The 115,343-nt window shown below is 36.4% G+C and carries 115 protein-coding genes, 3 tRNA genes and 2 pseudogenes; 98 read left to right on the top strand and 22 right to left on the bottom strand.

Annotated elements, in window-relative coordinates:
- Positions 1-36 precede the first annotated feature (36 nt).
- The 14 genes from C8C84_RS00585 to C8C84_RS00520 all read left to right on the top strand — a co-directional run bounded on the left by C8C84_RS00585 (position 37) and on the right by C8C84_RS00520 (position 21,731).
- Positions 37-107 (top strand) — tRNA-Trp (locus tag C8C84_RS00585).
- A gap of 18 nt (positions 108-125) precedes the next feature.
- Entirely contained in the window at positions 126-323 is a 198-nt protein-coding gene (gene secE / locus C8C84_RS00580; protein WP_121311675.1) for a preprotein translocase subunit SecE, read from the top strand.
- Positions 324-333: 10 nt separating this feature from the next.
- Positions 334-885: a transcription termination/antitermination protein NusG gene (gene nusG, locus C8C84_RS00575; RefSeq protein WP_121311674.1), complete on the top strand. Its 552-nt coding sequence runs from the start codon at positions 334-336 to the stop codon at positions 883-885.
- A 65-nt stretch (positions 886-950) separates the two neighbouring features.
- Entirely contained in the window at positions 951-1,391 is a 441-nt protein-coding gene (gene rplK / locus C8C84_RS00570; RefSeq protein ID WP_121311673.1) for a 50S ribosomal protein L11, read from the top strand.
- An 8-nt stretch (positions 1,392-1,399) separates the two neighbouring features.
- Positions 1,400-2,089 (top strand): 50S ribosomal protein L1, encoded by a 690-nt coding sequence (rplA, locus tag C8C84_RS00565; protein WP_121311672.1) that lies wholly within the window; start codon positions 1,400-1,402, stop codon positions 2,087-2,089.
- A gap of 23 nt (positions 2,090-2,112) precedes the next feature.
- Complete coding sequence (rplJ, locus tag C8C84_RS00560; RefSeq protein ID WP_121311671.1) at positions 2,113-2,613, top strand: 50S ribosomal protein L10; 501 nt, start codon at positions 2,113-2,115, stop codon at positions 2,611-2,613.
- Between the two features lie 53 nt (positions 2,614-2,666).
- On the top strand, positions 2,667-3,041 hold the full coding sequence (rplL, locus tag C8C84_RS00555) for a 50S ribosomal protein L7/L12 (RefSeq protein WP_121311670.1): 375 nt from the start codon (positions 2,667-2,669) through the stop codon (positions 3,039-3,041).
- Between the two features lie 266 nt (positions 3,042-3,307).
- Complete coding sequence (rpoB, locus tag C8C84_RS00550) at positions 3,308-7,120, top strand: DNA-directed RNA polymerase subunit beta (RefSeq protein WP_121311669.1); 3,813 nt, start codon at positions 3,308-3,310, stop codon at positions 7,118-7,120.
- 80 nt (positions 7,121-7,200) lie between these two features.
- Positions 7,201-11,505: a DNA-directed RNA polymerase subunit beta' gene (rpoC, locus tag C8C84_RS00545; protein ID WP_121311668.1), complete on the top strand. Its 4,305-nt coding sequence runs from the start codon at positions 7,201-7,203 to the stop codon at positions 11,503-11,505.
- Positions 11,506-11,621: 116 nt separating this feature from the next.
- On the top strand, positions 11,622-11,933 hold the full coding sequence (locus C8C84_RS00540) for a DUF3467 domain-containing protein (protein WP_121311667.1): 312 nt from the start codon (positions 11,622-11,624) through the stop codon (positions 11,931-11,933).
- 503 nt (positions 11,934-12,436) lie between these two features.
- The gene (locus C8C84_RS00535; RefSeq protein WP_121311666.1) at positions 12,437-15,958 is read left to right on the top strand and encodes an S-layer family protein; all 3,522 of its coding nucleotides are present in this window, start codon (positions 12,437-12,439) and stop codon (positions 15,956-15,958) included.
- Positions 15,959-16,004: 46 nt separating this feature from the next.
- Complete coding sequence (locus C8C84_RS00530) at positions 16,005-16,232, top strand: signal peptidase (RefSeq protein ID WP_121311665.1); 228 nt, start codon at positions 16,005-16,007, stop codon at positions 16,230-16,232.
- Positions 16,233-16,891: 659 nt separating this feature from the next.
- On the top strand, positions 16,892-21,466 hold the full coding sequence (locus tag C8C84_RS00525; protein ID WP_121311664.1) for a YDG domain-containing protein: 4,575 nt from the start codon (positions 16,892-16,894) through the stop codon (positions 21,464-21,466).
- A gap of 40 nt (positions 21,467-21,506) precedes the next feature.
- Positions 21,507-21,731, top strand: a complete 225-nt coding sequence (locus tag C8C84_RS00520) for a signal peptidase (RefSeq protein WP_121311663.1) — start codon at positions 21,507-21,509, stop codon at positions 21,729-21,731.
- Between the two features lie 93 nt (positions 21,732-21,824).
- Here C8C84_RS00520 and C8C84_RS00515 read toward each other — a convergent pair whose 3' ends face one another.
- Entirely contained in the window at positions 21,825-23,414 is a 1,590-nt protein-coding gene (locus C8C84_RS00515) for a peptide chain release factor 3 (RefSeq protein WP_121311662.1), read from the bottom strand.
- A gap of 254 nt (positions 23,415-23,668) precedes the next feature.
- On the opposite strand from C8C84_RS00515, the gene C8C84_RS00510 reads away from it, so the two are divergent.
- The 7 genes from C8C84_RS00510 (at position 23,669) to C8C84_RS00480 (ending at position 32,897) form a co-directional block, all read left to right on the top strand.
- Positions 23,669-25,642, top strand: a complete 1,974-nt coding sequence (locus C8C84_RS00510; protein ID WP_121314926.1) for a peptidylprolyl isomerase — start codon at positions 23,669-23,671, stop codon at positions 25,640-25,642.
- On the top strand, positions 25,643-26,491 hold the full coding sequence (locus C8C84_RS00505; protein ID WP_121311661.1) for a peptidylprolyl isomerase: 849 nt from the start codon (positions 25,643-25,645) through the stop codon (positions 26,489-26,491). It abuts the gene before it with no gap.
- Positions 26,454-27,881 carry a peptidylprolyl isomerase gene (locus C8C84_RS00500; protein WP_121311660.1) on the top strand — a complete coding sequence of 476 codons (1,428 nt, stop codon included), beginning with the start codon at positions 26,454-26,456 and terminating at the stop codon, positions 27,879-27,881. Before C8C84_RS00505 ends, C8C84_RS00500 begins: the two co-directional genes overlap by 38 nt.
- A gap of 68 nt (positions 27,882-27,949) precedes the next feature.
- Complete coding sequence (locus C8C84_RS00495; RefSeq protein ID WP_121311659.1) at positions 27,950-28,903, top strand: MoxR family ATPase; 954 nt, start codon at positions 27,950-27,952, stop codon at positions 28,901-28,903.
- 42 nt (positions 28,904-28,945) lie between these two features.
- Positions 28,946-29,299: a hypothetical protein gene (locus C8C84_RS00490; protein ID WP_147406792.1), complete on the top strand. Its 354-nt coding sequence runs from the start codon at positions 28,946-28,948 to the stop codon at positions 29,297-29,299.
- A 51-nt stretch (positions 29,300-29,350) separates the two neighbouring features.
- On the top strand, positions 29,351-30,466 hold the full coding sequence (locus C8C84_RS00485) for an acyltransferase (RefSeq protein ID WP_121311657.1): 1,116 nt from the start codon (positions 29,351-29,353) through the stop codon (positions 30,464-30,466).
- Between the two features lie 166 nt (positions 30,467-30,632).
- Entirely contained in the window at positions 30,633-32,897 is a 2,265-nt protein-coding gene (locus C8C84_RS00480) for an aconitate hydratase (protein WP_121311656.1), read from the top strand.
- Between the two features lie 53 nt (positions 32,898-32,950).
- Here C8C84_RS00480 and C8C84_RS00475 read toward each other — a convergent pair whose 3' ends face one another.
- The 3 genes from C8C84_RS00475 to C8C84_RS00465 form a co-directional block, all read right to left on the bottom strand.
- Complete coding sequence (locus C8C84_RS00475; RefSeq protein WP_121311655.1) at positions 32,951-33,328, bottom strand: hypothetical protein; 378 nt, start codon at positions 33,326-33,328, stop codon at positions 32,951-32,953.
- 163 nt (positions 33,329-33,491) lie between these two features.
- Positions 33,492-34,940: a glyceraldehyde-3-phosphate dehydrogenase gene (locus C8C84_RS00470; protein WP_121311654.1), complete on the bottom strand. Its 1,449-nt coding sequence runs from the start codon at positions 34,938-34,940 to the stop codon at positions 33,492-33,494.
- Positions 34,941-35,114: 174 nt separating this feature from the next.
- On the bottom strand, positions 35,115-36,509 hold the full coding sequence (locus C8C84_RS00465) for a S1C family serine protease (RefSeq protein ID WP_121311653.1): 1,395 nt from the start codon (positions 36,507-36,509) through the stop codon (positions 35,115-35,117).
- 133 nt (positions 36,510-36,642) lie between these two features.
- Here C8C84_RS00465 and dapF point away from each other — a divergent pair, with 133 nt between their 5' ends.
- The 5 genes from dapF to C8C84_RS00440 all read left to right on the top strand — a co-directional run bounded on the left by dapF (position 36,643) and on the right by C8C84_RS00440 (position 40,642).
- On the top strand, positions 36,643-37,425 hold the full coding sequence (dapF, locus tag C8C84_RS00460; protein ID WP_121311652.1) for a diaminopimelate epimerase: 783 nt from the start codon (positions 36,643-36,645) through the stop codon (positions 37,423-37,425).
- Entirely contained in the window at positions 37,419-37,946 is a 528-nt protein-coding gene (locus tag C8C84_RS00455) for a GNAT family N-acetyltransferase (protein ID WP_121311651.1), read from the top strand. The genes dapF and C8C84_RS00455 overlap by 7 nt, the downstream gene beginning before the upstream one ends.
- Positions 37,947-37,965: 19 nt before the next feature.
- Entirely contained in the window at positions 37,966-38,994 is a 1,029-nt protein-coding gene (mltG, locus tag C8C84_RS00450; protein ID WP_121311650.1) for an endolytic transglycosylase MltG, read from the top strand.
- Positions 38,995-38,997: 3 nt separating this feature from the next.
- Entirely contained in the window at positions 38,998-39,909 is a 912-nt protein-coding gene (locus tag C8C84_RS00445) for a DUF2279 domain-containing protein (protein WP_233549693.1), read from the top strand.
- A 97-nt stretch (positions 39,910-40,006) separates the two neighbouring features.
- Positions 40,007-40,642, top strand: coding sequence for a peptidoglycan-binding protein LysM (locus C8C84_RS00440; RefSeq protein ID WP_121311649.1), 636 nt, complete (start codon positions 40,007-40,009; stop codon positions 40,640-40,642).
- A gap of 19 nt (positions 40,643-40,661) precedes the next feature.
- On the opposite strand, the gene C8C84_RS00435 is transcribed toward C8C84_RS00440, so the two are convergent.
- Genes C8C84_RS00435 through dnaA form a run of 3 tightly spaced genes read right to left on the bottom strand, consistent with a single transcriptional unit; the run spans position 40,662 to position 43,314 of the window.
- On the bottom strand, positions 40,662-41,384 hold the full coding sequence (locus C8C84_RS00435) for an SAM-dependent methyltransferase (RefSeq protein WP_121311648.1): 723 nt from the start codon (positions 41,382-41,384) through the stop codon (positions 40,662-40,664).
- A complete protein-coding gene (locus tag C8C84_RS00430; protein ID WP_121311647.1) occupies positions 41,381-41,848 on the bottom strand; it encodes a low molecular weight protein-tyrosine-phosphatase in 468 nt (155 codons plus the stop codon). Before C8C84_RS00430 ends, C8C84_RS00435 begins: the two co-directional genes overlap by 4 nt.
- A 38-nt stretch (positions 41,849-41,886) precedes the next feature.
- A complete protein-coding gene (gene dnaA, locus C8C84_RS00425; RefSeq protein WP_121311646.1) occupies positions 41,887-43,314 on the bottom strand; it encodes a chromosomal replication initiator protein DnaA in 1,428 nt (475 codons plus the stop codon).
- 187 nt (positions 43,315-43,501) lie between these two features.
- On the opposite strand from dnaA, the gene C8C84_RS00420 reads away from it, so the two are divergent.
- The gene (locus C8C84_RS00420; RefSeq protein ID WP_121311645.1) at positions 43,502-43,900 is read left to right on the top strand and encodes a thioesterase family protein; all 399 of its coding nucleotides are present in this window, start codon (positions 43,502-43,504) and stop codon (positions 43,898-43,900) included.
- Here C8C84_RS00420 and C8C84_RS00415 read toward each other — a convergent pair.
- Genes C8C84_RS00415 through ribD form a run of 3 tightly spaced genes read right to left on the bottom strand, consistent with a single transcriptional unit; the run spans position 43,897 to position 46,183 of the window.
- Positions 43,897-44,505 carry a YigZ family protein gene (locus C8C84_RS00415; RefSeq protein WP_121311644.1) on the bottom strand — a complete coding sequence of 203 codons (609 nt, stop codon included), beginning with the start codon at positions 44,503-44,505 and terminating at the stop codon, positions 43,897-43,899. The genes C8C84_RS00420 and C8C84_RS00415 overlap by 4 nt on opposite strands.
- Positions 44,506-44,538: 33 nt before the next feature.
- Entirely contained in the window at positions 44,539-45,147 is a 609-nt protein-coding gene (locus C8C84_RS00410; RefSeq protein ID WP_121311643.1) for an HAD family phosphatase, read from the bottom strand.
- Positions 45,140-46,183, bottom strand: coding sequence for a bifunctional diaminohydroxyphosphoribosylaminopyrimidine deaminase/5-amino-6-(5-phosphoribosylamino)uracil reductase RibD (ribD, locus tag C8C84_RS00405; protein WP_121311642.1), 1,044 nt, complete (start codon positions 46,181-46,183; stop codon positions 45,140-45,142). The genes C8C84_RS00410 and ribD overlap by 8 nt, the downstream gene beginning before the upstream one ends.
- 231 nt (positions 46,184-46,414) lie before the next feature.
- Here ribD and C8C84_RS00400 point away from each other — a divergent pair, with 231 nt between their 5' ends.
- Both C8C84_RS00400 and prmC read left to right on the top strand, forming a co-directional pair.
- The gene (locus C8C84_RS00400; RefSeq protein ID WP_121311641.1) at positions 46,415-46,906 is read left to right on the top strand and encodes a GNAT family N-acetyltransferase; all 492 of its coding nucleotides are present in this window, start codon (positions 46,415-46,417) and stop codon (positions 46,904-46,906) included.
- A 6-nt stretch (positions 46,907-46,912) separates the two neighbouring features.
- On the top strand, positions 46,913-47,788 hold the full coding sequence (prmC, locus tag C8C84_RS00395; RefSeq protein WP_121314924.1) for a peptide chain release factor N(5)-glutamine methyltransferase: 876 nt from the start codon (positions 46,913-46,915) through the stop codon (positions 47,786-47,788).
- 27 nt (positions 47,789-47,815) lie between these two features.
- On the opposite strand, the gene C8C84_RS00390 is transcribed toward prmC, so the two are convergent.
- Entirely contained in the window at positions 47,816-49,063 is a 1,248-nt protein-coding gene (locus C8C84_RS00390) for an ABC transporter permease (protein WP_121311640.1), read from the bottom strand.
- Between the two features lie 143 nt (positions 49,064-49,206).
- On the opposite strand from C8C84_RS00390, the gene hisS reads away from it, so the two are divergent.
- A complete protein-coding gene (hisS, locus tag C8C84_RS00385) occupies positions 49,207-50,565 on the top strand; it encodes a histidine--tRNA ligase (RefSeq protein WP_121311639.1) in 1,359 nt (452 codons plus the stop codon).
- Between the two features lie 95 nt (positions 50,566-50,660).
- On the opposite strand, the gene C8C84_RS00380 is transcribed toward hisS, so the two are convergent.
- From C8C84_RS00380 to C8C84_RS00365, 4 genes are all read right to left on the bottom strand, one after another.
- Entirely contained in the window at positions 50,661-57,491 is a 6,831-nt protein-coding gene (locus C8C84_RS00380) for a choice-of-anchor D domain-containing protein (protein ID WP_121311638.1), read from the bottom strand.
- 610 nt (positions 57,492-58,101) lie between these two features.
- Positions 58,102-58,365, bottom strand: coding sequence for a helix-turn-helix transcriptional regulator (locus C8C84_RS00375; RefSeq protein ID WP_158592534.1), 264 nt, complete (start codon positions 58,363-58,365; stop codon positions 58,102-58,104).
- A 16-nt stretch (positions 58,366-58,381) separates the two neighbouring features.
- Complete coding sequence (locus tag C8C84_RS00370; RefSeq protein WP_121311636.1) at positions 58,382-58,927, bottom strand: DUF4468 domain-containing protein; 546 nt, start codon at positions 58,925-58,927, stop codon at positions 58,382-58,384.
- Between the two features lie 11 nt (positions 58,928-58,938).
- Positions 58,939-59,613 (bottom strand): LexA family transcriptional regulator, encoded by a 675-nt coding sequence (locus tag C8C84_RS00365; protein ID WP_121311635.1) that lies wholly within the window; start codon positions 59,611-59,613, stop codon positions 58,939-58,941.
- Positions 59,614-59,742: 129 nt separating this feature from the next.
- Between C8C84_RS00365 and C8C84_RS00360 the strand changes: the two genes are divergently transcribed.
- The 55 genes from C8C84_RS00360 (at position 59,743) to C8C84_RS00100 (ending at position 103,277) form a co-directional block, all read left to right on the top strand.
- Complete coding sequence (locus C8C84_RS00360) at positions 59,743-59,958, top strand: hypothetical protein (RefSeq protein WP_121311634.1); 216 nt, start codon at positions 59,743-59,745, stop codon at positions 59,956-59,958.
- Positions 59,958-60,191 carry a hypothetical protein gene (locus C8C84_RS00355; protein WP_121311633.1) on the top strand — a complete coding sequence of 78 codons (234 nt, stop codon included), beginning with the start codon at positions 59,958-59,960 and terminating at the stop codon, positions 60,189-60,191. The genes C8C84_RS00360 and C8C84_RS00355 overlap by 1 nt, the downstream gene beginning before the upstream one ends.
- Positions 60,192-60,193: 2 nt before the next feature.
- Positions 60,194-60,451, top strand: a complete 258-nt coding sequence (locus C8C84_RS00350; RefSeq protein WP_121311632.1) for a hypothetical protein — start codon at positions 60,194-60,196, stop codon at positions 60,449-60,451.
- Position 60,452: 1 nt separating this feature from the next.
- Positions 60,453-60,710 (top strand): hypothetical protein, encoded by a 258-nt coding sequence (locus C8C84_RS00345; protein WP_121311631.1) that lies wholly within the window; start codon positions 60,453-60,455, stop codon positions 60,708-60,710.
- A 66-nt stretch (positions 60,711-60,776) separates the two neighbouring features.
- Complete coding sequence (locus C8C84_RS00340) at positions 60,777-62,849, top strand: AAA family ATPase (RefSeq protein WP_121311630.1); 2,073 nt, start codon at positions 60,777-60,779, stop codon at positions 62,847-62,849.
- On the top strand, positions 62,849-63,025 hold the full coding sequence (locus C8C84_RS17030) for a hypothetical protein (RefSeq protein WP_158592533.1): 177 nt from the start codon (positions 62,849-62,851) through the stop codon (positions 63,023-63,025). Before C8C84_RS00340 ends, C8C84_RS17030 begins: the two co-directional genes overlap by 1 nt.
- On the top strand, positions 63,022-63,243 hold the full coding sequence (locus C8C84_RS00335) for a hypothetical protein (RefSeq protein ID WP_121311629.1): 222 nt from the start codon (positions 63,022-63,024) through the stop codon (positions 63,241-63,243). Before C8C84_RS17030 ends, C8C84_RS00335 begins: the two co-directional genes overlap by 4 nt.
- Before the next feature lie 10 nt (positions 63,244-63,253).
- Entirely contained in the window at positions 63,254-64,156 is a 903-nt protein-coding gene (locus C8C84_RS00330; protein WP_147406791.1) for a recombinase RecT, read from the top strand.
- A gap of 1 nt (position 64,157) precedes the next feature.
- On the top strand, positions 64,158-64,895 hold the full coding sequence (locus tag C8C84_RS00325) for an MBL fold metallo-hydrolase (protein WP_121311627.1): 738 nt from the start codon (positions 64,158-64,160) through the stop codon (positions 64,893-64,895).
- Between the two features lie 11 nt (positions 64,896-64,906).
- Entirely contained in the window at positions 64,907-66,118 is a 1,212-nt protein-coding gene (locus C8C84_RS00320) for a hypothetical protein (RefSeq protein WP_121311626.1), read from the top strand.
- Positions 66,119-66,559, top strand: coding sequence for a hypothetical protein (locus tag C8C84_RS00315; protein WP_121311625.1), 441 nt, complete (start codon positions 66,119-66,121; stop codon positions 66,557-66,559).
- Positions 66,556-66,876: a helix-turn-helix domain-containing protein gene (locus tag C8C84_RS00310; protein ID WP_121311624.1), complete on the top strand. Its 321-nt coding sequence runs from the start codon at positions 66,556-66,558 to the stop codon at positions 66,874-66,876. Before C8C84_RS00315 ends, C8C84_RS00310 begins: the two co-directional genes overlap by 4 nt.
- Before the next feature lie 7 nt (positions 66,877-66,883).
- A complete protein-coding gene (locus tag C8C84_RS00305; RefSeq protein WP_121311623.1) occupies positions 66,884-67,426 on the top strand; it encodes a hypothetical protein in 543 nt (180 codons plus the stop codon).
- Positions 67,427-67,428: 2 nt separating this feature from the next.
- The gene (locus C8C84_RS00300; RefSeq protein WP_121311622.1) at positions 67,429-68,577 is read left to right on the top strand and encodes a DEAD/DEAH box helicase; all 1,149 of its coding nucleotides are present in this window, start codon (positions 67,429-67,431) and stop codon (positions 68,575-68,577) included.
- An 83-nt stretch (positions 68,578-68,660) separates the two neighbouring features.
- A complete protein-coding gene (locus C8C84_RS00295) occupies positions 68,661-69,401 on the top strand; it encodes a hypothetical protein (RefSeq protein WP_233549691.1) in 741 nt (246 codons plus the stop codon).
- Positions 69,367-70,026 carry a hypothetical protein gene (locus C8C84_RS00290; protein WP_147406790.1) on the top strand — a complete coding sequence of 220 codons (660 nt, stop codon included), beginning with the start codon at positions 69,367-69,369 and terminating at the stop codon, positions 70,024-70,026. Before C8C84_RS00295 ends, C8C84_RS00290 begins: the two co-directional genes overlap by 35 nt.
- Positions 70,023-70,247: a hypothetical protein gene (locus C8C84_RS00285; RefSeq protein WP_121311619.1), complete on the top strand. Its 225-nt coding sequence runs from the start codon at positions 70,023-70,025 to the stop codon at positions 70,245-70,247. The genes C8C84_RS00290 and C8C84_RS00285 overlap by 4 nt, the downstream gene beginning before the upstream one ends.
- A gap of 4 nt (positions 70,248-70,251) precedes the next feature.
- Positions 70,252-70,581 carry a hypothetical protein gene (locus tag C8C84_RS00280; RefSeq protein ID WP_121311618.1) on the top strand — a complete coding sequence of 110 codons (330 nt, stop codon included), beginning with the start codon at positions 70,252-70,254 and terminating at the stop codon, positions 70,579-70,581.
- Between the two features lie 63 nt (positions 70,582-70,644).
- Positions 70,645-73,170, top strand: a complete 2,526-nt coding sequence (locus tag C8C84_RS00275) for a DEAD/DEAH box helicase (RefSeq protein ID WP_121311617.1) — start codon at positions 70,645-70,647, stop codon at positions 73,168-73,170.
- Positions 73,171-73,196: 26 nt separating this feature from the next.
- Positions 73,197-73,748: a Cas9 inhibitor AcrIIA9 family protein gene (locus C8C84_RS00270; RefSeq protein ID WP_121311616.1), complete on the top strand. Its 552-nt coding sequence runs from the start codon at positions 73,197-73,199 to the stop codon at positions 73,746-73,748.
- 6 nt (positions 73,749-73,754) lie between these two features.
- A complete protein-coding gene (locus C8C84_RS00265) occupies positions 73,755-75,134 on the top strand; it encodes a PcfJ domain-containing protein (protein ID WP_121311615.1) in 1,380 nt (459 codons plus the stop codon).
- A gap of 18 nt (positions 75,135-75,152) precedes the next feature.
- Positions 75,153-76,274 carry a DNA polymerase III subunit beta gene (gene dnaN, locus C8C84_RS00260; protein ID WP_121311614.1) on the top strand — a complete coding sequence of 374 codons (1,122 nt, stop codon included), beginning with the start codon at positions 75,153-75,155 and terminating at the stop codon, positions 76,272-76,274.
- Positions 76,275-76,278: 4 nt separating this feature from the next.
- Positions 76,279-76,566: a co-chaperone YbbN gene (locus C8C84_RS00255; protein ID WP_121311613.1), complete on the top strand. Its 288-nt coding sequence runs from the start codon at positions 76,279-76,281 to the stop codon at positions 76,564-76,566.
- A gap of 14 nt (positions 76,567-76,580) precedes the next feature.
- The gene (locus tag C8C84_RS00250; RefSeq protein WP_121311612.1) at positions 76,581-76,820 is read left to right on the top strand and encodes a hypothetical protein; all 240 of its coding nucleotides are present in this window, start codon (positions 76,581-76,583) and stop codon (positions 76,818-76,820) included.
- Positions 76,817-77,188: a hypothetical protein gene (locus C8C84_RS00245; RefSeq protein WP_121311611.1), complete on the top strand. Its 372-nt coding sequence runs from the start codon at positions 76,817-76,819 to the stop codon at positions 77,186-77,188. Before C8C84_RS00250 ends, C8C84_RS00245 begins: the two co-directional genes overlap by 4 nt.
- A 24-nt stretch (positions 77,189-77,212) precedes the next feature.
- Positions 77,213-77,482, top strand: coding sequence for a hypothetical protein (locus C8C84_RS00240; protein WP_147406789.1), 270 nt, complete (start codon positions 77,213-77,215; stop codon positions 77,480-77,482).
- A gap of 19 nt (positions 77,483-77,501) precedes the next feature.
- Entirely contained in the window at positions 77,502-78,065 is a 564-nt protein-coding gene (locus C8C84_RS00235; RefSeq protein WP_121311609.1) for an ASCH domain-containing protein, read from the top strand.
- Positions 78,055-78,639, top strand: a complete 585-nt coding sequence (locus C8C84_RS00230) for a hypothetical protein (RefSeq protein ID WP_121311608.1) — start codon at positions 78,055-78,057, stop codon at positions 78,637-78,639. Before C8C84_RS00235 ends, C8C84_RS00230 begins: the two co-directional genes overlap by 11 nt.
- Entirely contained in the window at positions 78,636-78,866 is a 231-nt protein-coding gene (locus C8C84_RS00225) for a hypothetical protein (protein ID WP_121311607.1), read from the top strand. Before C8C84_RS00230 ends, C8C84_RS00225 begins: the two co-directional genes overlap by 4 nt.
- A gap of 1 nt (position 78,867) precedes the next feature.
- On the top strand, positions 78,868-79,725 hold the full coding sequence (locus C8C84_RS00220) for a hypothetical protein (RefSeq protein ID WP_121311606.1): 858 nt from the start codon (positions 78,868-78,870) through the stop codon (positions 79,723-79,725).
- Positions 79,726-79,736: 11 nt separating this feature from the next.
- Positions 79,737-80,117 (top strand): hypothetical protein, encoded by a 381-nt coding sequence (locus C8C84_RS00215; protein ID WP_121311605.1) that lies wholly within the window; start codon positions 79,737-79,739, stop codon positions 80,115-80,117.
- A 65-nt stretch (positions 80,118-80,182) separates the two neighbouring features.
- Entirely contained in the window at positions 80,183-80,392 is a 210-nt protein-coding gene (locus tag C8C84_RS00210) for a hypothetical protein (protein WP_121311604.1), read from the top strand.
- Between the two features lie 209 nt (positions 80,393-80,601).
- A complete protein-coding gene (locus C8C84_RS00205) occupies positions 80,602-82,074 on the top strand; it encodes a class I SAM-dependent methyltransferase (RefSeq protein WP_121311603.1) in 1,473 nt (490 codons plus the stop codon).
- Between the two features lie 47 nt (positions 82,075-82,121).
- The gene (locus C8C84_RS00200; protein ID WP_147406788.1) at positions 82,122-82,358 is read left to right on the top strand and encodes a hypothetical protein; all 237 of its coding nucleotides are present in this window, start codon (positions 82,122-82,124) and stop codon (positions 82,356-82,358) included.
- Positions 82,359-82,367: 9 nt separating this feature from the next.
- Positions 82,368-82,844 (top strand): hypothetical protein, encoded by a 477-nt coding sequence (locus C8C84_RS00195; RefSeq protein ID WP_121311601.1) that lies wholly within the window; start codon positions 82,368-82,370, stop codon positions 82,842-82,844.
- Positions 82,845-82,925: 81 nt separating this feature from the next.
- Entirely contained in the window at positions 82,926-83,054 is a 129-nt protein-coding gene (locus C8C84_RS17215; protein ID WP_255415751.1) for a hypothetical protein, read from the top strand.
- A 430-nt stretch (positions 83,055-83,484) separates the two neighbouring features.
- Positions 83,485-83,557: transfer RNA gene (locus C8C84_RS00190), tRNA-Met, on the top strand.
- Positions 83,558-83,731: 174 nt separating this feature from the next.
- Positions 83,732-83,962, top strand: coding sequence for a hypothetical protein (locus C8C84_RS00185; RefSeq protein ID WP_121311600.1), 231 nt, complete (start codon positions 83,732-83,734; stop codon positions 83,960-83,962).
- Positions 83,962-84,363, top strand: coding sequence for a hypothetical protein (locus tag C8C84_RS00180; protein ID WP_121311599.1), 402 nt, complete (start codon positions 83,962-83,964; stop codon positions 84,361-84,363). Before C8C84_RS00185 ends, C8C84_RS00180 begins: the two co-directional genes overlap by 1 nt.
- Positions 84,363-84,569, top strand: coding sequence for a hypothetical protein (locus tag C8C84_RS00175; protein WP_121311598.1), 207 nt, complete (start codon positions 84,363-84,365; stop codon positions 84,567-84,569). Before C8C84_RS00180 ends, C8C84_RS00175 begins: the two co-directional genes overlap by 1 nt.
- Positions 84,566-84,808 carry a hypothetical protein gene (locus C8C84_RS00170; protein ID WP_121311597.1) on the top strand — a complete coding sequence of 81 codons (243 nt, stop codon included), beginning with the start codon at positions 84,566-84,568 and terminating at the stop codon, positions 84,806-84,808. The genes C8C84_RS00175 and C8C84_RS00170 overlap by 4 nt, the downstream gene beginning before the upstream one ends.
- Positions 84,808-86,262 carry a phage terminase large subunit gene (locus tag C8C84_RS00165; RefSeq protein WP_233549690.1) on the top strand — a complete coding sequence of 485 codons (1,455 nt, stop codon included), beginning with the start codon at positions 84,808-84,810 and terminating at the stop codon, positions 86,260-86,262. Before C8C84_RS00170 ends, C8C84_RS00165 begins: the two co-directional genes overlap by 1 nt.
- 5 nt (positions 86,263-86,267) lie before the next feature.
- Positions 86,268-87,677: a phage portal protein gene (locus tag C8C84_RS00160; protein WP_121311596.1), complete on the top strand. Its 1,410-nt coding sequence runs from the start codon at positions 86,268-86,270 to the stop codon at positions 87,675-87,677.
- A 178-nt stretch (positions 87,678-87,855) separates the two neighbouring features.
- Positions 87,856-88,524, top strand: a complete 669-nt coding sequence (locus C8C84_RS00155; protein WP_121311595.1) for a hypothetical protein — start codon at positions 87,856-87,858, stop codon at positions 88,522-88,524.
- 20 nt (positions 88,525-88,544) lie between these two features.
- Positions 88,545-88,931 (top strand): hypothetical protein, encoded by a 387-nt coding sequence (locus tag C8C84_RS00150; protein WP_121311594.1) that lies wholly within the window; start codon positions 88,545-88,547, stop codon positions 88,929-88,931.
- 2 nt (positions 88,932-88,933) lie between these two features.
- The gene (locus tag C8C84_RS00145; protein WP_121311593.1) at positions 88,934-90,475 is read left to right on the top strand and encodes a major capsid protein; all 1,542 of its coding nucleotides are present in this window, start codon (positions 88,934-88,936) and stop codon (positions 90,473-90,475) included.
- A 9-nt stretch (positions 90,476-90,484) separates the two neighbouring features.
- Positions 90,485-91,069, top strand: coding sequence for a hypothetical protein (locus C8C84_RS00140; protein ID WP_121311592.1), 585 nt, complete (start codon positions 90,485-90,487; stop codon positions 91,067-91,069).
- Positions 91,070-91,072: 3 nt separating this feature from the next.
- Positions 91,073-91,609, top strand: coding sequence for a hypothetical protein (locus C8C84_RS00135; RefSeq protein ID WP_121311591.1), 537 nt, complete (start codon positions 91,073-91,075; stop codon positions 91,607-91,609).
- Between the two features lie 11 nt (positions 91,610-91,620).
- Positions 91,621-92,496, top strand: coding sequence for a hypothetical protein (locus C8C84_RS00130; RefSeq protein ID WP_121311590.1), 876 nt, complete (start codon positions 91,621-91,623; stop codon positions 92,494-92,496).
- An 11-nt stretch (positions 92,497-92,507) separates the two neighbouring features.
- Positions 92,508-92,696 carry a hypothetical protein gene (locus tag C8C84_RS00125; RefSeq protein ID WP_121311589.1) on the top strand — a complete coding sequence of 63 codons (189 nt, stop codon included), beginning with the start codon at positions 92,508-92,510 and terminating at the stop codon, positions 92,694-92,696.
- Positions 92,697-92,769: 73 nt separating this feature from the next.
- On the top strand, positions 92,770-93,219 hold the full coding sequence (locus C8C84_RS00120) for a hypothetical protein (RefSeq protein ID WP_121311588.1): 450 nt from the start codon (positions 92,770-92,772) through the stop codon (positions 93,217-93,219).
- The gene (locus C8C84_RS00115) at positions 93,216-93,806 is read left to right on the top strand and encodes a hypothetical protein (protein WP_121311587.1); all 591 of its coding nucleotides are present in this window, start codon (positions 93,216-93,218) and stop codon (positions 93,804-93,806) included. The genes C8C84_RS00120 and C8C84_RS00115 overlap by 4 nt, the downstream gene beginning before the upstream one ends.
- Positions 93,806-98,440 (top strand): phage tail tape measure protein, encoded by a 4,635-nt coding sequence (locus C8C84_RS00110; protein ID WP_121311586.1) that lies wholly within the window; start codon positions 93,806-93,808, stop codon positions 98,438-98,440. The genes C8C84_RS00115 and C8C84_RS00110 overlap by 1 nt, the downstream gene beginning before the upstream one ends.
- On the top strand, positions 98,440-100,671 hold the full coding sequence (locus C8C84_RS00105) for a hypothetical protein (protein ID WP_121311585.1): 2,232 nt from the start codon (positions 98,440-98,442) through the stop codon (positions 100,669-100,671). Before C8C84_RS00110 ends, C8C84_RS00105 begins: the two co-directional genes overlap by 1 nt.
- Before the next feature lie 5 nt (positions 100,672-100,676).
- The gene (locus tag C8C84_RS00100) at positions 100,677-103,277 is read left to right on the top strand and encodes a hypothetical protein (RefSeq protein ID WP_121311584.1); all 2,601 of its coding nucleotides are present in this window, start codon (positions 100,677-100,679) and stop codon (positions 103,275-103,277) included.
- An 80-nt stretch (positions 103,278-103,357) separates the two neighbouring features.
- Here the strand turns inward: C8C84_RS00100 and C8C84_RS00095 are convergent, their stop codons facing one another.
- Complete coding sequence (locus C8C84_RS00095) at positions 103,358-103,744, bottom strand: hypothetical protein (protein ID WP_147406787.1); 387 nt, start codon at positions 103,742-103,744, stop codon at positions 103,358-103,360.
- A gap of 162 nt (positions 103,745-103,906) precedes the next feature.
- Positions 103,907-104,095 (bottom strand): hypothetical protein, encoded by a 189-nt coding sequence (locus tag C8C84_RS00090; RefSeq protein ID WP_147406786.1) that lies wholly within the window; start codon positions 104,093-104,095, stop codon positions 103,907-103,909.
- Between the two features lie 124 nt (positions 104,096-104,219).
- Between C8C84_RS00090 and C8C84_RS00085 the strand changes: the two genes are divergently transcribed.
- The 10 genes from C8C84_RS00085 (at position 104,220) to C8C84_RS00040 (ending at position 110,297) form a co-directional block, all read left to right on the top strand.
- Entirely contained in the window at positions 104,220-106,247 is a 2,028-nt protein-coding gene (locus C8C84_RS00085) for a hypothetical protein (protein ID WP_121311581.1), read from the top strand.
- On the top strand, positions 106,244-106,687 hold the full coding sequence (locus tag C8C84_RS00080) for a hypothetical protein (RefSeq protein ID WP_121311580.1): 444 nt from the start codon (positions 106,244-106,246) through the stop codon (positions 106,685-106,687). The genes C8C84_RS00085 and C8C84_RS00080 overlap by 4 nt, the downstream gene beginning before the upstream one ends.
- Positions 106,687-107,214 (top strand): CAP domain-containing protein, encoded by a 528-nt coding sequence (locus C8C84_RS00075; protein ID WP_121311579.1) that lies wholly within the window; start codon positions 106,687-106,689, stop codon positions 107,212-107,214. The genes C8C84_RS00080 and C8C84_RS00075 overlap by 1 nt, the downstream gene beginning before the upstream one ends.
- A complete protein-coding gene (locus tag C8C84_RS00070; RefSeq protein ID WP_121311578.1) occupies positions 107,211-107,789 on the top strand; it encodes a hypothetical protein in 579 nt (192 codons plus the stop codon). The genes C8C84_RS00075 and C8C84_RS00070 overlap by 4 nt, the downstream gene beginning before the upstream one ends.
- Before the next feature lie 12 nt (positions 107,790-107,801).
- Positions 107,802-108,221, top strand: coding sequence for a glycosyl hydrolase 108 family protein (locus tag C8C84_RS00065; RefSeq protein WP_121311577.1), 420 nt, complete (start codon positions 107,802-107,804; stop codon positions 108,219-108,221).
- Positions 108,221-108,547, top strand: coding sequence for a putative peptidoglycan-binding domain-containing protein (locus tag C8C84_RS00060; protein WP_121311576.1), 327 nt, complete (start codon positions 108,221-108,223; stop codon positions 108,545-108,547). The genes C8C84_RS00065 and C8C84_RS00060 overlap by 1 nt, the downstream gene beginning before the upstream one ends.
- Positions 108,548-108,589: 42 nt before the next feature.
- Positions 108,590-109,003: a YopX family protein gene (locus C8C84_RS00055; protein WP_121311575.1), complete on the top strand. Its 414-nt coding sequence runs from the start codon at positions 108,590-108,592 to the stop codon at positions 109,001-109,003.
- Between the two features lies 1 nt (position 109,004).
- On the top strand, positions 109,005-109,601 hold the full coding sequence (locus tag C8C84_RS00050) for a hypothetical protein (protein ID WP_121311574.1): 597 nt from the start codon (positions 109,005-109,007) through the stop codon (positions 109,599-109,601).
- A 159-nt stretch (positions 109,602-109,760) separates the two neighbouring features.
- Complete coding sequence (locus tag C8C84_RS00045) at positions 109,761-109,946, top strand: type II toxin-antitoxin system HicA family toxin (protein WP_121311573.1); 186 nt, start codon at positions 109,761-109,763, stop codon at positions 109,944-109,946.
- 138 nt (positions 109,947-110,084) lie between these two features.
- Positions 110,085-110,297 (top strand): hypothetical protein, encoded by a 213-nt coding sequence (locus C8C84_RS00040; protein ID WP_121311572.1) that lies wholly within the window; start codon positions 110,085-110,087, stop codon positions 110,295-110,297.
- 804 nt (positions 110,298-111,101) lie between these two features.
- Here C8C84_RS00040 and C8C84_RS00035 read toward each other — a convergent pair.
- Positions 111,102-111,404, bottom strand: a complete 303-nt coding sequence (locus C8C84_RS00035; RefSeq protein ID WP_233549684.1) for a hypothetical protein — start codon at positions 111,402-111,404, stop codon at positions 111,102-111,104.
- A gap of 508 nt (positions 111,405-111,912) precedes the next feature.
- A tRNA-Met gene (locus tag C8C84_RS00030) sits at positions 111,913-111,985 on the bottom strand.
- 143 nt (positions 111,986-112,128) lie between these two features.
- On the opposite strand from C8C84_RS00030, the pseudogene C8C84_RS00025 reads away from it, so the two are divergent.
- The 3 genes and pseudogenes from C8C84_RS00025 to C8C84_RS17285 all read left to right on the top strand — a co-directional run bounded on the left by C8C84_RS00025 (position 112,129) and on the right by C8C84_RS17285 (position 113,327).
- A pseudogene (locus C8C84_RS00025) lies at positions 112,129-112,519 on the top strand (START-like domain-containing protein).
- Positions 112,520-112,569: 50 nt separating this feature from the next.
- A complete protein-coding gene (locus tag C8C84_RS00020; protein WP_370453631.1) occupies positions 112,570-113,091 on the top strand; it encodes an aminotransferase class IV in 522 nt (173 codons plus the stop codon).
- Between the two features lie 71 nt (positions 113,092-113,162).
- Positions 113,163-113,327 (top strand): hypothetical protein, encoded by a 165-nt coding sequence (locus C8C84_RS17285; protein ID WP_370453652.1) that lies wholly within the window; start codon positions 113,163-113,165, stop codon positions 113,325-113,327.
- Here the strand turns inward: C8C84_RS17285 and C8C84_RS00015 are convergent.
- The 3 genes and pseudogenes from C8C84_RS00015 to fmt form a co-directional block, all read right to left on the bottom strand.
- Positions 113,324-113,884: pseudogene (locus C8C84_RS00015) on the bottom strand (YqgE/AlgH family protein). The gene C8C84_RS17285 and the pseudogene C8C84_RS00015 overlap by 4 nt on opposite strands.
- Before the next feature lie 122 nt (positions 113,885-114,006).
- The gene (locus C8C84_RS00010) at positions 114,007-114,279 is read right to left on the bottom strand and encodes an HU family DNA-binding protein (RefSeq protein ID WP_121314922.1); all 273 of its coding nucleotides are present in this window, start codon (positions 114,277-114,279) and stop codon (positions 114,007-114,009) included.
- Between the two features lie 175 nt (positions 114,280-114,454).
- On the bottom strand, positions 114,455-115,343 hold an 889-nt coding region (gene fmt, locus C8C84_RS00005; RefSeq protein ID WP_233549682.1), incomplete at its 5' end, for a methionyl-tRNA formyltransferase.

The raw sequence follows: 115,343 nt of genomic DNA, 5'->3' as shown, positions 1-115,343 counted from the left end.
GAGAGCCTTTCGGTTACTCTGCTGGTTTTTAATGAAACGGGCGTAGTTCAAGGGTAGAATAGCGGTCTCCAAAACCGTTGATGGGGGTTCGAATCCCTCCGCCCGTGCAAAAAAAATAATTTACAATGACAAAAATTGTTAACTATATATCAGAAGCATTTGAAGAATTGAGAACAAATGTTACTTGGCCGGAATGGGCTGAAGTTCAAAAGTACACTATTGTAGTGGCTGTATTCTCAATTGTTTTAGCGCTGGCAACTTGGGGTGTTGATGAAGCTTGTGCAAAAGTAATTGCCGGTTTCTTTAATTGGTTAAAACCTTAATTTTTCTGAAATGGCTGATATTAATGTAAAGAAATGGTATGTCGTTAGGGCTGTTAGTGGTCAAGAAAATAAAGTGAAAGCTTATATCGAAACCGAAATTAACAGATTAGGCATGGCAGATTATATCTCGCAAGTACTTGTTCCAACTGAAAAAGTAGTGCAAGTTAGAGATGGGAAAAAGATAGCTAAGGATAAAGTATACTTTCCTGGTTATGTCATGATTGAAGCTAACTTGGTTGGTGAAATTCCACACATCATTAAATCAATTACTGGTGTTATTGGTTTCTTAGGAGAAGTTAAAGGTGGAGATCCGGTGCCGTTAAGATTGTCAGAAGTAAACAGAATGCTTGGTAAAGTGGATGAGTTGGCTGTCAATACAGATACCCAAAATATTCCTTTCAATATAGGAGAAACAATCAAGGTTGTTGATGGTCCTTTCAATGGTTTCAACGGAACTATTGACAAAATCAATGAAGAAAAGCGTAAGCTGGAAGTAATGGTGAAAATTTTCGGAAGAAAAACACCATTGGAACTGAGCTTTATGCAAGTTGAAAAAGTATAATTTGTTACACTATTATAAACCGCAATAATCCGCTTCCACAGATTATTGTAAATTTTTAAAAAACAATGGCTAAAGAGATTAGTAAAGTAGTTAAACTACAAGTTAAGGGAGGTGCTGCGAACCCGTCGCCACCGGTTGGACCTGCTCTGGGAGCTGCTGGTGTTAATATCATGGAATTCTGTAAGCAGTTCAATGCTAGAACCCAAGATCAACCCGGCAAAGTGTTACCGGTACAAATTACCGTGTATAAAGACAAATCGTTTGATTTTGTTGTAAAAACTCCACCTGCTGCAATTCAATTATTGGATGCTGCTAAATTAAAATCTGGTTCAGGCGAGCCTAATAGAAAAAAAGTTGCTAGCGTAACTTGGGATCAAATTAAAGCTATCGCCGAAGACAAGATGGTCGATTTAAATGCATTCACACCTGAAAAAGCTATGAGCATGATTGCTGGAACAGCTAGATCTATGGGTATAACTGTAACTGGAGATTCTCCTCTAAAATAAGGTAAGAAATGGCAAAATTGACAAAAAAACAAAAAGAGGCTGCTTCAAAAATTGAAAAAAACAAACTGTATTCTTTAAAAGACGCTTCGTCTTTATTGAAAGTTGTTGCTTCAGCAAAATTTGACGAGTCTGTAGATATTGCTGTTCGTTTAGGAGTTGATCCAAGAAAAGCAAATCAAATGGTAAGAGGTGTTGTAACCCTTCCTCATGGAACCGGTAAAGATACTAAAGTATTAGCTTTAGTTACACCGGATAAAGAAGCAGAAGCGAAAGCGGCTGGTGCTGACTATGTAGGATTAGACGATTACCTTCAAAAAATTAAAGATGGTTGGACAGATGTTGATGTAATCATCACTATGCCGGCTATCATGGGTAAATTAGGTCCTTTAGGACGTGTTTTAGGTCCAAGAGGTTTAATGCCAAACCCTAAAACAGGAACAGTAACCATGGAAATTGGTAAAGCTGTTGCTGAAGTAAAAGCGGGTAAAATCGACTTTAAAGTTGATAAAACTGGAATCGTTCACGCAGGTATCGGAAGAATTTCTTTCGAAGCGGATAAGATTGTAGATAACGCTCACGAGATTATTCAAACATTACTTAAATTAAAACCAACTGCAGCTAAAGGAACATATATTAAGAGTATTCACATCTCTTCTACTATGAGCCCTGCTATCGCTTTAGATCCTAAAGCAGTATAATTGGTAGTTAAACAAATTTTATTATGACAAGAGAAGAAAAATCAATCGCGATAGAAGATTTAACTGCAAAGTTGGCCGAAAGTAATATTGTATATATTGCTGACACCTCTGGGTTAGACGCAGAAACTACTTCAAACCTAAGAAGAGCTTGTTTTAAAGCAGGTATCAAATTAGAAGTAGTTAAGAACACTTTGCTTGGAAAAGCAATGGAAGCTTCAAGTAATGATTATGGTGATTTGTCATCTGTGTTAAAAGGAAACTCTTCTATTTTTATCGCAGACATCGCAAATTCTCCAGCAAAAATCATTAAAGATTTCAGAAAAAAATCAGATAAGCCTGCATTTAAAGGTGCTTACATCAACGGTGAAATTTACATCGGAGATAACCTTTTGGATAGCTTAGCTTCATTGAAATCTAAAGAAGAAGTTATTGGAGAAATCATTGGATTACTTCAATCTCCTGCAAAACGCGTTATTGCTGCATTATTAAACAATGCAGAACAAAAAGGCGAAACAGCAGAATAATTAGAGCAGACTAAAAAAATAATAATTAAAGAACATTTTAAACGATAGAAAAAATGGCAGATTTGAAACAATTCGCAGAACAATTAGTTAACCTTACGGTAAAAGAAGTTAACGATTTAGCTACAATATTAAAAGATGAGTATGGTATCGAGCCTGCTGCTGCAGCTGTAGTAGTTGCTGCTGGTGGTGCTGGTGCTGGTGATGCTGCTGAAGAGCAAACTGAATTCACAGTAGTATTGAAAGAAGCTGGAGCTTCTAAATTAGCTGTTGTAAAAGCAGTTAAAGAATTAACAGGTCTTGGCTTAAAAGAAGCTAAAGATTTAGTTGACGGCGCTCCATCAAACATCAAAGAAGGAGTTACTAAAGCAGAAGCTGAAGGTTTGAAAAAATCTTTAGAAGAAGCTGGAGCTGTTGTTGAGTTAAAATAATCCAACACCGGTTTTAGAACTAGGTTTAGGCCTTGGACAATGCGTCCAAGGGCCTAAACCATTTTTCGTATAATAAAATTATAGAAAGTTTTATTATCATATTAAGTTTAAAATACGAAAAAGTTTTTGATCAATACGAAGAAAAAAATCGACTAATTTCCTGGTTTATTTTTAAAGATGTATTGGTTACAAAAAAGGAAAGTATAAATTAAACAGTGTTTTTACACACAAAAATTACTTTTTTTAAATCAAAATTTTGTCCATTGATGATAACAAATCAGACTGAAAGATTGAATTTTGCCTCTACTAAAAACATACCTCAATATCCGGATTTCCTAGATGTTCAGGTTAAATCTTTTAAAGATTTCTTCCAATTGGAAACCAAATCTGACGAGAGAGGCAACGAAGGGTTATACAATACCTTCATGGAAAACTTTCCAATTACTGATACAAGAAACCAATTTGTATTGGAGTTCCTAGATTATTTTGTTGACCCACCGCGTTACACTATTCAAGAGTGTATCGAAAGAGGTTTAACATATAGTGTGCCTCTAAAAGCCAGACTAAAACTATACTGTACTGATCCGGAGCACGAAGATTTTGAAACGATTGTTCAAGATGTTTATCTTGGAACAATTCCATACATGACACCAAGCGGAACTTTCGTTATCAATGGTGCCGAGCGTGTGGTAGTTTCTCAATTACACCGTTCGCCTGGTGTTTTCTTTGGTCAGTCTTTCCATGCTAATGGTACTAAGTTGTATTCTGCTAGAGTAATTCCTTTCAAAGGTTCATGGATTGAATTTGCTACCGATATCAACAGCGTTATGTATGCTTATATCGATAGAAAGAAAAAATTACCGGTGACTACTCTTTTCCGTGCTATCGGATTCGAAAGAGATAAGGACATTCTTGAAATATTTGACCTTGCAGAAGAAATCAAAGTTTCAAAAACCGGTCTTAAGAAATACGTTGGAAGAAGATTAGCTGCGAGAGTATTAAATACTTGGCACGAAGATTTCGTTGACGAGGATACTGGTGAAGTAGTATCTATCGAACGTAACGAAATTATCTTGGATAGAGATACCATTATCGACAAAGATAATGTGGAAGAAATCATCGATTCTAACGTAAAATCTATTTTGTTACATAAAGAAGATGCTAATCAAGGTGATTACGCTATCATCCATAATACTTTACAAAAAGACCCAACAAACTCAGAAAAAGAAGCTGTTGAGCACATTTACCGTCAGTTGCGTAATGCAGAACCGCCTGATGAAGAAACGGCTCGTGGCATCATAGATAAATTATTCTTCTCTGACCAACGTTATAACTTAGGTGAAGTTGGTCGTTACAGAATGAACAAAAAATTGAACCTTGATATCCCAATGGAAAAGCAAGTCTTGACCAAAGAAGATATCATCACTATCGTAAAATATTTGATCGAATTAATCAACTCTAAAGCGGAGATTGATGATATTGATCACTTATCAAATCGTCGTGTGAGAACCGTTGGTGAGCAATTGTCTCAACAATTTGGTGTAGGTTTAGCCCGTATGGCCAGAACCATCCGTGAGAGAATGAACGTTAGAGATAACGAGGTGTTTACACCAATCGATTTGATCAATGCTAAAACATTATCATCGGTAATCAACTCTTTCTTTGGTACAAACCAGTTGTCTCAATTCATGGATCAAACAAATCCACTAGCTGAGATTACACACAAAAGAAGATTATCTGCCCTTGGGCCAGGTGGACTTTCAAGAGAAAGAGCCGGTTTCGAGGTACGTGACGTTCACTATACGCACTACGGAAGACTTTGTCCGATTGAAACGCCTGAAGGACCAAACATTGGATTGATTTCATCTTTGGGTGTTTATGCTAAAGTAAACGGAATGGGATTCATCGAAACACCATACCGTAAAGTAACTAACGGAACAGTTGATTTAACTTCTGAACCAATTTACTTAAGCGCAGAAGAAGAAGAAGGGAAAATGATTGCTCAGGCAAACATCGAAATGGACGCCAAAGGAAAAATTACTGCCGATAAAGTTATTGCCCGTGAAGAAGGCGATTTCCCGGTTGTTGATCCTAACGAAATTCATTATACTGACGTTGCGCCGAACCAAATCGCCTCGATTTCAGCTTCATTGATTCCTTTCTTGGAGCATGATGATGCGAACCGTGCGTTGATGGGCTCCAACATGATGCGTCAGGCTGTACCATTGTTACGTCCTGAAGCACCAATCGTAGGAACAGGTTTAGAGCGTCAAGTAGCGTCTGACTCAAGAGTATTAATCAATGCGGAAGGAAACGGAACTGTAGAGTACGTTGACGCCAACATGATTACTATCAAATACGATAGAACAGAAGAGGAAAGAATGGTAAGTTTTGACCCAGATGAGAAATCGTATAACTTGATCAAATTCAGAAAAACAAATCAAAGTACGTCTATCAACTTGAAGCCAATCGTAAGAAAAGGCGACAGAGTGAAATTAGGACAAGTACTTTGTGAAGGATATGCAACACAAAACGGAGAGTTGGCTTTGGGTAGAAACCTTAAAGTTGCGTTTATGCCTTGGAAAGGGTATAACTTCGAGGATGCGATTGTAATTTCTGAAAAAGTAGTTCGTGACGATATCTTCACGTCTATCCACGTTGATGATTATTCATTGGAAGTTAGAGATACGAAATTAGGTAACGAAGAGTTAACTAATGATATCCCGAACGTTTCTGAAGAAGCTACCAAAGACTTGGATGAAAACGGAATGATCAGAATCGGAGCCGAAGTTAAACCTGGCGACATTCTAATCGGAAAAATTACACCAAAAGGAGAATCAGATCCTACACCGGAAGAGAAATTGCTTCGTGCCATCTTCGGGGATAAAGCAGGAGATGTAAAAGATGCTTCGTTAAAAGCGTCTCCATCGTTACACGGTGTGGTTTTAGACAAAAAATTATTCGCGAGAGCGGTAAAAGATAAAAAGAAACGTACCAAAGATAAAGACGATTTGACGTCTTTGGAAATGGAATTCGAAACCAAATTTGTTGAGTTAAAAGACAAATTGGTTGAAAAATTATTCACCATAGTAAACGGAAAAACATCGCAAGGTGTCATGAACGATTTAGGAGAAGAAGTTTTACCAAAAGGTAAAAAATACACTCAAAAAATGTTACATGCCGTAGAAGATTTCGCTCACTTGACTAAAGGACAATGGGTTGCAGATGAAGAAACTAACCACTTGGTTAACGACTTAATCCACAACTACAAAATCAAATTAAACGATTTGCAAGGTGCTTTAAGAAGAGAGAAATTTACCATCACTGTTGGAGATGAATTACCAGCCGGTATCTTGAAATTGGCGAAAGTTTATATCGCTAAGAAACGTAAATTGAAAGTGGGTGATAAAATGGCGGGACGTCACGGTAACAAAGGTATTGTTGCTCGTATCGTTCGTCACGAAGATATGCCATTCTTAGAAGATGGAACTCCGGTTGATATCGTATTGAATCCACTAGGTGTACCTTCTCGTATGAACATCGGTCAGATTTATGAAACTGTTTTGGGTTGGGCCGGACAAAAATTAGGAAGAACTTATGCGACACCTATTTTTGATGGAGCAACATTAGACCAAATCAATGCCTTGACAGACGAAGCAGGTATTCCACAATTCGGTCATACTTATTTGTATGATGGAGGAACTGGAGAACGTTTCCACCAAGCAGCAACTGTTGGAGTAATCTATATGTTGAAATTGGGACACATGGTTGACGATAAAATGCACGCTCGTTCTATCGGTCCATACTCTTTGATTACACAACAACCATTGGGTGGTAAAGCCCAATTTGGAGGTCAGCGTTTCGGAGAAATGGAGGTTTGGGCACTTGAAGCTTATGGAGCATCAAGTACGCTAAGAGAAATTTTGACTGTTAAATCGGATGACGTAATCGGTAGAGCTAAAACTTACGAAGCAATCGTTAAGGGAGAAACTATGCCGGAACCGGGATTACCAGAATCATTCAATGTATTAATGCATGAATTGAAAGGTCTTGGATTAGACATCAGATTAGAAGAATAAAAATAGTTGGCAGTGGCAGTGTTCGGATACACTATCTGAACACTGAACACTGAATACTGAACACTTTAAATGTTACGACTATGATGAATAGAAATAAAGATACTAAAAATACTATCAAAAGATTTGACAGAATTTCGATAGGACTAGCTTCACCGGAATCTATCTTGGCTGAGTCAAGAGGAGAGGTTTTGAAGCCGGAAACTATCAACTATAGAACCCACAAACCAGAACGTGATGGTCTTTTCTGTGAGCGAATTTTCGGTCCGGTAAAAGATTTTGAATGTGCCTGTGGTAAATACAAAAGAATCCGTTATAAAGGAATCGTTTGTGACCGTTGTGGTGTTGAAGTAACCGAGAAAAAAGTACGTAGAGACAGAGTTGGTCACATCAATTTGGTGGTGCCGATTGCTCACATCTGGTACTTCCGTTCGTTACCAAACAAAATTGGGTACATTCTTGGATTGCCATCTAAGAAATTAGACATGATTATTTACTACGAAAGATACGTAGTAATCCAAGCCGGTATTGCTCAAAATGCAGATGGTGAATCATTACACCGTTTAGACTTTTTGACAGAAGAAGAATATCTGAATATTTTAGATACCCTTCCGATGGAAAATCAATATTTAGATGACAATGATCCAAATAAATTCATCGCCAAAATGGGTGCTGAATGTATCATGGATTTATTGGCACGAACTGATTTAAATGAGTTGTCTTACAGCTTACGTCACGCGGCTAATAACGAAACGTCTAAACAAAGAAAAACAGAAGCGTTAAAAAGATTACAAGTTGTTGAATCTTTCCGTGAGTCAAACCTAAACAGAGAAAACCGTCCTGAGTGGATGATTTTGAAAGTAATTCCGGTGATACCGCCAGAATTGCGTCCGTTGGTGCCGCTTGATGGAGGTCGTTTCGCAACTTCCGATTTGAACGATTTGTACAGAAGAGTGATCATCCGTAACAACCGTTTGAAAAGATTAATGGAAATCAAAGCTCCTGAAGTAATCTTAAGAAACGAAAAACGTATGTTGCAGGAATCAGTAGATTCCTTATTTGACAACACGCGTAAAGCTTCTGCAGTTAAAACAGAATCAAACAGACCATTAAAATCTTTATCAGATTCGTTAAAAGGTAAACAAGGTCGTTTCCGTCAAAACTTATTAGGGAAACGTGTGGATTATTCTGCTCGTTCGGTAATTGTTGTTGGACCTGAAATGAAATTGTTCGAATGTGGTCTGCCAAAAGATATGGCTGCTGAACTATACAAACCATTCGTTATTCGTAAGTTAATCGAAAGAGGAATTGTTAAAACAGTTAAGTCTGCTAAGAAAATCATCGACAAAAAAGAGCCAGTAGTTTGGGATATCCTGGAGAATGTAATCAAAGGTCACCCGGTATTATTAAACCGTGCTCCTACGTTACACAGATTAGGTATCCAAGCTTTCCAACCAAAATTAATTGAAGGAAAAGCAATCCAGTTACACCCGTTAGTATGTACGGCGTTCAATGCGGATTTTGATGGTGACCAGATGGCGGTTCACTTACCGTTAGGACCGGAAGCTATTTTGGAAGCACAATTATTAATGTTGGCTTCTCATAATATCTTGAATCCTGCGAATGGTGCTCCGATTACGGTTCCTTCTCAAGACATGGTACTTGGTCTTTATTATATGACCAAAGAAAGATTATCAGTTCCTGAACATAAAATCTTAGGTGAAGGCTTGACTTTTTATTCTGCTGAAGAATGTAATATTGCTATCAACGAAGGAAGAGTGGAATTGAATGCTCGTGTTAAAATCAGAGCTAAAGATTTCAATGAAGAAGGAGAATTGGTATACAAAATTATCCAGACTACTGCCGGTAGAGTACTTTTTAATGAAGTAGTTCCACCAGCGGCAGGATATATCAACGAAGTATTGACTAAAAAATCTTTACGTGATATTATTGGAAAAATCCTTGCAGTAACTGATGTTCCTACAACGGCAGCGTTCCTTGATAACATGAAAGATATGGGGTACAAATTCGCTTTCAAAGGTGGATTGTCATTCTCATTAGGTGATATTAGAATTCCGGAGCAAAAAAATAAATTGATTGCTGACGCAAGAGAGCAAGTAGATGTAATTTCTACAAACTATAACATGGGTCTTATTACCAATAACGAACGTTACAACCAAGTTATTGATATCTGGACTTCTGCGAATGCACAATTGACAGAATTGGCGATGAAAAATATCCGTGAAGACCAACAAGGTTTCAACTCGGTATATATGATGCTTGATTCCGGAGCTCGTGGATCTAAAGAACAAATTCGTCAGTTAACCGGTATGCGTGGTTTGATGGCTAAGCCTAAAAAATCAACCGCTGGTGGTGGTGAAATTATTGAAAACCCGATTCTTTCTAACTTTAAGGAAGGTCTTTCAATTTTGGAGTATTTTATTTCTACGCACGGTGCGCGTAAAGGTCTGGCAGATACCGCTTTGAAAACGGCAGATGCTGGTTACTTGACTCGTCGTTTACATGACGTTTCTCAAGACGTAATCGTCAACTCTGTAGATTGTGGTACTTTAAGAGGAATTGATGTTTCTGCTTTAAAGAAAAATGAAGAAATCGTTGAAACTTTAGGAGAGAGAATCTTAGGACGTGTGGCGTTACAAGATGTAATCAATCCGTTGAACAATGAAATTTTAATTCATTCAGGTGAGCAAATTACTGAAGCAGTGGTTAAAGCAATTGAAGAATCTCCACTTGAAAGAGTAGATGTTCGTTCGCCTTTAACTTGTGAAGCTAAAAAAGGTATTTGTGCTAAATGTTACGGACGTAACCTAGCTACCGGAAAAATGACTCAAAAAGGAGAAGCAGTCGGTGTTATCGCTGCACAATCTATTGGAGAGCCTGGAACACAGTTGACACTTCGTACATTCCACGTTGGTGGAGTTGCCGGTGGTGTTTCTGAAGAATCTAGCATCATCGCAAGATTTGGAGGAAGATTAGAAATCGAAGATTTGAAAACAGTTGTTGGAGAAGACGGAGATGGGAACAAAGTAGATATCGTGGTTTCTCGTTCAACTGAATTGAAATTAGTAGATGTTAAAACAGGTATTTTATTAAGTACACACAATATTCCTTACGGTTCTGTTATCAATGTGAAAGATGGAGACACCGTTGAAAAAGGTGCTGCTATCTGTAAATGGGATCCATATAATGGAGTTATCGTTTCTGAATTTACCGGAAAAATTGCTTACGAAGATTTAGAGCAAGGACAATCGTTCCAAGTAGAAATCGATGAGCAAACCGGTTTCCAAGAAAAAGTAATTTCGGAAGGAAGAAATAAAAAATTAATCCCAACCTTATTGGTTTACGGTAAAGACGGAGAATTAATCCGTTCTTACAACTTACCGGTTGGTGCTCACCTTATGGTAGAAGATGGAGAGAAAATTAAAGCAGGTAAAATCTTGGTGAAAATTCCTCGTCGTTCTTCTAAAGCAGGTGATATCACCGGAGGTTTACCAAGAATTACCGAGTTGTTAGAAGCTCGTAATCCTTCAAACCCAGCGGTTGTTTCGGAAATCGATGGTGTAGTTTCTTTTGGAAAAATCAAAAGAGGTAACCGTGAGATAGTAATCGAATCTAAATTTGGTGAAATCAAGAAATACTTAGTGAAATTATCAAGTCAAATCTTAGTTCAAGAGAATGATTTCGTAAAAGCGGGTGTGCCTTTATCTGATGGAGCCATTACTCCGGATGATATCTTGAGAATCCAAGGTCCATCAGCTGTTCAACAGTATTTGGTTAACGAAATTCAAGAGGTTTATCGTTTGCAAGGGGTAAAAATCAATGACAAACACTTTGAAGTGGTTATTCGTCAAATGATGCGTAAAGTAAGAGTTGAAGATCCGGGAGATACTTTATTCCTTGAAGAGCAATTAATACACACGGCTGACTTTATCGAAGAAAACGATAAATTGTACGGAATGAAAGTGGTAGAAGATGCAGGTGACTCTGAGGTGTTAAAACCGGGTCAAATCGTTTCTCCACGTGAGTTAAGAGATGAAAATTCATTGTTGAAGCGTAATGATAAAAACCAAGTTGTGGCTCGTGATGTTATTACGGCTACGGCAACTCCGGTACTTCAAGGTATCACAAGAGCATCGTTACAAACGAAATCATTTATCTCGGCAGCATCGTTCCAAGAGACTACAAAAGTATTAAACGAAGCGGCAGTAGCCGGTAAAGTAGATACTTTAGAAGGTCTTAAAGAAAATGTTATCGTTGGCCACAGAATTCCTGCGGGAACTGGTATGAGAGATTACGATCACACTATTGTAGGTTCGAAAGAAGATTACAATGAAATCATGGCCAATAAAGAAGAATACATTTATTAATAGCAATATTAATAGTTATATTTAATAAAAGCCACTACTTTAAATCTTAAATTAGTGGCTTTTTAATTACCATGCGTAGCAAAACGGAATATCTAATATCAAAAATTTAATATCAAATGAGTGATAATAATCAACAACAAGGACAAATCAATATTGAGTTGGATGAAAAGACGGCCGAAGGAATTTATTCCAACTTGGCTATCATCAACCATTCAGCTTCTGAATTTGTAGTTGACTTTGTAACGATCATGCCTGGAGTGCCTAAGGCAAAAGTTAAATCGAGAATTGTGTTAACACCGCAACATGCTAAAAGATTTCTGAAAGCATTAGGGGAAAATATCCACCGATTTGAATTGGCCAATGGCGAAATAAAGGATACAGAGCAACCTCCGATTCCTTTGAATTTTGGTCCAGCCGGTCAAGCATAAATTAAATATGTTTTTTTATAGAAAACCTCTCAAGAAATGGAGAGGTTTTTTTTATGGGATAAATTCAGATTTTATTCTCTTTTGATTTTTACAGAAATTCATTTTTATACTTCTTTCGGACTAAATTCATGTGTTTTGTCGTTGTTCTTCTTGTTAAATCGATAAAATACATTTGTGCAATTTAGATTAATAATTTATTTGTAAAAATAATCTAAAGACTACAAAAAAGTATTTTATAGTGTAGTTTGTCGATGAAATGGAGTGACTTTAGATATTTTTTTTGTTTTTTTGTAGAACTAATCGTTTAACGTTTGTGGCGAATGGCTGTTTTAAAAATCATATTAGTAAGACGAAATTATGGTTTAAATTTAGTTTTGATTGCTAAATATGTAGATTACAACGATAATTTTTACCATTGAACAATTTTAATTGTTTGATGATTATGTATCAAATACTTTCGCTCAATATTTATTTACTCAAATCTAAAAATAAAATTTCTGCACATGAAAACAATTTTACAAAATTCTAAGATAAAAACAACAGTGTTTTTTCTGATGATGTTATTCTTTGCAAATGAATCTTTTGCGCAAGTGTCTATATTGAACAATTGGACAAATGTTTATAATGGCACAAGTAATTCAGGAACTCCTTCTTATGTTGTTCCAACAGGAACAGATTCTAATAGGTTATTAGTTGTCGCGATAGCTACTACTAGAACTACTGCTGGTAGCAGAAGTATCACACTCACATATGGTGGAAGATCTTTTACATTGGCAAATGGAGATTTAGCTACATCAAACCGACAACATACCGCGATTTATTATCTTAAAGAATCAGATCTAGATTTGGCTTCTAATACTACACTATCCTACAGTATTAGTAATGGTACAACAGCCTTAAATTCTGTGTGGGTCGGTGTTTTTGATTATGTAGACCAAACGACTTCCATTACAAATACCAGAGTTTATAATAGTACTACTGCTATTTCTGATTTCCAATTTAGCACTAATTTAACTATTAATGCAGGTGATCAAGCAATTCTTTTAGTGAATTCCTGTAGAGTAGGTAGCACTAGTGATAGAAATTTTGATAATTTTAATAGCTTTACGTCAGTAAATCAACAGACAGGTACTTTTAATACTTCAGGAACTTCAAATGATCTTGGAATTAATGGAGCCATAGCCAATTATACTACTTTGCCAACAAGTAATACTTCTTCTAATTGTTTAGTGGAATTAAGTGGTACTTCACTTCCTTCAATGACTGGTGTCAGTATTAAAGGATGTGCACTTCCAACAGTAAATGCAGGAAGTGCTCTAACAGCTATTTGTAAAGGTGGTACATCTGCACCATTGGGTGGAAGTAGAGGTGGTTCAGCAACTGGCGCTATTTGGTCTGATGGTGGTGTTGGAGGAACTTTTTCTCCGAATGCCACAACATTAAATGCTGCATGGACACCACCAAGTAATTATGAAGGAACTGCTACCTTAACTTTGACAACAACCGGTGGTTCGTGTGGAACGGTTTCAGCATCAAAAACACAAGTTGTTAATCCTACGCCTACATCAGTTATAGCAACAGAAAGCGCATCTACAATTTGCTCAGGAGATACTGTTGATTTAACGGCTAGTGCTAATTCCAATTCGGAGCTTACATCGGTTGTGCGACTAAATGAGGATTTTAACGGAACACCTGTTGGTTGGACTACAACTAATACAAGTTCTGGCGGTAATCCAGCTTTGGCTGCATGGACTTTGAGAAATGATTACACTATTAGTAGTGTTAATTTTAAAGGTATTGACAATACTCAGTTTTATATGAGTAATAGTGATGCACAAGGCAGTGGTAGTACTACGGATACAGCATTAACATCTCCATCTTTTAGTACAGTAGGTTTAAGTTCTGCGACCTTAAATTTTTATCATTATTATAGAGATTACAATGCAAATGATAATGCAGATGTTCAGGTTTCTGTTAATGGAACTACATGGACTACATTATCACCTTCATATACAGCTACTGTAGGTAGTTCTACTGGTTTTGTGTTAGGAACGTTTGATCTGTCTTCTTATTTGAATCAAGCTACGGTTTTTATTCGTTTCAAGTATCATGCAGAATGGGGTTATTATTGGGCAATCGATAATGTTTCTGTAACAGGAATGTCTTCAACTCCACCACCGGCAACTTTCGCATGGACATCAACGCCTTCAGGATTTACTTCTTCATTGCAAAACCCGACAGGTGTTGCGCCAACAGTTAATACATTTTACACTGTTACTGCTACCAATAGTTATGGTTGTAGCGCATCATCATCAACAGCAACAATTGCAGTTAGAAACACTTGGTTAGGAACTACAAGTACAGCATGGAATGTTGGCTCAAACTGGAGTTGTGGTGTGCCAACTGCTTCATCAAATGTAGTAATCAGCACAGCGGCTAACTACCCGGAAATATCTTCGGATGTTACAATTAATAGTTTGACATTAGATTCCGGGACTACTTTAAAAGTAACTTCATTATACGATTTAACAGTTACAGACATTATTGATAATGATGGAACTTTAACTATTGAAAACAATGCTAATTTAATCCAAGTAAATGATGTTGATAATACAGGTTCTGGTGCAACAGTAGTTAAAAGAAACAGTTCAGCAATAAACCGTTTTGATTATACTTTATGGTCTTCACCGGTAACCGGACAAGGATTATATGCTTTTTCACCTTTAACATTATCAACCCGTTTTTATCAATATCTTACTGCTACCAATTTTTATAACAATAGTGGTTTAGGGTTTTCTATTTCAGGGGCCGATCCTGTAACCGGAATAGGCGGTACAGATACTAACAATGTTCAATTTGCTACAGCAAAAGGATATCTTATAAGATCACCTTGGAATCATCCGACAGCTCCAACTGTTTGGACAGGTACTTTTAGCGGAGTTCCAAACAATGGCGATATACCTGTTACAGTTTCTACAGCGGGAGAACCTATAATTGGTTACGGTTATAATGCGGTTGGAAATCCATATCCATCCCGAATCAGTGTTCCTGATTTTATTGATGGTAATGCTAACATATCTGGTACTTTATACTTCTGGAGAAAAACGAATGATAATGCAGCAACTTCCTACGCAACACTTACTAAAACTGCTTATGTAGCTAATGGGGCATTGGGCGGTGATACAGGAACAGGTTTTTTCCCTAATGGAAATGGAGCTGAAGCTGATTGGGTTATCAATGTTGGACAAGGATTTTTTGTTAAAGTCAATAGTGGTTCTTCTATAAACTTTACCAATGGTATGAGAAGAATTTCAAATTCAAATCAGTTTTTTAGAAATTCTCAAACAGTAAATACAGTAAACAATGGTTTGTATTGGTTGAATTTAAATGCAAACACTGGTATTTTTAGTCAAATGGCTGTTGGATATAGCGAAGAAGGAACTTTGGATTTTGATAGAGGAATGGATGGGGAAAATATCAATAAAGATTTTTATTTGACAAGTTTAATAAATACAGGAGAATATTCTGTTCAAAGTAGACCAAGTTTTGAACCTACTGATGTAGTACCATTATCATACAAGGTTGGGACAGCGGGGAATTACAGTATTTCGATAGATCATTCTTCAGGTTTATTTGCAGAAGGTCAGTTGATTTATTTACGTGATAATTTGACTTCTACCACACACAATTTAGCCACAGGTGCTTATAATTTTAGCACTGATGCCGGTACATTCTCTTCTCGTTTTGAGATAGTTTACCAGTTGTCTTTAGGTGTTGATACACCAATATTTAATGATAACCAAGTAGTTGTTTACCAAAATGAAGCTAACGATTTAGTAATTAATACTGGTAATGTGGTAATGTCTGCTGTAAAAGTATTTGATATAAGAGGTAGATTATTATCAGAAAGCAAAGGAATCAATGCTTCTCAAACCACTATAACAGCTGGTCAGACCAATCAAGTATTATTGGTTCAAATTACTTCTCAAGAAGGGCCGGTTGTAACTAAAAAAGTAATAAGATAATTTTGCTTGTCAAAATAAGAAATAGTAAAAAAATCAAGTAATTGTTATGAAAAATATTTTAAAGTTTTATTTCGTCGCTCTGTTTTTATTAGCTTCAGATTTTGTTGCTTTCGCACAGCCCGGTGACGGTGATGACGGCGGCGGCGGCGATGGAGGTGTTGAAGGCGGTGGTGATCCTCAACCGGCTCCAATCGATAGTAGGTTAATATTATTATTGGTATTAGGTGTTTTATTTGTATTCTACACTTATAGAAAGCACAAAAGAGCCGTTTAGGTTTAGATATTAAATCAATCTATAAGCCAGCAATTTATTCCATGTTGAAATAAATTGCTGGCTTTTTTTTGATTTTTTTAATATAGCTAATTAATCAATCAAAAAAATAATTTGTTCATCTTTAAATATTTAACTTTTCAGATTTAAAGTTATTGTCATCTCACTCAGCTTGACTCAATCAAAAGAAGCAATCGTGAATTTTTCAATACTCCAACACACAAAAGATTGAAAAGTATTGGTGTAACACGTACCTATTTAGACAATCCCTTATATAATCAAAAATACAGAACAACTTTTAGTTTCGTTAAATTTTGACGTTTTTAGTAAGACAACCTTTCATTTGGAAATTATAAAATTCTTTCACTTATAAAATTTCCTTTATTTCTCCACTTTCAAATAATCTCTATTTTTTAAATTATGAATAAAGTAAAAAAATATGAGGTTTATATGACCAAACAATTGACACAGTCTTTTTTTAACATTATTTTTATTATAAAAAAAATATTTTTGTTGATTTAACCGTTTCATAATGTTTCTTAATCGATTTTTACCGTAGGTTTGCCTGCCATTTGAATGGTATTACTGAAACTGGTTGAACTTTAAAAAAAACATATTTTTATAAGTATTTAGCTTCGGTTTTGAAAGTTAAATAAAAGAATATGAAAATTAATACTATAACATCTATGAAAATTTTTACCGAGATTACTTTTGTTTTAAGTAGAAATCTTTTAAAAAAAAATGCAATTATCCTTGTTTTTCTAACAAGTTTAGTTTCACATGGGCAATTGTTAACTGAAAATTTTAGTTACACAATACCTGGAAACATAACTGCAGCAACTTCAAACTGGTCATCACATAGCGGGTCTACTTTCTATCCGCAATACACTAATGCAGGCTTAGCTTTTACTGGACATGCAGGGTCAAGTGTTGGAGGTTCCATGACTTTGGCTTCGAATGGTGTTGCGGACATTAACAGAACTTTTACATCTCAAAATTCTGGGACAGTATATATGAGTTGTTTGGTAAATTTTACCTCCACAACCTCAGCGAGTACTGAGTATTTTTTACATTTTAATTCTGCCTCCTTTAGTACAAGAGTGTTAGCACAAAAAAGTGGTTCAGTATTACGATTTGGGATTAACAAGTCAGCAAATCCAACTGCGGTTGCTACCAATTTTGAATTTGGAACAACCTATTTATTAGTTGTTAAATATACATTTATTGCCGGTAGTTCAAATGACAGGGTTGATTTATGGGTTTTGCCATCATTTGCAAGTACGGAAGCTTTAGCAGGAACTCCACTACAGACTACAACTGCAGGTACAGATGCTACAGCATTAAATGCCATAAGTGTGAGACAAGCAACGCCACCAGTTGGGTCAATTGACGCTATAAATATAGGAACTACTTGGGCAAGTGCTGTTCCCGCTGGTACAATAGCACCAACGGTTACCACAACAACAGCCTCATCAATTTCGGTAGATGGTGGTTCTTCTGGTGGGGATGTTACCGCTGATGGTGGTGCTACAGTTACTGCTCGTGGTTTGGTCTATAATACAGCTTCTTCTCCAACACTCTCAAATAGTGTAGTTACAACAGGTACAGGCACAGGATCTTATATTAGCATTTTGTCAGGGTTGGATGTTAATACTAGGTATTACTATCGAGCTTATGCTACCAATTCTGCAGGAACCTCTTATGGGAATGAATCTAATTTTTATACTTTGGCGAATGTACCTGGTGCTTTGGTTGTGACTAATCCACAGGCAACAACACTTGATGTTACGCTTGACGGTACAACAACTAATTTAAATCCGGCAAATACTACTTTTGCTATTGAAACGGATGGACAGTATGTTCAAGCGAATGGTTTTTTAGGAGCCACAGCAGTTTGGCAGACAGCCGATGTCTGGGGAACGGTTACGGTAAAGGGATTGGTTAGTCTTACTACTTATATTTTTAAAACGAAGGCAAGGAATGGAGATCAGGTGGAAACTGGTTTTGGAGATACCAATCAGGGAACAACTACAGGTGCAGTAGCTCCCGTAGTTTCAAGCGGATCTCCTGTAGGAAATTATAATTCTGCTTTCTCTTATTCTGTTATGGCAACCAACTCACCAACATCTTATGCCATTTCTAGCGGAAGTTTGCCAACAGGATTGGATTTAAATACTACATCTGGTGAAATTTCCGGAACTCCAACTCAGATTGGTATATTCAATGTAGATTTTACCGCCAGTAATGCGGGAGGTGCAAGTGCTCCTGCGACAATCAGCATAACAATCAATCAAGCGAATCAAACCATTAGCTTTGGTGCGCTTTCTCCGTCGACTTATGGAGATGCCCCCTTTGAACTAATAGCCGCTGCCAGCTCCGGATTGACCGTTTCTTATGTAAGCTCTAATACTGATGTTGCAACAGTTTCAGGTAATACAATTACCATTATTGGACAAGGTTCAACAACCATTTCAGCCTCTCAGACAGGAAATGTTAATTACACTGCTGCTACAACTGTGGATCAGACATTGACCGTAAACAAAAAGAACTTAACGATAATTGATATAACAGCGAACAACAAAGTTCAAGACGGCACGACAGCAGCTACTTTATCGGGGACTCCAACATTAGTAGGAGTAGTGAGTGGAGAGGAAAGCAATGTTGTTTTAAATGAGACATATTCAGCCGCTTTCGCAGTTGCAACTCCAGGTACAGGAATTTCTGTTGCTGTTACGGGCTACACTTTGACTGGTTCGGCTTCCGCTAACTATACGCTGTTGCAACCTACCGGACTAACAGCTGATATTGCGGTACTAAATGTGCCAGATATAACTGTTGAGGCTACAAATATTTTGAATAATGGATTTACTGCTAATTGGGATGCGGTTCCCGGTGCCGCCAGTTATGTTTTGGATGTTTATACAAAATCAGGTGGTTCTTCAGAAATTTTAAATCAACAATTTACATGGGTTGATTTAGGTTCGGCAAATGGAACCGGAGGAAATTCAGGAGGTTGGAGTGGCACAATAGCCACAGAAGTTTTTGATTTAATTGGTTGGTCTGATACAGCAGGATACAGAGGGGATAATTGTGCCAAAATGGGAGCAGGTAGTACAAGAGGTGCTCTGACTACTCCAGTATTTGGGGTTGCAGGGAATGCAGTTTTAACTTTTAGAGCTGGTGCTTGGAATGGAGGTTCAGAACAAACCACTTTACTATTAGAAATAACAGGTGGTGGAACTTTGGATGTTTCTTCTGTTACAATGATAAAAGGAGCTTTCTCGGATTACACCGTTCAAGTTACTGATGCAACTATTAATACACAAATTACTTTTAGAGCATTTCAAACCAGTAATGCAAGATTCTTTTTAGATGATATAAAAGTAGTTGCAAATACACTGACAATTACTCCAGTTGCCGGTTCGCCATTTTCAATTAATGCACCACTAACGTCATATAACGTAACCGGTTTAAATGCTAATACAAATTACTATTACCAAGTCAGAGCTGTAAACGGTTTATTTACTACAGGTAATTCTGACGAAATTAACCTTGTTACAAATCAAGCTACTGTGACATGGAATGGAACAGAATGGTCAAACGTTACCGGGCCTACTGCCACTATCGAAGCTTTTATACAGGGCATATATAATACTAATGAACATGGCGTTTTTACCGCAAGTAAATTAACATTAACCTCGGGTTCATTTACAATAAATGATGGGGACGATATTACGGTTATAGGTGGACTAATAAATAATATGACCGCAGCAGATTTTGTAGTTGAAAACAATGCCAATTTAATTCAAGAGGGAACAGTCAATAATAATATTGGTAATATCACCATAAAAAGAAACAGTTCAGCAATAAACCGTTTTGATTATACTTTATGGTCTTCACCGGTAACAGGACAAGGATTATATGCTTTTTCACCTTTAACATTATCAACCCGTTTTTATCAATATCTTACTGCTACCAATTTTTATAACAATAGTGGTTTAGGGTTTTCTATTTCAGGGGCTGATCCTGTAACCGGAATAGGCGGTACAGATACTAACAATGTTCAATTTGCTACAGCAAAAGGATATCTTATAAGATCACCTTGGAATCATCCGACAGCTCCAACTGTTTGGACAGGTACTTTTAGCGGAGTTCCAAACAATGGCGATATACCTGTTACAGTTTCTACAGCGGGAGAACCTATAATTGGTTACGGTTATAATGCGGTTGGAAATCCATATCCATCCCGAATCAGTGTTCCTGATTTTATTGATGGTAATGCTAACATATCTGGTACTTTATACTTCTGGAGAAAAACGAATGATAATGCAGCAACTTCCTACGCAACACTTACTAAAACTGCTTATGTAGCTAATGGGGCATTGGGCGGTGATACAGGAACAGGTTTTTTCCCTAATGGAAATGGAGCTGAAGCTGATTGGGTTATCAATGTTGGACAAGGATTTTTTGTTAAAGTCAATAGTGGTTCTTCTATAAGCTTTACCAATGGTATGAGAAGAAGTTCGAATTCAAATCAGTTTTTTAGAAATTCTCAAACAGTAAATACAGTAAATAATGGTTTGTATTGGTTGAATTTAAATGCAAACACTGGTATTTTTAGTCAAATGGCTGTTGGATATAGCGAAGAAGGAACTTTGGATTTTGATAGAGGAATGGATGGGGAAAATATCAATAAAGATTTTTATTTGACAAGTTTAATAAATACAGGAGAATATTCTGTTCAAAGTAGACCAAGTTTTGAACCTACTGATGTAGTACCATTATCATACAAGGTTGGGACAGCGGGGAATTACAGTATTTCGATAGATCATTCTTCAGGTTTATTTGCAGAAGGTCAGTTGATTTATTTACGTGATAATTTGACTTCTACCACACACAATTTAGCCACAGGTGCTTATAATTTTAGCACTGATGCCGGTACATTCTCTTCTCGTTTTGAGATAGTCTACCAATTGTCTTTAGGTGTTGATACACCAATATTTAATGATAACCAAGTAGTTGTTTACCAAAATGAAGCTAATGATTTAGTAATTAATACTGGTAATGTGGTAATGTCTGCTGTAAAAGTATTTGATATAAGAGGTAGATTATTATCAGAAAGTAAAGGAATCAATGCTTCACAAACCACTATAAAAGCTGGTCAGACCAATCAAGTATTATTGGTTCAAATTACTTCTCAAGAAGGGTCGGTTGTGACTAAAAAAGTAATGAGATAATGTTTATTTAAAAAAATTAAAAAACCATCAAGTAATTGTTATGAAGAATATTTTAAAATTATATTTAGTCGCTTTTTTATTAGCTTCAGATTTTGTTGCTTTCGCACAGCCCGGTGACGGTGATGACGGTGGTGGTGGTGACGGAGGTGTTGAAGGTGGAGGTGATCCTCAACCGGCACCAATAAATGCAAAGTTAATTTTGTTGCTAATTGTAGGTGTTTTGTTTGTTTTTTACACCTATAAAAAGAATAGAAGAACTGTTTAAATTTAAATAGAATTTCAATAAAAAACCATCCATTATATTCATGATTTGAGTAAAATGGATGGTTTAAAATTTTAACTGTACAACTTTTTGGAACTAGTCAAATTCTGAAGTAAAATACAACTTCACATTAGGAAACTTGCTTTGTGTCATTTGTATTGTGAATTCTGAATCGGCCAAGAATACCAATTGACCATATTTGTCATGTGCCAAGAATTTTTGCTTGATTCTTTTAAATTCTTTAAATTCTTCACTCTTAGGATCAGTTGGTTTTACCCAACAAGCTTTGTGTACAGGGAAATTCTCATAACTGCATTTAGCGCCATATTCATGCTCCAAACGATATTGGATTACCTCATACTGTAGAGCACCAACGGTTCCAATAATTTTTCTGTTGTTCATTTCTAAGGTAAATAACTGCGCTACACCTTCATCCATCAATTGGTCAACACCTTTGTCTAATTGTTTAGATTTCAAAGGATCGGCGTTATTAATGTATCTGAAATGCTCCGGAGAAAAACTCGGAATTCCTTTGAAGCTCATTACTTCTCCTTCAGTTAAAGTATCTCCGATTTTGAAATTACCGGTATCGTGTAAACCCACAATGTCTCCGGCATACGAAATGTCAACAATCTCTTTTTTCTCAGCAAAGAATGCATTCGGACTGGAGAATTTTAAATTTTTATTAAGTCTTACGTGCGTGTAAGGTTTGTTTCTTTCGAATGTGCCCGATACAATTTTGACAAAAGCCAATCTATCGCGGTGTTTCGGATCCATATTGGCGTGTATTTTGAACACAAAACCGGTCATTTTTTCTTCTTCAGGATTCACCAATCTGGTTTCTGATTCTTTTGGTCTTGGCGTTGGCGCAATTTCAACAAAACAATCGAGCAATTCTCTAACGCCAAAATTATTCAAAGCCGAACCAAAAAACACCGGTTGCAAAGTACCCTCTAAATAACTTTGTCTGTCAAAAGCCGGATACACTTCTGAAATCAATTCCAATTCTTCTCTTAGTTTTACCGCCGGTTTTTCACCAATTATTTTTTCCAATTCCGGACTTTCAATGTCTGAAAAAGCAATCGTATCTTCTATGTTTTTACGACTATCACCACTAAAAAGATTGATGTTTTGTTCCCAAATATTATAAATTCCTTGGAAATCATAACCCATTCCGATAGGGAAACTCAAAGGCGTAACAGTCAAACCTAATTTTTGTTCGACTTCATCCATTAAATCGAAAGCGTCTTTTCCTTCACGGTCTAACTTATTGATGAAAACAATAATTGGAATCTTTCGCATTCTACAAACTTCAACCAATTTTTCGGTTTGTTCCTCAACACCTTTTGCAACGTCAATAACAACTATAACACTGTCAACAGCAGTCAAAGTTCTGAAAGTATCTTCGGCAAAATCCTTGTGACCAGGTGTGTCGAGAATGTTAATTTTTTTGTCTTTATAATTAAAAGCCAAAACCGAAGTCGCTACCGAAATTCCTCTTTGGCGCTCAATCTCCATAAAATCGGAAGTGGCTCCTTTTTTTATTTTATTGTTCTTCACCGCTCCGGCTTCTTGAATTGCTCCACCAAAAAGTAGTAACTTCTCTGTTAGTGTAGTCTTTCCGGCATCGGGATGCGAAATAATTCCAAAAGTTCTGCGGCGTTGTATTTCTTTTAAAAAACTCATGATTTTCGATAAATTGTCTGCAAAAATACTATTATTTACTCATTATTTAGGCATGTATTTTGGCTCAGTTTTCTTTAATAAAAAATAAGGTAAAAGTTCTGTTAATAAAATTTTGTTAATAGTAGGCTCGATACTTGTATAATGTGTTTGAATTGTTACTTTTGTTGATTGTTATCTTGATAAACCAAAGCACTTTTGGCTGTTCAAAAAAACAAATATTTAATTGTAAAGTTTTTAATAGAAATTATAAAAGCATGAGTTTAAAACAGTTTTTTTTAGGATTGTTCTTTTCAATGTCAATTGCCGGATTTGGGCAAAATAATTCAAAAGAAGTTTTGTTTACGGTCAATGATAAGCCTTATTATACTGACGAATTTGCAAGGGTTTACAAAAAAAATCTCGATTTAGTAAAAGACGAATCTCAGAAAGATTTAAACCAGTATTTAGAGCTCTTCGTAGGTTACAAATTAAAAGTCAATAAAGCCTGTAAATTAGGATTACAAGACAATCCAAAATATCAAAATGAGTTAAAATCTTACCGAACTCAATTAGCCAAAAACTATTTTAACGATACTAAAATCACCCAAGAATTGGTTGAAGAAGGTTATAATCGTTTGCAAAAAGAAGTGAGAGCTTCTCATATTCTTATATTAGTTGATGAAAATGCATCTCCTGAAGACACTTTAAAGGCTTATAAAAAGATAGAAGACATCAGCAAGAAAGCACTAGCGGAAGAAAATTTTGGTGCTTTAGCTGTTCAATATTCTGAAGATCCATCAGCTAAAGAAAACAAAGGTGATTTAGGTTACTTTTCAGCTTTCAGAATGGTGTATGCTTTTGAGAATGCTGCCTTCAACACGCCAAAAGGGAAAGTTTCCAAAATTGTCAGAACCCGTTTTGGATATCATATCCTTAAAGTGGAAGATATTAGAAATAACCGTGGAGAAGTTACGGTAGCGCATATCATGGTTTTGAAACCAAAATCAAAATCTGAAGACGAAGAACAAGATCAAGCAAAAAATACCATTAATGAGATTTACAAAAAAATCCAACAAGGTGAAAAGTTTGAGGATTTAGCCAAACAGTTTTCTGAAGATAAATCGTCTTCTTCAAAAGGTGGCGTTTTGAATAAATTCAGCTCAGGTCAACTAAGTTCGGAAGAATTTGAAAATGTGGCTTTTTCATTGTCAACACCAAATGAAATTTCGACACCATTCCAATCCCAATTCGGATGGCATATCGTTAAGTTAATCCAAAAGCATCCGGTGCGTACCTTGGATGAAATGAAAATTGAGTTGGAAGGCAAAATCGGTAAAGACGACCGATCTAAGAAAATAACTGCTTCTTTAAATGAAAAATTAAGAAAAAAATATACCCATAAAAGAGACAATAAGCAATATGCTATTCTTTCGAAATTGGTTACCAATGATTTTTATGACGCAAAATGGAAGCAACCGGAGAATGCTAAAGACTATGCAGCTGCATTGTTAACGATCAACAATAAAAAAATTGATGGTAATGCATTTTTAGAATTTGTAGACAAACAGCAAAAATCAGGCTTGGCGGTTAAACCTGTTGCTAAATTGGTTGATGCTTTGTATGAGAAATTCTTAGACAATCAATTGACGGCTTATTATGATGAAAATCTTGAAGTTGAATTTTTAGAATTTGCCAACGTAATGGAAGAATACCGTGATGGTTTGTTGCTTTTCGACTTGATGGAAAAAGAAATTTGGGAAAGAGCCAAAACAGATACGATTGGTTTGCAAAAATTCTACGAAGAGCACAAAACAGAACACCAATGGAAAAACAGAGTGGAAGCTACAATTCTTTCGTCTACTAAAATGGATGAGATTAAAAAAGCATTGGCTTTGTTAAAGAAAGGAACAGAAGTACAGGCAATCAAAGAAAAATTAAATATTGGAAATGTAGTCAACGTAATGAGCAATAGCGGCGTGTTTGAAGAAGGAAATGACGCTTTGCCAAAAAGTACGAAGTTTGAAGTAGGTATTTCAGATATTCAAAAAGAAGGAGAATATTATTTTGTTACCAAAGTGGACAAAGTAATGCCAAAAGGAATTAAAACTTTAGACGAATGCAGAGGGAAAATAGTGAATGATTATCAGCAATATCTGGAGCAAAGATGGGTTGATGATTTGAAACAAGAATTTGTGGTTAAAGTCAATAAAGATGTTTTTGAAAAAGTAAAAAAACAGTTGAATCCATAAATGATTAGAAATAGCCTTTTCTTAATAATGGTTTTGTTTTGTTCTTGTAATTATTTTCAACCGGAACAAAAAACGGAATCCATTGCCAGAGTCGGAAAAAGTTATTTGTATAAATCTGATATCGCTACTTTAGTTCCTGCCGGAACTTCAAAAGAGGACAGCGTGCTTATGGTTAGAGATTTTATCAATCGTTGGGCAAGTCAAAAATTGCTTATTGAAGCCGCCGAAATAAACCTAAGCGAAAAGAAAAAAGGAGAATACAACGCTTTAATTAAGCAATACAAAATAGATTTATATACCAAAGCGTATATAGAAGAAGTGGTTAAAAATACCGTAGATACTTTAGTAACACAACAAGAGTTAAAAAAATACTACGATGAAAACAAGGAGAATTTTAAAACCAACGGAACCTTAGTTCGACTGCGGTTTGTTAATTTGGCTAAAGATAATCCTCGTTTTGCCACCATAAGAAGCAAGTTCTTTGATTATAATAAAAAAGACAAAAAGTTTTGGGACACTTATGCTTTGCAATTTAAAAGCTTTGCTTTGAACGACTCGATTTGGGTTGACATGAGTCAGGTTTATGCGAAATTACCGGTAATCAATCCGGATAACCGAGATGAATTCATTCGGCCGGGAAGAAAGGCGGAGATTCAGTCAAACGAAGATGTCTATTTAATCAAAATTACCAATGTGATTGATAAGAATCAAATTTCGCCGTTTGAATACATCAAACCCACTTTGAAAGAAGTTATATTGAACAAAAGAAAATTAGAATTAATAAAGAAATTTGAAAAAGAGATTACCGATGATGCCATTAAAAACAAGGATTATGAAATATATAAATAGCCAACTCATAGTAGCCGTTATTGCTACAATTATTACAGTTGGTTCAACCAATGCTCAAGAAATAATTAAGGATTCTGTAAAAACAGTTCAGCCAACCAAATCCTCAAAAAAGGTTAAAGTCGACGGAATCATCGCTACTGTTGGTGATTATATTGTTTTAGATTCAGATATTGACAAATCATTTTTAGAATTATCAAGCCAAGGGCAATCTATTAAAGACATTACCCGTTGTCAAATGTTGGGCAAGTTATTGGAAGAAAAATTATACGCACACCAAGCCATTCAGGATAGTATCGTGATTAAAGATGAAGAGGTTAAGGAAAAAATGGCCGAACAAATTGGTTACATGGTGGAGCAATTGGGCACAATGGATAAGGTGATAGACTATTTCAAAAAAGACAATGAAGAAGATTTCAGAAGTGAGTTATTTGATATCATCAAAACCAATAAATTGACCATGGAGATGAGAAAAAAAATCATCGATGGCGTTGAAATCACTCCCGAAGAAACCCGTAATTTCTTTAAGTCTATTCCACAAGATGAGTTGCCGGTTTTTGGTGCTGAAATGGAAGTAGCCCAAATTGTAATTACGCCTAAAATTTCTCAAGAAGAAAAACAAAGAGTTATTAACCGATTAAAAGAAATCAAAGCAGAAGTTTTGGCAGGAGCAAGTTTTAAAACCCGAGCCGTAATTTACACTGATGACAAAGCCTCTGCGCCAACAGGTGGTTTTTATAAAATCAACAGGAAAACACAATTCGTAAAAGAATTCAAAGATGTGGCTTTTAGTTTAGGTGAAGGCGAAATTTCAGAACCATTCGAAACGGAATATGGTTATCATATTATCATGGTCGAAAAAATTAAAGGACAGGAAGTTGAGTTGAGACATATTTTAATGATGCCAAAAGTTTCTGACCAAGCTTTGAAAGACGCTAAAGAAAAGATTCTTACCATCAAAAATAAAATCGAAAGCGGTGAAATCACTTTTGCCGAAGCGGCCAAAACCATGTCAGACGAAAAAGAAACCAGAGCTAATGGCGGAACGTTAATCAATCCAAAAACACAAGATACGCATTTTGAGTTGACTAAAATGGATCCGAGTTTATACAGCGAAGTGTCTAATTTAAAAGACAATGCCATCACGTCACCAATTTTAGATGATGATCCAAGAACCGGGAAAAAGTATAAAATTATTACCGTAACCAATAGAATTAATGAGCATACCGCTGATTATTCCAAAGATTACATCAAAATCAAAGATTTGGCACTAAAAGAAAAACAAATCAAAGCCATTGGAAAATGGTCTGAGGAAAAAATCAAGGAAACCTACGTTAAAATTAATGGAGAATACCAAGATTGTTTGTTTATTAATAACTGGCAAAAAAAATAAGTGTAATTTAGAACTTTCAAATCCTAATTTCGAACCTTCGAGACTTAATCTTAAAATCCTAAATAATCATGTCTGATGTTGCTGCCATTCAAAATTTAGTTCAAAAACGTTTAGAGCTTAAAAAAGAAATTGCTAAGATAATCGTAGGTCAAGACGATGTGGTTGACCAAATTTTGCTAAGCATATTTTCCGGTGGTCACGCCTTGTTAGTTGGTGTTCCCGGTTTGGCCAAAACGTTAATGGTAAACACCATCTCACAAGCTTTAGGGTTAGATTTCAAGCGCATACAGTTCACTCCCGATTTGATGCCTTCTGATATCTTAGGAAGTGAGATTTTGGATGAAAACAGACAGTTCAAATTTATCAAAGGACCCATTTTTGCCAATATCATTTTGGCCGATGAGATCAATAGAACGCCACCAAAAACCCAAGCCGCTTTATTAGAAGCGATGCAGGAACGTTCGGTGACGATTGCTGGTCAGAACTATAAATTAGCCTTGCCTTACTTTGTTTTAGCAACGCAAAACCCAATTGAGCAAGAGGGAACTTATCCTTTGCCGGAAGCACAATTAGACCGTTTTATGTTTGCCATAAAATTAGATTATCCTTCGTATCAAGAAGAAGTACAGGTCGTAAAAAGCACTACTTCGGATGAAAAACCAGTCATCAATCCGTTGTTTTCGGCTCAAGAAATTATCGATTTTCAACACCTAATTCGCCGCGTTCCGGTGGCCGATAATGTAATTGAATATGCGGTAACTTTGGTTGGAAAAACGCGCCCGAAAGGAAATTTAGCGTCTGAATATGTCAACAATTATTTAGATTGGGGTGCAGGACCTAGAGCTTCTCAGAACTTAATTTTGGCTGCCAAAGCCAATGCAGCTTTTAATGGTAAATTCTCTCCCGATATTGAAGATGTAAAAGCGGTTGCGACCGGAATTCTTCGCCACAGAATCATCAAAAACTATAAAGCAGACGCCGAAGGAATCACCGAAGAAATGATTATTGATAAGTTATTGTAATAATTTCGATTTTTTTTCGTTATCTGTTTTTAAAATAGTTTGATGATGAAAAAATATGTACTCGTTTTACCCGAATTGATTCTTTTAGGATTAAGTGCTTATTGGTTTCTCGAAAATCTTATCGGTGGAAATCATTTTAATCCGTTTGTTTTTGGCGTATTCATAATACTCTTACTTCAAGTCTTCTTTCAAAATAAGTTTGTTGGTTTTTCAGTGGCAACCCTTATTTCGTTGTTTTCCTTGTTTATGGTTTTGGCGGTAATTTCAGAGTTCAATGATTTTCCAACAGCATCAGCTGAAGCGTTTCAATTGCTGGGTTTTGGATTGTTTCTGTGCTTTTTGGGATTCAGTTCAGCCATTGCGATATTTTATAAATTTCTGCCTAAAGTTTTTTAGCACTTCCAATTGATATTACCTATTTTAGTGCTTTAAAAATAAGGCTGAAATATGTTAGCTAAACAAGAAAGTTCCAGAGTTTTCGGCCTCGACTTAATGCGAGCTATTGCCATATTGATGGTCTTATTTGGTCATTGCGTTTGGATTATTCCTGAAAAAGACAACCTTTTTTATCAATTACTCCTTTTATCAGGATTCTTTGGTGTCGAAATTTTCTTTGTCCTCAGTGGTTTTCTCATTGGTAAAATTTTGTACCAATTATATCTCAAAGAAGATTTCTCTATCAAAACCGTTTTCTACTTTCTCAAGCGAAGATGGTTTAGAACTTTGCCTAATTACTTTTTGATCTTATTGGTCAATTTGGCAATTGCCAGTTTTGTGGGTTATGTTGCATCGTCTTGGTGGAAATACTTCTTTTTCCTTCAAAATCTAAACACTACCATGTTGCGTTTCTTTCCGGAATCATGGAGTTTATCGGTGGAAGAGTTTGCGTATGTTACGTTGCCTTTTTTTCTTTTAATTATCGGAAGTTTAATTAAGTTCAAAAATAAATCACGTTTTTTCTTCCGGTCAATCATCACACTTATTCTGATTTTTTTTTGTGCCAAAGTAGTTTATCAAAATACAACGCTTAATACGACTTTAACCCAATGGAATCTTTCGCTTAAAGCTGTTGTAATTTATCGCTTGGACAGCATTTTTATTGGTGTTTTGTGCAGTTGGATTTATTTGAATTATACTTCGTTTTGGCAAAAAAGCAAATCGATATTTTTCGTTTTAGGAATGCTTTTATTTTTTTTTCTATTTGTTGGCATTGGCTTTTTAGGCTGGATAATTGAAGTAACGCCAATGTTTTGGAATGTTTTTTATCTTCCTTTAATGTCAGTCGGAGTGGCCTGCTTTTTACCTTTCTTGTCGGAATGGAAAGAAGAAAAAGTACTGTTCCAAAAACCGGTTACTTTCATTAGTTTGATTTCTTATTCTATTTATCTCCTTCATTACAGCGTGATTTTGTTCTTGATGAAACAATATATTTTTATTGATAGGCATAATAATATTCATTTGATTGCTTTTTTAAGTTCCTATATCTTAATTACCATCCTATTGAGCTATTTTTTATATCGATTTTATGAAAAGCCAATGATGAATTTAAGAGATAAAAATTAAGAATAGTCAGTTTTTGACTTATATAATATGTTATTGTTAAAAAACACAGACCAAAAATTGCTATTTACTAAAACATTCTTCTGAATCAACATATTTTATTAAAAACTTTTTAGAAGTATAACGTTTTCGTAAATTTGCAATGCAAACAAATTAACCAAATTTTATTATGGCTTTTGATATTGAAATGATTGAAAAAGTGTATGCTACTATGGCTGCTCGTGTCGATAAAGCACGCGAGTTAGTTGGTCGTCCACTTACCTTATCTGAAAAGATTTTATATTCACATTTATGGGAAGGAATGCCTTCTCAATCCTTCACTCGTGGAAAAGATTATGTTGATTTTGCACCCGATAGAGTGGCTTGCCAAGATGCAACTGCACAAATGGCATTATTACAATTCATGCACGCCGGAAAAAAAACAGTGGCTGTTCCAACTACAGTTCACTGTGATCACTTGATCCAAGCCAAAGTAGGTGCTACAACTGATTTAGCAGTAGCTAATTCTCAATCAAAAGAAGTATTTGATTTCCTGTCTTCAGTTTCTAATAAATACGGAATTGGGTTTTGGAAACCGGGTTCTGGAATTATTCACCAAATTGTTTTAGAAAATTATGCCTTTCCTGGCGGAATGATGATTGGAACCGATTCACATACTGTTAACGCAGGTGGATTAGGAATGCTAGCGATTGGTGTTGGTGGTGCTGATGCCGTTGACGTAATGTCGGGCATGTCATGGGAATTGAAATTTCCAAAACTAATAGGCGTGAAGTTGACCGGAAAATTAAACGGTTGGACTTCTCCAAAAGACGTAATCCTTAAAGTAGCTGATATCCTTACCGTAAAAGGTGGAACAGGTGCTATCGTAGAATATTTCGGTGAAGGTGCCACCAATATGTCTTGTACCGGAAAAGGAACGATTTGTAATATGGGTGCCGAAATTGGAGCAACGACTTCGACTTTTGGTTACGATGATTCTATGAGAAGATATTTAGCGGCAACGGATCGTCAAGATATTGTGGATGCTGCCGATAAAGTAGCCTCTTACTTAACAGGTGATGCGGAAGTTTATGCTAATCCGGCTGATTATTTCGACCAATTAATCGAAATCAACCTTTCTGAGTTAGAACCACATATTAACGGACCGTTTACTCCGGACAGAGGAACACCGGTTTCAAAAATGAAAGAAGAAGCAATTGCTAACGGTTGGCCTTTAAAAGTAGAATGGGGATTAATTGGTTCATGTACCAATTCGTCTTATGAAGATATGGCTCGTGCAGCTTCTATCGTTGAGCAAGCAGTTGCCCACGGCATTACACCAAAAGCCGAATTCGGAATCAATCCGGGTTCAGAACAAATCCGTTACACCATTGAAAGAGACGGCATCATCGCTACTTTTGAGAAAATGGGAACTAAAGTATTTACCAATGCTTGCGGACCATGTATCGGACAATGGGATAGAACAGGCGCTGACAAAGGCGAAAAAAATACTATTGTTCACTCTTTTAACAGAAACTTCTCCAAACGCGCGGACGGAAATCCAAACACTCACGCTTTTGTAACGTCACCGGAAATGGTAGCGGCATTAGCAATCTCAGGAGATTTGACTTTCAATCCGATTACAGATACTTTGTTGAATGACAATGGGGAAGAAGTAAGATTGAACCCGCCAACTGGTGATGAATTGCCAAAAAGAGGTTTTGATGTGGAAGATGCAGGATTTCAAGCGCCGGCAGCTGATGGTTCATCAGTTCAGGTAGCGGTTTCTCCAACTTCCGACCGTTTGCAACTTTTAGCGCCATTTGATGCTTGGGATGGAAAAAATATTTCAGGGGCTAAATTGTTAATCAAAGCATTTGGAAAATGTACAACCGATCACATTTCTATGGCGGGACCATGGTTGCGTTTCCGTGGACACTTAGACAATATTTCAAATAATATGTTGATTGGAGCAGTTAACGCTTACAACCAAGAAGCCAATAAAGTAAAAAATCAATTAACCGGTGCTTACGATGCAGTTCCTGCAGTGGCTCGTGCTTACAAAGCGGCTGGAGTTCCGTCAATAGTTGTGGGTGACCACAATTATGGAGAAGGTTCTTCACGTGAGCATGCAGCGATGGAACCACGTTTCTTAGGGGTTAAAGCGGTATTGGTAAAATCCTTTGCTCGTATTCACGAAACGAATTTGAAAAAACAAGGAATGTTGGCTTTGACTTTTGCTAACGAAGCGGATTACGATAAAATCCAAGAAAACGATACTATCAATTTCTTAGACTTAACCGAATTTGCTCCGGGTAAACCATTAACCCTAGAGTTTGTTCATGCCGATGGTTCTAAAGACACTATCTTAGCTAACCATACTTATAACGATAGTCAAATTGGTTGGTTTGTTGCAGGTTCTGCTTTGAACTTGATTGCAGCCGGAAAAGCGTAACAAGAGAAATTATATTGTATAAAAAAAGCTCAACATTAAGTTGAGCTTTTTTTTTATTTTATGTTCTTTTTGAAAATTTCTTTATGACCTGAACACCAACTAACAGATTCATAGTAAAAATCAACTGCGGTTAGATTGTCTTTCTTTCTTATGACGCATCTGCCTGTGACATCTGCTTCATCTCCATATACAGTGATTTTTGTATCACTCTTTAATTTCTTATCTACATACATATCATAAATTTTGGTGGCAATCTCTTGACGGATTGTCATTTTAGAATTAAATGTACTTATAATCACTGTGCCGTTTTTATTTCTGGCTACATATTCCATACCGTTGTGACCGTAACTGTAGGTTGTTACTTTTGGATCTTCACTATCAGAAAAGGCAAAACAAGTCAGTACTAAAAGACTAAAAATGGTTTTTTTCATAAATGTTTAATAATTGGGGCTTAATTTTGAAAGGCGAAAAATAGCAATTTTTTTTATACGCAGGTTGTTTGTCGATGAAAAATGCATAAAATCTATTAAAATCTAAAAAAAAATCCGTTTAATCATACAAGACTAAACGGATTCGTTTTTGAATTAATAACTATTAATAATAAGTGTAACGTCTTACTTTGGCAATATATTTGGCCAAACGAATTACTTGATGGCTATAGCCGTATTCGTTATCATACCAAACATACAATACTATATTTTTTCCGTCACCGGAAACTATCGTAGCATTACTGTCGAAAATAGATGGTGCTGAAGTCCCAACGATATCTGAAGATACCAATTCATTGTTCAGTGAAAATTTGATTTGTTCTACTAATTCGCCTTCTAAAGCATACTTTCTCATAATGGCATTTACTTCATCAATGGAAGTGGCTGCGCCAACTTCTAAATTCAAAACCACCAAAGAACCATTTGGAACAGGAACACGAATTGCATTGGAAGTTAATTTTCCGGCCAAACTTGGTAAAGCTTTCGCAACAGCACTTCCTGCACCGGTTTCAGTGATAACCATGTTCAAAGCGGCAGCACGACCACGACGGTATTTTTTGTGCATGTTGTCTACCAAATTTTGGTCATTGGTATAAGCATGAATCGTTTCTAAATGTCCTTTTACAACCCCTAAAGTTTCTTCAACTGCTTGTAAAATCGGAGTAATGGCATTCGTTGTACAAGAAGCAGCAGAGAAAATGTCTACGTTATCCGGATTGTGATCGTTGTGGTTTACCCCATAAACGATATTCGGAACGCCTTTTCCCGGTGCCGTCAATAATACTTTGCTTACCCCTTTGGAAACCAAATGACGTTTCAAAGCTTCTTCTGTAGTGAAAGCTCCGGTGTTGTCTATAAGTAGCGCTTCTTCGATACCGTATTTTGTATAATCAATTTCTTCCGGAGAAGCAGCTGTTATGATATGAACAGTAGTTCCATTAATGATCAAAGCATTGTTTTCAACATCGGCCTGAACGGAACCTTCAAAATCACCGTGAACCGAATCATAGCGCAATAAAGAAGCTCTTTTTTCTAACGAAGAAGCATCATTTCGGTCACGAGTTACAATCGCACGAAGGCGCAATTGTTGTCCTTTCCCAATTTTGCTCATCATTTCACGCGCCAATAAACGTCCGATACGCCCAAAACCATACAAAACCACATCTTTTGGTTTGATGTTTTTAGAGTCTTTGGCATTTTTTAATTTGTCAATTACAAATGCCCTGGCGTCGTGGTATTTGTTGTCTTCTAAATGGTATTCGTAAGTCAGTTTGCCGATGTCAATTCGCGAAGGCGGTAAATCTAAATTCAGAATCGCTCGTGCAATTTCAACCGAATCAAATACATTGATTGGCTTTTGAACAAATTCTCCGGCATATTCATGCAAGTTGATAATGTCGCTAACATTTCTATCGATTAATTGGTTTCTGAAAAGAACCAACTCGATAGATTTGTCATACCATAAATCGCTGATAATCTTGATGAATTCTACGCCTGCCTTTCGCCTGTCGGCTTGAAATGATAATTCCTTCTCGTATAAAGTGTTGCTGTTCATAAAAAAGAAAAGAGTTTAGTTTGTGTTGATTATTCTGAATTCATTTCAGAAATTTTTATTTTGGCGCAAAAGTATAAAATAGAAGCGTTTTACGAAAACGATTTCGTAATTATTTAACAATAAAAAAAGCCAATCTTTTAACAGACTGGCTTTTCCCAAAAGTAAGTAAGATGATTATTGTATGATGATTTGAATCACTTGTCCCATTCGGTTAATCATTTGAATGTTGACACTTTGATTTTCGTCTTTTTTGTTCAAAAATCTCGATATTGATTCTACATCAGTGGCTTTTACATTGTCTACCGATAGAATAATGTTACCTTTCAACTGGTCATAATAAGGTTTAAGATTCTCATTGTTGATTTCTTTGATTCGAACGCCATAATCAATTCGGTATTTCTTTTTATCAGTGGCATCAATGTTTTCTAATTCTAATCCTTTGAATTCAGTGGTTAAAATGTCGTTTTTAATTAAAGTTACTGAAGCGGTTTTGGTTTCGCCATCTCTGATAAAAGTTACTTGTACTTTGTCATTTGGTCTTTTGGTATTGATATAACCGGTCAATTCAGCATATGAACTGATTTTTTGATTGTCTAATTTTTTGATAACATCACCACTTTTTAAACCCGCTTTTTCTGCACCGGAGTTTTTAGTAATTTTATTAATGTAGAAACCTTCGGTATCATTGATGCCAAATTCTTTTGACGCACGACTGTTCAATTCCGAACCTTCAACCCCTAAAATACCGCGTTGCACACCGCCAAATTCCATGATGTCTTCAATGATTTTACGGGTAATGTTAGACGGAACGGCAAAAGAATATCCGGTATAACTTCCTGTTGGAGAAGAAATCATCGTGTTAATTCCGATTAATTCTCCACGAGTATTTACCAAAGCACCGCCACTATTTCCCGGATTTACAGCCGCATCGGTTTGGATGAAAGATTGAATGCTATTTCTGTTGTCTAAATTTCTGGCTTTCGCCGAAACAATTCCGGCAGTAACTGTTGAATTTAAATTATAAGGATTTCCTACCGCCAAAACCCATTCGCCTACTTTCACTTGATCAGAATCGGCAAAGGTTGTATAAGGCAGTTTGTCATCGGTACTGATTTTTAACAAAGCAATATCCATTTTAGAATCGGTTCCAATGAGTTTGGCTTTGTATGATTTATTATTGTTCAAGGTAACTTCTAATTCATTAGCATCTTTAATCACGTGATTGTTAGTTACGATGTAACCATCTTCAGAAATAATTACACCCGAACCGGTGCCGATTTGCTCTTGTTGTTGGCCGCCGCGTTGACCATAGAAGAATTCTCTTATTGGATCAGAAATCGTTCTCACAGAAACATTTTTTACGTGAACAACCGAATGAATTGCATTTTCTGCAGCTTCAGTAAAATCAATTGCTTCACCGGATAAACCAACAGTTCGGTTGTTGTTTTTGGAAGCCAAAGTTACAATCGAGTCTCGATTGTTGGTTCCTTCAAAAAATAATTTGTAAGCTCCAAGTGTAGTAGCGCCGCTTAATAAAGAAACCAAAAATAAACTTGATAATCGTTTCATAGTCATTAACATTTAAATTATTCGATAGTAAAATTAAAAACTTTCATTTTTTCTGCAAACACCCTTTAACGCTCGTTTAACAATTTTTAAGTCAATCTTAAATTTTGCTATCTTTGTAACACTTATCACGACTATGAAAATCACTTTTAACAAATACGAAGGCACCGGAAATGACTTTGTCATGATTGACAATCGCGCAGCCATTTTTCCTAAAACCAATATTCAACTTATCGAAAAACTGTGTGACCGACGTTTTGGCATTGGCGCTGACGGATTAATTTTATTAGAAAATGACTCCGAAACCGATTTTCGGATGGTATATTACAATTCTGATGGGAATGAGAGCTCGATGTGTGGTAATGGTGGACGATGTTTGGTGGCTTTCGCCAAAAGTTTGAATGTTGTTCAGAATGATGCTAATTTTATTGCAACAGATGGTCCGCACCATGCTTCCATTTTTGAAAATGGAATTGTTTCTCTCGGGATGAAAGAAGTTGATTTTGTAAAAATAGAAAGCGATTATGTTTTCCTCAATACCGGTTCGCCACACCATGTAATGATGGTAGATGATTTGAAGAATTATGATGTCAAAAGCGTTGGTGCTCAAATCCGTTATTCTGATTTGTATGGTAAACCGGGAAGCAATGTGAATTTTGTGAGTCAAATTTCTGAAAATCATTTTGCGTTGCGTACCTACGAACGAGGTGTAGAAGATGAAACGTTGTCTTGTGGAACCGGAGCTACAGCAGCCGCTATTGCAATGCACGCAACAGGAAAAACCAAATCACATCATATCTATTTAGATGTTGAAGGAGGAAAACTGGAAGTTTCTTTTGTAAAAGAAGGCGATAAATACACTAATGTTTTTCTAAAAGGTCCGGCGACTTTTGTTTTTGAAGGAGAAATAGAATGGTAACGCTACAAGGAAATACTATTTACCTTCGTGCACTCGAACCTGAAGATTTAGAGTTTCTCTATGTGGTAGAAAACGACGAAAATATTTGGGAAGTCAGTAATACCCAGACACCTTACAGCAAATTTCTCATTCGACAATATTTGGAAAATGCCCATCAAGATATTTATGAAGCTAAGCAATTGCGCTTAGCCATTTGCAAAAAAGATACTTTCGAAGCCATTGGATTAATTGATTTATTCGACTTTGATCCAAGAAATCATCGCGCCGGTGTTGGGATTATTGTCCAAAATGAAGCCGATAGAAAAAGTGGTTTTGGCAAAGAAGCGTTGGGTTTGGTTATTGATTATGCTTTTAAACAGTTGCAATTGCACCAGTTGTTTGCAAATATTGGTGTTGAAAATAAAGCCAGTTTAGCTCTTTTTACTACATTTGGATTTGAAAAAATAGGCATCAAAAAGGATTGGATTCGCATTAACAATGTCTTTCAAGACGAAGCTCTTTTTCAGTTAATAAAAAAATAAATCTTAAATAGTCTCGGTTTTGAACAAAAGTAAAATCTTTAAAATTTTAGCTGCTGTTGGTTTAATAGTAGTATTGGTTGTTTATATAAAATTCTTCACTTCGAATACCAATTTTGACAAAGCGGAAATCTATGTTGAAATTCCAACGGATTCCAAATATGAAGACGTGCTAAGAATCATTTCACCTTATGTAAAAAATAGGAGCAATTTTGAATTTATAGCTGGTCTTCGTTCGTATCCTGAGAATGTAAAAGCCGGTAGGTTTTTATTAAAGAAAGGAATGAGCGCGTTTCAATTGGTTGCCACGATGCGAAGAAATGTTCCGGTTAAATTGGCTTTTAATAACCAAGAAAGATTAGAGAATCTTTGTGAACGTATCAGTGCTCAAATCGAACCTGATACAACAAAATTGCTAGCGACTTTCCGTGATCCGGCATTTTTGGAGAAAAATGGGTTCACCAAAGAGAATGTGTTTTCGATGTTTTTGCCTAATACGTATGAGTTTTATTGGAACATATCGGCAGAGAAATTCCGCGATAAAATGTTGGACGAATACAATAAGTTTTGGACCAAAGAGAGAATTGCCAAAGCGGCTGAGTTAAATTTAACGCCTGTGCAAGCCATTACTTTGGCTTCAATCGTTCACAAAGAAACCGTTAAGAAAAGTGAAAGACCAACAGTTGCCGGTGTTTATTTAAATCGTTTGAGAGACGGCATGAAATTGCAAGCTGATCCAACAGTCATTTATGCTTTGAAGTTAAGAGATAATGATTTTGACCAAATAATCAAAAGGGTTTTGTACAAAGATTTGTTTATAGCTTCACCATACAATACGTATCAAAATTTAGGTTTGCCACCGGGACCAATCGCAATGCCTGATGTAGATGCGATTGATGCCGTTTTGAATCCTGAAAAACACGACTATCTTTATTTCTGTGCGAGTGTGGAAAAATTTGGCTATCACGAATTTGCTGCTACGATGGAACAGCATAATGTCAACGCCAAAAAATATGCAGATTGGCTAAATGCTCAAGGAACCAAACGTTAATCCTTGAAAAAGCAGCATTATATAATTCTGTTTTTATGCTGCTCGAGTTTTCTTTGGGCACAAAATGGGATAGAGCATTTTTTAAAACCTTCGGATACTTTAAATCAGAAACGACTTAAAACCCTTGTCATCTCTGAAGCTGCTATTGGTGCTACTGCTTTAATTGGTTTGAACCAACTTTGGTATGCCGATTATCCGCGTTCTGATTTTCATTTTATCAATGACAATGCCGAATGGCTACAGATGGACAAGGCCGGACATGTTTTTTCCGCTTATCATTTAGGAAGTTTTGGGGCCAATGCCTTGAAATGGGCTGGTTCGAGTAGAAGAAGTCAATTGATTTATGGTTCTACACTTGGTTTGGCTTTCCTGACAACGGTTGAGGTTTTTGATGGCTATTCAGCCAATTGGGGTGCATCATTAGGTGATATGGCCGCCAATGTTTCAGGAACGGCTTTATTTGTTTCTCAAGAATTGCTTTGGAAAGAACAACGAATTGTTCCCAAGTTTTCTTTTCATACTACGCCATATGCTTCTGCTAGACCTAATGTTTTAGGCAATTCATTACAAGAGCAAATTCTAAAGGATTACAACGGCCAAACCTATTGGCTTTCGGCTAATATTCATTCATTTATCAAGACTTCCAAAATTCCGAAATGGCTAAATATTGCCATCGGTTATGGAGCTGAAGGAATGATTACCGGAAAAGACGAATTGGTCAATACTGTTTTTCTTCCGGAAAGTAAAAGATACCGTCAATTTTACCTCAGTCTCGACGTTGATTTGACGAAAATTGAAACAAAATCGCATTTTGTTAAGACAATTTTAACAATTTTCAATACCATTAAAATTCCGGCTCCAACGTTTGAAATCAAGGGGCGCGGCGGTTCTGAGTTGCACTTAATCTACTTTTAACGCAGTTTAACTACTTGATATTCAATTTTATAAATTTAGTTGTATATTTGCACCCGGTAATTTCATGTCGGTGACAGCGCTTGAGAAATAACAATTAATGATAAAAAAAGGAATTTTTTACACATCAATCCTACTAGTAGTAGCTTTCATAAGCTCAGGTTTCAAACCATACAATTCCCAAATCAACTTCGGTTTTCGTGTTGATGAAAATGAAAAACTTCGGTACGTTTTTCCTTCAGAAAACACCATAGACTACTTCAGTCTGGATATCCCATTTAAGGGCAAGTATTTTATTGGCTACAAAGAAGCCATTGCGCACAAAGAATCACAAGGTAAATACAAAAAAGTAAATACTCTAGGGTATTTAGGGAAGTATCAATTTGGGGTTGAAACCCTAAAGTCAATTGGTATTCATGATAGTGTTGGGTTTTTAAACAATCCTAAACTTCAGGAAAGAGCATTTATAGCTTTACTTTCAAAAAATAAATACGAGTTAAAAAAATACATTAAGGATTTTGAAGGAGAAGTAATTGACGGTGTTAAGATTACCGAATCAGGTATTTTAGCAGCAGCGCATTTAGGCGGTGCAGGTTCAGTAAAACGTTTTCTGAATTCAAGAGGAGCCAAAAAATGTAAAGATGAATACGGTACTTCGGTAAAGACTTATCTTAAAGATTTTGGAGGATTCGAAACGCATGGTATCAAAGCTATTAAAAACCCTAAAGTAGAATAATTACAATTTGTATTTGATCTTAAAATTTATGGATAATAAAAATAGTAGGTCGGTTGTGTAAATCGAACTTTGTTTTTTTCCAATCAGCCACTCGAAGCGTTTTGATAAACTCAGTAGGTAAAGTGAGGTCTGTGGCAATACAAAGATGCGTATTGGGCTGTAAAGCTTGCAAAATGTCTTCTAACAACTTATTGTTTCGGTAAGGTGTTTCAATAAAGAGTTGAGATTGATTTTTATCATTAGATAGCTTTTCAAAGTTTTTTAGTGCCGATTTCTTTTCGCCTTTGTCAATGGGCAAATAGCCATTAAAAGCAAAACTCTGTCCGTTCATGCCCGAACCCATCATCGCCAATAGGATAGAAGATGGACCAACTAACGGAATCACCTGAATCCCTTTTTCATGGGCTAACTTCACAATCACTGCGCCTGGATCAGCAACACCGGGACAACCGGCTTCACTCATTAATCCGATATTGATGCCGTTTAAGCAAGGCGCAATCATGGCATTGTGTTCTGAAATTTCGGTGTGTTTGTTTAGTGTTGATAGTTTTAAAGTTGCCTGAACTTTTTCCGGATTGACTGATTTAATGAATTTACGAGCCGTTTTTTCGTTTTCAACGATATAATGATCGATAAAATCAACAGCTCTTTTTACCGATTGCGGTAATACATCATCAGGATTCATTTCGCCCAAAGTAGTCGGAATCAAATAGAGTTTTCCTTTTAGGTTTGGTGTGCTCATGAGTGTTTTTCCATCAGTTTTTTAGCTAAAATAGTACAGGTTTCATCAAGCATTTCATAAACCATATCGAAACCGTTTTGCAAACCGTAATAAGGATCGGGAACGTCAACATTTTCACCGGGAAATAAGTGATTCAATAGCATGTCAACTTTTGCTTTTTGTGCTTCAGTTTTGGCCAAATCAATTACGTTGTCATAATTCGAGCTGTCCATCACATAGATATAATCGAATTCGTCAAAATCTCGTGAAGTGAATTGTCTGCCTTTTTGATTGGTAATGTCCAAGCCATTTTTTTTGGCCACTAAAATAGAGCGTTGGTCAGGTTGTTTGCCAATGTGGTAATTTCCTGTTCCGGCGGAGTCAACAATGAATTTATCTTGAGGAAGTTTAGCCGCGAGTAAGCCTTCTGCCAAAGGAGATCGGCAAATATTTCCTAAACAAACCATTAAAATTTTAACGGGCATAGCATTTTTCTAAGTTGCAAACTTAGTCAAAAAGCAAATTATAGCGATAATTTTTTGTGAATATCTTCTACAAATTTTTTGAACTGTTTGTCAGTAGAAACCAAGTTGTCAACGGTTTTACAAGCGTGCAAAACAGTAGCGTGATCTCTGTCGCCAATTTGGGAACCAATATTGGCTAATGAAGATTTGGTGAACTTCTTAGCGAAGAACATCGCCAATTGTCGGGCTTGAACCACGTGACGTTTTCTGGTTTTTGATTGTAAAGTGTCTACGTCCAATTGAAAATAATCGGAAACTACTTTTTGGATATAGTCGATTGAAATTTCGCGTTTGACATTCTTAACGAATTTTTCTACCACACTTTTCGCCAAATCCAAAGTCACTTCTTTTTTGTTGAAAGAAGATTGGGCAATCAAAGAAATGATAGCGCCTTCTAACTCTCTGACATTAGATTTGATGTTTCTGGCAACGTATTCTACAATCTCTTCCGGCATTTCAACGCCATCGCGATAAAGAATATTTTTAAGGATAGAAATTCTGGTTTCGTAATCCGGTTGGTGTAACTCGGCAGACAATCCCCATTTGAAACGGGATAACAAGCGTTGTTCGATGTCCTGCATGTCAACCGGTGCTTTATCCGAAGTAAGGATTACTTGTTTTCCGTTTTGGTGTAAGTAATTAAAAATATGGAAGAATACATCCTGCGTTCCTGATTTTCCGGATAGGAATTGAACGTCATCAATAATCAACACGTCTATTAATTGGTAGAAATGAATAAAATCGTTTCTGTTATTTTTCTTAACCGAGTCAATATATTGTTGCGTGAAAACTTCAGCAGAAATATATAAAACAGTTTTTTCAGGATACTTGTCTTTGATTTCAACACCAATAGCGTGCGCTAAATGGGTTTTTCCCAAACCAACGCCACCAAAAATCAATAGTGGATTGAAAGAAGTTCCGCCGGGTTTGTTGGCTACAGCCATACCGGCAGAGCGCGCTAAACGGTTAGAATCACCTTCCAGGAAATTGTCGAAACTGTAATTTGGATTTAGTTGAGACTCAATTTTTAAGTTTCTGATACCCGGAATAACAAAAGGATTCTTAAGTTCCGGATTCAGGTTTTTAAACGGAGCGTCAACATCTTGAGATTTTATTGGACTGCGGTGAGCACTTGGCAATTGTTCCGTAAACGGTTGTTTATTGCCATAAGTGTTTTCCATTTTAATTTTATAGAGTAACTTTGCGTTTTTTCCGAGTTCTTTGGTTAACGCTACTTTTAATAATTTAACGTAGTGTTCTTCGAGCCATTCGTAGAAAAATTTACTAGGCACTTGAATGTACAAAGCGTTGTCTGTAAGTTCAACTGACTTAATCGGTTCAAACCAAGTTTTGAAAGCTTGTTCTTGAATATTGTCTTTTATGAACTCAAGACAGTTTTCCCATACCGATTGCGCAGTTTTGCTCATATTTGGTTAAAAATTATAGTATTTATTGTTAGGTTATTTTGACTAAAATGACAATGAAAATCATCATGTTTTTCGGGATAACAAATATGTGAATAAAATTCGTTAAAAAAAATTTATATGGTATTGATTTTTTAAAAATATTGTTGTAAAGGGAAGTTTGATTATAGATTAAAAGCAAAAAAAACAGATGAAAGAACATCAGATTCAAGTTAGAGTTCGTTACTCAGAAACAGACCAAATGAGTGTGGTTTATCACGGAAATTATGTGCCTTATTTTGAGATGGGACGCGTGGAATGGCTTAGAAACAAAGGGATTTCGTATAAATCACTGGAAGAAAGCGGGATAGCTTTGCCGATAGTTTCCATGACTATAAATTACAAAAAACCAGCACGTTATGATGACTTACTTACAGTGATTACCAAGTTCAAAAGTCATTCCTCAGTGAAGATAGAATTTGATTGTGAGATTCGCAACGAAAAGGATGAGTTATTAACAACTGCGCATTTTATACTCGTTTTTGTAGACATAAATTTAGGAAAACCTATTGCGCCACCGCAATACATTTTGGACATCATGAACGATTAGATTTTTTGTATCTCAATTTCAAATAAATTACTAAAAATGTCGACTATATTTTCGGCATTTTTTTTTCGAGTGGCAATTTCAATTTGACAACTTTCATCCATTTTTTGAGATATAATATCGAGGTTCTTTTCTTTGATGACTCGCATGACTTTGTTCATGTTCTTATAATCAAATGAAATTAGAAAATGAATATTGATTGTTTTTTCAATAATTTCCGATGCTTCTAAAGACATTTCCGCAGCCGTTCTGTAAGCAGAAATCAATCCGCCAACACCCAATTTGACGCCGCCAAAAAAACGAACGACGACCACTAATATATTGGTAACGCCAAAAGATTGGATTTGTCCATAAATAGGCATTCCTGCTGAATTACTAGGTTCGCCATTATCATTAGCTCGAAAAGTAAGTGTTTCAGTACCGAGTTGGTAAGCGTAACAAAAATGAACTGCGCCGTGGTGGTGTTTTCGCAATTGTTCTAAATGCCTTTTGATTTCTTCTTCATTGGTAACAGGAAAAGCATAACCAAAGAATTTGCTGTTTTTTTCTTTATAGAGAATTTCTGCTGAAGGCGCAGCAATAGTATTGTAAGTGTCTTTCAATGAAATTGATATTGAAATTTGAAATTGCGATTAAAATTATTAAAACGGCAAGTGTTTTTGGTCAAACAAATTCACCACATCTTCTTTGCCTACTTGTAAATTCCATACATGAAGACCAAGGCTTTCTGCGATATCAGTATTGTCTTTTTTGTCATCTACAAATAAGGTACGTTTGGGAGATAAGTCGTGTTTGCTTAAAATTTTAGTAAAAATTTCCGGTTGAGGTTTTCTCATGCCCATTTCATAAGAGTAATATACCTTTTCAAAACAACGATAAAAATCGGAGTAAAATGACATGCCTACTTTGTGTTCAAATTGGTTGATGTGAATGGAATCGGTATTAGTTAATAGGAATAAACGGTACTTATTGGACAGCAATTGCAAAAATTCTAAGCGATACAAAGGAAAATCTCCAATAACAGAATTCCAAGCTTTGGTAATTTCTTCAATGGAAGCATTGGGAATGAATTTGTGAAAACTCTCTACAAATTGAAGGTCGGTTATTTGGCCTTTTTCGAATAAATCATTCTGTGTCAATAATTCTTCATTTGGACCATCAAGTCCTAACTTTTTAAACTCTTCTATCGATTTTTCTTTTTCAAGATTGATAAAAACATCGCCAAAATCGAAAATTATAGTGTTAATCATGGTTTAAAAAAAGTTTAAGTTGGTCACCCTTTATTTCTGTTGTTTTGGAAATTCCATTCAATTGAGGTGCTTTTATACCTTCGTTTAAAGAAATATTGCCCGTAAAAACCCTAGCTTCATCCCAAAGATTGTCTTCTATAAAAGTTTGTAGTGTTTGCTTTCCACCTTCAACAATGATAGACTGTATGCCGTATTTGTATAAAATACCGATTATATTCTTGGTTAGCTGACTATCAAAGATAATACTTTCATAAATACGATTATCGTCAAATGTTACATTTTCTTTTTCGGTGATAATAATGGTTTTTGTTTTGCCGTCTTTAATAAAATAGGCATTGCTTATTTTACCGGTTCTGTCCAAAACAATTCGAATAGGGTTTTCTCCGGTCCAATCGCGAACATCTAATTTGGGATTGTCGTCTAAAATCGTTTGCGTTCCCACTAAAATAGCTTGTTCTTCACTACGCCATTTGTGTACTAATTGACGTGAAAATATATTGGAAATCCAAACCGGTTCTTGTTTTTCTTTGGTTAAAGGTGCCATAAAACCATCCACACTTTCTGCCCATTTTAAAATAATATAAGGTCGTTTTTTATTGTGAAAAGTAAAGAAGCGTTTGTTCAATTCGTTGCATTCGTTTTCTAAAACACCAACGGTTACCTGACAACCGTTTTCGATTAATCTTTTAATTCCGGTGCCGGCGACTTTACTGTTTGGGTCAACAGTTCCAATTACTACACTAGGAATTTTGTGTTGGATGATTAAATCGCAACAAGGAGGCGTTTTCCCAAAATGACTACATGGTTCAAGCGATACATAAATCGTGGCTTTCGCCAAAAGAGATTTGTCTTTTACTGAATTTACGGCATTAACTTCAGCATGAGCTTCGCCGGATTTCCGATGCCAACCTTCACCGATTATTTTGCCTTTATAAACAATTACGCTACCCACTAACGGATTTGGATAGGTTGTTCCTAAACCATTTTTGGCCAATTCAATGCAGCGATTTATATAGAATTCTTCCGTTGATTTCATTTTTTGCCTAAGGTGTCAGGAACGCTATTAAAGTTGTTGTTTAATTCTTGTTTGTCTTTAGCGTTTCGTGAGTAGTCATCATACAAAAATAGGATTTTATCTCTTTGGTTTTTTACCGCATAGAAATATAGAATCTATTTCGAGCCAAGCGACTTTTAAGGATTATTATTTCTATGATTCTATGTGGTTTAAACAATTGGACTATTTTTGTAATTATTAAGATTAAAGCAAATGATAATCAGGGAAACTCAAGAACAAGATAACCAACAAATTGCAGCAGTTATTAGAGCAGTTTTTATGGCAGATAATTTTCCAAAAACAGGAACAGCTTTCGCCGATGCGCAATTAGATTTTATGTTTGAAGCTTATGATAAACCGCGCGCCACTTATTTTGTAATAGAAAATGAAGGCAAAATTGTTGGCGGAGCAGGCGTAAGTCAATTGGAAAATTCAACAGAGAATATCTGCGAATTACAGAAAATGTACTTTTTGCAGGAAATTCGCGGGAAAGGCATTGGTTTCCAAATGATTCAAAAATGTTTGGAGAAAGCTGTCGAATTGGGTTATGAAAAATGCTATCTCGAAACATTACCCGAAATGGTAGCAGCACAAAGTTTGTATCAGAAAATGGGTTTTGAATACCTTTGTGCGCCTTTGGGTAATACAGGTCATACAACTTGTCCGGTTTGGATGATCAAGGAATTGACAATTGATAACAAATAATTGATAATGCTAATCAAAAACTATAGGACCACTTTCCTCCGAGAACTTTCTTCTTTGTATGACGAAAAAGAGATTGAGAGTTTCTTTTATTTAACATTGGAAAGTTTTCATCATCAAAAAAGAATTGACTTAGCCTTATATCCTGAAATGGAAATGGATGCGTTGCAATTGTTGCGTTGGGAAAGCGTTTTGGTCGAATTGAAGAATCAAAAACCAATTCAGTATATTTTAGGTGAAACCGAATTCTATGGATTACCGTTTTTAGTCAATGAAAATGTATTGATTCCAAGACCGGAAACGGAAGAGTTGGTTGCGTTGATTTTAAAAGAAGAGGAAAAAGGGAAGAGAAAAAAGGGAAAAGTTAGAATCCTCGAAATTGGAACCGGTAGCGGTTGTATTCCTATTTCACTGAAAAAGAATCTGCCGAATGCTGAAGTGTATGCGATTGATGTATCGGAGAAAGCTTTGGCGACAGCCCAAAAAAATGCGGAACTCAATAAAGTAGAAGTCACATTTTTGTTGAAAAATATACTTGATGTTGTCAACTTGAGCGCAGTCGAAGGGTTAGAACAACAATTCGACATTATTGTTTCGAATCCGCCGTATGTTCGAAATTTGGAGAAAGCGGAAATCAATCCGAATGTTTTAGAATATGAACCGCATTTGGCCTTATTTGTAGAAGACAATGACGCGTTGCTTTTTTATAGAAAAATCACTGAATTGGCAAAAAAGAATCTTTCGCCGAATGGACAACTGTACTTTGAAATCAATCAATATTTAGGTAAGGAAACCGTTGCTTTGGTAGAAAGTTTTGGGTTTAAAAATGTTCTACTTCACAAAGATATTTATGGAAATGACCGAATGATTTCGGCAGCACTATAAAAGGGAACACTCCCAACTGAACACTAATTACTCATACCGCAACGCTTCAATCGGATCTAATTGAGAAGCCTTTATTGCAGGATACAATCCGGAAACTAACGCAACTATAAAACTGGTGGTAAAAGCGGCTATCATGGCGCCCCATGGGATTACAAAATCCCATCCGGCAGCGAGACAGATAAAAAAGCCTGCAAGGATTCCGAAGATGATTCCAAAAATCCCGCCGATTTGTCCAATGGTTAAAGTCTCTACAAAAAACTGTATGGCAATGGTGCTTTTCTTGGCGCCAAGTGATTTTCTCACACCAATTTCACGGGTTCTTTCGGTTACAGAAACAATCATGATATTCATCAAAGCAATAGATGAACCCAATATAGTAATGATACCAATTACCCAAGCGGAGATGTTTAAAAATCCGGTCAAATCGGCAATTCTGTTAAGCAAATCGTCACTTCTTGAGATACCGAAATTATTTTCTTCTACCGGATTTAGTCTTCTTACTTTTCGCATAGTAATTAAAGCGTCATCAACGGATTGGTCTAAAAACTCTTTTTTCAACACCATAATACTTAAGGAGTAATTGATGCTTGGTGCTGAAAACATCGAACGCGCCACTTGAATCGGAATCATAACCCTTAAATCTTGGCTGTTGCCAAAGGTTGAGCCTTGTTCTTTTATTACGCCAATTACTCTGAATTTGGCGCCACGAATGGTTAAAATTTTATCGATTGGATTGACATCTCTCAGCAAACCGTCTTTGGAAACAAAATCGGAACCAACGATACAAGCATAAATATTATTCGAAATATCGAAAGTATTAAAGCTTCGACCTTGGGTAATTTCTAAACCGGAATTGCTTAAAAAATATTCGTCAATACCCAAAACAGTTATTTCCGGATCCGTTTTTTGGTTTTCAAATTTGACTTCGGCAGCCGAAGTGGCTACAAAAGAAAGCGACGTTTGGGTTAAAGGATAATTGTATTTTTCTTTGAAAGTTTTGGCTTCCGTATAGGTAATAATCGGGTTGATTTTTTCTACTTCGCCACCACCACGACGGCGGTTTTGGAATTCGTATTGGTTGATGTTAAAGGTATTAGAACCCATCGAAGCAAAGCTCGAATTCAGGTTGTATTCGATGGCGGTCACAACCGTCAGAATTCCAACCAAAGCGGTAATTCCAATGGCGATAATAATAACCGTTAATACAGTTCGAAGCAATTGTGTTCGAATCGAACCCAACGCAATTTTTACATTTTCTTTGAATAATCCAATCATAACGGTAATTTGACACTAAAATACAGCTTTTGTTACAACCATAGTTATATTAAGTCTATAAAAATATAGATATTTGCAAAAGTCAATTACGAACGAGTTTTTTATTTTTTTAAACTCATAATTTATAATTCATAATTTTTCAAATGGCACAAAAACCAAGCATTCCCAAAGGCACCAGAGATTTTTCACCGACAGAGGTTTCCAAACGCAACTATATTATTTCAATAATGAGAAATCATTTTGAGAAATTTGGTTACCAACCGATAGAAACGCCGTCGTTTGAGAACTCAGATACCTTGATGGGAAAATATGGGGAAGAAGGTGATCGTTTAATATTTAAGATATTGAATTCGGGAGATTATTTGGATAAAGTGCCAACTTCAGAACTACAAACTATAAACTATAAACAATTAACCGGAAAGATTTCAGAAAAAGCCCTTCGCTACGACTTAACCGTACCTTTTGCGCGTTATGTTGTGCAACACCAAAACGAGATTGAGTTTCCGTTTAAGCGTTACCAAATCCAGCCGGTTTGGCGTGCGGATAGGCCACAAAAAGGAAGATTCAGAGAGTTTTACCAATGTGATGCTGATGTGGTTGGTTCCACTTCATTATGGCAAGAAGTCGAATTGGTGCAATTGTATGATTCGGTTTTTGCAGAATTGGGTTTGGAAGGCGTTACCATTAAAATTAACAACCGCAAAATATTATCGGGCATTGCTGAAGTCATTGGCGCTTCGGAGAAGTTGATTGATTTTACTGTGGCTTTAGACAAGCTCGACAAAATAGGCGAGGAAGGCGTTAAAAAAGAAATGATTGAAAAAGGCATTTCAGAAACCGCTTTAGAAAAAGTACAACCTTTATTCAGCTTCACCGGAACGATTCAAGAGAAATTAGAAAAATTAGCCGGTTTGCTTTCTACTTCAGAAGAAGGTAAAAAAGGAATTGAAGAGCTGCGTTTTATTTGTGACAACGTAATCAAATTAGGTTTGCAAAAAGCCAAATTAGATTTGGATGTAACCTTAGCACGCGGTTTGAACTATTACACCGGAGCCATTTTTGAAGTTTCGGCACCGGAAGGCGTGGCAATGGGTTCCATCGGCGGTGGCGGAAGATATGATGATTTGACCGGAATTTTCGGGTTGAAAAATATGAGTGGTGTTGGCATTTCTTTTGGCCTTGACCGCATTTATTTGGTGCTCGAAGAATTGAATTTGTTTCCGCAAACCGTTACGACTTCGACTAAAGTATTGTTTTTAAATTTTGGCGAAAGCCAAGCTTTTGAAGCCATGAAAGCACTCACGACTTTGCGTAATAAAAATATCAAAGCAGAATTATATCCCGATGCGGCTAAAATTGACAAACAATTTAAACATGCAGAGCGAAGAAACATTCCGTTTGTAATCAAAGAGATTAAGGGTAATTCTTTTATTTTGAAGAACCTAAAATCCGGCGAACAATCGGAAACCGATTTATCGGGTATTTTAGAGAAATTAGTTTAAGCGTTAATAGTATCAGCATAAAGTTTGGGGCTTTTAGTTAAAAAAAACGCTCCACTTTTGCAGAGCGTTTTTAGTGTCAAAAAAAATATAAAAAATTACTTAATTAGAATTTTCTTAGTGATGTCACCTTTGTCGGTGATGATTTTTACAATATATCCGCCGGCACTTACTCCGCTTACCGGTAGATGCATTTCGGTTTGATTTTGGCTGTCTATTTTCCATGTAACCACTTGTTGTCCAAGTAAATTAAACAGCGCAACTGATTTAATCGAAACCTCTTGTAATTCATTATTAATATTAATCATGTTATCGGTTTGCGAATGGTTTACGCCAACGCCATGTTGTAATTCATTTTCATTGGTTCCTAAAGCTGATGGATTAAAGAATCTCAAAGAAAATCTGTCTTCAAACGTACCGGCAGCTAAGTTGATTTCAAAGGTTTGCGACTTAATGTCGTGGTAAGTTTCAGTAACGTTGTCGTAGATAAAAATGTCTTGACTTTCTTCAAAACTTTCTTTTTTGTTGATGCCAAATTTTACTATTCCTGCAGTAGCATTTTTAATCCCAAGCGGATAGATATTATTTGCATTGAAAAAGCCATCGCCTTGAATGTTTAATTTTTTATCACCGTTAGTGAAATACATGTCATTGGTTAGGGTTTCAATACTTAACGCATCATAGCCATTATCAAAGCCTGCTGTTGCGTTTTCGTTCATGAAGCCTAATAATATTTCTCGGTGGTAATTGTTAGCAGAAGTATATCCTAATCTTAATTTCATGAATTCTTCTACTCCAAAGCTATCTTCGCTGTTGTTGTAATTTGGATCAGCGTTTACTGTAGCGTTGGTGTTGTTTCTGTATAAGGTGAAAGAATCCGAATTGTCTTCTTTTACAAAAATCCTTTGGTTGTTGTTAAAAGTTAAAGTGCCACCAGTTGCTGAACCGGTTACGAAGAAACCTTGACCTACCGGGATGAATCTTTTGGCAACTTTCGCACTTGAGCCTAAGCCACTTATTCCGGCCGGAGCTACCGGAGCTGTTCCGCCAACTTTGGTATAAGTTGCATAACCGCCTTGGTAGTCGATAGTATTGTGAGAATTATTAGTGCTGTAGTGTTCCCAGAAAAATAATGTTCCGGTTATACTGGCTATATTATCATCAATAAATTGGTTAGCATCAATAGCCGAGGCAAACGGATTTCCGCACAAGTTTAGATTACCGGCAGAAACAGTTGAGGTAATCGTACCATTATTTGGTTTGCCTACAAACGTATAGTTTTGATTGGCAGAAGCAGCATTAGAACCTTTCATAGTGTAGCCTTGGCCGGCTAAAAGACTACCATTTGGGCCAACAGCAGACCAGTTAGCATAAGCACTACTTAAGTTTTGGAACTTAAATATCCAATAGCTTGCAATAGTGATCGGGCTTGTTGCTGCACCGTTTAATCCTGAGGACCAGTTTAAGTTTTGTGGTGTTGAAGTTGTTCCGTCTTTCATTACACCGGCTATTGTATAACCATGATTGATAGTAGTGTTGTTCATACTACTAACCGGTGAAGACCAGTAGTTATAGTTATAGATATTTGATTGTCCTTGTTGGTCTCTTTCAATAGAACCTGAACTCGTTACCTCAAGATCACTATTATTTGTTTGTACCAATTGTGATTTACCTGATAAGTCAATTTTACCATCTAGTTTTAGGTACCAATCGTTTTGAAGCTTTGTGTCATTACTCATAGTAACAGTTACTCCCGGATCTATAAACATTCCGATAGAAGTATTATTGGCTGTTTCTGCTATGTTGTGTTGCACTTGAATGATTGAATAATCATAATCTAAAACATCTAAGCCTCTAATGTCATTGCTGGTGTCGTTTACCGCAGTTGCAAAAGTTCCGGTAGTTTTGGTGATAAAAGGCATAGGAGCTTGTTGCACATAGATGTTTTTATGATTGTACATTTTCATTCCTGTACCGGTATCGACAGAAGTTGTTGTTAAATCGTCAACAATATCGTCTTTGTAAGTATCCATTCTGTAATAACGTAACAAGTTGGCAAAAGGAAGTGAACTAATGTCTTTTGGGATAATAGTTCCTCTAACTTGTGAGCCGGTATTTTGAATTTCTTGATACACCATTCTTTGTAATTGTGTATCGGTTAATGCTACATTGAACACGCGTACTTCATCGATTTTACCTTTGAAATATTTTGTGTTTGATACCGGATTTTTACCTAAGGTCAGTAATGAAGCATCAGCATTAATATTACCTGAGGCAGATGTACTCGCAACCATTGTACCGTTTAAATATAATTTTAATACACTTCCGGTATAAACGGCGCCAACATGATACCACTGCGCAGTATTTAATGCCACGGTGTTGTATTTTACAGTTGTGTTGTTTACAACAGCTTCTAGTTTCTTGTCTGAGGTCACTCTGATTTGGAATTTATCCTGACCTACAATCACACCTTCAGAATTAAAAGCACTATTCAAATCAACCCATGCCATCAAAGAAGCATTGGCAAGACCACCCAAAACGGCAGAGCTTTGAGCGTAATCATTTCTTCCATCGAAATCTAATAACAGTTTTCTATTTAAGTCTCTTGGAGAACCTTTAGAATTTGGATTTGTGTCAAAAGTATCTGTAATCCCATCTCTGTCACCATCTCCTGAACCATCAATTATACCGTCATTATTGGCATCATAGCTGCCATATAAGCCAGTATGGATATCATAAATGCCATCACTGTTGGAGTCAAGTTGTAAATAATCGGAGATTCCATTTGAGTCGGTATCTACTGCATAAGCTCTTGCAGTAGTTCCCCAGCCGCTTAAATTGTCAAACAAATTTAAGATTCCGTCAGTGTCAGAATCAAGTCCGTCACCTTTTCCATCACCGTTGATATCGCCATCGCCGTTAAGTAATCCGGCTTCATCTACATCAAATATCGAATCGTTATCGCTATCTAAATCAAGATGATTGCGCATACTATCTCCATCAAAGTTAGCGATAAAATAAGAATTAGTACTGATTATTGCATCTATGTAATCATTCATACCATTACCATTGGCATCAATCCAAGTGGCAGAGCTACTTTTGTCCATCGTTGCAGTATTGTTGCTGTATGCTTTAAAACCAGCTTCTTCAATATCCGGAATACCATCATTATCAGAATCTAAATCGTTGATGTTTGCTATTCCGTCATTATCAGTATCAACACAGTTTTGATTGATTGTAATTTGAACATCATCAATAAAGTTACCAACAGATTGGCTACCTGAACCAGTGTAACCTGCTTGGAACGTTAAAAAGATTTGAGATTGACCGATAGGGATGTTATAGGTACCGGAATAAGTTCCCCATGCAGTGTTACCATCTATCATTTCCACAATTGGAGTGGAAGCTATTGCGCCCGCTAGGGTTGAGCCAAATTTTACAAAGGCTTGATCTACTCCATCTCTTCCTCGGTGCTTGATAGACCAATTTATAGTTCCGCCTGCACCATTCAAACAAAATGATTGGTAAAGTATGCCCGGTACATTAGCATTTAATTCCGCAAATTGATTACCATTAGCAGAAGGTACACCATTGAAACCTGAACTCCAAATTTCAATGAAATTCTCTGCACTGGTTTGCCATCCAGTTACATTTCCAGTTGGAAGAATTGCATAGCTTGAGGCGGCAATAACCGGATTTTCAAAGCTACCATTTTCAAATGGATCACTTAAGCAGGTATTACATTCTATAATATCGGTGATTCCGTCATTGTCATCATCTATATCTACACTTGAATCTAATCCATCTCCATCAATATCCAATATTCCAGTTCCTTGGATATCAAAGTTGTATGGATTTTCATCGCTGTCATTATTTACAATATTTATGGTAGCAGTTCTGGCGCTATATCCGATTGGGTCAAATGTTACGACAAAAGTTGTACTGGCACCGGCTGCGATAGAAAGCGTTGCAGGATTTGTAGTCACTGCAAAATCGGCGGCATTAATTCCGGATAGGGTCGGATTTGAAATAGTAAGAGTTGAAGTTCCAAGATTTTGAATAGTATAGGTTCTTGAAATCGATCCTAAGCTAGTGTCTATTGAACCATAATCAGTGTGATTTGTTGACGTAATAGTTACGCTTCCGTCTGCAATATTGGTTGCGTTTCCTTGAACATTTATTTCTTGTTCTGTACCGGTACCTTGAATGGCAAAATCATAAGGGTTTTCATTACTGTCATTATTCACAATATTTACTATAGCATTTCTAGTGCCTGATGCACTTGGATTGAAAGTTACTATAAAAGTAGTGCTTGCACCAGTAGCAATAGAAAGGGTTGCCGGATTTGTCGTTACAGTGAAATCGCCAGCATTTGTTCCTGAAATGGTTGGATTAGAAATGATCAATGCAGAGGTTCCTGTATTTTGAATAGTATAAGTTCTGGTTGCAGTACCTGCAGTTACGTTAATTGAACCAAAATCGGTGTGGATGGTTGTTGAAATGGATGTGCTGCCATCAATTATATTGTTTGAATTTCCTTGAAGATTAATCTCAGAATTTGTTCCTGTACCTTGGATAGCAAAATCATATGTACTTTCATTCGCATCATTATTAACAATATTGATCGTTGCATTTCTTGTTCCTATGGCACTTGGATTGAAAGTCACTACAAAAGTAGTACTAGCTCCGGCTGCAATAGACAATGTAGCAGGATTTGTAGTTATTGCGAAATCAGCTGCATTTGTACCAGAAATTGTAGGGTTTGAAATGGTAAGGACTGTTGTTCCTGTATTTTGGATGGTATAAGTTCTGGTTATGGTTGCTGAAGCAATATCTAATGAACCAAAATCGGTGTGATTTGTTAAAGAAATACTTGCACTTCCATCAGTGATGTTGTTTGAGTTTCCTTGAAGGTTTATTTCAGGATTTACACCATTTCCTTGAATCGAAAAATTGTATGGATTTTCATTTCCATCATTGTTTACAATATTAACGGTAGCATTTCTCGCACCACTGGCACTTGGATTAAAAGTTACAACAAAAGTTGTGCTTGCTCCAGCGGCAATAGAAAGTGTTGCAGGATTTGTAGATATTGAAAAATCGGCTGCATTTGTTCCTGAAACTGTTGGATTAGAAATAGTAAGAACAGCGGTTCCAGTATTTTGGATAATATAAGTTCTAGTTGCAGTGCCCGTAGAAATATCTAAAGTACCAAAATCAGTATGAGTGGTGGTTGAAATTGTAGTACTGCTATCAATAATATTATTGGAATTACCGGTAATATTAATTTCACGATCAACGCATACTGCTTCAACCCTAAAAGTGTAAGTACCTTCATTATTATCGTCATTTCCAATAGAGACTGTAGCTGTTCTTGTTCCTAATGTCGATGGATTATATACCACTGTAAGTGTGGCTGTAGCTCCTGCGGCAATTGTTGAAGAAGAACTACTAACGGTAAAGTCACTCATGTTTGTGTAAGTTGACCATATATTTAATGTTATTCCACCTGTATTTTCAATAGTATAGGTTTTACTTACGTTTCCAGAACCAAGTTGGACATTTCCAAAATCAGTATTTAAAGTTGTTGAAATGGTAGTCGATCCTGATACAATGTTATTTGTGTTTCCAATAAGATTTATCTCTTTGTCGGCTATAACTCCAGATACATTGAAAGTATAGGTTCCTTCATTACTATCGTTATTTGATATTGAAATTGTAGCAGTTCTTGTTCCGGATGCTGTTGGATTAAAAGTTACCGTTAGAGTAGTTGAGGCGCCTGGAGCAATTGTAGAAGCGCCATAGGATATTGTGTAATCTGTTAACGAAGACCAAGCAGACGATATTGATAAATTACTTGTTCCCAGATTTTGAACTGTAAAGGTTCTTGTTCCTGATGTTGTTCCAAAATCTGTATTAATACTGTTTGAAATTAAAGTTGAACCACTGGCAATATTTGTTAACGGACTTCCACCTTGAAGATTTATTTCTTGTTCTGTTCCATTTCCTTCAACAGTAAAGCTATAAGTGCTTTCATTACTGTCATTGTTGGATATAGAAACAATTCCTGTTCTGGTTCCTGCATTGGTTGGATTAAAAACAACTGTAAGCGTTGCAGTTCCTCCAGCAGCAATAGTCGAGGATGAAATTGAAGTAGAAAAATCGCCACTATTGGTATATACAGACCATACAGACAAACTAGAAGTTCCCGTATTTTGAACAGTATAAGTCCTTGTTACACTTCCTGAAGTAACATCAGTATTTCCAAAATCTGTATTTATAGTACCTGAAATAGTTGTACTTCCGGTTGGAATATTATTTCCGTTCGCTTGTAGATTTATTTCAGGCGATCCAACACCACGAATAACAATATTGTCGATGTAAAGAAATTCTCCACTATCAAGACTAGTCGAACGTACTCTTATTCTTAAACTAGTGCTGGTACTTGGAACATCGAATACATAAGGATTGGTTGATTGACCCGGACTTGAATCACCGGAACCAAAGTTTATATTTTGGCCACCACTACCACTATTACCATCGACAAGTTTTACTGTTGTAGTATATGTTGAGCCATTATTATATGAGAAATCTATAAATAAATCCTCATTATCATCAACAGCAGTTGCAGCAAAAGCAATGGATACTTGTACATTTGAATAACCACTAATATCTATATTTTCAAAAAGTGTGTTAGAGGATATATTGCTATTCCCTGCGGCCGCACTAAAACGCAGTGAATTGGCTCCACTCATTGCTGTTGTGTTTGATACACCTACATAGGTACCTGTTGTATAGCTTAAATTATCTGAGGCTGCATTCTCAAATCCTTGACTTTTTATTGTCACTTGAGAATAACTCATCAGTGAGAATAATGTGAATGCAAAAAGTAATTTCCTCTTTTCTAAATTCAATAATAGTTTTTTCATAACGTTGGGTCGATTATGGATTATTTTGTTTTTTTTTGACAGTTCAAAGCTATTTTAATTTTTTAAAAATCCGATTAAATGTATAAAAAAATCGATGAAATGCATATAATAGCTATTAATAATAAATATTATACTACAAAATAATATTTTAAAGTATGTTTATTAATAATCATTCTGGTCAATACAATAATTGTATAATGATTGTTTCAGAATTACGAAATAAAAGTAAAGTTGGTTTGAAAAAGCTAAAATTTTTCTAATTTTCTATCATTATAATCATGTACTTCAAATAGAAACTAAAAGTTTTTGAGTCGAAAAAAACTAGTGATTGAGTTTAGAAATCATGTTTTCAAAGTTTTTTTTGAAAAAGGTGTCTAGAAAGATTGTAGAATGGGAAACAAAAAAAGGCTTGGATAATTCCAAACCTTTTAATTCTGTAGCGAGAGGGAGATTTGAACTCCCGACCTCAGGGTTATGAAAAATACAACCCAACAAATTTTTCAATGTAATTACAGTGTTTACGGCGTTTTTTTAATTCAAATTATTGTGTTTTTTTATTTTTGATACATTTTTTACCTTACCGGTGAGGAAACTCTGTGAATGCCTTATTTTATGAGGCTTTAGGCGACATGAAATCTTTAATTTCTATGCTATTTTCGTCGTTGAAAACACGTTTATCTAACCCAAATATCCAATTAGCATTCACATTAAATATTTTACATATCATCTCAATCTGCTTTACCGTGAAATGCGCTGTTCCATTATTAATTTTAGTAATGGTGGATTGCTTCATTTCAATTCGTCTGGCAAATTCTCCTTGAGTTTTGATTTGCTTGCTAAATTTCAACAAATCGATGAGGTGTAATATGATCATATCCGTTTGATTCATTTTACCAACCTTCTTTTTTGCTGGCCACAGCATCTGTTGTTATGAAAGTCTGTAAATCACTTTTTAACGAATTTAAATGATCGGCTATTTCCGGAATATATTTATAGGTCTTTTTTAATTCTCCCTTTTTAAAGAATGCACCAGGATTTGTCATTAATGGTAAAGATGACCATCCACCGGCGCTGTATTGTGAACTTGGTGCTAAATATTCTAAATCAATTACATCAAACTTGATTTTTCCATCCTTGAACACAAGTTCTATAGTGTATCGAACATCGTAACAAGTACGACCAAGAGCGTTTATACAATATAGATTGCTTTTAGAACCGGTGAATCTGATGTAATCATTTTCAATGTTTCCCTTCAAAACTTCCTTTGGATTCTTGTAAGTAACCTCAAGCCATTGCATTGATTTTATATACAAATCAATTTCTGTTTTTCCTTCAAAGTTACAAACAACGTAATCTGTAAATTTTTCTGGTGTCAATTCAAATTTGTCCTGAGAAAATGCACTAGTGCATATCAATAATAAAAATAGTTTTTTCATGTCTTCTGTTTTTAAGTTCTTTTATTAAGCCATCCATGTATCAGCCACACTGATCTGATAGCGTTTTTTGGAATATCAAAATCATCGTAAGATTCATTTTCGCTTTTGAGCAAAAACAATTCTTTTGGATTCTCCTGGTTCTTTCTTATGTATTTTAAATACCTACGGCCATCTCTACAAATTATTCCATATATCTGACCATATTCAAGGTGTAAAAGCCATTCCTCAACTTTTGTTCCAAATAGTATGCTACCGCTTTTAATTAGCCTCTCCATACTGTCGGAATACGCTCTGAATGCTGTACAACCTGAAAACTCAGGAACGTCCATATAATAGTCTGGAGTCACTTGTACATTATCAACTGTAGCAATGTCAGCACCAGCAGAAAAATCGATGTCGTAAAATGGAACTAGCATACCTGAGTGCTTTTTTGATTGATCACCAGATTTTGATTTTACTATTTCACTATCCAATGGTACAGGAAGTGGCTTTTCATCTATCAATTCTTCTTTCTCGATCCTGTAAAAGTTTGCAAACTCTTCAATAAAGTTTTTGCTTGCTTTAATTTTTCCATTCAAATAACTACTAACAGTTCCTTTGGAATATTTCAAATCATTAGCTATTTGAGTAACAGAGTTATCAAATTCCAATGAATTTACTTTTTCAATTAATTTTTTGTTATACATAATCTCAATACACTCAAGCAGTTTAAAATTATTTGCAAAATGTTTTTAAAATAGTTTGCGTTTTATTTTTTTGTTTGCAAACAGTTTGTATATTTGTAAAAAGTTACGAACAAATTTACTTAAAATAATATGAAGATAGCGCAATTAGTTATAGAAAAACTGCTGAACGACCAAAATTTCAGATTAAATACAGCTTTGGCTTTGGGAGTTTCTGAACGAAATGTTCAAATACTGGCAGAAAAAAACTCGGTAAACAGCAACTTAACAAAAATGGCTGCGATTGAATATTACAAAAGTACCGGACTAAAAGAAGAAGACATTTTTGAAGGCGAAATGGCAAAGTAATGAGCAAGAAAGAACAAATATCATTCTATAAAAATCAGCTGGCCAGCGCCAAGACATTAAAAGCTTGCGCGAGACAGTTATTAAGAGAAGCTGCACAACTCGAAAGTGGTGCAATTAGCGCCTTGGATATGTTGGGGAATAGTCCAGGGCGCTCCCGAAAGGGCGATGATGTACTTCCGGATAACGTGAAGTTACGATTGATAGGAGGTTTAACCAAAGACAAAAGCGCATAGTTATGAAATCAAAATTCACAAAACCAGCAGTTTCCTTTCCAACGTTTCCGGCAATATTCATTTGGATAAAGTCTGATTACAATAAGGTTGAAACCTACGAGCAGTTTGCAAATTTCATTCATGAGTGCATGACTCGGGCTGAGGTTACAACAAACGAAGTAAAGAGTGCTGCTTACCAAAGAATCGCCAATGCGTTGTATTCGAGCGATACAAACACCTCTTACGAAAGCAAACAATTAGAAATCTTAATCAATAGCTAAAATGAAAAACCTAATCAAACTTATAAAATCAGACAACTACTTGTTGTTAATCTCTTTAGGAGCAATTATTTCTTTCGTTGGTATCGTTGTGATGCTTTGCATATTGTTTCCAAACGCTTGCCAAATTATATCGATCATTCTTGGTGTATCGGTTATCGCCGGAGCATTAGTTGTTGGAGTTGTTTTCTGGCTAATGTCACTGTTAGAATATAAAGTTGAAGAACAGATAAACGATGATAGAATATTCTATCACGAATAAAAAAACCCACCGTTGAAGCGATGGGCAAACCTTGAATAACAAGTTTAATTATAACACTACAAAATTATGAAAAAAGTTATCACAATTAAGAGCATTACTCTTAATAATTTCAAAGGCATCAAATCCCTACACGTCGATTTTGACAATCAAACAGACATTTACGGCGCTAATGGAACCGGAAAAACCACGATAGCCGATGCTTTCACTTGGTTGCTGTTTGGTAAAGATTCTCACGACCGTAAGGATTTTGAAGTTAAAACTCTTGATGTATTTGGAAAAGTAATTCCAAAAGTTGAGCATGAAGTATCAGCAACGCTTTTAATCGATGGTGAAGTTGTTACCATCAAAAGAATCCTAAAAGAGAATTGGGTTAAGAAACGTGGTTCTTTGGAATCAGAGTTCGCCGGTAATGTTACCGATTTATATTGGAACGATGTTCCAATGATTCTGACTGACTTCAACCGTAAAGTGAATGAAGTTCTTAACGAGCAAGTTTTCAAAATGATTACTTCGCCAACTTATTTCACAAGTACCGATTGGAAACAACAAAGAAGTGTTTTGATTTCAATTGTTGGCGGTGGTTTGTCTGATGCTGAATTAGCATCAGGGAATTCTGCTTATGAATCGCTAATTGCCAACCTTACTCAAGGTAAAACGATGGATGATTATAATGCTCAAATCAAAGCATCCGTTAAAAAAGCCAAAGAAGATTTGAAAGCTATTCCAACGCGTATCGATGAAGTTGAAAGAAGCAGACCGGAAGCGCAAGACTTTAGAGTTCTTGAAATTGAATTGGAAGGCTACGGAAAACAACTTGCGAAAGTAGATGCTGAATTGGCTGATGCAAATACTGCTTTCCAAAGCAAATTGGATTCTCAAAAGGATTTAAAAATCAGCATCAACAATGTTGAGGTTGAAATACAAACAATCGAAAGCGGATGCAGAAGAGAAGCCAACGAAAGACTTACGCCTGACACTTCGGCTTTGGATAAACTTACCAAATCGCTTACCGAAAAAGAGCAAGAAGTTACAACTTATAAAAATACAGTTTCAACACTTGAGCAAAAAAGAGATGGTATTTATCAGCAGATTGATTCGCTAAAATCAAGAATCGAAGCAAAGCGTAAAGAATGGGATGATGAGAATGTAAAAGAACTTGTTTTGGCTGATGGAGATTGCAAATGCCCAACTTGCCAACGTGATTTTGATGCTTCGGTGATGGAAAGCAAAAAAGCAGAAATGCAAGCTTCATTCAAAGCCAACAAAAACACTTTGTTAGCCAACATCACCGCTCAAGGGAAATCTTTATCAACAGAGAAAGCAAATCTTGAAACTGAGCTTGTCGGATTGGAAACAAGAATCACTAACGGCACATCTGCAGTTGAAATCGCCGAAAGTGAAGTTGAGAAAATCAAAGCCGAAATTGCAAGTTTAAACGTTGCTTCTACTTCAACATTGCCATCAGAGCAAGAAGTTTACGAAAGCCTTTTAAAACTGCATCCAACTTATGAGGACAGAAAAGACCAATTAGAAACTTTAAAAAGTTTGTTAGTTGAAATCCCAACAGTTGACAATACTGAGTTAGTTGAGAAAAGAAATTCTCTTAACCGTTGGATTGATGAAATCAAAGCTAAACTATTAACCAAAGTACAAATTGAAGCCATTGACAAAAGAATCATCGAGTTGCAGGATGAAGAGCGAAAACTTGCACAACAAGTGGCTGATGTAGAGAAAATCCAATTCACAATCGAAGCATTTATCAAGGATAAAATCGACCGACTTGAAACTGCCATCAACAGCAAATTCAAATACGTGAACTTCAAAATGTTTGATGAACAAATCAACGGTGGATTACGTGAAACTTGTGAGGCTATGGTTAACGGAGTTCCTTTCTCAGATGTGAACACCGCATCCAAAATCAATGCCGGATTAGATATCATCAACACGCTTTGTGAGTTCTACGGTGTTAACGCTCCGATTTTTATCGACAATGCCGAAAGCGTTCACACGCTAATCGATACCGATAGCCAATTAATCAGATTGGTAGTGTCTGAGTTCCACAAGCAGTTGAGTGTATCGAATATCGATATTGACTCAATGAGAAAAGCAGAAAAACAAATTAAAGAATTGTCTGCGTAATGGAAGGTTCAGAAGTAAGAAGGCTTGCGCTTGTTTTGGCAGTGCAAGCCGAAATAGAAGGTATGAAAGCTGAAAACTTAATCAGAGAGCAAAATAACGAATCTCCTGCGTACGGAAGAGAACAGTTTTCTGATATGGCATCTGAACTAAGAAATTTAGCCTACGGACATGTATGACCTACAAAGTAATCAGAGACTCCGATGGAATGCTTACGCAGAAATGCCCGGTAAACATCGGAGTTAAAATAGGCTCTTTTGATTGTACAGCCAATTGCCAACACAATCAAAATACAGCCAAAGAATTGGAAAAATACGGCTTTGAAATACCTGAGATAAAATGCAGTAAAGCCAATGAATTACCAAGTCAAGATAATCAGTTAACAATTGAAATTTAAAATTAGAAAAATGAGTACAACAAAAGAAAACGCTACAGCAGTAGCAACAGTAAAAGCCGATATTTCGGCACAAGTATTGGCTAAGATTGACGCTTTCCAAAAATCGGGAGAGTTGACACTTCCAAAGGATTACAACGCAGAAAACGCCTTGAAATCGGCTTACATCATATTGTCAGACCCAAAGAATAACATCTTGGCCAAATGCGACAAATCATCGGTAGCCGAGGCGTTATTGAAAATGGTTGTTTATGGTGTGTCGCCAATCAAAAAGCAATGTTACTTCATTCCTTATGGTGAAAAAGTAGAGTGCTCGATTTCCTATGCCGGAAATATCGCAATCGCTAAACGTTACGGCAAACTAAAAAACATCAAAGCCAATGCAATTTTCAAAGGCGATGTTTTTGAATTCGAAGTGGATTCAGTTACCGGAAGAAGAAAAGTAATCAAACACACTCAGACTTTAGACAGCATCGGAACCAATGACATCGTTGGAGCTTACGCCGTTTATGAGTTAATCGATGGCACAATCGATGTTGAGGTAATGAACATCAACCAAATCAAAATGGCTTGGGGTCAAGGTGGAAGCAGAGGAGCTTCTCCGGCACACAAAAACTTTGCTGACCAAATGGCTTGCAAAACGGTAATCAATAGAGCATGTAAACTTTTGATTAGTAGCTCGGATGATTCGGTTCTATATGATCCTTTAGAGGATGAAAAAGTAATTGATGTAACCGCCGAGAATGTGGCTCACGAAGTAAAAACCGAAGCCAACAAAGAGCCTTTAAACTTCGAAAGTGCCGAAGATACAAACTACGAAGAAGTACAAACATCATCATCAAGTACCACAGATGAAGCGCCGGTCGCTACTGCCGAAATCAACTTTGAAGAACAACCAACCGAAGCCGGATTCTAAAATGAAACTAAAGGTAATTTCAACCGGCAGTATAGGTAATGCTTACATCCTAAGCAATGGGGATGAAGCACTCCTAATCGAAGCCGGAGTAAACATCAAGGAAATCAAACAAGCTTTGGATTTTGATTACTCAAAAGTCGTCGGGTGCATCGTTTCTCATTCACATGGAGACCACGCCAAATCGATTAAAGACGTAATGGCTTTGGGGATTGAAACCTTTGCATCGATGGAAACATTGGTGGCCACAAACACATTCGTGAACCACAAAGCAAAGGAACTCAGAGCAACCAAAACACATCACATCGGAAACTTTAAAGTGATGCCTTTCGAGGTTAAACACGATGTACCATGCATGGGCTTTTTGATTGAACACAAAGACTGTGGCCGAACGCTTTTCTTGACTGATACTTATTACTGCAAATACACTTTTGACGGTCTAAACAATATCATCATCGAGGCCAATTATTCAAAGGCAATCATCGATAGGAAATACGGTCCAGACAGCGAAAAAGAATTCTTGAGAGATAGAATTCTCCAAAGTCATTTTTCACTTGAAAACTGCAAGGATATGTTGTCAGCAAATGACTTGTCAGCTGTAAACAACATCGTTCTTATCCACCTATCAGATACAAATTCACACGAAAAGCAATTCGTTGATGAAGTTTTTGAATTGACCGGAAAGAACATAATAGCAGCTGCCAATGGAATGAATATAAATTTTAACAAAACACCTTTTTAACAAATTATCAAATGGAAAATTTACAAGAAAAAAAGAATTCAGAATTAGTAGAAATCATCGTATACACAAATGATGCTGACCTTAAAAACAAAGCAGGGGAAGTTTTGGCCACTAAGAACCCGACCAACTCTGAACTGACTTACATCATGGAGTATTGCCCAGATGCTGACCTTAAAAACAAAGCTTGGGAAGTTTTGGCCACTAAGAACCCGACCAACTCTGAACTGACTTACATCTTACGTTGGTGCCCAGATGCTGACCTTAAAAACAAAGCTTGGGAAGTTTTGGCCACTAAGAACCCGACCAACTCTGAACTGACTTACATCTTACGTTGGTGCCCAGATGCTAACCTTAAAAACAAAGCTTGGGAAGTTTTGGCCACTAAGAACCCGACCAACTCTGAACTGACTTACATCATGGAGTATTGCCCAGATGCTGACCTTAAAAACAAAGCTTGGGAAGTTTTGGCCACTAAGAACCCGACCAACTCTGAACTGACTTACATCTTACGTTGGTGCCCAGATGCTGACCTTAAAAACAAAGCTTGGGAAGTTTTGGCCACTAAGAACCCGACCAACTCTGAACTGACTTACATCATGGAGTATTGCCCAGATGCTGACCTTAAAAACAAAGCAGGGGAAGTTTTGGCCACTAAGAACCCGACCAACTCTGAACTGACTTACATCATGGAGTATTGCCCAGATGCTGACCTTAAAAACAAAGCTTGGGAAGTTTTGGCCACTAAGAACCCGACCAACTCTGAACTGACTTACATCTTACGTTGGTGCCCAGATGCTGACCTTAAAAACAAAGCTTGGGAAGTTTTGGCCACTAAGAACCCGACCAACTCTGAACTGACTTACATCTTACGTTGGTGCCCAGATGCTAACCTTAAAAACAAAGCAGGGGAAGTTTTGGCCACTAATTACGGCGTAAAAGACAAGGTAAATGAGAAAGTCCTTATCAAGAAAATTGCTCAAGAAGTTCTATCAAGACCAGGCGCGTTGAACATGAGTAAATGGCATTGTGGTACTTCACACTGTTTAGCTGGATGGGCTTGTGTTATTGATCCTGATGCAATGCAATTGGAGAAAGAAATTGGAGGCGAAAGCGCAACGCAAATTGCCGGAAGCGTGTTCTTACCAAGTTATGCTGCAATGTTCTTTGAACAGGACAATGACAAAGTATTGGATCATCTGAGAAGCGTATTAGCTGAGCAATAAATGGTTTACAACCCAAAGAAAGAGGTTGATGTCCTTCGGGCGATAGAGAAACTAAAACACTTTATCGCCAAAGGCCAATCATTTGAACTGAAGAGAATGGCAACATCAAAGTCGCCAAATCAAAACAAATATTTTCATCTGATAGTGGGTTGGTTTGCTTGGGAATATGGAGAAGATTTTCAGTATGTCAAGCAAGAAATGATTAAGAAACTGATTTGTCCAGAAGTTTTCAGAACTGAAAGAGTAAACGAGAAGACAGGAGAAATTAGAGATGCCTGGCGAAGCTTCGCCAACATAAGTAAAGATGAAACAACCTACGTCATTGACAAATTTAGAGACTACTCGGCCAAACACGCCGGGATATATCTTCCAGAGCCAAAGGACTTAGTCGCATTACAAGAAATAGAGATTCAATTGAAAAATAACGAAAAGTATTTATGAAAACTCCACAGTTACAAATCGACTTCAATCTTCCGATAGATTTCACAGAACCATTTCTTCACAAAGAAAACAATAGCGAAAGCCAGAAGCATTTTGATGGAAATATTGAACACTTCTCTAATCAATGCAAAAAGACTTACACAGCGCTTATAAAAGGAGAACGATTAACAACTACTAAAGCATTATTAGAATATGGAATAGGGCATCTACCCAGAAGAATTAAAGACTTAACAGATATCTATGGTGTAAAAGGAATAGAGTCTGTGTTCATTGAAGGGAAATACAAAGAATATTATATAAACATTAATCCAAACTAACAGAATTATGAAAAACGAAGATCAAAAGGAAGTCGAAATAAAAAGTGCCTCTTTAGGTGATGCATTATGCAGTTACTCCTATGAGTTGCTAACCGGAAAAACAGCCGGTGATGTTCTAAACAGAAAAGGAAACCATATCGTTCACGAAGACTTAGAAAAAGCATTTTCAATGTTCAATGTTTTCTTCGCACATCTTGACGATGCTTTTACAGGGAACGACAATTCAACTGAATTATCGACACTAGAAGAAGACGTTAATACTCAAAAATACAACGTGTTTTCATTCAAAATCTCAGGTGTAGAAGAAAACCGATCATTAATCATTTCAGCCACGAAGTATGTGACATCTGGTGTTGTAAAATTTGATTCGCCAAAAGTGAAACTAAGCGGAAGCTATTTGTATTTGACTCAGCTGAATGAAGTTTTAGAAAATGCTCTGGATGAAGTTGAAGCATATATGAACGGTAAATCAGCACCTCAAATGGAGCAAACAGTAATAACTTTTGCTCAAGAAGATAGTGCTTTTGAAACTGCTAAAGTAGAGGATTAAGCATGGCATTTCAATACAGATTTTACCAAAGCGAATCAATCGAAGTCGGTGTTAATTTTTTTAATAGCACGGCTACAGATAACGGTATAATTATTTTACCGACCGGCTCTGGAAAATCTATTGTAACTGCAGGTATTGTGGCTGGAGTAGACGGAATGACGGTTGTACTCCAGCCCTCGAAAGAGATTCTTGAACAGAATTATGAAAAGTATAGCAAATACGGTAAGGCATCAATTTACAGCGCTTCTGCCGGAGAAAAAAGGATTGACAAAGTAACGTTCTGTACAATCGGCAGCATAGTCAATAAAAAGCATTTGTTCAAAGGTGTAAAGTATATACTGATTGATGAATGCCATTTAGTGAATTCAGAAGACGGAATGTATAAGGAATTTATAAAGTATTTCCCGGATGTAAAAGTATTGGGATTGACAGCAACGCCTTATAGACTTTCAATGTCTTCAGAAGGATATCAATTGACATTCTTAACGCGCAGCACTCCGAAAATATTTGACAAGGTACTTTACTATGTTCAGAACGATACACTTTTCAATTCAGGGTTTTTGGCCAAGCTTGAATATTATTCATTCGATGTTATTGATCGTTCAAAATTAGAACTAAATAGCAACGGTACCGACTTTACTCCGCAGTCATTGAAAAGGTATTACAAGTCAATCGATATGCCTTCAAGAATTGCCAAAACTGCTTTTCATATTCTTTCTAAGAAGCCAAATCTACTGATATTCTGTGCTCTGATTGATGAAGCCAATCAGGTTGCTAAAATGATACCTGGTTCGGTTGTGCTTACCGGAGAAACCAAAAAGGAAGAAAGGGAAAGGATCTTATCAAGATTCAAAAAAGGGGTGATTAAATGCCTGATTAACGTTGGCGTTTTGACAACAGGATTTGATTATCCACAATTAGAATCAGTGCTGATGGCACGGTCCACAATGTCACTTTCTCTTTATTATCAAATAGTAGGCAGAGCAATGAGAATATGGCCAACAAAACCGAATGCTTGGATTGTTGACATGGGTGGAAACATTAACCTTTTTGGGAAAATTGAGACTATGAAAATTCAGGAAGATAACGAAGGTAGGTTCGCCATCTGGAACAATGGCCGACAATTAACAAATGTTCCATTTCAAAAATAGAGACTATGAAAGCACCCGCATTTCAATTTTATGCCCAAGACTTTCTTACCGGATGCACATATCTAACCAATGAAGAAATTGGAATGTATATCAAAATGCTTTGTAAGCAATGGACAGATGATAAAATTCCAGTTAAAAGACTTGAATTCCTCATTGGAAAATCTTGGGAAAGTTTGAGTGAAGATTTGAAAGACAAATTTGATTTCGATGGTGAATTTTTGACAAACAAAAGACTTGAAATCGAACGACAAAAACAGCTTGAAAAAAGCGAAAAAGCAAAACAATCAGCGGACAGAAGATGGAAAAAACCTCCTGAAACCCCTAAAAACAAAAGAAAAAAAGAAAGTATGCGAACGCATGATAAACGCACAAGCGAAAGCGATGCTTTTTTAGAAGATAGAAGTATGAAGTATGAAGATGAAGTAGAAGAAGAAATAGTAGTTGAAACTGCAGTTGGAAAAATAGAAAGTGCGAAAACAAATTTCGAAGAAATAATCACAGTTTTTAATCAGGTCTGCAATCAGCTTCCTCAAGTTCTAAAATTAAATGATCAGAGAAAAGCAGCTATCAATTCAAGAATAAAAGAACACGGTTTAGAGACGGTCGGAAAAGCGCTCCAGATGGTAGCCGATTCAGATTTTTTAAATGGAGCAAATCAAAGCGGTTGGAAAGCATCATTTGATTGGATTTTCAAACCTACAAATTTTAATAAAATAATAGAAGGCAATTATGGAAATAGGACTTCAAGTAACGCCAAATCAGATTCAAACCTTAAACAATCCGCAAACGATGCAGTTGATGCAATGTTTGGCGTCTCAAAATGAGGTTGAATTGTTAATGCAAGAAAAGAATTTGACTGTTGTAAAAGCTATTGACGGAACAAAACTATTAAAGCTTCAAAAAGTAGTCGGTGAAATCAATGTGGCCAAAGTCATTACTTACTTTCTAATGAGATTTTCGCAAAGTTTTAATGTCGGAAAAAATATAAATACCACACAAGCTTCGATGATAGCTGTGGACATAATGGAAAAGTACCCTTATGAAACGATTGAGGACGTTTTGTTGATGTTAAAGCAAGTTAGGCAAGGAATCATAGGAGACGGTAAAGATTATAAAGTTGACGGCCAAAATGTTCTGGGAAAGGATAAGTGGTTTGAACAATATCTGGAAAATAAATATGCTGAGGTAGAACGGCAAAACAAAAAAGTTAGCGAAGACTTTTCAAAGCAACAACAGTCATCAGATCATCCGGTAGCTGTTTTTTATAAAAAAAGGCGAGAAGAAAAAGCCAAAAAAGAGAAAGAAGCATTGGTTAGAAGCCAAATAGATACTCTGGTTGAAAATATGGACCGTCAGACTCTTGAAAAAACGATTACTGAATGGCAAGATAAACCCGAAATGAAACCATATCTGGACTATCTGAAGAGAAAGAGAAAAGCAATAAAATGAATCACATAGAACAGCGTGAGGAACTTAAAGTCCAGCTGAAACAATTGAAAGACTTCATGCCGCTTTGCCCGGATTATTCGCTACCGAAATTGATGCGTGAAACTCACATCGTTTTGAATAGAATTAATCACATCAACGAAATGGGTGTTGATCAGCTATTGAAAGAAGTTCCAATCTTTTTAGAAACCAAACAATCAAAATCAAACTTCAAAACCGTTTAAACACATGATAAAAATAGAAATTAAGCCACTATCGGTGAATGATGCTTGGAAGGGCAAAAGATTTAAAACTCCGGAATATGCCATTTATGAAAACGCACTTTTATTCATGTTGCCAAAGCTTAAAATGCCTGAGCCTCCATTTCTGATCACACTAGAATTTGGATTCAGTTCTGAGGCATCCGATTGGGATAATCCGGTTAAGCCGTTTCAGGATATCCTTTCTAAGAAATATGGATTCAACGACAAGCACATTAAAAAAGGCATCGTGTCAAAGGAAAAAGTCGAAAAAGGGAAGGAATATGTAAAGTTCAAAATAGAATCGATTACTACCTGACTTAAACCAAAGATTACTTGATTAACAAAATAAGTCAACCCAATATTGAAGAAAATTTTAATAATGAAAATCAAACACCAAAATCAATTAGTTCTCCTTTTCGACGCCATTGACACTATTGAAGCAGAACCAATGTTGGTCCAACACGATTCCGATATAAAAACTATGATGCCATTCCTTTTTGATACCCAAGTTGAAGATATAAGCTTTGCCGAGCGACGATTCGAAGAAGGCAAGGGATATCTTTTTACGAATGGAACCGGTACCGGGAAAACGTTTGTTGGATTGGGAATTGCCAAGCGTTTTTATACTCAGAATAAAAGGGAAATACTGATTGTGGTACCAACACAAAAGAAATGTAGTGATTGGGTTGAAGAAGCACGCCATTTCAATTTACAGATTTATCAATTGAACGGTATCGAAGATAAAGGCTATGAGATTTCTGTTACTACCTACGCTAATTTCTACCAAAACGAAGCCATATTAAACAGGGATTTTGATTTAGTGATTTATGATGAAAGCCATTATCTAAACCAAAACGAGCAAGGAAACTATACTTCGTATTACCTGCAGCACCAAGAAGTGGTAAAAGTGCCATCGGTGGTAAAGCCAAAAGTTAAAAAGTATGAGTTTTTATATTCAATAGATGACCGTGATCGCGAAGTGTTTGATGAAAATCTATACCGCCAAATTGTTACTGAAATCGTAAGTAAAACCAAAGTTGTATTTCTTTCGGCCACGCCGTTTGCTTACCACAAATCAATCAAATATGCGGATGGCTGCCTTTTCGATATTTATGAAACGATAGAAGAACCGGAGTACAATGGAGAGTACAACGCGCCGACCGGCTGGAGCAAATTCATGGTAGAGAATTTTGGATATCGAATGAGATATAACAAGTGTACAATTCCGGAAAGCGGAGTTGACTTGAACCTGATGGAGCGCAACTTCTTTGAAAATTGGAAAGAAAAAGGTGTGATGTCAACACGACAAATCAACCTTGAATTTGATTATTCCAGAGAATTTATAGCGCTTGACTCAGTTATCGGCCAAAAGATTGAAGAAGGTTTTGAGTTGTTCTATGATGAGGGTTTTTGCAAAAAGTATCCAATACTAAGCGACAGGATCCACAAAAAACACAATCACTTATACATCACTCAATTGTTGGAGTGCATCAAAGCCAGGGAAATTTGCAGAAGAATCAAACAGCATTTGGATTTAGGAAGAAAGGTTGTTGTGTTTCACAATTACAATAACTCACTGCCATCACATCCATTTCAGTTTGAAATCGATGAGTTTTTGGATAAAGACGAATACAGCAATGAAGATTTAGAGATTGAAATCAACAATTTTCAAAAGGAGTATTCATTCTTCTGGAATCTTGAGCTCAATTACCTGATCAACGTTCGAGAAACTTTGAGATTGTTTTTTCCACACGCCAAAGAATTCAATGGTACGGTTAACAAAAGACTGCGCAGCCAAAATATAAATGATTTCAATCGTGATCACTCAGACACCAACTTGATTGTAGTTCAAATAAAAGCCGGTCAAGAGGGGATTTCTCTTCATGACAGAACCGGCGTTCATCAAAGAGTTTTAATCAATCTTGGATTACCGACAGCGCCAACGCAAGCAATACAAACCGAAGGCCGTATTTATCGCGAAGGACTAATGAGTAATGGTATTTATGAATATGCCACTCTGCAGACAACGACTGAAAGATATGCTTTTGCTACAAAGATTGCGCAGCGTTCCAAGACAGCTGAGAATTTAGCCATGGGTAACCTTGCCAGAGATTTAGAAACGGCTTTCAAAGAAGGATACAATAATCCACATAGCGAAGAACCAAATATTAATCAGGGTGTTGGTGGCAAGGAAGCAGATAAGTTCTTATTCACAATATCAGAATTTGACAAGGCTAAAACTTATTACTTCGCAAGAGGTAAGAAAACATCTTCCAACAAAGCACGTGAGGGAGTTGATTACTTCGCCACTCCGGAACCTCTCGGAATGAAAATGGTTGAATGGTTAAACCCGCAGCCAAATGAAGATTGGTTGGAGCCATCAGCTGGGCACGGAGCAATAGGCAGATTCTTTTTTGGTACCACAACAAATCATTTTGTTGAACCAAGCCACGATTTAGCGTCACAACTCGCGGTTAACGCATCAGGAAACGTTCACAATACATCGTTTGAGAACTATTACATCGGAAACAAGTTTCACAAAATAGCAATGAATCCACCGTTTGGTGCTTCCGGTAAAACCGCTATGGAGCACGTGGAGAAAGCATGTAAAATGCTCCATTGGTCAGGTGGTGAGTTATTGGCCATTATTCCTAACGGACCATCGATGGAAAAGAGATTGGACCAGTTCTTCGATGATCCAAAAAATAAAAGATATCAGCTGACAGGAGAAATTATGTTGCCGAGTTGTGTCTTTGAAAGAGCCGGAACAAAAGTATGGTGCCGAATAATCAGAATACAAGACGGATATCACATGGGCAATTATAAAACATTCCACCGAATGGACTTGTCATACATCGAGGATATCAATGAATTTTTCAACGAAATAGAAGATTTACAATTTTAATTATAACAACAATAAAAATCAGAATTATGAAAGCATCCAGCGCATTTAAAAAGGCTATCAAGACACATCTTGACAAACTTGCTGCAGAGGACGAATTGTTCGCTGTAACCTACAAAAAAGAAAATAAGAACCTAGACGAGTGTTGTAACTACGTTATGAAGTGTGCCAAAGATGGTGGTTCTGCCGGATATTCCGATGACGAGGTTTTTGGATGGGCAGTGCATTACTACGATGAAGATGATATCAATGATATTAAACCTGTAAATGGGAAAGTCATTATAAATCAATCAGTCGAACTTACTGAAGAAGAAAAAGAGCAAGCTAAGGCCAAGGCAATTGAACGATTTATCGAAGAAGAAAAGGACAAAGTTAAACTTGACTACAAGGTTGAACTAAGCGATGAAGATAAGGCGCAAGCGAGAGAAAAAGCCATCGAATTAGCTGTAGAAGAAGCCAAAACTAAAATGCTTCAAAAGAAAAAAGCGAAGGCTAAAGCAATTGCAACACCAGCTGGTGTTGAAGGAGATGCTCCTGAAGCTAAAAAAGAGGAAGAAAAAGTACAAGGATCTTTATTTTAATTAATCATGAGACCATCAACGAAACTACAGATTGAAGTTTGGAAGTTACACAAAACTCTTCCAAATCCGAAGGAACATGAGCCTTTTGTAATTTCAAAACATGACCTGTACTACACCACTCACTATAAAAATTTAGTGTGTCTGGAATGTAATCATACATGGAAGCCAGGAGAAGTGTTTTGGAAAAATAATTCAACTAATAGACTACATCAGGTAACGTGTCCATCATGTAACCAAAGGCTAAAGAAGATTACCATAAACAATGGAGATTTTCTTAAAATCATTAGCTATTCTGTTGTGCAAGTAGTAGAAAGATTTCAAGTAGTGAGATATTTTACCTGCTGGAAAAGAATGCACAAAAATAAAAAGCCGGAGTATTGGTTTAGAAGCATATTCGAGGAATGGAAGGATTATGATAAAAACAAATCAGTAGTAATCGGAAGAAATATAACATGGACCGGTGATGGTTTTACTTCCAGTGATTATGAGGTAAGAAGAAATAAAAATCCTTATGGTGGCATGACTAAATATGACCGTTTCGGATCAAATTTTAATTGTCCTGGAGCAGAATTTTTACCACGATTTGACAAATATGGTTTGAAAAAGCATAATAATCAAAATTGTGATTGGAGGCAATTGATTTATAAACTGGAAATGCAGCCTAAAGTAGAAACCTTATTGAAAGCACGCCAATATGATTTACTGTTCCATGCAGTACATGTAGATTCGAAATACAACACATACTGGCCTCAAATCAGAATCATGCTCAGAAATAAATATAAGATTTCAGATGTCGGAATGTGGTATGACTACTTACAACTACTCAATGAATTTGGAAAAGACATCAGAAATCCAAAGTTTATTCTACCTAAAAATCTGAAGCGTGCTCACAATGAATATGTTGTTAGAAAGCAAAAAAAGATTGATAAAGCAAATGCCCAAAGAGAGTTGATTCGACAAGAAAAGGAACGGGAACAGGCAGCCAAAGACAAGATTCTTATAGATATGAAATTAGAAGTATTCAAGGATTTTTCCATCCAAAAAGGCAAAATAAAAATTGTAACGCTAATCGAAGAAGAAGAGGTAAAAAAAGAAGGAAAGGTTTTGAAGCATTGTGTACATGCCAACGGATACCATAAGAAGGCAGGAATACTTTTGATGTCGGCCAGATTAGATGGAAAACGACTTGAAACAATAGAATTATCTCTTTCAAGTTTACAAATTATTCAAGCCAGAGGCGTTGACAATAAAATAACCCAACATCATGACGAAATCCTCGATATCATAAAAAAGAATATCAAAAAGATTTCAAAGCTGGTGGAAGATTTCAAAAAGTCAAGACAAGAAGATTTAAAAATATTAACGCAGTCAGAAGAAGCTGCATAACAATTAAACACAAAAACCATGAACATCAAATTAAACAGTAAAGAATTATTAGAAAGACTCCAGTATTTATCCGGAGTTGTAACTGCAAACAATGCATTGCCGATTTTAGAGTACTTCCTTTTTGAAGTAGGAAATAAAGAATTGAAAATTACAGCGTCCGACCTAGAAAGCACAATGACCGCCAAAATGAGCATTGAAGGCGAATATATCGGGAGCATCGCGATTCCTTCAAAATTGCTGATTGATATTTTGAAAGCGTTGCCATCACAGCCAATCGAATTCAAGGTAATGCAAAACAGCCAAATTGTAATCATTTCTTCTTCCGGAAACTATTCAATCGCTTATCAGGACGGAGCAGAATATCCGAAGCCAAAAGAAATCGAAGAGCCAACGACGATCTCATTGCCAACAGATGTTTTGGAACGAGCCATCAAAAAAACAGTTTTCGCCACGGGTAACGATGATTTAAGACCTGTAATGAATGGCGTATTGTTCCAAATGAGAACAACCGGAATGATATTCGTGGCCACCGATGCACACCGATTGGTTAAGTTCAGCAGAACGGACCACTACGCGAGTGCCGATGTTGATTTTGTGGTACCGAAAAAGCCTTTGAACATTTTAAAAGCAGTTTTGGAGAAAACAGGAGAATTGGTGGTTGAAATTCAATACAACTCACACAATGCATCATTCACTTTTGGAGATTATGATTTGAAAACAAGGTTGGTGGATGCCAAATATCCAAATTACGAAGCTGTTATTCCTAAAGACAACCCAAATGAATTTTCAGTTGATACCGCTGAATTTATGAGCAGCTTGAAAAGGGTTTCATTGTTCTCAAACAAAATTACCCACCAAGTAGCCATCAAGCAAAAAGCAACCGTTTTAAACTTAGTGGCCGAGGATATCGACTACAGCACCAATGGAAAAGAAACCATTGAATGTGATCCAAAAACCGGAGAAATAGAAATCGGATTTAATGCCCGATTCTTAGCTGAAGCTTTGAATAATGTTGATGATTCTAGAGTGGTTCTTGAAACATCGGCACCAAATAGAGCCGGTATCGTTAGACCTGAAAACAACTTTGAAGAAGGGGAAGAATTGTTAATGCTAGTTATGCCGGTGATGTTAAACTCTTAAACCCATGGCAAAATTCGGAGATTTAATCAACAAAGATAAAGTTCTGATACTATTTTATTCAGATGGGCATAACCAATGCCCATCTGCTGAAATAGTGCTAAAGGAAATCGGTACTGAATTCGGACCGGATTTATCAACTGTAAAGATAGACGTAGAGAAGAATGATGTATTGGCCGATGCACTACGAATAAAATCACTTCCGGCATTTATGATCTATAAGTTTGGGAAAATGGTTTTTAGAAAATCAGGAGGAATCGAGAAGCACGAATTAATTAACCAATTAAAAAATTAAAAACCTACACACTAATGACAAACCCAACGACGAACACAATAAAGAGAATTCACGAATGGAAAGAAAAAAACCGCCTTACCGACCAAGATTTTGAAAATGCCGGCTTCAATGAAATTATTCAGATAGTCAAAGACCAGGAGAATGATATCGAATTGGAAAGATTAGAAATTATGCAAGAATACAATCTCGAGCACGCGTTTAATGATGAAAAGATTAATCAGCGAATCCGAGAGTTAAGAAATCAAAAGCCATGATAGAACCGGAAGAGAATCCTCAAATAATTATGATCGGTGATGGAAGTGGAATAAAAGGCACTTCCGATTTAAGAAGACTTATCCGAGAAGGTAAAATCATAGTCATTACTGGTGCCATATTGGAAGATTTGGCGAGAGCAACAAACGATTCGATACAAAACATCAACGAAGTGATGTCAAGATTCAGTGCAGAAATCACTGTTTCAAAAGAAAGCATGGAATCGCTTAAGAGTTTGTTCGAGGAAACTATGGTTCGCAATTATGAATATAATTTCATCCCAATTCATCCCAATTATAAAAAACCAAATCTGTTTTACAAATTGCATCGGGACAAAAGAAAATATCGCGCAGCTGTCAACAGAAGATAAAAACATTACGGAAAAACGTAATAATTGAAATTATTACACAATTCAGGAATAATTATGGATTCAAATGTAAAAAATAGACTTATTAAAAAAGTACAAAATCACTTCAAAAACGCTAAAAATTGTAAAAGCTGCATAGGCTCTAATTTCAACATGAATGATTACGATTTAGAAAACGCAAGAGTTTGTTCAGACAATGAATATGTAATGGTTGTCAGAAAAGAAGGGGAAGAGGAAGCTAAATTTCTGTATGATATCCAAAATCATTTTTTCGCTGAAATTATTGACTGCAATTAACCGACTAACCCTAATAATTATGAAAGGACTATCAATCAAACAACCATGGGCATCTTTAATTGCTCACGGTATAAAAGACATTGAAAATCGAACATGGAAAACTCATTTCAGAGGTAGAATTTATATTCATGCTTCGGGAGCATCAGCAGGAACTCCAATCGAATTGTTAGATGAAAATCAAATAAAAACACTTCAAAGTGGATTTTGCGAATTTCACTATCCAAAATCAGCAATCATCGGAGAAGTTGACATTATCGATTGCGTTATAAATCATCCGAGCATTTGGGCAGAGAAAACATTTATGTACGAAGCCGATGAACAAACCGGAGAATTGCCAATTGGAAAACCAATTTATAATTGGGTATTAGCCAACGCAGTTTTGTACGACAAGCCGGTATTGAATGTGAAAGGGAAGCTGTCGTTTTGGGACTGGAATGGTTGTCATATTTGCCACAAAGAAACTGACCCTGATTTCATTTGTAGAAGTTGTGAGCAAATCGTTTGTGAAGACCATAAAATTAAATTCAATCAATTTACTCAAGTAGATTATACACTTTGCCAAAATTGTAATCATGTCTCATAGCGAAAAAACCATTATCGATGTGCTGCACGCAAAGTATGCCGGAAATTCAAAGTTCCGGATTCCGAATGTGTTTCTCTTCAGATGGGAAAGCGATTTCTTTGTCCAAAAGGATAACGGCTATTGCTACGAATTTGAAATCAAGATATCAAAATCAGATTTTAGAAGGGATGCTGCCAAAACAGAAAAGATTTCCATTTTACAAACCGGAGGCTTTATTCGGAAAGAGAAAACGCTTTTGATGATTGATAATAAATGGCAATTCGATGATGAAGGTCAATTGATTTATGAGAATAATGATGAACCGAAGCAAGCCAAACGACCAAATAAATTTTACTATGTGGTACCAGAGGGAATGATTACAAAGTTCGATGTTCCGGAATACTCAGGTTTGATTTATGTAACAGAAACCGGAACCAAGACAATCAAAGAAGCGCCGTTCTTGCACCGTGATAAACTAGACCTTCATCCGGAACTATGCAATAAATTCTACTGGTATTGGCTAAACCAACGCGATAAAAATGATCAGCTTGAAAGAGAAATTAAAATGCTCAGGCAAAAACTTGAAGCATCATGATACCGCATGTTGATAATCTATACTTCTATAGCAGAAAAGATAACATAATATACGGCGTTACTCCTGATGATGTTTGGATACCGCTAATTCACTTCAAACAGAAGTTCCCGGACGTTTTATTTTTAGAAGGTCAAGGTTTGAAGTACATGAAAGATTACATGGCCATGTGGCCGGAACTATGGGAGAATGTTTACAATGATTCAAAACCGCAATTAACACTTTTTTAAAATGACAAGTATAAACTCTTTATCGGGTGGACATACATCTTCGTATTTAGCGGTCCATCATCCTGCCGATGTAGAAATGTTTGCAATGGTGTGTGTGGATGATCACAATGCCGGAAGGTGGCTAAAACGAAATAAAGGGCTTCTTAAATATGCCAACGAAAAGCTGGAGCGGTACATTCCTTTTTACGGAGAGTTTCGAGCAACAGCAGAAGACCCAATCATCATACAAACTATGATGAATTTGGAACAGAAGATTGGCCGGGAGATAGTTTGGGTAAGAGGAAAGTCATTTGAATCCATGATTAAAGACCAAACCGTTCTACCAAATCAGCAATGGAGATTTTGTACAACGATACTGAAGATGATACCGATTTTTGAATATTGTTATCCGAAATATGGAAATGAAGTTACTATGCGCCTGGGCATTCGATATGATGAATTTGATAGAGCCGAAAGCATAGACAACACTTTTGATTTTCCATTTTCATGCAATTTGTACGGACAGAACCGGAAGAATTGGAAAACAGTTGAATGGAGAAATGTAGAATTTCCTTTGATTGAAAACAAAATATGGCATCGAACAGTTTATGATTATTGGCAAAAGGAAGGCGATGTGATTTTTGCTGATGATTCAAATTGCCAAATGTGTTTCTGGAAGGATGTTCAGCAGCTTAGAAAGAATTTTGACAATGAAAGAACACAGCCGATAATGTATTGGGCAGCTGTAGCAGAATATGTGCGAGACGCTACATTTAAAAAAGAAATGAGTATGCTTGATGCTAGTAAAATAGGATTGCAGCAACATTTAAATTTTGGAGTTGGAGCAGAAGGATGTAAGTCTGGATGGTGTAGAAGTTAAAAATAAAAATCATGAATGAAGAGCAAGAAGCAATAGGAGAATTGAAATCCATGCCACAGGAAGAACTCGACAACGTGCCCTTTCAAATCGTTTGGTGGATTTGTGAAGCCAAAGGATGTTGCAGAGGAACCAGAGTCAGAGATTATGGTATAGGTCCGGAATATTGGGATAAACGATATGGTTTCTTTTCCATCAATGAAAGATTCATCCTTTGCGCTAAGCATTGGAAGTTTTGGCAAAGACTGATTAAAAACTTTGATAAAAACACAGTGGCCAGAAAACTATTTGATTTTGATAAACAGCTTATCATGACGGATGAAGAAAGAAAGGCAGCAACACCACCAAGAAAGAAAATTGGAGCACCTCAAATGAAGAGAAAGAAAAACCGGTAAGCCCTTGATACTTTCGAATAGTCAACCCAATATTGCTCAAAGATAACAATTTAAAAAGCAATAAAATGGCAACTTTACTATTCACACCAAGAACGACAATCGACGCAAACATCTTTCAATTCAGATTAGACAATTCTCCTTTCAATGCAGAATGGAACATCAGAACCGGCGCATACGAATTCAATGAAAAACCCGATTTAATCGATGAATTAGAAGAAATAATCACCAATTCACTCGCTTTTGACATAGATGGGCGCTTTGAATTAGAAAACTAACACGATGTTCAAGTACTGTAAGCGCTGTTTCTCCATGCAGCTATTCAAAGATGGAAAGTGCACAATGTGTAAACACTAACTGATTATCAACAAACTAACAAATGACCGCCGTAACAAGGCGGTTTTTTAGTTTAAGATATATTGCAAAAGATTATCATATTTTGCTACATTTGTTTCATAATATTTCCAAAAGAATTTCATTCACAAACATGACCGACAAAGTAATTGCCTCCCGAATCATCAAAACCGAACCTATAAACTGGCGTAATCTTCAGTTCATCCAACAGGATAACTTCAAAGAATGGATTGCCAATGGTGATAAGAAGCTGATAGAATCCTTACTCAAATATCAATTCGCTGATCCATTCAAAGTATGGGAACATGAAGGCATTTTATATTGCTTGGATGGTAAGCACAGGTTTATGGATTTGTCGGCCGTTGCTCAAATGGGATATCAGATACCTGAGTTACTTCCGGCCACGTTCATTGACTGCGAGAATATGAAAGAAGCTGCCGAATTGGTTTTGGTTTATTCATCGGCTTACGCTAAGATAACCCAGCAGGGATTGCTTGAGTTTGTGCAAACGTTTGATTTGGATTTCCCGGACATGCAAAACCTATTGAACATTCCGGAATTTGATAGCATCGCCTTCGAAGGAATGTTGAATGAATTTCAAACAGGTGAACCATCAGAGAAGATTGTTCCGGCATCGCTAAAGGATAGTTTTATCTTTCCACCGTTCTCAGTTCTCGACACACGTTCCGGCGTATGGCAGGACAGAAAACGTAAATGGTTGGCGTTGGGATTCAATTCTCAGGAAACCAGAGAAGATGTCGAACTCATTGCTAAAAGCGGACAATCAACCGCTATTTACGAACTACGAAACAAGATGCGCGAGTCATTGAAGCGTGAGCCAACGTGGGATGAAATCATTGATTACGCCAAACAAAAAGGGATGCACGTTTACGAAGGCGCCAGCATCTTTGACCCGGTACTTTGTGAACTTCTGTACAAGTGGTTCTGTACTAATGGAGGTTCTGTACTTGACCCTTTTGCCGGTGGTTCTGTTCGTGGTGTAGTTGCTGGAGTACTTGGTTATCCTTATGAAGGAATCGATTTGAGAGAGGACCAAGTTGAAGCTAATAGAAAACAAGCATCAATCCTAAGCCTGGAGAATGTCAATTGGATTACCGGTGATAGTAACGAAGTGTTGGACCGCTTGTCAATGGCTGCCGACTTCCTTATGAGTTGCCCACCGTATGCCGACCTTGAGAAGTACAGTGACGACCCGAAAGACTTATCCAACATGGACTATAAAGACTTCAAAGAAGTGTATTTCAGTATTATCAAGAAGTCTGTTGCCCATCTGAAGGAAGATAGATTTGCTGCATTCGTTGTTGGAGATGTTCGTGATAAAAAGGGCTTCTATTACAACTTTGTTTCTGATACCATTCAAGCGTTCAAGGAAGCCGGAATGGAACTATACAACGAAATCATATTGGTTAACGTAGTTGGAAGCTTGGCCATCAGAGTAAGGCGCCAATTCAATGGTGGCCGAAAGGTAGGTAAGATGCACCAGAATGTGTTGGTGTTCTACAAAGGAGACCCGAAGAAAATCAAAGGGAATTACCCGGAGTTAAATTTAGGAGAAGACTTGGAAGCTTTGGCTTCTTCAGAATAAAGTTTTGGTGTACTTTTATGCCATTAAAACCAAAACTACTATCGACAATGGCAGATATTAACTATCAAATACTTATAGAAATGAGGGACAAAATTGTTACCTATCTTGAAGGAGAGAAGAAGATATGTGAAGCTGCATTAAAGGCATACGAACCTGGTGCTATTACCGAAAGTAGCGAAGAAATCCGCGTCATGCGTGAACGTGAAGCTATCAAACTACGAGATAGAATCTATGAGTTAAGTCGCCACATTGAAGTTATCAAGGCGATGTATCCAAATACCTAATTCTAAGTCATGCCCGGTGCAAAAGCGAGTAATATAGAGACAGCAAATCGCGTGTTTACTATCCAAGGCTGGATAATAAACGGCGTGCAAGATTATTTGATATTAAAGCAATGCCAACAGCAATTTTTAAAATCAGATGGAAAGCCTATTGGACTGAGACAAGCCAAGAACTTACTAGCCAAAGCTTATCAGGCATGGCACGAAGAACAGGTAACGGACATAGACCAAAAACGCACTATGAGAATTGCTGAACTAAAGCAAGATATCCGAAACATGAAGGATGAATATAAAGGCACTCCTCGTGGTATGGCCGTTGTAAACCAAATCAAAAAAGAAATCTCCAAACTCGAAGCGCTTTACCCAGCCAAGAAAGTCATCGTTCAAGGCGATAGAGACAATCCGATTATTTTAGAAGATGGCTTCGGACCTGAGAAGCAAGCACGACTCGATGCTCTAATTGCCAAAGCTACAGGCACTCAAAAATAAATTTTCCAAAATAAATTATCATAAATTGATAATAATTAGCAAAATATGCTAAATTTGAAATGAATTTAAAACCATTTCAAAATGAAAAGACTACAATTATCACTCGTATTGATTGCTTTCGCATTCACAACTTCAATCGGTTATGCCGAAAAATCTACACCGGTAAAGGAGCAGCCTCAGTTGTTCTCGATTTCAAGTAACGCACCCTAAGGCGTTACAGCTGGTTGAATTGTATGTTCCAGCAGAGTTTGTAATTATCAAAGGCATGAGCGCCGATATGACTTTACATTCAAAGCTTCCGGAATATCAAAACCAAACAACCGAAAAAGAAAATCGATTACCAATACCAGGTCTTTAAAACCTGAATCAATTCAATATAAAAAACCTCATTACAAGCCTAATGAGGTTTTCTTAAAAACATATTAAATAGGGGAAGTAGCTCAGCGGCTAGAGCGCTGGTCTGCGGTGAAGGTCACTGGTTCAAATCCAGTCAAAGTTGAAAGGCTTTGTAGCTTAGTGGTTAGAGCACCGCCAACCCAGAGGTCAAAGGTTCGAATCCTTTCTTCTCCACAACAACCCGATAATCGAAAACATAGGCAAGGGAGTTTCAATATGACGTCATTTTAAAACTTGTCAAAATCGTAAGGTAGAGCAGTTGGTAGCTCGGGTGGCTCATAACCATCAGGTCGCGGGTTCGAATCCCGCCCTTGCAACGAAAAGTATGCTGTTCTTTCATAAATCCTCGCTTGTCGGCGATGTTGGCCTCGGTAATGATTGAATCAAAGTGGTCTGGACAGCCTGTTGTAATGCCATAACAGAATTTTAACGCCACAAATTACCGAAAGACTGACGATCCGGAAAGACGGATTATTTTTTAAACCAAAAATATGCATAGAAGAACCAAACAAAAAGAAGTATCTCATCGCCGGGTATCAAAATACACTGGAGTAAGATGGAATCAAGAAGCGAATAAATGGGGTGCAACGGTGACCGATAAAAAAGTAAGTCATCATTGTGGTTTTTATTCAGATGAAAGGGATGCTGCCAAAGCACGAGATATAAAGATTATAGCATTAGCATTGAATAAACCTCTCCAAATACTTAAAAAGGCAAACTAATGGATAGCAACCCAACCATCGAAATTATAAATAATAGAATCTTCATTGAAGGAAAAGAAACAATAGACCCTGTATTGATTGGATATGCTGTTTTAGACGCTGTAGAGAATTCAACTGCATCACAAAGCAAAACAATGATGCTTGGTGAACTAATCAGCCAAGAAATAAAAGCTAAATATTTTTCAATGGTCGATAGAAAGACAATGGAAAGGGAGTTGATCCTGGATTTTGTTTTGAAAACAAAATCATTTGAAACTATTAAAAAGCTAAAAAACGGTTTTGATTTGGTTCATAAAATCAGAATAAATCACGGAACCTTTTACAATACGGTCAATGATTTAATTGAAAAAGGAGTGCTGATAAAACAACCTCAAGTATTTGAAGTTAATACAATAATCTAATGAGTGAAAAGGCTAAAATGACAATTGAAAATGACCATAACATAAAAGACACGGTTTACCTGGTACACGATGTTGAACAAAAACCGAGAATGATCACTGCAATTATAATTCAAGAGCATCACATTATGTATGAAGTTATTTCCGGTAATGAAGTATCGAATCATTTTGGCTTTGAATTGTCTAATGATAAAACGCTTCATCTATGAAATTCTTGAAAAATATATTAAATAATTGGAGGTGGTTCAAGCAACTGAAATCTGTTAGGAGAAAGCGCCGGGAACTTCAAGAACAAAAAGAAATTGAAATCATGAAAAGCCTGGTAATTGAATACAACCTTATTCAGGAAAAAAAATCCACGCTCTCGCATAGTCAGAGAATAAAAGTTGAGAAAGACATCACTTCTCTTATTGCTTGTGGAAAACTAAAAGTAAACTTCAAACAATAATGCTTACCGATGCTGAAATATTAGAATTAGAAACCCTTTTGAAAGAAAGGGATATTCATATTTCAAGAAAGCGTCTGACTATAATTGATGAAGAAACAAACCCTAATTATGCGCTTCTTTACAAATCAATCAATGAGCAACTTTATGATGATAGAGACAAGTTAATTGGTGGATTCAGGGGTTGTGCTCTCGAGGGAAGTTCACGTTCCGGTAAAACCTGGTCCGGCGTTGATATAATCATTTGGCTTTGTTTATTCGTAGAAAAGAACTGCACAATCAACATTTACCGGGAAACATACAACGAATTCAAAACGACCTTGTATGATGATTTCAAGAGACGACTGGATGATTATGGACTTCCTAATCCATTCCATAGAGCCAAAGAGGTAAAGAGTTTCAAGATTAATGGCAGCACAATTTACTTTCTTGGGGATGGAAAGCATGGTGGGGGTTGTGATTATGCTTTCTTCAACGAAATGATGTTTATACGTCAAGAAGTATTTGACCAGGTGGAATTGCGTTGCCGTAAATTTTGGTGGGTTGATTATAACCCATCGGTTACTGATCATTGGTTTTTTGATAAAGTCCTTACACGTCCTGATGTTGCTTTTTTGAGAACAACATACTTAGATAACCTTAGACACATTTCTTCAGGAGAAAAAAACAAAATACTTAGCTGGGAGCCATGGGAACCGGATTCATACTTCGTTGAAAATAGCATAATAATGTGCTATAACAAAGTCACTAAAAAAGTTGAGCCGGTATCTAAAACCAATCAGCCACCACCACATCCAACAAATATTACCAATGGCACTGCTGATGAATTTAATTGGAAGGTTTACGGTCTTGGACTTCGTGGAGCGATGAAAGGAGTCATATTTCCATACGTTACATGGATTGATAAATTCCCTGAAGACAAAGTTCCTATTTATCCAAATGACTTTGGATTTACAACCGATCCGAATGTTCTTGGAAGATATGCAGAAGACGAACACAATATTTGGATTGAACCATTATGTTATGAGCCGATAGAAACTCCCGCAGAGTTAGCTTCACTTTTAAGAAGTTTAGAAATTGATGAAAACGAAATAATACCATGTGATTCAGCAGACAAATATACCGGCGAAAACAAAGGTACTGTTGAAATGGTAAAAGGCCTGAGGCTTGAAGGATTTGTAAATGCTTACAAAATCAGCAAGACAAAGTCAGTTATGTACTGGCTTAATTCAATGAAGACCAAAAAGATTCACATCGTTAAAAACCATTTGTATCAGCAGGCTTTAAAGGAGCAACAGAACTATAGAATGCGTGAGATTAACGGAATCGCAATCAATCAGCCAATGGATTCATATAACCATATTTGGGATATGGGTCGTTATGGCCACATAGCATTTAATTCTCCTGGAACAATTCACACCACAGATAAAAAAGTACTTAAATCAGTTAATTATTAGAAACAATGGAAGATATATTCGTAATGTTGGGCACCGACCCAAAAAAAGCAATAGAGTTATTGAAATCACAAGGTAAGAAAGCCGACGAGATTCAAAAACTAATCAAGGAATTTACACTTACTGATAGAACAATTCGATTTACTCAGATTGGAAATATCCAAAAGGATAAAAAAGTTGGTGAAAAAACGGTTGATGCCGTTCGTATTCCAATAAACTTTCAACAGAAGATTGTTACTACCTCAGTAGCTTTTGAAGTTGGAGAACCGGCTACTCTGATTCCTAACGATATGAAATTGAAAATGGCTGAGTTGATTAAAAACCTTTGGAAATCAAATCGTATTGACAGCAAAATACAGCGATTAAAAACTGTTCAAAAATCAGAGACCCAAGCAGCAATGCTTTTCTTTATGTCGGAAATCAAACCGGGTTCTTTGATTGAAAAATTGTTAGTAAATATTGGAATTTCTGGACAGAAAAAGGAGATCAAGTGTTCAGTATTAGAAAATTCCAAAGGCACAATGTATCCTTATTTCGATGCTTACCAAAATATGATTGCCTTTACATGGTCATTTATTTCAAAAACATCAGATGGCAAGGACCAAAAAAACACTTGGATTTACAGCGACAAAAACGTTTATAAATTTATTGATGAAGGAATAGTTCCCGAAGTTCTTCCTCATGGATTTGATAAAATTCCAATTGTTTACGTAAGTCAAGAACAGCCTGAATGGTTTATCACACAAGCTATGATTGACCGTATAGAGGTTGCTGTTTCAAAACTAGGAGCTTCCAACGATTACTCCGGGCATCCAATGTTGATAATTGAAGGTGATGTTACAAATGCACCAGATAAAGACGAGGACGGAAAAGCATGGATGGTACCGGTTAAAATTGATTCAGAAGGTAATGTTATAAAAGGAAGCGTTTCTTTCCTTGAAGCAAAAACAGCACCGGCAAGTAACAAACTTGAAATTGAAACTATAGAGAAATTCATTTATAACATTTCATCTACGCCAAATTTGTCATTGGACAACTTAATGGGATTGGGCACATCTGGAGTTGCTTTGGAGTTGATGTTTCTGGATCCGATTTTGAAAGCTAAATCAAATGAAGGCGAAAACAGAACGATGTATGAGCGTATCCTTAACATCATGATATCCGGAATCATCACAACCACCAATACCGGGCTTAAATCCGAGGCTGCAAAATTGTTTTTTGATGTTCAATTCAATTCAATTTTACCAAATGACTTGAAAAAATCAGCTGATATCGCATCAGTTCTTAAAACCGCTGGACTTATTTCCACTAGAACCGGTATTGAATATATTGGAATGAATGCTGATGTTGAACAAGAATTAGAATTTATCAAATCGGAGACCGCTGCGACCGAACCGAAACCACCAACAGGTGAATAACATATTTATATAAAGAAACTGAAACGATGGATTAACCGGTACCATCCCACAATTAAACCACTTCAATTCGAGGTGGTTTTTTTATGCAAAATATTACCTTATTTTTATTTAGACTAAATAAGAATAATATTTTATATATTTGTTCCAATTAATAATCAATAATTAAATTCTATTTATTATGGCAGTTAAACCAGAAGTAATCAAGGCACGACTTAAGGTTAAATACCCAAAGGCGAACTTATCACAAAAGAGGTTAGACGAGATTTCGGCTAAACTATGTTCAAAACCAGCAGACGACGCAGACGAGGCGGCCATTGATGCAGTTTTGGAGGCAGCTAATGAATTTGTTTCATTTGAAGACATTGCGAAACAAGATGATCGCATGAGAACTTTGGAAGCAAATCAGAAACCGACTCCAACTCCACCACCGACTCCACCAGCAGACCCGCCAACTCCACCAGCACCAGTTGATGCTCCTGAATGGGCAAAAGCAATTATCGAATCTAACTCTAAGTTGGTTGATGATAACAAAAAGTTGTTGGAAAAAGTAACAGCGATTGAAACCGGGAAGACAATAGAAACTAAGAAGCAAACTGCTGCAGAGTTGTTTGGTAAATCTGAGGTTCTAAAGAATTTAAAACCGGAATTAAAGGCAAGTTGGTTGAACAGAATCGATGTGAACTCAGAAACTCCTTTCGAAGAGCAGATTACCGCTTTAGAGTCAGAGTATACTGAAATTACTCAAACTGTTGCGAATTCAACGCAACATGCAGGTCCAACTCCTGTTGGTGATCCCAACACTAAGCCTGATGATAAATTGATCACAAACATTGTTGACTCATTGTAAAACAATTTAAAAAAAAAATTATGTCACAAGTAAATTTAGACGGTACTCCGAAAGAAATTAGCACTGACAACGATTCAATCGTTATCAAAGAAGTGTTGATTGATATTCCTGGAGGAAAATCATTGGATGTGTCAGGTTACACGCCAACTGATGTTATCAAGGCAGGACATATCATCATAGAGGAAACAGCCACCGGCGAATTGAAGCCGTTGAATGTTACTGATGATGAATATGTTTCATTACCAAGTTTACACACCTACAAAGGCGTGTTGATCGCGACTGTTTTAAAATCAAAACCATTGGCATCAGTGATGCTTTCTGGAGATGTAAACGAAGCAGCTTCTCCTTATCCTGTTCCATCAGGTGCTAAAACAGCTCTAACCCACATTTTATTCACACAAGATTAATCATGGAAAAGTCATTATTTGCCCAGTGGGTTGCGTTGTATTTCACGCCAATCGCTCAAAAGGTAGTAGAAAAAATCAATGGTTCTAAAAACCCATTAACCTACTTACACCTTTTAATGTTGAGATTAGAATTCTCAACTACCCTTAAATGGGGTTCTTTGTCCTCTAACAACACAATGGTTTCCGCTGATGTTGTAGCAATGGATTCATCACTTCCTCTTAAAAAGAGAGATTCTTTAAAGAAATACGAAGGTGATATTCCTAAACTTGGTATGAAGTTATACCTGAACGAAAAAACAATGTCCGACATTGGAATTCTTCAACGTACAACCGGCCAAGACAATGAAATTATCAGAAAGTTATTTGGTGACGTTCAAAAGTGTACAGTCGGTATCTATGAAGCGCTTGAATTCATGTTCCTGCAAGCTTTATCTTCCGGAGTTACGTCTATTACCAATGAAGATAATCCTGGTCAGGAAATCAGAATTAATTTTGGTCATCCAGACGAAAACAAGTTCGGTGCTGAAGTCGTTTGGAGTGATTCAAATGCAAAACCAATCGATGATATCGAAAGGATTGTTTCTGATGCTCGTACTAAAGGCGATATCATCCAACATATCTTTATGGATAGAGGGACATGGAATGTATTCAGAACTAACTCTCAAGTAAAAGAAAACTTCGCTTTCAGTTTAGGTTTCGTTGGAACTAACGTTCCTACTCCGAACTTGGAGCAAGTAAACTCTTTTATGTCTTCAAGCTATAACATTGAAATCCACGTTGTGGATAGATCAGTTACGTTTGAGAAAAACGGAGTTAGAACAGTTAAGTATCCATGGGCTGAAAATGCTGTTGTGTTCACTACTACAATGCAAATCGGAACATTGACTTATGGTCGTTTGGCTGAAGAAGATCACCCGGCAAAACAAGTAGATTACACTAAAGTGGCCAACTACATTTTGCTTTCTAAATACCATAAAAATGACCCGATTAGAGAATACACTTCTTCTCAGGCATTGGTATTACCGGTTATCGACAATATGGATGCCATCTATATTTTGGATTGTGAAGAAGCTGAGTCTACATCAGGTCAAACTGAGGACGATGCGACAATTACAATTTATGATGACACAACAGTAACCGTTGCAAACTTAATCGTTGCATTAGCAGCAGTTGGCGTAACTGCGACCGTAGATAACACAGATGTTGAGTTAATCAAAATGGTTAACAAATTATCTAAAGCTAAAGAAACCACGTTGAAAGCAGTTCTTGAAATTCCTGTAGTTGATGCCGGAACTAATACTACTGCCAACGCTGCCACTAAAGCATTGGATGCAACAGTAACTCCAGCTGGAGACAAAACAATTGCTTCTGTATTGTGGACTGTAGTTTCAGGACCTGGTACACCGGGATTTGTTGACGCGACTGTTGTTGATGCAACAGCTAACGGATTGGTAACTGGTACTTATGTATTCAAGTTAACTGTAACTGACAGCGAAGGAATCGTAGCTTCTGACACCGTTACAATCACAGCAACTGTAGCTTAATAGCAACCTATGTATTCTGAAGAAACAATAGTAGAAATATCCGAAAGACAAGGATTCGGAATACCATTAGAGGACGGCTTCTCCATTGAGGTGGACGAAGCCAACTCTGTTGGTTCAACCGGAAGGTTTTTCAAATCGTTCCATTCGTTAGTGACTGTTGAAAACATATTTGCTGCAACACCTGATTTGGGAGAAGAAGCAGATGAAAAGTTCAACAACATTTTGATTGCATTTAGATACCAGGCTACGCGTGAAATCATTCCGTTAATAATGGATAAAAACGCTCAGTATGATAATGCAACCGGTTATGATCAGACGATATTGGATAACGCTGTTCTTTTTGATGATGCTGTGGGTTACAAAGTTGCTATGATGGTTCTTGAATATTTCATGAGCACCAAAGAAAGTAATCTTGCTGAACGAAATGCCAAATGCAGTATTGCAGCCTTGAAGTTAGAACTTGAAGGAATCAGAAATGATTCAGGTGTTTTGGTAGCAAATGGATTGGTTCAGAAATTTCAGAGCGCCATCAAAAAAGCAACAAACAAGATTTTTCCAATTAAACCAACTGTGGGAAGCAGTTCAATTTGGTAAACCATGAGCAACTACAATTCTTATCCTGGCATCGGAGTAGATTCAAAAATACTGATCACTCAGAATGTTTTGAGTTCAAAGTTGGGATTTAGCAACGTAGATTTTTATGGTCGAGTTCAAAAGGTTATATCAAAAGATTTGAAGTCTTTTACTCCTGAGTTTTACGCCGAATGGCCAAAACGAAAAGAGGTTTATTATGACAGTAAGAAAGCACCCGGAGGAAACGTTTTCTTTATAGTTTCTGATGAAGATACAACCAAAGACGGTGTTTTATTTGAAGCCAAAGTGAAAGTCGTTTTCATGTTGAATTTGGAGAAGTTAATTTCCGGAAAGACATACTGGCCGGATGCAGAGATTCAGGAAACATGCCTTAAGTTATTAAAACGAATAGGAACCATTGATCCAACCGGAATTGAAAGAGGAATTGAGAATGTGTTCAAAGGATTTGATATTACTAATATCAGATTGAATGGAATACAACCTTACCACACTTTTTCAATCAACGGAATTTTAAAATACACATTTAATTGTAACCATTAAAAATATAAATCATGTCAACATACGGAATCGTAGAATGTGCACCAGAAGGCGCCACGACATTAAATACCGGAGCAAAGGAGCAATGCTTAAACGCACCGGTTGTAAGACACGCTTTATCTCCAACTGATCAAGAGTTTGCAACTGCAGAAGCAGCAAAGACTTTGGCAACTTGGAGAACAGCCGAAGCGGCAAAGAAAATCATTCCTTTGTACGAAATTGAGCAATTGGCAGTTGCTGATACCGAAGATACTTATTACGAGGCTCGTAAAAGGTATAAAACCAAGAACGGTAAAAAGGTTAGAACTTTCGAGGTTCACCTTGGCGTTTGTTCTCACAGAGCATTGGCATCTTACCATGGTAAAAAAATGCGTGTTTATGAGTTCACTGATGCTCAGGAAATCAAAGCTTGTACTATTGACGGTGTAAAAGTACGCGGTCAATTAGTTACCATTGAAGTTGGTAAAATGGTTGATGCTACTGACGAAAAACCACAATACACACCTGTAACCTTGACTTACGAGGATTACAAAGAGTTCGAAAACGGACCGGTTGTATTGCGTCCAACTTGGTCACACATAGAGTTACAAGGTATCTTCGATGTGACATTGACTCAAGTAAGCGCTTCTGCTACGTCAATCAAGTTCACTGTTTCTGCCGGTTGTGCCGGAGAAGATGTTGTAACTGCATTGGAAACAGCAGACATAACCTTGAAAACTGCTTTGGGAGTTGCTGTAACACATTCGTTTGTGCCAGCTGACGCTAATGGAGTTTATGAATTAACCGGAACCGGTTTTGTGAGCACATTAGTTGTTGACTTAGACGGTGTTGTACAACAAACTGAGGCTACATACGAAAGCACTGGTGGATTATCTATAGTTGTAACTTAATAATTACAGCTATGGCCAGACACACATACAAAGGAATCGTATTTGCTGAAGGATGGAATGGTACATTCGAGCAATTTAAGTTAGAATTTGAAGAGACACACGTCTTCAAAGGTCTTCAACCGAAAGAAAGATTGGCTGAAATGAAAAAGGTTTTCAATACGATTACCAAAACAGAACCAGCCAAAGACCAAAAGCAATAGTAATTCAAATTTATTGTATAAGAGGACGTAAATCATTCGTGGTTTATAGTCCTCTTTTTTGTTAAAAATTACCATGTCAAACTTCGATTTTCAACTTACAAGAGCCAAAGAAATAGATGCTGATATAGTGTCTAGGCAGTTGTTTGATTACATAAAGTCATTAAGTAAAGAGCTAATTGAACTCAATAAAAAGCAATTGAATGAGGATAGTCAGGACATTCATGGTAAAGCAATTGGTTTCTATTCTAAAGCCACCGAGTTAATCACCGGCGGAGCCAAAGGAGCCGGAGAACCATTCAATGCAAAAGACACCGGAAAATTTTTGGATGGATTTTATATGACTGTTTACAATGATGTTTTCTTCTTCGGTTCATCCGACCCAAAGACCGACGACATTTTAAATTCTGACAATTGGCTTTCTGCTGATTTATTTGGGCTTACAGAGGAAAACCTAAACATGGTTATCGAAACAAAATTCAAGCCGTTCATCATCAATTATTACAAAAAGCAACTGTTATTATGATTTACAAGAACCTAAGAACCTTGCCAAAAGTTACCCAATTAGACATCATGGAAAGTGGTGATTTAAACCTATTGTGTTCTGCCGGTGAAGAAGTTCCAATGGAAGAATTGATAGCTATTTGGGTATCAATCCAAGAGGAATTCAACAACCGTTACAACAAACAGAAATCATCAAAGGTTTTCAATCTATACAGAGAAATCGAATACCTCGAAAAGAAGTACACCATTATCAAGTGTGCTGTTGATGCTCTTGAATTTGATGTGCATGAGGAACTGATTGAATTGCTTCAAGGCTATGGCTATAAACTTAGAAAGGAATTCTATATCGAGGACTTGAAACGCATCGAAAGAGAATCAGAGGCTATTGTAATCAAAATAAACCGATTTGTTGATCAGTTACCAAAACCAAAACAAGAAAGTGAGCAATCCGATTTTTCAATTATTGAAACCATGGGCACTTACTCAACCATATTAGGCTACGACTTTGATTTTTATAGCATTTCAGTAGAGAAATTCCACGCACTTGAAATTCAAATCAAAAACAAAGTCGCTGCAATACATAAAAACAACACTAAAAACAGCAAATAATGTCAACTGGAACAATCACACGCAAAGATATAATCTCAGACGATGCCCTTTCTTGGGGTAAAGATTATGTCGCTAATCTTGAAGGAGCAGTAGTTAAAAACAAAGAATTTGTTGCTTCTATTTTAGCATTAAATGAAGCTAATAATATTGTTAAAAGCGCAACAAATCAAAAGCAGTTGCAAGAGGCTACAAAATTAGCTAATACGGAGTCTCAAAAAGCATTAAACATTATTAAGGAACAGACAGCTCTTGAAACTTCTTTGGAAAAAATCAGAAGAGAAAAACTGCAAACAAATAAAGTCGAGATAGATTTAGAGATAAAAAAAGCAAGAGCAGCATCTCAGTTGAATAAGCTTATAGCAGAAGAAGAAGTTTTAAATCAGAAAAAAATTAAAACTGAAAAGGAGAAAATACAACTTGAAAAAGAGGCTAATGACTTATTTATAAAAAAAGAACAATTAAAAAAAGCCGGATTAGTAAATAGCAAATTAGAAATAGATGTATTAGAAAAAGAGGAGAAATTAAAAAGGCAAAAAATTAATACTCTAAACGAAGAAGAAAAATCACTGTCAAAGCAACAGGCAATAGCTAAAAATAACACCTCTACTTGGAAGGAGCAAAACCAACTTGAACTCCAGCTTATTTCCACCAAAAGAAAGAATCAGTTAGCCACTGAATCAACCAATCAGGCACTTATCAAAGAGCGTACACTTTTAGCCGAAACCAACCTTGAAATTAAGCGTCAAGCTATTGCCAACGGACTTCTTGAAAGTGCTTATAAAAAGTTATCAGCTCAGGTTACCTTGTCGGGAAATAGAATAAAAGACATCATCGCCACCGGAAAGTTGGCGTCAGAATCTCAAGAACAGTATAATAAAAGACTGGCTGTTGCTCAAAGAGAATTTGACAAATTAAACGCCCGAGTAAGAGCAGCGGATGCAGCTGTTGGACAATTCAACCGTAATGTTGGTAATTATCCCCAAGCCGCTTTCGATGGCATTAAAAAGCTAATTGAAGCTTTCGGGGTTGTTACCGGAATACAGTTGTTTGTGTCGGTGATGAAAGATGCTTTTAAAACCGTTCGAGAATTTGAAAAGGAGATTGTAAACTTGGCAGCCATTGCTGGAAAATCTCGTGATGAAATTGCTCCGCTTGAAGCCAAAATCCGAGAGGTTGCCAAATCGAGTATCAACGGCGCGACTGATGTTGCAAAGTTGGCCACCGAGTTAATCAAGCTTGGCTCAACAACCGAAGAAGCTGAGAAGCTATTGGAGCCGGTTAACAATTTATCTGTTGCCTTACAAGCTACTGCCGAGGATAGCGCGACACTCGTTAAATCAATATTAAACGCATACGGTGAAGGAGCAGAAGAAGCGGGAAGAGTTACTGATATCTTGGCCGAAAGTGCTAATCGTTCAGCGTTAGACTTCCAAGGATTGAGAGATTCATTCTCATATTTAGCACCGGCAGCCAGAGCGCTTGGAATACCTATTGAGAAAACGGCAGCGATCATTGGTACATTGGCCGATAATGGTATTAAGGCAGAAAGTGCCGGTCGTTTAACTTCTACGGCATTTGCTCGTTTGGCTAATCAAGGATTGACATTAGAAGATGCTTTGACTAAAATCAATAAAGCACAACAAGATGGAAGCGACCAATTGGAAGTATTGGCGTTGGCGTCCAATTTGTTTGGAGCAGAAGCAGGTAAAATTGGACTTATTTTAGCCAACAATACCGAGAAGATAAACGAAAGTACATTGGCTTATGAGAATTCAGAAGGCGCGTTAAAATCACTAACCGATAAACAATTGAAGTCTTTGGATTCCGAACTTAAAATCCTTTCTTCTGCTTGGGAAGATTATGTTCTTGATACTAATGAAGCAAGTGGAGCGAGTTCGGCATTATCGGGTGGTATTAGATTTTTGTCGGGGAATTTATCTACCATACTTGATATACTTGGCTATGCAGCAATAGCATGGGCAACATATAGAGCCTCTTTATTATTAGCAAATGTTCAACAAAGGTTATTAGCGTTAACAACCGCTCAAACTACCGTTTCTCAAACCGCAAATACAGCGGCTACAGTTGCCGGTACAACTGCTCAAGGCGCAAATGTTACCATTACAAATCTTGCAAAAGTAGCTTGGGAAAGATTCAATTTAGCATTAAAAACTAATGCGTTGCTTTTAATTATTTCAGCACTGATAGCAGCTGTTTATGCTTTGAAGCAATTCAATGAATCCATATCAGATACAATTTCGAGAACAAAAGAATCGTCTGAAAGTTTTTTAAAAAACAGAGAAGAGTTGACAAAATCAGCATCTTCTACAAAAGTTCTTTCTGATAGATATGCAGAGCTTCAAGACAAAGCTAAAAAGCTTGGGGGTGAAACAAAATTGACTACAGCGGAACAAAAGGAAATGCAGAGAATTACTGCTGAATTAGCTAAAGTAGTTCCCGGAGCTGTTTCTGCCGTAAATAAATATGGTGAGGCTATTAAGTTAAATCAAAAGCTTTTAGAGGAATACAATAAGGAAAACGCTAAAATTCTTGAGATAGACAGAAAAAGAGCTATTTCCGAGGAAAAAGCTCTTCAACAAAAATTACAGAAAAATATAGCTGATAAACAGGAAATAGTTAATATAAACAGTAAGTATAAGGTAACAGGCGAATATGTTGTTACTAAAGAGAGAGAATTGTCTGTTTTAAAAACAGAATTGATACTTTCGAAAGGAAGACTGAAAGACCTTCAAGGTCTAAGTGAATCTGAAAAAGAAGCCGCTAAAGCATCAGATGAAAAAACAAACAAGCAAGTTGCCAACTCAGCAAGAACTATTCAAGTAATTGATGATGAAATCAAAGCACAAGAGGAATTGATTAAAGGCTTATCAGATAAAACAGGTAAAGAAGGTCGAGCGATAGCCACTAAAATTAAAAACCTTCAAGCTGAACGCGAGCAAATCTATTCTACTGCCAAAGCGGAAAAAGATAAGCAAGATAACGGTCTGAAGAATGCTAAAAAGGTAAATGATGCAATCTATCAGTTGAATCAATTCCGATACCAAAACGAAATCAATAACAATCAAAAGATTATTGATTCTGAGAAGTCAACCAATGAAGAACGCATCAATGCACTTCTTGAAATCCAACAACTTCAAGAGTCTAAAAATGGCGAAACATTACAATATGATTTGCTTCGAAATGCTCTTGAGAAAGATGGTTTGGAAGATTTGTCAAAACAAAAATTAGCGCTTTACAAGAAAGATGCCGAGGCTAGAATTGCTTCAATATTAGCCGGCAAAGTTGCTACTGAAAACTTGACCAATGCCGAGAAGTTAATTCTCGAAAAATACTATGCCGAGAAAAAAGCATTAGAAGAGAAAGGCGCCGTTGATAAGCAAGTTATTATTGATAGTGAAGTTGGCAGGGTACAAAAAGCCATCGATGCTCAGTTGTTGGCAGAAGATACTAAAATCCAAAAGACACTCGATGCAGAGAATACTTTGTATCGTGCTGCCTTGGAAGCTGCTGAAGGTAATAACAAACTAATTCAGCAAGCCGAAGAAGAGCACCAAAGAAGATTACTTGAGATTAAAAAGGACTTCGCTAAACAAGGACTTCAACTTCAAATCAATGAACTTCAAGGATTGCTTGATGCTGATAAATTAAAAGAGACCAGCGCTCAGATATCTGCTGATGAAAGAAAGGATCTTGAGAATAAACTTCAAAAGGCACAAACTGAATTGAATGCATTGGGTACCGAAGATTACAAGGCAAACCTTGACGAAAGAGCAATTGCTCAAGAGAATTTCAATGCTCAAATTAAGGATATCGGAATGCAATTAAGGGATGCTCTTCTTGATTTTGCCAATGCGATTTTTGATTCTAAGATAGCCAATATCGATGCTGAAATTCAAGCAAACGATGATTATTATAATCGTGAAATTGAAGCAGCCGGAAACAATGAAGCTTTAAAAACCCTTCTTGAAAATGAAAGAGAGAGAAAACGCGTTGCATTGGAGAAAAAGAAACGTAAAGCAGAATATGATGCTGCTGTTTTTCAAAAAGCTACACAAGCCACTCAAATCATTGGCGCGACATCATTAGCTGTTATATCTGCATTGGCTCAAGTTCCTAAGTTTGACTTTGGTATTTCTGCTTCTGCTATCGCTGCCATTTACGCAGGTATCGGAGCGGTTCAGTTGGCTACTTTATTAGCTACGCCACTTCCAAAATACAAAACAGGTCGTAAAGATGGTCCGGAAGAGTTGGCGTGGGTTGGTGATGGTTACAAACATGAGGTTTTATCCAATCCTGATGGTTCCAATCCAATCATTACACCTAACAATCCAACACTTGTAAAGTTGGCCAAAGGTCAAAAGGTTCACTCTTCGGTTGGTGCTTATGAGGATTATGTCAATGCTTCCATCATGGATCATCTTCAAAAGGAAAATTCCAAAGCTAAAGAATATGTTTTTATGAATAACAACCAAGGATATTCTGCTGAACTATTGGAAGAACTTAAACGCAACACCGAAGCCGTTAGAAAAAACAAAGGCAATATCATTTTGAATAACAAAATTGATTTTGGTCATCAATTATGGAAAATGTCTAACACAAATTGGAGTAAATAATGAGCGATATAAATCAAACATATAACGACCGAGTTAAGTTTATCCTTAGTTGCAATTCAGATGGGTTTGAAGATACTGAAATCACTGCGCCAATTGGTTGGAATAACGATGATAAGGAGTATGCAAGAAATGAAGAATACCATGGAATTTTTCCAAAGTTTTCTAACACGTTAAAGTTTATTGAAGATGGAGCAGATTATATAAATTTTGCTCGTGAAATGCTTGGGATAAATGCACCTTTAAAGCTAACCAAATATGAAAAGCATCCACAAACTGATGTTTGGGTTAGAACCTATTGGGGTTACCTTGACATGTCAACTTGGAACTTTGAAAAGAAACAGGTTTCAATAAAATTCAACTCCGGTGGATTGGAGCAGCTTATAAAAGCGCGTGAAAGCGAATCAGTTGAGATTGATAGGTTAGATACAATAGACGGAACTCCAATTGAGGAACTTCCAATTAATGAAATGTACAACGATGGCCGAAGAATCTTTTTAAAATCAAAGTGGCAAGTTAAGGCTAATGTTGGCGAACTAGTCGACCTTTCTGTTTTCTCTGATGATGGTAATACCAGGGGAGTTACCGAGGGAGTTCCAATGAACTTGCTTAACCAATCCCATGAGCAAGCAAAGGCGGTTTTCTTTAACTCGCAAGGGAATGAGAATCATGGTTCAACAGGAATGATGATGTTGGCCAATTTTGATAGAGATAGAGAAGTTAGGATTTACAGTGATTCATTTAAATTTAGACCAAACATCACAAGAGCTCAGTATGATTGGGCGTACTTCAAAGTTTGTTTAACTGTTTACGAGAACGGAATCAACTACGATTTAAAAGAGAGAAGAGTTTTATTTCATGCAGGAGAAACTTCAACATCTTTACCCAACTTCATGAGTATGAACGGCAATTTATATGATATTGGTTTTGATGAATCATTTGAGGTTGTTGAGGGTGATAGTATTGCACTTGAATTCTTTCTAAAATCAGACTTATCCGGAGGCGGTGGCAAAAGGGTAACTGTAAGATTAGACAATTTAGATGGTTATGTTTTTTGTGATGAAGACAGTTTTTTCGAGCCGTCAAACTCAAAGTTTGTGTTTGTTTATGATATGATTGACCGGTTATCAACGATTTGCACATCATTAAGAGGTGTTTTTTATTCAAAATATTATGGTCGTACCGATTTAGGATATGCACAAAATGGACCGGGTGCATTTGTTGGAGTAACTCATGGTTTTTGGATTCGTGGATTTGACAAGCTACCATTGTCAACAGATAACTTTCAAAACCTTTTCAAGCCATTGACAACTTCTTTGAAAGATGCGGTTTCTTCTTGTATTGCAGTTCATAATGTCGGAATGGGTATCGAAGAAATAAACAACAAGGAAAGAATTAGAATTGAGCCTTTAAGCTATTTCTACAATCCAAACGTAACTATTCGATTAGGTCAGGTTCAAAATGTAAAACGATCTGAAGCAGTTGAACATTATTTTTCATCAGCTGAATTTGGTTATCAAAGTGGTGGTGATTATTCCGAAGCGCAAGGACTAGATGAGCCAAACGGAAAATCAACTTTTACAACAGTAATAACTCGTTTGAAAAAAACCTTTTCAAGACTTTCTATTTATAGAGCCGACAGTTACGGTAAAGAATTTGCTAGAAGAAAACCACAATCGAGATACGATTCTTTGGACACGCAATACGATGAGGAAAAATGGTTTTTGGACCTTAAAAAGGGATTGACAGATATTTATTTGGAGCGAAAATGGCAAGATGATTTCGAGCAAATTCCAACAGGTATTTATTCTCCGGAAACCGCAAACAGTTTAAGGCTTTCTCCTTTTAATATGTTGCTTAGACATGGTTGGGTTTTAGCTTCAGGACTTACGAAATATCCTTTGGATTATGTTCGTTATGGTTCATCAACAGCCAACAGCCAACTTAAAACCAAATTAATTGGCGGTAATGAATATGCCGAAAACGGCAACATCATTAATCCGGAATTAGGAACGCCTAGATTTGTTAATGAGTGGATTGATTTCGAATATGAATGTGGTTTCGGAGTTATGCAGCAAGTTCAAGGAACCACTATAATACAAGGAAATGAAATCCCTAATTTTTATGGAACTGTTGAATTTAGAAATGAATTAGGCGAAATAGAAAAGGGATTCTTGTTTTCATTGAAGCCAAATGGCAAAGGAAATTGGCGAGTATTAAAATCTAAAAGATAAAAAAAATGGCAAATTCAAAATTTACAATTAATTTTTTGGCAATTCCAACTGCCAATGACGAAATAATAATCGCAGAAGAAACGCTAGGATTGGAATTAAAAGAAATATTTAAAGCCAATCGATTGGCTCTTTATCAAACTAAAATACCACCTAGTTTTTACGATTCCGAAAATGATATTACGGTTTACGCCGGAAGAGTTTCAACAAATTACGCTTCGGCTTTTGGCTTAGACTACAATTCAACCGGATTATTTACCGTAACTTTTGAAAACGGCGAACCAAATACCGGTCTTGGAAGCGTAACGGTTGAAGCTAATTATCCCGGAGCGGTTTTTACTGACTTCAATACTTTGCCTGAGATAATGGAAGTAACTATTGTTAATGAAGAAGCCACAACCCCTATCGAGATAGATACCGTTTCTTTTTTAGAAGCAGATACTTTGCCGTGCCAAAATGTGAATGTTGAGGTTGAAACTTCTGTTTTGGCAACTGTTATTTCCTCAAGCATACCTATAACACAACCAACACAAGCATCATCGAATATGCTTTTGTACAGTGAAGATTTGAGTAATTCGGCTTGGTCAAAAACTAAATCTTCGATAACCGGAAACAAAGTAGTGGTTGATAATACTTATGGTTTTCATGGGGTTTTGCAAACTATCGACAAAGGAAGTAGTTCAGGTGAATTTACACTTTCTTTTTATGTAAAAAACTCTGAATTTTCAATAATATCAATTGCTATAGTTAGCGATTCAAACCCATCAGTATATGTAATTATTTATTTTGACACCATTGCTAAAACATTTTCTTCTCCAATTATAAACGGTGGTTTTTCTACATCAAGTTATGGTTTTTCAGATGAAGAAGATGGATTTATGAGAGTAAATTTAAAAGCAAATCTTACAACCGTAACAAGTGTAATTGCAAGAGTTGATGTAAAAGATAATTCAGGAAATAATCAATATACAGGTGACGGCATAAGCGGATTTTTTTTAGACAAACTTCAATTTCAAGAAGGTGATTTAACTCCATATTTGCAAACAACAGATACAGCATTGGAAGTTTCTGATTCTGATGGAACGGTGATTGAAGACAACACAGACAACCCTTTTGAGCTAACACTTTTAAGAGGTCAAACATTTACCCTTACAGTTGAAAATGAAGATGGAAATCAAGCATCACAAATAATTACTGTACCTAGTGCTTTGGATGTCGCTAACTTTTCTATAAACATCAACAATTCTCCCAACGGCGCAACGGTAACGGTTTCAAATGTCAATAGTGATGGCTTAGATTTGGAGTATTCTTTAAACGGAACAGATTGGCAGGAATCAAATGTATTTTCCGGATTAGAAGCCGATAGTTATACTTTACATGTCAGAGACCAATACGGTTGCTCTAAAACTATTGATTTTGCCGTAACAGACAGCAATATTTATGTTCCTTACTTTTACATTAGCAAATCGAACAGTATTCGTTACGCTCAAAGAATCACTTGGGGTGATGCTGCCAATTACAAGACAGATGAAAATACTTTGAGTTGTGAAGTTGAGGTTGGTATCCCATACCACGAAGTGCAATTGTTTCAAACTGCCGATGTAATTACAACACAATTCAAATCTAATTACGCAAGCAACATTGCTAAAGTTGTCAGAGCTGATGCTTCAGAAGTCAATGTGCCGGTAGTTCAAAAAACAAATTACATTGGGCAAAAAGACAAAAGGGATGCAAGAAAATACAATCTTGGTGATGGAAAGGTTGGGATTTACTTTTTAGCCGGTAATAGATATGATTACGACACCAATGCAGTAACCGGAACTCATGCGCTTAATGGTTTACTACCGGAGTGGGGTGTAGTTGGGAATTACATAAATATTGCAAGTGCTTGGTTTTTAATAGAGCAAGTCATATTCGATGAAAGTAAAAACGCTGATGTCCTTGTGATAACAGAAACTTATACCGGAGTTGATTCCGCAATTATATCGGGATGTATTTACAATATTAAAAACTATGAGGTGTTTGAATATTCAATTGATATGGCAGATTATCAGGATGAAAGTATCAGAGTGAAACTTACATGTACAGATGATAATTTCCCGACAATTGAGCATTTATCAGAGCAAATAGATGTAGCGGTTAGGCATCCCTTTACGCTTGATATCAATTATTGGAATCCTGAAAATAACGATGTTTTTTACGGAACCGGAATCCGTCACAGAATCAGACCAATTTACACCAAAGCTGAAGGTGTGCCAGATGAAGATAGTTCAATTCACAAAACCGATACCGATGTTATTTTGTTGAATGCCGATTTATTTGAAGGTAAGAAGTTTATTTTTGAGCCGGTAACAGAAGAGATTTGGCGTAAGCTTATGATGGCTTTATCACACAAAGAAGTTTACATTAACGGCGTTAAATATGCTAAAAACGGTGACTTTGAAACCGAAGGGCCATTGGAAGAAACTAATCTTTATGTTTTGAAAGCCACAATGCTAAAAAGAGGTAACGCTTATAATTCAGATGGCACTGTCTTTGGAACCGGAAGCGGTGGAGCAATTGAAGTACCAGGACTTATTGAAGGTAATGATGGATTTATTTCTTACTAAACCTAATTACGGCGAAATCGCCACAATTAAAAAAACCCACCAATTACGGTGGGTTTCTTTTGTGGTATAGTTGGTAAAAATTAATTTGCTTTATTGTCTAATATTCTTAAAGCAAAGTCATTTGCGCTTAATGAACTTGATTTTATTTGCTCATGCATTTCTTTAACTCTTTCAGACATTTCTTTTGCAGAAATTCCTTTAAATTTTACAAGTCTATCAATAATTATCTCAGGTTTATCATTTCCCCCAACAAAAGTTAGTTCCGATAAATCGCTATTTTTACCTTTAATATAATTTGGAATTGGTTGCGACCTAATTATTAAATCCTGAGTTCTTTTCATGGCATAATAAACCAACTTTGAAGCGAAAGCGATTGCCTTAATGGTTTTCGAGCTTAATTTTCTTGACACTTTCTTACGCTTGGTTTTGTTCTTATGAATTGAATAATAATTTTTTGGACTTGCCATGATTATCACAATTTTCAGTTTTATATTTTTTTCCAGAAACGGAAATGTAATACTGACAATAAGGGCATTGTTCAGGACCATAAACAACCTTTCTCAGCGGATAGTAATTATCGCCTATAAAAATTAAATTATCGACGTCTTTAAATATGTATGGAATTGTTGTCATTTCCCTAAACTTTTAAAGGTTTCCTTATCAACATTCACACTCCTATTATCGTAATGATAATAATGATGATGCACCGACTTATCAATATAAGTGTCTTTCTTTTCGCTCTTTCCAAATATAGCATCGCCAACTGATTTGAATATCAGCCAACATCCGCCAACGCAAACAATGAAAAGGAATAGCATAAAACCCATATATACAAAACTACAAAAAGTGTAATGAATTGTATTACAGAAACTAATAATTTATTCTTATTCTTATTTAGTCTAAATAAAAATAGTAAATTTGTTCAAATCAAAACTTTCTGAAATGACACCAACGCAAATTCAAACTCTTTTAGCGGAAATAAACGAGAAGTTAAATCTAATCACTACCAATGCTAAAACCATTTTACAGTTTGAAGAACAGCTTGAGGCGTTAGGAAACTCTTTCTTAGTGGTTAATGTAGATGGAATAACTAAGAAAATTAAAATACAAACCATACTAGATGGAATTCAGAATTATAGTTTTAACCAAATTCTTGCTATTGGAGAAATCACAGTAGTTGATAACGATGTAACTATTCCTGCAGGTTGTCAATGGCAAATCTCAGCGGTTACTTATTTCACTGCAACAGATACAGTTTTTGATGTTCCTTTCGCAGCATCAGGACTAACAAGAATTGATATTATTGTTGCAACTGCATCAAATACACTTGTGAAATATTCAGGGCTTGAAACTGACGGTATTGCTATCAGACCAAACATTCCTTTGAATACAGTATTAGTAACTCAAATAAACGTAACCGAAGCCGCAATAGGTGCAGTGCCCGAACCAACCTATTTAAGCATTGATGAACGAGCTGCCATTACTTATTCTAATGCTCCGAGTGAAGAAAATCCATTTGCTACGATGGATGATATTGAAACCCCAACCCTACAGCAAGTAACCGAAGCTGGGAATGAAATAGTTTCAGACGACGGCTTACTAAAAATAGTCTTAAACAAGGCTTTAGGCAGAATGGAAATTTATAGTAGGGCTGATGTAGGGGATGCGTTTGTTTTGCAAGCTACTTACGGTTCTTCGACTATTATTGGAAATCTAATTGCAGATGGTTACAGCTTTAAAATAAGCGATAATATCGATGGTACGTATAATTTAGAGTATGCACCGTATGTTGGTTTTAATATCAATGATGGCGCAGGAAACGGGGTTGTATTATTTCAAAATGGAGATATTCAAATCCAAAAAGGGGGTAACACGCTCATAATTACAACCGACACAATTACCGACGATAGAGCGTGGTATTTTATCGATGAGAATGGAGATATAGTTCTTACTACGTCTAAAACATCATCATTCACGGCTGTTAATTCCGCTAAATACACTGCAAACGGCACGCTAACAGTAACCGACCCAACACCAGTAGCAAACAAAGGATATGTAGTTCACGTTATAGGCGGAACAGCTACCATAGGTGGTGTTGATTATACTTCTGGCGCACTCGTTTATCGTTATTACAATGGTAGTGTTTGGGTAAGTAAGGATTACGGGGCTTCAATTACAATTGATTCAAACCCTACAGACGGAAGCGCAAACGCTGTTAGCTCAAATGGTGTATTCGATGCTTTGGCTTTAAAAGCGGACAATTCAATAATCGATAGATTTAAAAAAGGAGTTGAGTTTTTTACAGATTTTGACAATACAGCTTCGAATATTACGGGTTTTGTAAATAATACTTCCGCAGGTGGAACAGCTGTTTTAGCAACTAACGCTATTCCTAACAGAGCAATCAATCAAAATGGTTTTGCTCAATATCAAACTGCCACTTCTTCAACATCTTACTTTTTTCATCAAACGGCATTGACTTATTTTCAAATTGCATTAGGTGGCGGTGTATGGATTTACGAAATTTTTCTTTGTGTTGAAACTCTTTCTGACGCAACTGAAAGATTCAATTTTAGAGCCGGATTTGGCAGTAGCAATTTTTCTAATTCTGAAGTAGATGCCGTGATGTTTTTATATGATAACGGTGGTGTTCAAAATGGGACTTCGGCAATTGGTAATTGGCAAGTCGTGACTTCATCCAATAGTATTAGAACCGTTTCAGATACAGGTGTCGCAATAGTTGCCGGGACATGGGTAAAGTTAAGAATTGAGATTAATGCTGCTGCAACTTCAGTTGTATTCAAAATAGATGGGGTTTCAGTTGCTACTCATACAACCAATATTCCAACTTTTTCAGCAGGTAGATTTTTAAATGTTAAACAAGGAATTGCGAAAACTGCCGGAACCACAAATAGAAATGTTTTTTGTGACTATATCGGTTATCAGAACTATTTAACAACTCCTAGATGATGGCTGTAAAATATAAATATCAGATTGGAAACTCAATTATTGAGACAAGCGATTTAGCAACAATACCTAATGGCGTTCAATATGAAGCTATTGAATATTCAACTGCTTTAAGTGCTGAAGAGATAACGCAAAACTATTTAACGGCGATAAAATCAAAGTATGAGAAATACAAAGCTGATGGTATTGTAGCCTATGAAGATTTCAGAGCCAGAATAGTTTTTAAAGTAAGAACCGGACAGCTGAGTCAAGCACAAGGCGTAACTATTAAACGCTATCTAGGGCCATCCTATGACGAAATCAACACTAATGGTGATTGGGTAACTGCAAAGGCATTTTTAAGTGAAACTATAATAGCGGAAAATGATGCATTTGTTGAAGATTACAAGTCTGAAGCATTACAGATAATGGCTGATTATATAATCCAAAACTTCCCTCAATAATGAAACTAAAATTCATCGACAAGCTTATCATAGTTCTGCTAATCTTAGCGGTAATGCTTTTTTGTGTTAGCTGTGAAAAAGAGCAAGAAACTATTGGTTACCAACCGCAACCAACAACTTTTGTAGGTCAGGATTTAGACTTCTTTAACCTAGTCAATGCAATGCGAGTAAGTCGAGGTTTGCCAACCTTAAAATCTGAATTGATACTTACGCAAAATTGTGAAGTTCATGCTAACTACATGAACGCGATTAACGATATGAATCATGATTATTTCTGGGCGCGTTACGTTCAGTCCTTTGCTAATAATTTTGGCGAAGTAGTATCACAAGGTTTCATTAATGCGCCCGGAATTATATCGGCATACCAAAATAGTCCTGACCATTATTCTATACTTATAAGCCCTGAATTTACTCATATAGGTATTGCCAACGTGAATCGGTTTCAGTGTGTGAATTTGGCAAGTTATGGATCGGGGGATAATAAAAAGCAGTTAATCAAAGTTGAAAATTTAACCCATCAGCCATGAATTTTATAAAAGACCTATACTTCTCATTGATATTCTTAGCCGACAATACTTACAACAAAAAACCATTCTTGATTGAGAAGTTGATTGCATTCGGAAAGCTTATAGTAACTTTTGGTCCAATTGCTTTTGTACTCGATACAATCAATATTTGGTTTTTAAATAATCACGAATTTGTATCGGGATTTATAGTGGCTGTTATTTTTAATGCTGTTTTTGGTCTTGCAAAGCACAATAAATTAAAGACACATAGTTGGGGAGAGTTTATGAAAGAAACAAGTTTAATGTTGACTTGTGTAATCGCAATCTACATCCTGCTAAGCGTCTTAAATAATTTTGCCGGTGACTCTGTTGTGTCTGAAGTTTTTCAAATAATGATACAAGTATCTACATTATTCTATCCAATCTCAAAATGCATTAAATCAATTCATATTTTGTCAAATGGTGAATATCCTTCAGAATTTATAATGAAGAAATTTTACAATTTCAAAAAAGACGGCGATGTTCAGGAATTTTTTAAAACAGGACGAGAATCGAGTGACTTTATAGAACAAAGAGAAGAAGATAACCCAACCTAATAATCAGAAACAATGGCAGATTTTGAAAAAGCATTTAAGCGAACCGGTATCTTCGAAGGTGGCTATACGGATAACCCAGACGACAATGGCAATTGGACCGGAGGTAAAAAAGGAGTAGGCGATTTGGTAGGTACAAACTACGGAATCAGCGCACCTGTTTATATGGCTTACATTAAACGTAAACCAACAGTCCAAGATATCAAAAATATGCCACATGCTGCAGTAAAGGATATTTACAAAAAAACTTATTGGAGTCCAATCCGGGGCAACGAAATTAATGATCAGGAAGTTGCCAATGGAATTTATGATATGGCTGTTAATTCCGGAGTAGGTACCGCGATAAAATTGGCCAAAAGAGCCAAAAGAATTCCGGAAAATAAAATCACATCGAAAATGGACGATGATTTTCTTAACCTTTTAAATCAACAATAATGAAACTTTTACTATTGATATTAGTGTTTTTTAGTTCCTGTACCTCGAAGCAGAGTACAACTGTTGAGCCAAATGTTCCTTTGGCAGCGCATCAATGCCCGGAGCCAATTATCGTTCACGACACGGTGGTTTTCAGAGATACAATCGTAGTTGAAGTAGTTTCTAAAAGTTACGACAGCTTATTGGCTGTAATCAAGAAAAAGAACGATAGCCTTTTCCTTGAGCGTTTCCGGTTGGAGCGTGTGAAGTACTACAACAATATTGTCAAAAAAAATAAAAGTCAATTGAAGTTTTTATCAGGATGGATAAGTAGAGCGGTACAATAATCACGAAAAATTATATACAGTAAAAATCAAAAATTATATAAAATGGATACAATAAAATTTAGAGGTAAACGAATTGACAATGGCCAGTGGGTTGAAGGTCATTATTTTGTTACACCATTGACAGATGAAAATTCAGGAACTCAACCTGATGCCGGATGGTTTTTCCTAACAGGTGATAAAAGACATTGCATTTCGAATAATGGAGTTGTTTTTGTAGTTCATGAAAATACTGTAAGTCAATTTATCAATATAAGTGACAAAAAAGGCAAAGAAGTATTTGAAAAAGATATCATCCAAACACCAAATGGTGATTGGGGAATGATAAAATATGATGGCATTGGTTTTGGAGTTACAGTTTCCGAAACACATACATGCTATTATACAGTGGATTTTATTACTAATTCGGAAGTCGTGGCCAACATTGACGATAACCCGGATTTCTTTAAAACTCATTGATATGGAACTAAACAATAAAAAAAGCACATCATCAATTATTCTTTGGGCTTTAATAGCAATTGCCATCGTAGTTTTCTTTTCAAGTTGCGGTGCTCGTAAAACTTCGACATCTGATACCAAAAGCTTGGAAACCAATAAGCAAACAGAAGCTTCTGTTGATACGACCAAAACAGTTAAGGTAACTTCTTCAGATGAAAATGTGAAACGTGAAACTAAAACCGAAACTACCGGTACCGAAGTTAAGAAAACGGAAACCGTCAAGCCTATTGATCCAACAAAGCCGGCATCTTTTACCGATGAAAAAGGTAATAAAAAGGAGCTCAATAATTCTACTTGGGAAAAAACTGAAACCACGACTACTAAGGCCGAAAAAAAGACAGACAACACTCAGGCTGCCAAGATTACAAAAGGGTCAGAAGCGGAACAAAAGGGCAAGTCAGTAGGAAAAACCAATGAATCTTTAAAGGCCGAAAGTGAAAACAAACGTGATACATTTCGATGGTCCTTTAGTTGGTGGCTGATTATAATTCCAATTATTATAGGTCTTGCAATTTATTTATATAGAAGGTACAAACCAAAAATACCTTTCAGAGAATGACAACAGTTTCTTTCCGATAGTCGAATAGGAAGAATAATGAACCGCCACTTTCGGCGGTTTTTTTGTTCTAAAAAATAATTTAAAAATAATTGTATAATCATTTGGTTATATAGCTAAAAGGTAATATATTTGTAGGGTAATAATAAGTTATTTGAAATCATGAAAGTAAACGAATTACTCAAAGTCCTTAAAAAGGACGGTTGGGAATTGTATCAACATGGCAAAAGGCATGATTTGTACAGACATCCAACCAAAGACGGTCAAATTCCGGTACCAAGACATCAGTCAGCTGAAGTTGCAACAGGAACATTGAACCAAATTCTAAAGCAAGCGGGGCTAAAATAGCCCCAGCTTCTTTGGGTTATGGCTACTCCAAAGAAGCGATTTATATAACTAAAAACAGGCAATATTGCCACATTATGAAAATTTTTAATCAAAGTACAAAAGGGAAAGGTATGGAGAAAAGTAATCTAAAAGTAATTATTGAAAAAAACTGAAAATGGGTTCAGTGCTTATTCAAAAGATTACGCTGGCATTTATACAGCCGCTGACAATTTAAGAGAATTGAAAGAAAGTATAGCAGAGGTCATTCAACATCAAGTTGATTTTTTAATTGAAACTAATGAGCCTAAAAAGGCCAAAGATTTGCAAAATTCTGAGATCGTTTACGTTTTTGATTTTAAACAATTTTTTTAGCCATTATCCAGTATTAAACAAAAGTGAATTTGCAAAGTATGCAGGAATTAGCCCATCGATGTTTAAGCAATATACTGCTTCAAAGCCAGTATATATTTCTGAAGACAGAGTTTTGAAATTCAAAAAGGATTGCATAAATTAGCTGATGATTTGCGAAAAGTACAATTCGCATAATCTTTGCAAATAACTTATTATACATGAACCCCTCCAACGAGGGGTTTTTTTATCCTGCTAATACATTGATTTGTAAACTTTTCAAGGCTTCATTTTTTCTACCTTCACGGCCAACCAAATAAACACGTTCAGTTACATTTGTTGTATGCCCGGCCATAGTTTTTGAATAGTTTGCTGCAGCGTTAGAAGCTTTGTCCCAATTCGTCCAAAAACAAATGCTTTAGTGAATAGAAATCAGCTGTTATTCTTGTGAAATTCTTGTCTCCTTTCTCCAAACTTCTGATGTCTGTTAGATTCCGTTTTTGAAAACCATTCGTCTTTTATTAAGCGCTTCCAGCGTTTTGTGATTTGATATGATTGAGTAAGGGATATCCGATGGACAAGTCCACGTGTAAATAAAAGTATTCAGGACCGTTACTCATAGCCAACAACTCAGTCCAATATGGGATGACGTTTGGCAAAAATAACCTTTATAACTTCTTTAAAGTGGTTGCCCTTTTGGATTGTCAATTTATATTCCTGCTTTCTCAGGTTTACATGCTTTTCTTGAAGTCGGAACATCTCAGTGCTTTCGAGAACCAGAGTGAAAGAATATCATTCCATACCGGAAGAATTCATAATTATTGACTTTTAAATGGTCGAAAATCTGTTGAAGTTCCGAGATTTCAAGAGTTTCCTCGGCAGTTTTTTTGTTGTCTTCTTCTTCTTGATATCGCGAATAGGATTGTGAAATAGCATTCTTTTTTCCACTAAATCGGAAAGCACAATAGATAAATGTGTCAAATACTTATTGTATTCATTTGGAGTTAGGCTGAGGTGGTCCAATAAATCACGAACGTGGCCGCTGTGCATTTCACAAATAGGAAACTCAATCTCTAAAGTGGACAGCTGCGGATTCAATTTTTTTAATGATCCGGCGAATCTCTTTTTCACGGCCTTCCAGAAACTGTTTGAGTCGGATAGTTTGATTCTTAAAGCTTCGATGAAATTCATTTTAGAATTCAATGTTCCGGAAACAGGTTTTACATCCCGGCTCCATGTACTTTTCAGAAATAGGATTGTAGCGCATTTTGGTCTAAAAGCTTCTCCATTTCTGAAATTACAAACTTAACAGCAGCCCTTCTGTCCTCAACCGTATATAATCCCCCGTTAACTTTCCTACGTAATGGAAAGCCTTTTGGATATTCTTTTTTGAATGTTGGGTCATAAAAGTCGCATTTGGACTGACCAGCTTTTTTTTAGTGATGATTTTGAAGTGGTGGTTTCCCAATTTTTAGGCGAACCCCAAATCTCTGTTCGAGAGCCAGTTGTTAGATAGTTTTTTCATGGTAATTACATTGACGTTTACATTGCCGTTTTTTGTAACTACACTAACTCGAAAGGTGGTTTTAAGAAGTCTTCAACCCCCGTTGGGAAAGGGTTGAGGTTCTTTTTTAATTTGTAGCGAGGACGGGAGTTGAACCCGTGACCTCAGGGTTATGAATCCTGCGCTCTAACCGACTGAGCTACTCGCCATTATAATCATTCCCTGAATGCGGGTGCAAATATAAAATTAAAATTTATGGGTGCAAACTAATAATGGTTATTTTTTTTATTTTCGAAAACGTTTTTTTTTGATTTTATATTCTATATATTTCCAAAAAATTTGTTCTAATTCATGGATAATAAAATACGTTACGAACTTGAATTCCCTTTGAATTCTTCACCTCAATATTGTATCAATATATCTCAACTCCTTCAGGATTACAGGAGTGGTTTGCTGATAATGTAAATTCGAGAGGAGAATTTTTTACTTTTATTTGGGATGGTGCGGAGGAAAATGCCAGACTTGCTTCCAAAAAACCGGTGAGAAAGTAAAGTTTAAATGGGTTGATGATAATAAAAAAGATACAGAGTATTATTTTGAACTGAGAATCTTGGAAGATGAAATTACAAAAGATGTCTCTTTAATGGTGGTTGATTACGCCATAGAAGACGAATTGGAGGAGTCAAAACTTTTATGGGAAAACCAGGTTTCCGACTTAAAACACGTCATTGGTTCGATTTAAATAAATTTTATTGCAGTATATTTGTCCCGCTAAAAAACGGGACTTTTTTTATGGTAAATTTTAACGGTGATATCCTAGATTCTGAATTGCAATTAACATTTTCTAATCGCTCATTCCTCTACGGCGATGGCGTTTTTGAAACTTTAAAAGTAGTCGATAATAAAATATTATTTTTTGAAGACCATTATTTCAGATTATTGGCGTCCATGCGAATTATCAGAATGCAAATCCCAATGTCTTTTACTTTAGAATATCTGGAAAGCCAGATTTTAGCTTTGGTAAGCCGACAAAATATCTCAAATTCTGCTCGTGTCAGGTTGACAGTTTTTAGAAATGAAGGCGGTTATTACTCGCCGTTAGACAATTCGGTTTCCTTTGTTATTCAAGCCAGTGAATTGCAGAATAAGTTATATTCAATACAGAATGAATCATTTGAAGTTGATTTATATAAAGACTTTGTTGTTACTAAGCAATTGCTTTCCACCTTAAAAACCAACAATAAAATAATCCAAATCACCGCTAGTATTTTTAGTGGATTCCCAAAAAATTTGGAAACCTTTTTTAATGAATAAAAATTGATTATAAAGCAACACACAATTTTTATTGACATGCCCCGCAAAAAAAAAGTTGAAAAGTTGAGGTAATAGAAAAAGAAATTTCGCCTTTTGATTTACAAAAAGCTGATGAATTATTCATAACAAATGTGATTGTTGGTATCCAACCGATAACAAAGTACCGCAAAAAAGAATTTGAAACTAAATTGTCTAATGCATTGTTAGTTAAACTAAATCAAGCGATATCAGTTTAGTTTAAGATAGGGTTTTCGGGAGCGTTGGACCAAATTAAGTATTCTCCGCCCAATTCGATGATTTTTTCTTTCCAAAAATGAACAGAAGCTTTGCCTAAGATTTTATTTCATAAATATTCTTGGTTAAAATCCACGAACTCGACTGCATTTCAGTTTCTAATTGTTCAGAATCCCAACCGGTGTAACCAAGAAAGAAGCGAATATTTTTCTTTTTTAGTAATCCGTTGTTGATTAAATCTTTGGTCAACTCAAAATCACCACCCCCAAAAAATACCATTGGAAATCTCAATACTATTCGGAATCAAATGAGGAACATTATGGATAAAGTATAAATTGTCTTGTTCCACCGGACCGCCGTTATAAATTTTAAATTTGGCATTAATCTCCGGAAGTAAGTCTTTGATGGTATATTTCAAAGGTTTGTTTAAAATGAATCCAACCGAACCTTCTTCATTGTGGTCGGCTAATAAAATTACAGATCTGTTAAAAGATAAATCACCTATAATAGATGGCTCAGCTATTAACAATTGACCTTTTTGTAATTTTTCCGAAATCATTCTCAGCTAATTTTTATTAAAGTTGGGAAAAAAAAATTAGATAACCAAAAGAATTTGTTAAAAACAAAAAAAACCATCTCGATTGATTGAGATGGTTTTTGTATATCAGAAGAACTAATTTATTAGTTTACTGCTCCGTCTAATTCAGCACCAGCTTTGAATTTAACTACATTTTTAGCAGCGATTTTGATAGTTTTTCCTGTTTGAGGATTTCTTCCGTCTCTTGCAGCTCTTTTAGATACTGACCAAGAACCGAATCCTACTAAAGATACTCTTCCACCTTTTTTCAAAGTACCACCTACATTTCCTAAAAATGATTCTAAAGCTAGTTTTGCAGCAGCTTTTGTGATTCCAGCGTCAGCTGCAATTGCATCGATTAATTCTGATTTGTTCATAATGTTAGTTATTAATTGTTGGTTAAACATTCTGTTAATGATAACAAATTTAATAGGAATTCCTTACCGTGCAAGCGTTTTCGGGTTTTTTTCAAAAATTTGTTGATAACTTCGGTCATTTGTTGATAAACCCAAGCGTTTCGTCGATTATTTTGAGTCAAAACGCCTTGAGACCTTATTCTGCTTGCGCTCTTTCAGAAAATGTAACACCATTTAATAGTTCGTGAGCCTGCATTTTTTTCTTTCCGGGCAATTGTAAACTTAGTATTTGGATATAACCATCTTTTACAGCGACTTTGATTTCTTTTTTGGTAGTGATGATTTGACCAACATTAAAGGAATGTGCTTCAGATATTATTTTGGCATCATAAAGTTTTACATTCCATTCTTCTCCGTTGTCTTTAAAAAAACACCAAGCTGATGGATAAGGCGATAAACCTCGAATTAAATTATGAATTTCATTGACTGATTTGTTCCAATCTACTTTGCAGTTTTCACGATTGAGTTTATAAGCGGTTTTGATTTCAGAATTATCTATTTGAATAGTTGTCTCCACCTTTCCTTTTTCTATTAAAGTCAAAGTCTCGACAACTGCGTTGCTGCCTAATTCCATTAATCGGTCATGTAATTCGCCTGCGTTTTCTTCCGAACTTATTGCTGTTTCTTTGCTCAATATCATCGCGCCGGTATCAATTTTATCATCAATAAAAAAAGTAGTCACACCGGTTTTGGTTTCACCATTAATGATTGCCCAATTGATTGGTGCAGCTCCACGATAGTTTGGCAAAAGCGAAGCATGAAGATTAAAGGTTCCTAGTTTTGGCATGCGCCAAACAACCTCAGGCAACATTCTGAAAGCCACAACCACTTGTAAATTGGCATTTAAACTTTGTAATTCGGCCAAAAAAGTTTCGTCTTTTAAATTCGATGGTTGTAATAATCTTAGGTTGTGTTCCAATGCATATTCTTTCACCGCTGAATATTTCAGCTTTTGGCCTCGACCGGCAGGTTTGTCAGTTGCGGTAATGACACCAACAACTTCGTGATTATTTTTGATAATGGTG

The sequence above is a fragment of the Flavobacterium sp. 102 genome (genome assembly GCF_003634615.1).
GTDB lineage: Bacteria > Bacteroidota > Bacteroidia > Flavobacteriales > Flavobacteriaceae > Flavobacterium.
This window is presented reverse-complemented; position numbering and strand designations above follow the sequence as displayed.

Excerpts from the sequence above, each read along its gene's own strand:
- secE (WP_121311675.1), top strand. The coding sequence starts at position 126 with ATGACAAAAATTGTTAACTATATATCAGAAGCATTTGAAGAATTGAGA.
- nusG (WP_121311674.1), top strand. The coding sequence starts at position 334 with ATGGCTGATATTAATGTAAAGAAATGGTATGTCGTTAGGGCTGTTAGT.
- rplK (WP_121311673.1), top strand. The coding sequence starts at position 951 with ATGGCTAAAGAGATTAGTAAAGTAGTTAAACTACAAGTTAAGGGAGGT.
- rplA (WP_121311672.1), top strand. The coding sequence starts at position 1,400 with ATGGCAAAATTGACAAAAAAACAAAAAGAGGCTGCTTCAAAAATTGAA.
- rplJ (WP_121311671.1), top strand. The coding sequence starts at position 2,113 with ATGACAAGAGAAGAAAAATCAATCGCGATAGAAGATTTAACTGCAAAG.
- rplL (WP_121311670.1), top strand. The coding sequence starts at position 2,667 with ATGGCAGATTTGAAACAATTCGCAGAACAATTAGTTAACCTTACGGTA.
- rpoB (WP_121311669.1), top strand. The coding sequence starts at position 3,308 with ATGATAACAAATCAGACTGAAAGATTGAATTTTGCCTCTACTAAAAAC.
- rpoC (WP_121311668.1), top strand. The coding sequence starts at position 7,201 with ATGATGAATAGAAATAAAGATACTAAAAATACTATCAAAAGATTTGAC.
- C8C84_RS00540 (WP_121311667.1), top strand. The coding sequence starts at position 11,622 with ATGAGTGATAATAATCAACAACAAGGACAAATCAATATTGAGTTGGAT.
- C8C84_RS00535 (WP_121311666.1), top strand. The coding sequence starts at position 12,437 with ATGAAAACAATTTTACAAAATTCTAAGATAAAAACAACAGTGTTTTTT.
- C8C84_RS00530 (WP_121311665.1), top strand. The coding sequence starts at position 16,005 with ATGAAAAATATTTTAAAGTTTTATTTCGTCGCTCTGTTTTTATTAGCT.
- C8C84_RS00525 (WP_121311664.1), top strand. The coding sequence starts at position 16,892 with ATGAAAATTAATACTATAACATCTATGAAAATTTTTACCGAGATTACT.
- C8C84_RS00520 (WP_121311663.1), top strand. The coding sequence starts at position 21,507 with ATGAAGAATATTTTAAAATTATATTTAGTCGCTTTTTTATTAGCTTCA.
- C8C84_RS00515 (WP_121311662.1), bottom strand. The coding sequence starts at position 23,414 with ATGAGTTTTTTAAAAGAAATACAACGCCGCAGAACTTTTGGAATTATT.
- C8C84_RS00510 (WP_121314926.1), top strand. The coding sequence starts at position 23,669 with ATGAGTTTAAAACAGTTTTTTTTAGGATTGTTCTTTTCAATGTCAATT.
- C8C84_RS00505 (WP_121311661.1), top strand. The coding sequence starts at position 25,643 with ATGATTAGAAATAGCCTTTTCTTAATAATGGTTTTGTTTTGTTCTTGT.
- C8C84_RS00500 (WP_121311660.1), top strand. The coding sequence starts at position 26,454 with ATGCCATTAAAAACAAGGATTATGAAATATATAAATAGCCAACTCATA.
- C8C84_RS00495 (WP_121311659.1), top strand. The coding sequence starts at position 27,950 with ATGTCTGATGTTGCTGCCATTCAAAATTTAGTTCAAAAACGTTTAGAG.
- C8C84_RS00490 (WP_147406792.1), top strand. The coding sequence starts at position 28,946 with ATGATGAAAAAATATGTACTCGTTTTACCCGAATTGATTCTTTTAGGA.
- C8C84_RS00485 (WP_121311657.1), top strand. The coding sequence starts at position 29,351 with ATGTTAGCTAAACAAGAAAGTTCCAGAGTTTTCGGCCTCGACTTAATG.
- C8C84_RS00480 (WP_121311656.1), top strand. The coding sequence starts at position 30,633 with ATGGCTTTTGATATTGAAATGATTGAAAAAGTGTATGCTACTATGGCT.
- C8C84_RS00475 (WP_121311655.1), bottom strand. The coding sequence starts at position 33,328 with ATGAAAAAAACCATTTTTAGTCTTTTAGTACTGACTTGTTTTGCCTTT.
- C8C84_RS00470 (WP_121311654.1), bottom strand. The coding sequence starts at position 34,940 with ATGAACAGCAACACTTTATACGAGAAGGAATTATCATTTCAAGCCGAC.
- C8C84_RS00465 (WP_121311653.1), bottom strand. The coding sequence starts at position 36,509 with ATGAAACGATTATCAAGTTTATTTTTGGTTTCTTTATTAAGCGGCGCT.
- dapF (WP_121311652.1), top strand. The coding sequence starts at position 36,643 with ATGAAAATCACTTTTAACAAATACGAAGGCACCGGAAATGACTTTGTC.
- C8C84_RS00455 (WP_121311651.1), top strand. The coding sequence starts at position 37,419 with ATGGTAACGCTACAAGGAAATACTATTTACCTTCGTGCACTCGAACCT.
- C8C84_RS00440 (WP_121311649.1), top strand. The coding sequence starts at position 40,007 with ATGATAAAAAAAGGAATTTTTTACACATCAATCCTACTAGTAGTAGCT.
- C8C84_RS00435 (WP_121311648.1), bottom strand. The coding sequence starts at position 41,384 with ATGAGCACACCAAACCTAAAAGGAAAACTCTATTTGATTCCGACTACT.
- C8C84_RS00430 (WP_121311647.1), bottom strand. The coding sequence starts at position 41,848 with ATGCCCGTTAAAATTTTAATGGTTTGTTTAGGAAATATTTGCCGATCT.
- dnaA (WP_121311646.1), bottom strand. The coding sequence starts at position 43,314 with ATGAGCAAAACTGCGCAATCGGTATGGGAAAACTGTCTTGAGTTCATA.
- C8C84_RS00420 (WP_121311645.1), top strand. The coding sequence starts at position 43,502 with ATGAAAGAACATCAGATTCAAGTTAGAGTTCGTTACTCAGAAACAGAC.
- C8C84_RS00410 (WP_121311643.1), bottom strand. The coding sequence starts at position 45,147 with ATGATTAACACTATAATTTTCGATTTTGGCGATGTTTTTATCAATCTT.
- ribD (WP_121311642.1), bottom strand. The coding sequence starts at position 46,183 with ATGAAATCAACGGAAGAATTCTATATAAATCGCTGCATTGAATTGGCC.
- C8C84_RS00400 (WP_121311641.1), top strand. The coding sequence starts at position 46,415 with ATGATAATCAGGGAAACTCAAGAACAAGATAACCAACAAATTGCAGCA.
- prmC (WP_121314924.1), top strand. The coding sequence starts at position 46,913 with ATGCTAATCAAAAACTATAGGACCACTTTCCTCCGAGAACTTTCTTCT.
- C8C84_RS00390 (WP_121311640.1), bottom strand. The coding sequence starts at position 49,063 with ATGATTGGATTATTCAAAGAAAATGTAAAAATTGCGTTGGGTTCGATT.
- hisS (WP_121311639.1), top strand. The coding sequence starts at position 49,207 with ATGGCACAAAAACCAAGCATTCCCAAAGGCACCAGAGATTTTTCACCG.
- C8C84_RS00380 (WP_121311638.1), bottom strand. The coding sequence starts at position 57,491 with ATGAAAAAACTATTATTGAATTTAGAAAAGAGGAAATTACTTTTTGCA.
- C8C84_RS00375 (WP_158592534.1), bottom strand. The coding sequence starts at position 58,365 with ATGATCATATTACACCTCATCGATTTGTTGAAATTTAGCAAGCAAATC.
- C8C84_RS00370 (WP_121311636.1), bottom strand. The coding sequence starts at position 58,927 with ATGAAAAAACTATTTTTATTATTGATATGCACTAGTGCATTTTCTCAG.
- C8C84_RS00365 (WP_121311635.1), bottom strand. The coding sequence starts at position 59,613 with ATGTATAACAAAAAATTAATTGAAAAAGTAAATTCATTGGAATTTGAT.
- C8C84_RS00360 (WP_121311634.1), top strand. The coding sequence starts at position 59,743 with ATGAAGATAGCGCAATTAGTTATAGAAAAACTGCTGAACGACCAAAAT.
- C8C84_RS00355 (WP_121311633.1), top strand. The coding sequence starts at position 59,958 with ATGAGCAAGAAAGAACAAATATCATTCTATAAAAATCAGCTGGCCAGC.
- C8C84_RS00350 (WP_121311632.1), top strand. The coding sequence starts at position 60,194 with ATGAAATCAAAATTCACAAAACCAGCAGTTTCCTTTCCAACGTTTCCG.
- C8C84_RS00345 (WP_121311631.1), top strand. The coding sequence starts at position 60,453 with ATGAAAAACCTAATCAAACTTATAAAATCAGACAACTACTTGTTGTTA.
- C8C84_RS00340 (WP_121311630.1), top strand. The coding sequence starts at position 60,777 with ATGAAAAAAGTTATCACAATTAAGAGCATTACTCTTAATAATTTCAAA.
- C8C84_RS17030 (WP_158592533.1), top strand. The coding sequence starts at position 62,849 with ATGGAAGGTTCAGAAGTAAGAAGGCTTGCGCTTGTTTTGGCAGTGCAA.
- C8C84_RS00335 (WP_121311629.1), top strand. The coding sequence starts at position 63,022 with ATGACCTACAAAGTAATCAGAGACTCCGATGGAATGCTTACGCAGAAA.
- C8C84_RS00330 (WP_147406791.1), top strand. The coding sequence starts at position 63,254 with ATGAGTACAACAAAAGAAAACGCTACAGCAGTAGCAACAGTAAAAGCC.
- C8C84_RS00325 (WP_121311627.1), top strand. The coding sequence starts at position 64,158 with ATGAAACTAAAGGTAATTTCAACCGGCAGTATAGGTAATGCTTACATC.
- C8C84_RS00320 (WP_121311626.1), top strand. The coding sequence starts at position 64,907 with ATGGAAAATTTACAAGAAAAAAAGAATTCAGAATTAGTAGAAATCATC.
- C8C84_RS00315 (WP_121311625.1), top strand. The coding sequence starts at position 66,119 with ATGGTTTACAACCCAAAGAAAGAGGTTGATGTCCTTCGGGCGATAGAG.
- C8C84_RS00310 (WP_121311624.1), top strand. The coding sequence starts at position 66,556 with ATGAAAACTCCACAGTTACAAATCGACTTCAATCTTCCGATAGATTTC.
- C8C84_RS00305 (WP_121311623.1), top strand. The coding sequence starts at position 66,884 with ATGAAAAACGAAGATCAAAAGGAAGTCGAAATAAAAAGTGCCTCTTTA.
- C8C84_RS00300 (WP_121311622.1), top strand. The coding sequence starts at position 67,429 with ATGGCATTTCAATACAGATTTTACCAAAGCGAATCAATCGAAGTCGGT.
- C8C84_RS00295 (WP_233549691.1), top strand. The coding sequence starts at position 68,661 with ATGTATATCAAAATGCTTTGTAAGCAATGGACAGATGATAAAATTCCA.
- C8C84_RS00290 (WP_147406790.1), top strand. The coding sequence starts at position 69,367 with ATGCAGTTGATGCAATGTTTGGCGTCTCAAAATGAGGTTGAATTGTTA.
- C8C84_RS00285 (WP_121311619.1), top strand. The coding sequence starts at position 70,023 with ATGAATCACATAGAACAGCGTGAGGAACTTAAAGTCCAGCTGAAACAA.
- C8C84_RS00280 (WP_121311618.1), top strand. The coding sequence starts at position 70,252 with ATGATAAAAATAGAAATTAAGCCACTATCGGTGAATGATGCTTGGAAG.
- C8C84_RS00275 (WP_121311617.1), top strand. The coding sequence starts at position 70,645 with ATGAAAATCAAACACCAAAATCAATTAGTTCTCCTTTTCGACGCCATT.
- C8C84_RS00270 (WP_121311616.1), top strand. The coding sequence starts at position 73,197 with ATGAAAGCATCCAGCGCATTTAAAAAGGCTATCAAGACACATCTTGAC.
- C8C84_RS00265 (WP_121311615.1), top strand. The coding sequence starts at position 73,755 with ATGAGACCATCAACGAAACTACAGATTGAAGTTTGGAAGTTACACAAA.
- dnaN (WP_121311614.1), top strand. The coding sequence starts at position 75,153 with ATGAACATCAAATTAAACAGTAAAGAATTATTAGAAAGACTCCAGTAT.
- C8C84_RS00255 (WP_121311613.1), top strand. The coding sequence starts at position 76,279 with ATGGCAAAATTCGGAGATTTAATCAACAAAGATAAAGTTCTGATACTA.
- C8C84_RS00250 (WP_121311612.1), top strand. The coding sequence starts at position 76,581 with ATGACAAACCCAACGACGAACACAATAAAGAGAATTCACGAATGGAAA.
- C8C84_RS00245 (WP_121311611.1), top strand. The coding sequence starts at position 76,817 with ATGATAGAACCGGAAGAGAATCCTCAAATAATTATGATCGGTGATGGA.
- C8C84_RS00235 (WP_121311609.1), top strand. The coding sequence starts at position 77,502 with ATGAAAGGACTATCAATCAAACAACCATGGGCATCTTTAATTGCTCAC.
- C8C84_RS00230 (WP_121311608.1), top strand. The coding sequence starts at position 78,055 with ATGTCTCATAGCGAAAAAACCATTATCGATGTGCTGCACGCAAAGTAT.
- C8C84_RS00225 (WP_121311607.1), top strand. The coding sequence starts at position 78,636 with ATGATACCGCATGTTGATAATCTATACTTCTATAGCAGAAAAGATAAC.
- C8C84_RS00220 (WP_121311606.1), top strand. The coding sequence starts at position 78,868 with ATGACAAGTATAAACTCTTTATCGGGTGGACATACATCTTCGTATTTA.
- C8C84_RS00215 (WP_121311605.1), top strand. The coding sequence starts at position 79,737 with ATGAATGAAGAGCAAGAAGCAATAGGAGAATTGAAATCCATGCCACAG.
- C8C84_RS00210 (WP_121311604.1), top strand. The coding sequence starts at position 80,183 with ATGGCAACTTTACTATTCACACCAAGAACGACAATCGACGCAAACATC.
- C8C84_RS00205 (WP_121311603.1), top strand. The coding sequence starts at position 80,602 with ATGACCGACAAAGTAATTGCCTCCCGAATCATCAAAACCGAACCTATA.
- C8C84_RS00200 (WP_147406788.1), top strand. The coding sequence starts at position 82,122 with ATGGCAGATATTAACTATCAAATACTTATAGAAATGAGGGACAAAATT.
- C8C84_RS00195 (WP_121311601.1), top strand. The coding sequence starts at position 82,368 with ATGCCCGGTGCAAAAGCGAGTAATATAGAGACAGCAAATCGCGTGTTT.
- C8C84_RS17215 (WP_255415751.1), top strand. The coding sequence starts at position 82,926 with ATGAAAAGACTACAATTATCACTCGTATTGATTGCTTTCGCATTCACA.
- C8C84_RS00185 (WP_121311600.1), top strand. The coding sequence starts at position 83,732 with ATGCATAGAAGAACCAAACAAAAAGAAGTATCTCATCGCCGGGTATCA.
- C8C84_RS00180 (WP_121311599.1), top strand. The coding sequence starts at position 83,962 with ATGGATAGCAACCCAACCATCGAAATTATAAATAATAGAATCTTCATT.
- C8C84_RS00175 (WP_121311598.1), top strand. The coding sequence starts at position 84,363 with ATGAGTGAAAAGGCTAAAATGACAATTGAAAATGACCATAACATAAAA.
- C8C84_RS00170 (WP_121311597.1), top strand. The coding sequence starts at position 84,566 with ATGAAATTCTTGAAAAATATATTAAATAATTGGAGGTGGTTCAAGCAA.
- C8C84_RS00165 (WP_233549690.1), top strand. The coding sequence starts at position 84,808 with ATGCTTACCGATGCTGAAATATTAGAATTAGAAACCCTTTTGAAAGAA.
- C8C84_RS00160 (WP_121311596.1), top strand. The coding sequence starts at position 86,268 with ATGGAAGATATATTCGTAATGTTGGGCACCGACCCAAAAAAAGCAATA.
- C8C84_RS00155 (WP_121311595.1), top strand. The coding sequence starts at position 87,856 with ATGGCAGTTAAACCAGAAGTAATCAAGGCACGACTTAAGGTTAAATAC.
- C8C84_RS00150 (WP_121311594.1), top strand. The coding sequence starts at position 88,545 with ATGTCACAAGTAAATTTAGACGGTACTCCGAAAGAAATTAGCACTGAC.
- C8C84_RS00145 (WP_121311593.1), top strand. The coding sequence starts at position 88,934 with ATGGAAAAGTCATTATTTGCCCAGTGGGTTGCGTTGTATTTCACGCCA.
- C8C84_RS00140 (WP_121311592.1), top strand. The coding sequence starts at position 90,485 with ATGTATTCTGAAGAAACAATAGTAGAAATATCCGAAAGACAAGGATTC.
- C8C84_RS00135 (WP_121311591.1), top strand. The coding sequence starts at position 91,073 with ATGAGCAACTACAATTCTTATCCTGGCATCGGAGTAGATTCAAAAATA.
- C8C84_RS00130 (WP_121311590.1), top strand. The coding sequence starts at position 91,621 with ATGTCAACATACGGAATCGTAGAATGTGCACCAGAAGGCGCCACGACA.
- C8C84_RS00125 (WP_121311589.1), top strand. The coding sequence starts at position 92,508 with ATGGCCAGACACACATACAAAGGAATCGTATTTGCTGAAGGATGGAAT.
- C8C84_RS00120 (WP_121311588.1), top strand. The coding sequence starts at position 92,770 with ATGTCAAACTTCGATTTTCAACTTACAAGAGCCAAAGAAATAGATGCT.
- C8C84_RS00115 (WP_121311587.1), top strand. The coding sequence starts at position 93,216 with ATGATTTACAAGAACCTAAGAACCTTGCCAAAAGTTACCCAATTAGAC.
- C8C84_RS00110 (WP_121311586.1), top strand. The coding sequence starts at position 93,806 with ATGTCAACTGGAACAATCACACGCAAAGATATAATCTCAGACGATGCC.
- C8C84_RS00105 (WP_121311585.1), top strand. The coding sequence starts at position 98,440 with ATGAGCGATATAAATCAAACATATAACGACCGAGTTAAGTTTATCCTT.
- C8C84_RS00100 (WP_121311584.1), top strand. The coding sequence starts at position 100,677 with ATGGCAAATTCAAAATTTACAATTAATTTTTTGGCAATTCCAACTGCC.
- C8C84_RS00095 (WP_147406787.1), bottom strand. The coding sequence starts at position 103,744 with ATGGCAAGTCCAAAAAATTATTATTCAATTCATAAGAACAAAACCAAG.
- C8C84_RS00090 (WP_147406786.1), bottom strand. The coding sequence starts at position 104,095 with ATGCTATTCCTTTTCATTGTTTGCGTTGGCGGATGTTGGCTGATATTC.
- C8C84_RS00085 (WP_121311581.1), top strand. The coding sequence starts at position 104,220 with ATGACACCAACGCAAATTCAAACTCTTTTAGCGGAAATAAACGAGAAG.
- C8C84_RS00080 (WP_121311580.1), top strand. The coding sequence starts at position 106,244 with ATGATGGCTGTAAAATATAAATATCAGATTGGAAACTCAATTATTGAG.
- C8C84_RS00075 (WP_121311579.1), top strand. The coding sequence starts at position 106,687 with ATGAAACTAAAATTCATCGACAAGCTTATCATAGTTCTGCTAATCTTA.
- C8C84_RS00070 (WP_121311578.1), top strand. The coding sequence starts at position 107,211 with ATGAATTTTATAAAAGACCTATACTTCTCATTGATATTCTTAGCCGAC.
- C8C84_RS00065 (WP_121311577.1), top strand. The coding sequence starts at position 107,802 with ATGGCAGATTTTGAAAAAGCATTTAAGCGAACCGGTATCTTCGAAGGT.
- C8C84_RS00060 (WP_121311576.1), top strand. The coding sequence starts at position 108,221 with ATGAAACTTTTACTATTGATATTAGTGTTTTTTAGTTCCTGTACCTCG.
- C8C84_RS00055 (WP_121311575.1), top strand. The coding sequence starts at position 108,590 with ATGGATACAATAAAATTTAGAGGTAAACGAATTGACAATGGCCAGTGG.
- C8C84_RS00050 (WP_121311574.1), top strand. The coding sequence starts at position 109,005 with ATGGAACTAAACAATAAAAAAAGCACATCATCAATTATTCTTTGGGCT.
- C8C84_RS00045 (WP_121311573.1), top strand. The coding sequence starts at position 109,761 with ATGAAAGTAAACGAATTACTCAAAGTCCTTAAAAAGGACGGTTGGGAA.
- C8C84_RS00020 (WP_370453631.1), top strand. The coding sequence starts at position 112,570 with ATGGTAAATTTTAACGGTGATATCCTAGATTCTGAATTGCAATTAACA.
- C8C84_RS00010 (WP_121314922.1), bottom strand. The coding sequence starts at position 114,279 with ATGAACAAATCAGAATTAATCGATGCAATTGCAGCTGACGCTGGAATC.